The organism is bacterium (assembly GCA_035549195.1).
In the GTDB taxonomy this organism is placed as follows: domain Bacteria; phylum Oederibacteriota; class Muellerivitia; order Muellerivitales; family Muellerivitaceae; genus DASZRK01.
The window spans coordinates 1-85,982 of record DASZRK010000049.1; the positions used below are offsets into that span (position 1 = coordinate 1).

56 protein-coding genes, 3 tRNA genes, 3 rRNA genes and 1 pseudogene are annotated in these 85,982 nt (G+C 58.0%); 13 read left to right on the forward strand and 50 right to left on the reverse strand.

The annotated features are described in order from the left end of the window. The 5 genes from uvrA to VHE12_09215 all read right to left on the reverse strand — a co-directional run. Window positions 1-2,877 (reverse strand): excinuclease ABC subunit UvrA (gene uvrA / locus VHE12_09195; protein ID HVZ80957.1); only part of this gene is annotated, 2,877 nt, incomplete at its 3' end. 85 nt (window positions 2,878-2,962) lie between these two features. After that, window positions 2,963-5,074 carry an LptA/OstA family protein gene (locus VHE12_09200; GenBank protein HVZ80958.1) on the reverse strand — a complete coding sequence of 704 codons (2,112 nt, stop codon included), beginning with the start codon at window positions 5,072-5,074 and terminating at the stop codon, window positions 2,963-2,965. Beyond that, window positions 5,071-6,234 carry an LptF/LptG family permease gene (locus tag VHE12_09205; protein ID HVZ80959.1) on the reverse strand — a complete coding sequence of 388 codons (1,164 nt, stop codon included), beginning with the start codon at window positions 6,232-6,234 and terminating at the stop codon, window positions 5,071-5,073. Before VHE12_09205 ends, VHE12_09200 begins: the two co-directional genes overlap by 4 nt. A gap of 123 nt (window positions 6,235-6,357) precedes the next feature. Continuing rightward, a complete protein-coding gene (locus tag VHE12_09210; protein ID HVZ80960.1) occupies window positions 6,358-8,205 on the reverse strand; it encodes a hypothetical protein in 1,848 nt (615 codons plus the stop codon). 189 nt (window positions 8,206-8,394) lie between these two features. Beyond that, window positions 8,395-9,369, reverse strand: coding sequence for a hypothetical protein (locus tag VHE12_09215; protein HVZ80961.1), 975 nt, complete (start codon window positions 9,367-9,369; stop codon window positions 8,395-8,397). 355 nt (window positions 9,370-9,724) lie between these two features. On the opposite strand from VHE12_09215, the gene VHE12_09220 reads away from it, so the two are divergent. Together VHE12_09220 and VHE12_09225 are read left to right on the forward strand one after the other, a co-directional pair. Further along, the gene (locus tag VHE12_09220; protein HVZ80962.1) at window positions 9,725-12,130 is read left to right on the forward strand and encodes a flippase activity-associated protein Agl23; all 2,406 of its coding nucleotides are present in this window, start codon (window positions 9,725-9,727) and stop codon (window positions 12,128-12,130) included. A gap of 130 nt (window positions 12,131-12,260) precedes the next feature. Continuing rightward, window positions 12,261-14,666 carry a flippase activity-associated protein Agl23 gene (locus VHE12_09225; protein ID HVZ80963.1) on the forward strand — a complete coding sequence of 802 codons (2,406 nt, stop codon included), beginning with the start codon at window positions 12,261-12,263 and terminating at the stop codon, window positions 14,664-14,666. Window positions 14,667-14,732: 66 nt separating this feature from the next. On the opposite strand, the gene VHE12_09230 is transcribed toward VHE12_09225, so the two are convergent. The 5 genes from VHE12_09230 to VHE12_09250 are packed head-to-tail and all read right to left on the reverse strand — an operon-like array spanning window position 14,733 to window position 26,038. Beyond that, window positions 14,733-15,458, reverse strand: a complete 726-nt coding sequence (locus VHE12_09230) for a polyprenol monophosphomannose synthase (GenBank protein HVZ80964.1) — start codon at window positions 15,456-15,458, stop codon at window positions 14,733-14,735. Window positions 15,459-15,480: 22 nt separating this feature from the next. Next, a complete protein-coding gene (locus VHE12_09235) occupies window positions 15,481-16,548 on the reverse strand; it encodes an NHL repeat-containing protein (protein HVZ80965.1) in 1,068 nt (355 codons plus the stop codon). 38 nt (window positions 16,549-16,586) lie between these two features. Next, window positions 16,587-17,651 carry an NHL repeat-containing protein gene (locus tag VHE12_09240; protein HVZ80966.1) on the reverse strand — a complete coding sequence of 355 codons (1,065 nt, stop codon included), beginning with the start codon at window positions 17,649-17,651 and terminating at the stop codon, window positions 16,587-16,589. Between the two features lie 31 nt (window positions 17,652-17,682). After that, the gene (locus VHE12_09245) at window positions 17,683-20,208 is read right to left on the reverse strand and encodes a DUF2298 domain-containing protein (protein ID HVZ80967.1); all 2,526 of its coding nucleotides are present in this window, start codon (window positions 20,206-20,208) and stop codon (window positions 17,683-17,685) included. 58 nt (window positions 20,209-20,266) lie between these two features. Beyond that, window positions 20,267-26,038, reverse strand: a complete 5,772-nt coding sequence (locus VHE12_09250) for a DUF2298 domain-containing protein (GenBank protein HVZ80968.1) — start codon at window positions 26,036-26,038, stop codon at window positions 20,267-20,269. Window positions 26,039-26,095: 57 nt separating this feature from the next. Between VHE12_09250 and VHE12_09255 the strand changes: the two genes are divergently transcribed. Both VHE12_09255 and VHE12_09260 read left to right on the forward strand, forming a co-directional pair. After that, complete coding sequence (locus tag VHE12_09255; protein HVZ80969.1) at window positions 26,096-26,365, forward strand: hypothetical protein; 270 nt, start codon at window positions 26,096-26,098, stop codon at window positions 26,363-26,365. 51 nt (window positions 26,366-26,416) lie between these two features. Then, a complete protein-coding gene (locus VHE12_09260) occupies window positions 26,417-26,542 on the forward strand; it encodes a hypothetical protein (GenBank protein ID HVZ80970.1) in 126 nt (41 codons plus the stop codon). 204 nt (window positions 26,543-26,746) lie between these two features. Here the strand turns inward: VHE12_09260 and VHE12_09265 are convergent, their stop codons facing one another. The 5 genes from VHE12_09265 to VHE12_09285 all read right to left on the reverse strand — a co-directional run bounded on the left by VHE12_09265 (window position 26,747) and on the right by VHE12_09285 (window position 31,199). Next, window positions 26,747-27,064 (reverse strand): hypothetical protein, encoded by a 318-nt coding sequence (locus VHE12_09265; GenBank protein HVZ80971.1) that lies wholly within the window; start codon window positions 27,062-27,064, stop codon window positions 26,747-26,749. Between the two features lie 62 nt (window positions 27,065-27,126). Next, complete coding sequence (locus tag VHE12_09270; GenBank protein HVZ80972.1) at window positions 27,127-27,930, reverse strand: glycosyltransferase family 2 protein; 804 nt, start codon at window positions 27,928-27,930, stop codon at window positions 27,127-27,129. Between the two features lie 99 nt (window positions 27,931-28,029). Continuing rightward, window positions 28,030-29,013: a thiamine pyrophosphate-dependent enzyme gene (locus VHE12_09275; protein ID HVZ80973.1), complete on the reverse strand. Its 984-nt coding sequence runs from the start codon at window positions 29,011-29,013 to the stop codon at window positions 28,030-28,032. Then, window positions 29,003-30,871: a 2-oxoacid:acceptor oxidoreductase subunit alpha gene (locus VHE12_09280; GenBank protein ID HVZ80974.1), complete on the reverse strand. Its 1,869-nt coding sequence runs from the start codon at window positions 30,869-30,871 to the stop codon at window positions 29,003-29,005. Before VHE12_09280 ends, VHE12_09275 begins: the two co-directional genes overlap by 11 nt. A 187-nt stretch (window positions 30,872-31,058) precedes the next feature. Next, a complete protein-coding gene (locus tag VHE12_09285) occupies window positions 31,059-31,199 on the reverse strand; it encodes a hypothetical protein (protein HVZ80975.1) in 141 nt (46 codons plus the stop codon). Between the two features lie 79 nt (window positions 31,200-31,278). Here VHE12_09285 and VHE12_09290 point away from each other — a divergent pair, with 79 nt between their 5' ends. Next, on the forward strand, window positions 31,279-33,312 hold the full coding sequence (locus VHE12_09290; protein ID HVZ80976.1) for a DUF2723 domain-containing protein: 2,034 nt from the start codon (window positions 31,279-31,281) through the stop codon (window positions 33,310-33,312). 5 nt (window positions 33,313-33,317) lie between these two features. Here VHE12_09290 and rrf read toward each other — a convergent pair. The 9 genes from rrf to VHE12_09335 form a co-directional block, all read right to left on the reverse strand. After that, window positions 33,318-33,433 (reverse strand): 5S ribosomal RNA (rrf, locus tag VHE12_09295). A gap of 116 nt (window positions 33,434-33,549) precedes the next feature. Continuing rightward, window positions 33,550-36,563: ribosomal RNA gene (locus VHE12_09300) — 23S ribosomal RNA — on the reverse strand. A 270-nt stretch (window positions 36,564-36,833) separates the two neighbouring features. Beyond that, window positions 36,834-36,909 (reverse strand) — tRNA-Ala (locus VHE12_09305). A gap of 31 nt (window positions 36,910-36,940) precedes the next feature. After that, window positions 36,941-37,017: transfer RNA gene (locus tag VHE12_09310), tRNA-Ile, on the reverse strand. A gap of 171 nt (window positions 37,018-37,188) precedes the next feature. Next, window positions 37,189-38,736, reverse strand: a 16S ribosomal RNA gene (locus VHE12_09315). The 16S, 23S and 5S rRNA genes sit together here with 2 tRNA genes alongside, the layout of an rRNA operon. Window positions 38,737-39,054: 318 nt before the next feature. Then, a complete protein-coding gene (locus tag VHE12_09320) occupies window positions 39,055-40,530 on the reverse strand; it encodes a radical SAM protein (GenBank protein ID HVZ80977.1) in 1,476 nt (491 codons plus the stop codon). Between the two features lie 113 nt (window positions 40,531-40,643). After that, window positions 40,644-41,624 (reverse strand): oligopeptide/dipeptide ABC transporter ATP-binding protein, encoded by a 981-nt coding sequence (locus VHE12_09325; GenBank protein ID HVZ80978.1) that lies wholly within the window; start codon window positions 41,622-41,624, stop codon window positions 40,644-40,646. Next, window positions 41,567-42,544 (reverse strand): ABC transporter ATP-binding protein, encoded by a 978-nt coding sequence (locus tag VHE12_09330; GenBank protein ID HVZ80979.1) that lies wholly within the window; start codon window positions 42,542-42,544, stop codon window positions 41,567-41,569. Before VHE12_09330 ends, VHE12_09325 begins: the two co-directional genes overlap by 58 nt. Window positions 42,545-42,575: 31 nt before the next feature. Continuing rightward, window positions 42,576-43,346, reverse strand: a complete 771-nt coding sequence (locus tag VHE12_09335; GenBank protein HVZ80980.1) for a hypothetical protein — start codon at window positions 43,344-43,346, stop codon at window positions 42,576-42,578. 134 nt (window positions 43,347-43,480) lie between these two features. Here VHE12_09335 and VHE12_09340 point away from each other — a divergent pair, with 134 nt between their 5' ends. Continuing rightward, complete coding sequence (locus tag VHE12_09340; protein ID HVZ80981.1) at window positions 43,481-44,803, forward strand: DUF4921 family protein; 1,323 nt, start codon at window positions 43,481-43,483, stop codon at window positions 44,801-44,803. A gap of 4 nt (window positions 44,804-44,807) precedes the next feature. Here VHE12_09340 and VHE12_09345 read toward each other — a convergent pair whose 3' ends face one another. Then, on the reverse strand, window positions 44,808-46,718 hold the full coding sequence (locus tag VHE12_09345) for a hypothetical protein (GenBank protein ID HVZ80982.1): 1,911 nt from the start codon (window positions 46,716-46,718) through the stop codon (window positions 44,808-44,810). A 206-nt stretch (window positions 46,719-46,924) separates the two neighbouring features. Here VHE12_09345 and VHE12_09350 point away from each other — a divergent pair. Beyond that, window positions 46,925-47,009 (forward strand) — tRNA-Leu (locus VHE12_09350). Window positions 47,010-47,105: 96 nt separating this feature from the next. Here the strand turns inward: VHE12_09350 and VHE12_09355 are convergent. Together VHE12_09355 and VHE12_09360 are read right to left on the reverse strand one after the other, a co-directional pair. Then, complete coding sequence (locus VHE12_09355; GenBank protein ID HVZ80983.1) at window positions 47,106-48,179, reverse strand: hypothetical protein; 1,074 nt, start codon at window positions 48,177-48,179, stop codon at window positions 47,106-47,108. 36 nt (window positions 48,180-48,215) lie between these two features. Further along, complete coding sequence (locus VHE12_09360) at window positions 48,216-49,220, reverse strand: NAD-dependent epimerase/dehydratase family protein (GenBank protein HVZ80984.1); 1,005 nt, start codon at window positions 49,218-49,220, stop codon at window positions 48,216-48,218. 106 nt (window positions 49,221-49,326) lie between these two features. Between VHE12_09360 and VHE12_09365 the strand changes: the two genes are divergently transcribed. The 4 genes from VHE12_09365 to VHE12_09380 all read left to right on the forward strand — a co-directional run bounded on the left by VHE12_09365 (window position 49,327) and on the right by VHE12_09380 (window position 52,928). Then, on the forward strand, window positions 49,327-50,511 hold the full coding sequence (locus VHE12_09365; protein ID HVZ80985.1) for an aminotransferase class I/II-fold pyridoxal phosphate-dependent enzyme: 1,185 nt from the start codon (window positions 49,327-49,329) through the stop codon (window positions 50,509-50,511). 51 nt (window positions 50,512-50,562) lie between these two features. Beyond that, window positions 50,563-51,708, forward strand: coding sequence for an N-acetyltransferase (locus VHE12_09370; protein HVZ80986.1), 1,146 nt, complete (start codon window positions 50,563-50,565; stop codon window positions 51,706-51,708). Window positions 51,709-51,731: 23 nt separating this feature from the next. After that, a complete protein-coding gene (locus VHE12_09375; protein HVZ80987.1) occupies window positions 51,732-52,136 on the forward strand; it encodes an acyl-CoA thioesterase in 405 nt (134 codons plus the stop codon). Between the two features lie 138 nt (window positions 52,137-52,274). Beyond that, window positions 52,275-52,928: a hypothetical protein gene (locus tag VHE12_09380; protein HVZ80988.1), complete on the forward strand. Its 654-nt coding sequence runs from the start codon at window positions 52,275-52,277 to the stop codon at window positions 52,926-52,928. Window positions 52,929-53,002: 74 nt separating this feature from the next. On the opposite strand, the gene VHE12_09385 is transcribed toward VHE12_09380, so the two are convergent. The 7 genes from VHE12_09385 to VHE12_09415 form a co-directional block, all read right to left on the reverse strand. Next, complete coding sequence (locus VHE12_09385) at window positions 53,003-56,113, reverse strand: autotransporter domain-containing protein (GenBank protein HVZ80989.1); 3,111 nt, start codon at window positions 56,111-56,113, stop codon at window positions 53,003-53,005. Window positions 56,114-56,207: 94 nt separating this feature from the next. Further along, window positions 56,208-56,738: an NADPH-dependent FMN reductase gene (locus VHE12_09390; GenBank protein ID HVZ80990.1), complete on the reverse strand. Its 531-nt coding sequence runs from the start codon at window positions 56,736-56,738 to the stop codon at window positions 56,208-56,210. A gap of 165 nt (window positions 56,739-56,903) precedes the next feature. Further along, the gene (locus VHE12_09395) at window positions 56,904-57,473 is read right to left on the reverse strand and encodes a carbohydrate binding domain-containing protein (protein ID HVZ80991.1); all 570 of its coding nucleotides are present in this window, start codon (window positions 57,471-57,473) and stop codon (window positions 56,904-56,906) included. Between the two features lie 191 nt (window positions 57,474-57,664). After that, on the reverse strand, window positions 57,665-58,738 hold the full coding sequence (locus VHE12_09400; protein ID HVZ80992.1) for a carbohydrate binding domain-containing protein: 1,074 nt from the start codon (window positions 58,736-58,738) through the stop codon (window positions 57,665-57,667). A gap of 65 nt (window positions 58,739-58,803) precedes the next feature. Next, window positions 58,804-59,211, reverse strand: a complete 408-nt coding sequence (locus VHE12_09405) for a hypothetical protein (GenBank protein HVZ80993.1) — start codon at window positions 59,209-59,211, stop codon at window positions 58,804-58,806. Further along, on the reverse strand, window positions 59,204-59,581 hold the full coding sequence (locus tag VHE12_09410) for a zf-HC2 domain-containing protein (GenBank protein ID HVZ80994.1): 378 nt from the start codon (window positions 59,579-59,581) through the stop codon (window positions 59,204-59,206). The genes VHE12_09405 and VHE12_09410 overlap by 8 nt, the downstream gene beginning before the upstream one ends. Window position 59,582: 1 nt before the next feature. Then, on the reverse strand, window positions 59,583-60,170 hold the full coding sequence (locus tag VHE12_09415) for an RNA polymerase sigma factor (protein ID HVZ80995.1): 588 nt from the start codon (window positions 60,168-60,170) through the stop codon (window positions 59,583-59,585). A 155-nt stretch (window positions 60,171-60,325) separates the two neighbouring features. On the opposite strand from VHE12_09415, the gene VHE12_09420 reads away from it, so the two are divergent. After that, window positions 60,326-62,260 carry a glycoside hydrolase family 9 protein gene (locus VHE12_09420; protein ID HVZ80996.1) on the forward strand — a complete coding sequence of 645 codons (1,935 nt, stop codon included), beginning with the start codon at window positions 60,326-60,328 and terminating at the stop codon, window positions 62,258-62,260. Between the two features lie 50 nt (window positions 62,261-62,310). Here the strand turns inward: VHE12_09420 and VHE12_09425 are convergent, their stop codons facing one another. The 3 genes and pseudogenes from VHE12_09425 to rsmB all read right to left on the reverse strand — a co-directional run bounded on the left by VHE12_09425 (window position 62,311) and on the right by rsmB (window position 66,015). After that, window positions 62,311-63,108: a nucleotidyltransferase domain-containing protein gene (locus VHE12_09425; protein ID HVZ80997.1), complete on the reverse strand. Its 798-nt coding sequence runs from the start codon at window positions 63,106-63,108 to the stop codon at window positions 62,311-62,313. 47 nt (window positions 63,109-63,155) lie between these two features. Next, the gene (locus VHE12_09430; protein HVZ80998.1) at window positions 63,156-64,721 is read right to left on the reverse strand and encodes an amidohydrolase family protein; all 1,566 of its coding nucleotides are present in this window, start codon (window positions 64,719-64,721) and stop codon (window positions 63,156-63,158) included. Window positions 64,722-64,725: 4 nt separating this feature from the next. Continuing rightward, window positions 64,726-66,015 (reverse strand): annotated as a pseudogene (rsmB, locus tag VHE12_09435) (16S rRNA (cytosine(967)-C(5))-methyltransferase RsmB). A gap of 627 nt (window positions 66,016-66,642) precedes the next feature. Here rsmB and VHE12_09440 point away from each other — a divergent pair. Next, a complete protein-coding gene (locus tag VHE12_09440) occupies window positions 66,643-66,852 on the forward strand; it encodes a hypothetical protein (GenBank protein HVZ80999.1) in 210 nt (69 codons plus the stop codon). Window positions 66,853-67,190: 338 nt separating this feature from the next. Here the strand turns inward: VHE12_09440 and fmt are convergent, their stop codons facing one another. The 13 genes from fmt to VHE12_09505 all read right to left on the reverse strand — a co-directional run. Next, the gene (fmt, locus tag VHE12_09445) at window positions 67,191-68,159 is read right to left on the reverse strand and encodes a methionyl-tRNA formyltransferase (GenBank protein HVZ81000.1); all 969 of its coding nucleotides are present in this window, start codon (window positions 68,157-68,159) and stop codon (window positions 67,191-67,193) included. A 110-nt stretch (window positions 68,160-68,269) separates the two neighbouring features. After that, the gene (gene def / locus VHE12_09450) at window positions 68,270-68,797 is read right to left on the reverse strand and encodes a peptide deformylase (protein HVZ81001.1); all 528 of its coding nucleotides are present in this window, start codon (window positions 68,795-68,797) and stop codon (window positions 68,270-68,272) included. Between the two features lie 71 nt (window positions 68,798-68,868). Then, complete coding sequence (thiE, locus tag VHE12_09455; GenBank protein ID HVZ81002.1) at window positions 68,869-69,504, reverse strand: thiamine phosphate synthase; 636 nt, start codon at window positions 69,502-69,504, stop codon at window positions 68,869-68,871. 6 nt (window positions 69,505-69,510) lie between these two features. Beyond that, window positions 69,511-70,305: a thiazole synthase gene (locus tag VHE12_09460; protein HVZ81003.1), complete on the reverse strand. Its 795-nt coding sequence runs from the start codon at window positions 70,303-70,305 to the stop codon at window positions 69,511-69,513. 178 nt (window positions 70,306-70,483) lie between these two features. Then, entirely contained in the window at window positions 70,484-70,684 is a 201-nt protein-coding gene (thiS, locus tag VHE12_09465; GenBank protein ID HVZ81004.1) for a sulfur carrier protein ThiS, read from the reverse strand. A gap of 80 nt (window positions 70,685-70,764) precedes the next feature. Then, complete coding sequence (locus VHE12_09470; GenBank protein ID HVZ81005.1) at window positions 70,765-71,175, reverse strand: hypothetical protein; 411 nt, start codon at window positions 71,173-71,175, stop codon at window positions 70,765-70,767. Window positions 71,176-71,380: 205 nt separating this feature from the next. Beyond that, window positions 71,381-73,627: a sugar-binding protein gene (locus tag VHE12_09475; GenBank protein ID HVZ81006.1), complete on the reverse strand. Its 2,247-nt coding sequence runs from the start codon at window positions 73,625-73,627 to the stop codon at window positions 71,381-71,383. A gap of 96 nt (window positions 73,628-73,723) precedes the next feature. Further along, window positions 73,724-74,239, reverse strand: coding sequence for a hypothetical protein (locus tag VHE12_09480; GenBank protein HVZ81007.1), 516 nt, complete (start codon window positions 74,237-74,239; stop codon window positions 73,724-73,726). Window positions 74,240-74,403: 164 nt separating this feature from the next. Continuing rightward, a complete protein-coding gene (locus VHE12_09485) occupies window positions 74,404-75,849 on the reverse strand; it encodes a glutamate synthase subunit beta (protein HVZ81008.1) in 1,446 nt (481 codons plus the stop codon). A 116-nt stretch (window positions 75,850-75,965) separates the two neighbouring features. Then, window positions 75,966-80,510 (reverse strand): glutamate synthase large subunit, encoded by a 4,545-nt coding sequence (gene gltB / locus VHE12_09490; protein HVZ81009.1) that lies wholly within the window; start codon window positions 80,508-80,510, stop codon window positions 75,966-75,968. Window positions 80,511-80,840: 330 nt separating this feature from the next. Next, the gene (gene glgB, locus VHE12_09495) at window positions 80,841-83,060 is read right to left on the reverse strand and encodes a 1,4-alpha-glucan branching protein GlgB (GenBank protein HVZ81010.1); all 2,220 of its coding nucleotides are present in this window, start codon (window positions 83,058-83,060) and stop codon (window positions 80,841-80,843) included. A gap of 102 nt (window positions 83,061-83,162) precedes the next feature. Continuing rightward, entirely contained in the window at window positions 83,163-85,628 is a 2,466-nt protein-coding gene (locus VHE12_09500; protein ID HVZ81011.1) for a DUF3536 domain-containing protein, read from the reverse strand. Window positions 85,629-85,745: 117 nt separating this feature from the next. Beyond that, the coding region (locus VHE12_09505; protein ID HVZ81012.1) for a hypothetical protein at window positions 85,746-85,982 on the reverse strand (237 nt) is incomplete at its 5' end.

Consider the following 85,982-nt stretch of genomic DNA (forward strand, 5'->3'; position numbering starts at 1 on the left):
ACGCAGATTTCCCGCAAGAACCGTCTGTTTGCCCTGCTTTTTCAGCCGTTGGAGGTCCTTTTTGACCTTCTCGGCAAGGAACCTTCCGGTATGGGACCGGGTGCTCTCCATCACCTGGGACACGGTCCCGGCCGCGACCAAATCTCCACCCTCCTCGCCGCCCTCGGGTCCCAAATCGATGATATGGTCGGCGGTCTTGATGACGTCCAGATTGTGTTCGATGACCACCACGCTGTTCCCGGCTTCCACGAGGCGTTTCAAGACCACGATCAAATGGTGGACATCGGCGAAATGCAGGCCCGTCGTGGGTTCATCCAGGATATAGAGGGTCCGTCCCGTGCTCCGCTTCCCGAGTTCCGTGGATAGTTTGACCCGTTGGGCCTCCCCACCCGAAAGGGTCGTGGCCGCCTGTCCGATCTTGATATAGCCCAAGCCCACGTCCCGGAGGGTCTCCAGGATGCGGTTGACCTTCGGAATGGCAACGAAGAAGGGCAACGCCTCGCTGACGCTCATCCCCAGTATCTCGGCGATGTTCTTTCCTTTGTATTGGATCTCCAAGGTTTCCCGGTTGTAGCGCTTCCCTTTGCAGACCTCGCAAGGAACATAAACATCGGGCAGGAAGTGCATCTCGATCTTCAATACCCCATCCCCTTCGCAAGCCTCACAGCGGCCACCCTTGACGTTGAAGCTGAAACGCCCTTCCTTGTAACCACGGGCCTTGGACTCGGGCAGTTGGGCGAAAAGGTCCCGGATATGGGTGAAAAGGCCCGTATAAGTGGCCGGATTGGACCGGGGCGTCCGACCAATGGGTGATTGGTCGATCTCGATCACCTTGTCGATATGGCCCACCCCATCGAGACTTTCATAGCCTTCAGGTTTCATCCGCAATCCGTAGAGCTGGTGCAGGAGCGCGGGGTAGAGGGTCTCCATGACCAAGGTGCTTTTTCCGGAGCCGGAAACACCCGTCACGGCCACCAGGCATCCCAGGGGGAAATGGACCGTCAGGTCCTTCAAGTTGTTCAGGCGCGCGCCCTTGAGGACCAACTCCTTTTCGAAGGGAAATTCCTTGCGGGAATTGACGGGGATATGCTTCTTCCCGGAAAGATATTGTCCCGTCAAGGACCGGGGATGGGCCAGGATGTCGGACAAGGAGCCGGATGCCACCACTTCTCCGCCCTCCACACCGGCCCCGAGCCCCATGTCCACGATGAAATCGGCCTCTTCCATGGTGTCCTCGTCATGCTCGACCACAAGGACCGAGTTGCCAATGTCCCGGAGGCGCTTCAAGGTATCCAGCAAACGGGCATTGTCGCGTTGATGAAGGCCGATGGAAGGTTCATCCAGGATATAAAGGACCCCGACCAAAGCGCTCCCGATCTGCGTGGCCAAATGGATACGCTGCGCCTCACCGCCTGAAAGGGTCGCGGTCATTCGGTCCAGGGTCAAGTAATCCAAGCCCACGTTCTTGAGGAACGATAAGCGGCTTTTCACTTCTTTGAGGATCTGCCCGCCCACCGCCATGGACTTCGCGTCGAACTTGAGCCCCTCGAAGAACTCCAGGCACCTTTTCACCGAGAAACGGGTCACATCAATGATGCTCATTCCCTCGATCGTCACAGCAAGGCTTTCCGGTTTCAACCGGGTCCCCTTGCAGGACCGGCAGGGTTTACTGATGAGGAAATCCTCGATCTCCTCGCGGATGGATTCCGAATCGGTCTCGTGGAAGCGCCTTTCCAGGTTCGGGATCACGCCCTCGAAGGGACCCCAAAATTTCTGGCGGTAGGTCCCTTTCTGGACCCGGAACTCGATCTCCTCTTCGGTCCCCAAAAGGATGGCCTTCCGGACCTTCTCGGGAAGTTTCTTGAACGGTACATCCTGGCGGACTCCAAAGTGCTGGCAGACCCCCTCGATCAGGTTTTGGTAATAAAGGGCCCGGGGGTTGGCGTAAGGAAGGACCGCCCCCTCCTGAATGGACTTTTCCGGATCCAGGACCAGGGTCTCCTCGGCCTCCATCTTGTAGCCCATGCCCGTGCAGGCCGGACAAGCACCGTGGGGATTATTGAAAGAAAAACTCCGGGGCGCCGGTTCCTCCAGGCTCAAGCCACAATGCACACAAGCGAAATGTTCCGAAAAGAGGTGTTCCTCTTCTTTCTCCCCGGATCCGACCAGGACCTTGACGACCCCCTCCCCATGCTTGGAAGCGGTCTCCAGGGAATCGGCCAACCTCTTGGCGATCCCATCCTTCAACACCAGCCGGTCCACGACCACTTCGATGTCGTGCTTCTTGTTCTTTTCCAGTGGGATGTCCTCATCCAAGGACAACAGCTTCCCATCCACGCGGACCCGGGCGAACCCGTCCTTGCGGACCTGGTCGAAGATCTTCTTGTATTCGCCTTTCCGGCTCGAAATGAGCGGCGCCAGGATGTGGAGTTTGGAACCCTCCGGGAACCCAAGGACCCGGTCCACGATCTGCTGGATGGTTTGGCGGCTGATCGTGCGTCCACACTGGGGACAATGGGGGGTCCCCATCCGCGCGAAAAGAAGCCGGAAATAATCGTAGATCTCGGTGGTGGTGCCCACCGTTGAGCGGGGATTGCGGCTTCCCGCCTTTTGCTGGATCGCCACCGCAGGGGAGAGACCCTCGATCAGGTCCACGTCGGGTTTTTCCATCAACCCCAGAAATTGTCTCGCGTAAGCCGAGAGGGATTCCACATAACGGCGCTGGCCCTCCGCATAGAGGGTATCGAAGGCGAGCGAGGATTTCCCAGAACCCGAAACCCCCGTGATGACCACCAATTGGTCACGGGGCATCTCCAACGAAACATTCTTCAGGTTATGTTCGCGGGCCCCGCGGACGACGATGCTGTTTTTTTTCATGGCTCCCCGGTTCTTGGACAAAAAACGAAGGAGGCATTATTACGTCACGAAGGGGCATTTTTCCAGGGGTGTGACCCCGGGGAGATCACTGGAACTGACTGGCCGCGCCGGTCAAGCCCTGGTTCCGCAATCCATTCAGGCGCTGCAATTGGTCATCGGAGACCGTGAGAGGCTTGCCGGGCAAGGCCTTGAGGGTCAGGGTGAAGAAGACCTTTTCGCCTAACAGCGGATCGGAAGTGTAATTGATCTGAGCCACCCAATCGTGCAAGTCCCGGAAAAGGCTGATGCTGCGGGATTGGAACCTGGAATTGACCAGGTCGTAATTCTCGATCATTTCCAACCGATAATTGGTGAACAAAGCCATATCCACCTGGGCCCCGAAAGTGAATGTCTTCGGGAGCCCTTGGGTGACCGGTCCCTGGTTGGTGAAGTTCGGGTCCACGAAGTTTCCCGTCAACCCGACCCTCCAAAAGTCATGGGGGCTGCGGACGTTCAGGAGGCCGTTAAGGTCCTTGAGACCGTTGGCCTGGATCGAATAGTTCCCAAAAAGGCTCAGGTCCAGGTAATTGGAGGCGGTCCAATAGAGTTCCTGATGGAGATAGCCGAACCGGGCCCCATCGGTGGGTACTTGGGCGTTGAAATCGAAGGAGGTGCTGGTGGCCTCCCGCAAGGTTTGACCGAAATTTCCCTCCAGCCTGCCCGAAAGGAGGTTGGCGGTAACGCCCGTCGGAAGGTCCAGGGGAGACCGGTTGTTCAGCTTCTGGGCAAAGGTATAACTGAAGTTCGAATTGAAGAATTCGCCCCACCGTGAGGTCCAGGTGGCCTGCAGGTTCACCCCATGGGTTTCCCCGGCGCTCCCGGGCCCGATCGTGACCCCGACGTCCGAGACATCCTGGAAGGATTCATTCATGGCCACACGGCCATAAAAGGTCTGGGTCGGGTCCACGAGCAGGCTTTGGCTCAAGCCCAGTTCTCCGGTAAGGTGCGAGACATAAAAATCGTTGGCCCGGGTGTAGGTATGGTCCCCTTGGCCGGTCAGGTCATACCTGAGGATGTCCCGGCCGAACAAGGGACGGGGGAAGAGGCTGAAATTGAGCTGGGGCAGGGTCTGGAGGTTCTGCTGGAAATGGTATTCGCTCTGGGGCGGGGCCGAAAGATCGGCCGTTTCCTGGCGCCTGGCCGAAAGCCCGAGGGTATAGGACGAATTGCCATAGGTGGCCGAGAGATCGTATTCACGGAAGGAAGAGACCAGGCTCGGGTCACGCTTCGCCACCAGGTAATCACTGCTGAACAACCCATCGCCGGGAACATCCACCTCCAAACGTCCCTGGAGGTTCGAGGACAAGGCCCAAAGGCCCCTGGCGCGGCCTTCCCATCGGAAAAGACCGTCATCCTTCTCGGGGATCCCGTAACCATAAAGGGAAAGGACCGAAAAATCGTCCAAGGCGACTTCGTGCCGAATTCCCAATCCAAAACCCTTCTTGAAGAAATAATCGGTATAGAGGGCGCCATAGCTCTTGGGATTGAAAAGATAATTGGTCGTCACGAGGATATAAGTCCCCAGGTAATCCGTGGAGCCGGTGGACACGGAAAAGGGCGTCTTGAGGTCGTGAATGGTCCTGACGAAGAAGGGAAAATAAAAGACCGGCACCTTGCCGATGTAAAAAACAACGTTCTCAGCCACCAGATAATCCCCCGAATAGATCGTGATCTTATCCGCTTTCATGTGATAGTGCCGGTATCCCTCGGCGTAATCGCAGGTGGTCGTTTCGCAATTCTTGATCACGATCTTCTTGTCGTAGATCTCGATCTCCTCCCCCGTGGAGATGAAGGGCGGGGCTTGGGTCTTGATGTGGGTGGCCTTCCCTTCCCTCGTCCGGAGATTGTAGGTCAGCCGCTGGGCCTCGATCTCTTGGGTCTCGTCCTGCCAAACCACGTTGCCCTGGGCCAGGATGTCCTGCGCCTGGGTGTCGTACCGGACCGATTCGGCATAAAGATGGACCGACCCCTGTTGGATATGGACCTTTCCCTTGGCCACGACCAGGTCCTGATCGCGGAGATATTCCATGTGGTCCGCCTGGATGTGGACCTGGGTCCCCAACGAGAGGGACAGTTCCGCCCAGGACCGCGCCGCGCCCCATAAGCTCACCGAAAGGAAGACCGCCACCCAGGTCCGCCGGATCTTTTTTTTCCTCATGGCTCCGGCACCGCCTTGGGGCGTTTCAAGAACTTGGGCCAAAAACCGACCCGGTGGTAAATCCAATAGACCAGTCCTAGCCCAATGAACATCAAGACCGCGTTCGGGAGCCAGCAAGCCACCCAGGGGGTCACAAGCCCCACCGGCCCGCTTTCCTGGGCGAAAAGCACGAATCCGTCGTAGATGGCCACCAGCACCACCGCCAAGACCGGGCCCAGGATATGCCCCGAACGGATCAGGAGGCCCAAAGGAATACCGATGAAGGCGAAGGCCAATGCGGAAAAGGGCAAAGAGAACTTCTTCTGGAATTCCAGTTCGTCATAACGGCTGACCGATCCGGCCTTTCTTTCCTCCTGTAGCCTTTGGGACAATTCGGAAATCGAGATGTTCCGGGCATCCTGGAAATTGACGGGACCAGGCGGCCCCTTGCGGGCCGTCAGGTCCAAGAGGCAGCCTTTGAATTTCATCTGGAGGAATTGGTCCGCGAAGATCCGGCTTCCCGTCCCGACCTGCTGGAGGACCCCTTCCCCCAGGTCGAGGAACTCATGGAAGGTGCCCGGGTCCTGGCGCAAGGTGCCCTCCTGGGCATGGATCAATCGATAGGGGTGGTGGGTGGCGTCCAGGAAGAGGACCGTGACCCTTTTCAAAAGGTCCCTTTTGTCGTCCTTGTCGCCCACATAGAGCAAAAAGCCGTCGAAGTCGGGGATCAAGACCCTTTCGCGGACCAGGATGGCGGAACGCTCGGCCAGAATCCTTCCATTGAGCTTGATGAAGGAAGTATTCCCCCATGGCAGGACTCGGTCCATGAAAAGGACCAGGAACACGCTCAGGAAGAAGGCCAGCCCCATCATGGGCCAAAGCAGGATGGAAACAGAGAACCCGGCGGATTCCAGGGCCATGGCCTCCCGGTCGGCGCTGAACCGGGTATAGGCCACCAGCAATGCCGTCAGGAAACCGATGGGGATGACCAGGACCAGGAAGCTGGGCTGGATGTAAAGCAACAGGCGCAGGCAATTCCCGAACCCCGCCTGATATTTGAAGAGGTAGTCCAAGAACTCCCGGAGGAAGAAAAGAAGGTTGAGGACAAAAAGCCAGATCCCGGTGGCGACGAGGAAGACCGAAGCCACCGAGGAAAGGCAATAACGGACCAAAAGGGGCATTCCCTTTTCCTTCGGTCAAGATATCCCGGGAAAGGCCCAGGACCTGTTCCCTTGGCAGCCATCGGCCCAGGAAAAAGGAAGTCCTATCTTAGACGAATCCAAGGGAAAAAGAGGACCCCCGACCTAGAGGGTCGGAACATCCTGAAGATAACCCGATGAGGCGGACGTATGGACAGCCGGAAGCCCCAGTTCGCTCGCATGGGAGGTCGAAGGCTGGACCTGGGCCGTGGGCGAGGCCCCGAAACCGGGAGGAAGGCCCATGTCCGGAGGCAGGTTCGAGACGGTCGGATCGAACGATGACCCCATTCCAGGGGGGAGGGAATTGTCCATGGAAGGGGGAAGATTGTTCCCCGCCACCATCGAAGGAGGCATGCCCCCGTCGTCCATCGGCGGGAGTCCGCCGGGGCCGCCCGGAAGATCGGACGGAGCGGGCGGGAGATTATTGTTGGCCACCGGCGGCAACCCGGAATCGAATGTCGGCGATGGCATCATCCCATTGTCCATCGGGGGCAATCCATCCGGAGAAGGCGGGAGGCCCGCCATGGTGGAATCCGGAAGACCGTTGTTGGCGACCGGGGGCAATCCATTGTCCGGCAAGCCCGCAGGCGGAAGGCTGTTATCCATAGGAGGCAACCCACCATCGGTCGGCGGGAGACCAGCGACCGGCGGAAGACCATTGTCCATGCCAGCAGGAGGTAGCCCGTTATCGGCGCCAGGCAAAGAGGCCATTGGGGACGGTGGAAGTCCATTGTCCATCCCGGGAGCGGGCGGGAGACCACTATTGTCCATGGGAGGTAATGCATTTGGATCGCCTGGCAAACCGGCGGAAGCCAAAGGCTCAGGCCCCATCGGAGGCAAACCGCTTTGCGGCAAGCTCGGGGCACCCGGATTGGGTGGCTCTCCCCCGGGAAGCGGCGGAAGGCTCATGTCGCTGGACGGGCCAGGTCCACCGGGTAAAGGAGGCAGCGACGAATCGGAACCCGGGGCCGGCGGCAAAGTTCCAGGAGCGGACATATCGCCCCCGGGCAAAGGAGGCAACCCGCCGTTGTCCATCGGCGGCCCCAAAGGCGGCAAGGCAGAATTGGAATTATCCCCACCCGGGAGTGGCGGTAATCCCCCGTTGTCGGCCGGTGCTCCGCTAGGCATCGGCGCACCATTATCGGCGCCCGGAAGCGGAGGCAGTCCCCCATTGGAACCATCACCGGACAAGGGCGGCAACATGTTCCCGTTATCCTGCCCGGTCGGTAGGGGCGGCAAAGAGGAATTCGAGGAGGGCATGGGCCCAGCCGAACTATCGGTCGGCAAAGGAGGAAGGCTGTTGTTGGAAGAAGGAGCGCCATTGGACTCGCCCGGCAAGGGCGGCAAGGATGGAGAAGCGGAAGGGCTTGTCCCTTCACCCGGCAAAGGCGGTAAGCTGGGTTGCGAAGAAGCGGAGGGGGCCAAAGGCTCGACCGCCCCCACTTTCCCTTTGGCCCGGCGCGGAGCGTTCATCGCCGTAGCACGATGGTAACGCTTCATGTTGGGGTAAGCGAAAAGTTTTCCCGGCAGACGGCTTTGGATCTCGGAGTTGAGTTTTTTTACGATCAGGTTATTGGTCGGATCGACCGTCAACTCCATGAATTCGAACGAGGAAGTGTAACGCTGGGAATCGACCACACGGATGAACCCGACCGGTTCACCGCCCGGAGTGAAGATGGCGAAAACATCGTTCTTTTTGACCCCCGCCAAGTCCCCAATGTCGATGTAGTTCCCGCTGTATTGACGACCGGGTTGGTCACGAAGGGCGATGATGTTCCCGCCGATGAGGGTCCGATTGTCGAAGATCTGCCTTTTCAGCATGTTCCGGGTCTGCACGGAGAACGGAAGATCATCCCCAGTGGACGGGGCCATTTGATAGGAGGAATAACCAAAAAGGGATGTGCCGGCGGAAGCCGTTAACAGGAAGAGCCAAGCCGAAAAGGACCGATGCATAGGCACCTCGAGGGTGGGAATGATGAGGCTTTGGGAACGGCATTCATGATAATCGAAAAACAACGAACATAAAAACACAAAAAGCCGTGGGCTGGGCAGCCGGTGGATATCCGAGGACTGATGGTCCGGAAATAGAAAACCCCCTTCCAACAAAGGCTGGAAGGGGGTTCGAGAGCCCGGTTTAACGGCTTACAATCGGGTGATCAACGAAAGGTAATGGATCCCGCCGATCGAGTTGCTGACGAAGGCATAATCGATCTCGAACAAATAGGCCCAGACACCCACCCCCGCCGAAGGGGTGAAGTTATCATTATCGAATTGAAGCCCCTTGCTCATGACCCCGCCGCGAACCGCCACGAATTGGCGGTACCAATATTCCACTCCCAAATGATAGTTATTCAGGGCTTGTCCGGCATAAAGGGTATCGGCGTCAAAATTGACCGAAAAAGTGCTCACCGGGACCGGGGCCTCCCCTTGGTTGCGGCGTTCGCCCAATTCCTGGGTGTAGGAGATACCAAGGGTGGCGCTGGGCTGCAGGACCTGGGTCGGGTTCGTGGCGGTGTTTTGCCAGGTGATATAGGAACCACCGGTATAGTCCCGGGCGATCAATCCGAACGAGAGTTCTTTGATGGGCTTGAAAATGATACCGATATCGGAACCAAAACCGAAGGCCGAGGCCGTGTAAGCGTCGGTTTTCAGGAGTTTAATGGTCCCCCCGATGGCGAATTGCTTGCTCAGTTTCCAACCGCCGGATAAAAGGGCAGCCTGGTCGGTATAGGTCGTCTGGCCCAGAACGGTGGGACTGTTGCCGGTGATGTCGATCCCGCTGACACCCAAGCGCATATAGCTCAAGGCATAGGAACCGGCCGATTGTGTATTGAAGGCCAGATTGATGAAGTCATAGCTTTGCAGGTCGTTCTGGGTGGCGTGCATCGTGGTGATCTCGATGTCATCGATCAAGGCCAACCCGGCGGGGTTCCAAAAGGCCGCCGTGGCGTCATTTGCGGCTGCGGAGAAGGCCCCGGCCATGGCCAGGGGGCGGGCCCCCGCTCCCTTGGTCAGGACTTCCGCGGCATAATTGGTGTCATCCGCAAGGGCGACCCAGGGCCCGGTCATGATCAATGTCCCCAAAAGGGCCGCCATCTGAAAACGTTTCGAAATCAAGGCTTTTCTCCTCTCCGCAAAGGTTATGAAAATTTGCGGCGTTTCGTTCGAGTAAAAAAAGTCTAACAATGGGGTTTGGAAAAGACAACTTGAAAACCCTTTAAACAGGGCCCTTTGGGCTCGTTAAACCGTCAGTTCGGGTCCCCGATTCCGACCTCTGGGCGGAAAGTGTCCTAGGGCCAGGATGATCGTCCTTGTCGCCGTGAACCATGTCCCTTCTTGTAACCTCGACCGTGATTTTCACTTAATTCCTGTTCGTCGGAAGACAAAGCCCCTTTGATTGACAAGACTTTTGAGGCCTCGATATAGTTTCACCGCCTTTGCGATCGTTCGGAACTTTCAAGGAGAATCCTGAATGCCCGAGACCAAAACTTGCGCCAATTGCGGCGCCAAGAATCCCAGTTCGAATAATTTTTGCGAGCAATGCGGGGCCAAACTCACCGGTCAAACCGAAAAGAACCAGCCCAAATCCCAGTCGTCTTCCAAGCAAGCTAAAAATATCCCCGTCGGGACTGCTCCCCTTCGGGAAAAAGCCCCGTCCCTTCCCCTGAACCGCTCCGGCCTATCCATTTCCTGGATGGCCATGGCTTACACCGTCCTGTTGCTCATCGCCGTCTTCACCCGGTTTGACCACTTAGGTAACAAACCCCATCACCATGACGAAAGCATGCATTCCGCTTATTCAGCCGAGCTCTTCCAGGACGGGAATTACAAATACGATCCCATGCTCCACGGACCTTTCCAATTCCACGGGAACGCACTGATGTATTACCTCTTTGGCGTCTCTCCCGCCACTTCCCGCTTCTTGGCAGCCAGCTTCGGCATCCTCACCGTTGTGCTGGCCATGTTACTGGGCCCCTTTCTCGGCCGTTGGGGGGCTTTTTTAGCCACTCTCCTGATCGTCATCTCCCCCAGTTTCATGTATTTCGACCGATTTACCCGGGAGGACGCCTATGTCCTGGGTGGGACCTTCCTTTGGGTCGTTTTCCTTTTTCGCTATTACCGCTCCCGTCTCCCATCGGACCTCTGGTGGGCGGCTTTGGGCTTCGTCATCGCCTTTTGCACGAAGGAATCCATCTTCATCACCATCGCGGTCCTGGGCACTTACCTCTTTATCCGTCTCTTGCCCTGGCTTGACGTCCTTATCGCGGGCGGCTTGACCGCTTTCGGCATGAGCATGACCCTAGTCCTGGAGAAAGGGAACCCCGCCCGGATGCCGGTCCTGATGCTCTGCCTCGCGGCGGCCTTCGCCTATACGGTCGTCCAGATCGCAGTGCGTTGGATCGAATACACCAAGAAGCCCAAGTCCGCTCCGCCCGTCTGGGATATGTTGCTCGGCTTGGAAGCGGGGGCCATCCTTTGGGAATTGGTCGCCTATGGCCTCTGGTGGGTCCTGGCCATTTTGGTCCTCCGGATCTGCCCGCACTTCGGCATTTCCGTTCCGCTATTCTTCTCGGCCCTTTTGCTTTTCTCTTACTTCGGCCTTTTGATCCGTTTCGGTTGGCTCTGGCTGAAGAACGTTTCCCCCGCCCTGACGGGTTCCCTCTCCATCTGCAGCATCATTTTCACTTTGCTCTTCACGACCTTTTTCACCGTCGGAGCCGACCAGGGTGATCTTTGGAGCCGGTTCCACGAATTGCTGGAAGCCCTTTACCGGGGCGCCTTTGGGGGCCTCGAATATTGGTGGGGCCAGCACGACGTCCACCGGGGGGACGAACCCTGGTTTTACTATCTTCTACAGCTCCCGGCGAACGAAATGGTTTCCTTCCTTTTCTCGTTCATCGGCATCCTTTACTACGGCTTCTTCAAAAGACAGAACATCCCTCTTTTCCTGGCCTATTGGTATGTGGGCTCCTTGGCCCTTTTTTCCTGGGCCGGGGAGAAGATGCCATGGCTGATCCTCCACCCCCTATTGCCTTCCCTCCTCTTAAGCGCCTATTTGGTCGGACAGGCGGTGGAATCGGTTCCCGCCGGTTTCTTTGGCCGTACGGTCCGGACCGCGATCTTCTTGGTGTTCGGGCTTTTGACTTCCTATTCCCTGCACTCGGCGGTGCTCCTGAGCTTCTATCACGAGTCCAACCCGGTCGAATCCTTGGTCTATGTCCAATCCGGGCCGGACTGCCTGGAAGTGGAGAAGATCGTGCGGCGTATTTCCTACGGGGAGACCGGCGGTCCGAACCCCGAGGCTCCTGCGGGCATCTCGGATGGGGAAAAGGCCTTTCATGACGGCCTGGCCCTGACCATCGAGTCCACCTGTTCTTGGCCTTTCGCCTGGAACTTCAGAGATTTCCCCAAACGAAACCACCCCGACCACATCACCATGGCCGACAACCCGATCATCCTGACGGGCGTGGAACTGGATCACGAGTCCTATCCCATCCTGAGCACTGCGGGCTATGTCAACCGCAAGTACAAGTTACGCACTTGGTGGATCCCTTCCTGGTACAAGAAGGGTTACCCCGCCCCGCCGATCACCTTGCCCACCTTCCTTTCCTGGCTCGGTTCGAACTTCCTGCCGTTCGGAACCGCCAAACCCGATATGGTGGACTGGAACGACCTGAAGAATTGGATCCTTTACCGGAAAGTCTGGTCCGACCTGGGGAGCATGAACATGCGCTTATGGGTACGCAAGGACCTGGCGGAAAGATATGGTTTCACCGGGACCGACCGGACCGACATCCCGTCCGACTTCCCCCAGCCGCTCCCCGCCCCCGAATCCCCTATGGAAAAAAAGGGTAAAAAACACCGTTCCGGGGAATGACCTCCTCGGAAGGCCGCGGGAAAGGGCCCATATCCTTCAGTTTGACAAAGGTTTTTAAGGATAGGTATAGTTGAGCGTCTTTCCCACCGTCATTCCCTGCTTGTTCTCAAACCTTCCAAGGAGCCTTTGAATGGCCGACAACAAGATCTGCGAAAAATGCGGCGCCAAGAACCCCGCTTCCAATAATTTTTGTGAGCAATGTGGGGCCAAATTGACGTCCCAAGAGGTTGCCGTCAAGGTCACCGTCCCTAAGCCCACCCCAAGATCCGAACCCGCGAAAACCGAGCCGGCTCCGGACGCGACCATCGGAAGCCCTGATCGATCCTGGGTGCCAGCCAATTCCTTCCACCTGGGCTGGATGTCCATCGCCTATGCGGTCCTGCTCCTCGTGACCGTCTTCACCCGCTTCGACCACTTGGGCGCCAAGCCCCACCACCACGACGAAAGCATGCACGCCTTTTATTCCTACCAACTTTTCAAGGACGGGGACTATGAATACAACCCGATGATGCATGGCCCCTTCCAGTTCCACGGGAATGCATTCATGTATTACCTTTTCGGCGTTTCCAATGCCACTTCACGGTATTTGGCCGCCTCTTTCGGCATCCTCACTGTGATCTTGGCCATGCTCTTGGGCCCTTTCCTGGGCCGTTGGGGGACCTTTTTGGCCACCTCCCTTATCGTTATCTCACCCAGTTTCATGTATTTCGACCGTTTCACCCGGGAAGACGCCTATATCTTGGGCGGCACCTTCTTGATGGTCGTTTACGCCATGCGTTATTACCGATCCAGGGTCCCAAGCGATCTCTGGCTGGCCGCCTTGGGGTTCGGCATCGCTTTCTGCACCAAGGAATCCATCTTCATCACCGTGGCCGTTCTGGGCACCTACCTTTTCATCCGTTTGCTTCCCTGGCTGGATGTCCTCATCTCCGGAGGTTTGGTGGCCTTTGGTCTTCTGCTGATGATGATCCTGGATAAAGGGAATTCGGCCCGTCCGGTCCTTTTTGGCCTCTGTCTCGCTGCCTCTTTTGGTTACACCCTGCTCCAACTGGCCCTGCGTTGGATGGCCCAGCGGGGACAGAACAAGGCCGAAAGCCCCCTCTGGGAGACCCTTTTGGGCCTTCGGCTCGACAAGATCGGCCTGGAACTGGGACTGACCTTGGGCTGGTGGGTAGGCGCCATTCTTCTCGTACGCCTCTTTCCCCATTTCGGGATCAACCTTCCGGGTGGAGTCGACATGCTTTGGGTCCTGGCCTTCTTGGCCCTTTTGGGACGTTTTGGCTGGCTTTGGCTCACGGACAGGGCTCCGGCCATGACCGGTTCCATCACCATCTTCGGCATCCTGTTCACCCTGCTTTTCACCACTTTTTTCACCGTGGGCGGCAATCAAGCCGATTTTTCAACGCGTTTCCATTCCCTCTTGAACAGCCTCTACATGGGCGCTTTCGGGGGTTTGGAATATTGGTGGGGCCAGCAGGGCGTACACCGGGGGGACCAGCCCTGGTATTACTATCTGCTCCAGCTTCCGGCCAACGAAATGGTTTCCTTCTTCTTCTCACTGGTGGCCATGGCCTATTACGGCCTCGTAAAACGCCGGAACCTTCCCCTCTTCCTGGCTTATTGGTATGTGGGCTCTCTGGCCCTTTTCTCTTGGGCCGGGGAGAAGATGCCTTGGCTCATCCTCCATCCCTTGCTGCCAGCTCTCCTCTTGACCGCCTATTTCATCGGGGATCTGATCGAGTCCGTGCCGGCCGGTTCCTGGGGACGCATGGCCCGCACGGGAGCCCTGGGGCTTTTCGGGCTTTTATCGACCTATTCCCTGCATTCCGCCGTTCTTTTGAGCTTTTATCATGAATGCAACCCGGTGGAGCCCCTGGTCTATGTCCAGTCGGGACCGGATTGTCTGGAAGTGGAGAGGATCATCCGGCGTATCTCTTACGATGAAACCGGCGGACCCAATCCTGAAGCGCCTGCCGGGATCTCCGAAGGGGAAAAGGCCATGCACGACGGCCTGCCCCTCACCATCGAGGATAAATGTTCCTGGCCCTTCGCCTGGATCCTGCGGGAATTCAGCCGCCGCAACCACCCCTCCAGCATCACCATGGCGGATAACCCCATCATCTTGACGGGCACCGAGACCGATTCCCAGTCCTATCCCATCCTGAGCGCCGCCGGCTATGTGGACCGGAAATACAAGCTCCGGATCTGGTGGATCCCCTCTTGGTTCAAAAAGGGATTCCCCCAGACCGACCTGACCCCTGGACTCCTGACCTCCTGGTTCTTCTCGAACATCCTCCCTTTTGGGACCCCGAAACCCGACATGGTGGATTGGAACGACCTGAAGGATTGGATCCTCTACCGGAAGGTTTGGTCCGACTTGGGAAGTTATAATATGCGTTTGTGGGTCCGCAAGGACCTGGCGGACAAATATGGTTATACCCATACGGACCGGGCCGATATTCCCGCCGATTATCCCAAGCCCGAACCCATCCAGGAGCCCACCCTGTCCAAGGGAAACAAGCACGGCAAGCATTGACCAGGAAGACGCTGGAACAAAAAAGGGAGTCTGCCTCACGGCGGACTCCCTTTTTTTATGCGTTCCTCAGACCTGGCCCAACAGGCCTAACCCCTTCAGTTTAAGAAGGGTCCATCCGAACCCCGCCAATTCGCCAAAATTCAGTTTGCTTTCCCCCTCATGTCGGTTCACGAAAATGATGGGGATCTCGACCACGGCCGCGCCTTTTCGGACGGCCCGGTATAGGATCTCGACCTGGAACGAATATCCCCTCGAGAAGACCTTGTTCAGGTCGATCTTGCGAAGGATCTCGCTGCGGTAGCACTTGAAGCCCCCCGAACAGTCGGCCTGCCGGAGGCCTAAAAGGACCCGGCAAAAAAGGTTCGCTAATTGACTGATGAGAAAACGCCTGGCATTCCAGTTCACCATGCCCCCGTCCTTGATATAACGGGAACCGATCACCAGGTCGTAGGTCTTGGCGAGTTCCATCATCTTGGGGATATTGGCGGGATCATGGGAGAGGTCCGCGTCCATCGCAATGACGTTCCGATAGCCCTTTTCCAGGGCGTAGCGCATTCCAGCCACATAGGCCGAGCCCAATCCCTGCTTCCCCGCCCGGTGGAGGACCCGGACCCGCTTATCCATGCGAGCGAGCCCGTCCGCGATCTTGCCGGTCCCATCGGGTGAATTGTCGTCCACGATCAAAAGATGGCTGGATTTGGAGGCCTTGAAAATCTTGTCATAGATGTTCCGGATGTTGCCTTTTTCATTGTAGGTGGGAACAACGATGATCGTATCAGGGGACGACCTCATGAAAGGGTCCTCAGGGCTCGGATCACTGGCCCGGGACGGCCGGGAACAAGAACCGGGCGACCTGCCCCTTCCCCTTTTCGACGACCAGGACACGCCCTTCGGCGTTGATGGCCAACCCAGCGGCCCCCGGGAAACTGTCCGCCTCTTTCTTGACGTCCTTTCGAAGACAGATGGCCAGGAGTTTCCCGTTAGGGTCCAGTTTCAGGACCGCCCCTAGGCTAGTCGAAGAAGCCCAAAGAGCATCGGCCCCGAAGGTCAAGTAGGGGACCTCATCATTCTTCCCCTTCCACGTGGAGATCTTAAAGGCACCCATGAATTTCCCATCCGGATCGAATTTTTGGATCCGAAGGTTGTCGGAATCGGCCACATAGATGGCGTTGTGATCGTCCGCCGTGATCCCGACGGGTTCGCGGAACTTGCCGTCGGTGGTCCCGAAACCGCCCCATTCTTTGATGAAATTACCCCCAAGGTCGAAAACCTGGACCTTGTGGTTCCCCGTGTCGGATACATAGAGGCGGTTCAGACCGTTCCCCACGATGGACCGGGGGCCGAAAAAACCGTGGCTGAATGTTTTCAGGAACTTCCCGCTCGGATCGAATTCCTGGATACGGTGGTTGAAGGTATCACAGACCCAAAGGTTGTCCTGGGCATCCACATAAAGGCCGCTGGGTTGCTCGAACTCCCCGTCCCCTTTCCCTTCCTGGCCGATCGTGAACAACGGCGCACCGTTGGGGTCGAACTTTTGGATATCGTGCCCGCCGAAATCGCTGACATAGAAATCCCCCGCACGATCCACGGCCACGTCGACCGGTTCGCGAAAATGTCCGGGGCCTGTCCCCCCTTGCCCCAATTCCATATCGACCATCACGGCGACCTTTTTGGCGTTGTTCGCAAGGTCGGTCAAGGTCCGCACCGCGAGGCCCACCACGATGGTGGCCAATCCCAAAAGGAACAACAGGACCAGGGCCTTGAAGCCCTTGCCCCTCTTTTTTTTAGCCGGTTTTACAGCGCCCTTGCGTCCCTTGGCGGGCGCTTTCGGGACGCCCTTGGTCTGGAGCACCTTCTTGTATTTCGCCGGGGTTTTCGCCATGGAAGCCTGACCTTTCTCGCCGTTTCTCCCCGAAGGGATCAGTAGAGACCCTTTACCTTCACCAACCGTCCCGCCCCCGCGTCCACCACCAGCAGGTTGCCATCCTTATCCACCGCCACACCGACCGGCACATTGAAGAGGGGAGCGCCGTTGCTGTTGTTGTCGAGGGCACCCGCCGGGGTACCATCCAGTTTGAAGGCGAGGACCTTCTTCCCTTTGCCGTCGGAGGCGTAGATCACCCCATGGGCCTTGTCCAAGGCGAGATGGGGTTCGATGTCGATCTGTTCCGGCACCATCTTGTAATGTTTTCCATCGGGGACCTTATTGAAAGGAAGGACCCATTTGGCCGGGAACTGACGGATGAATTGACCCTCGCCGCTGAAGACCTCGATCCGCTGGTTGATGCGATCGGCCACATAGAGGTTGCCTGCTTGGTCCAACGCCAAACCGATGGGCTCGTTGAACATACCCTCCTTGTCGCCTTGAGACCCGAAGGCCTTGATCTTCTTACCGTTCTTGTCGAACTTCACGATCCGATGCTTCCCCGTGTCGGCCACGAAACAATTGCCCATAGGGTCCACCACCAGTTCCCGGGGGGCGAAAAAGCCGTCGTCCGCGGCGAAGGCGAACTTGGCCTTCCCCTTCTTCGTGAAGACCTGGACCCGGTAGTTCCAGGTGTCGGCCACATAGACCGTATCGTCCGGACCGATCGCGATCCCATTGGGTTCATGGAGCTTTCCCAGGGCTTCGGTCGCGAGTTTTTTGGCGTCACCCTTGGTGGAAGCCATCGCATCGAAAAGACCCCCGAAGTCCCCCAGGAACTGCCAGTCGCTGCCGCGGAAGCGTTCGACACGGTTGTTGCGGCTGTCGGCGATGTAAACGTCCCCATCCCCATTGATGGCCGCGCCCCGGGGATAAGCGAACTGCCCCTTGCCCGCCCCCGGTTGCCCGCCTTGCATCAGCACCAGGCCGAATCCCGGCTGACCGATCTTCGGCGCCGGAGCTTTCTTCAGCATGACCCAAACGATGGTCCCCGCCACCAGGGCCAGGATGACCCCCAGGACCATTTCCTTCGCGGACACTTCACGATCTCCGATCCTCATCGAACCCTCCGTCATGGATTTTGACCCTTGTTCAAGGGTTGATCTTGTACAGCACCGCACTCCCCTGCTGCAACACCACCGTTCCCAACGCGGAGAACTTATTGAGGTTCTCGACGTGGTCCTTGTACTTATCCCTCTCGGTATCGCTCACATAAACGTAATCGACCCCATAACGGCGCATCAGGTCCCGGGTCTGGTCCAGGTCCGCCGAGGTATAAATGGCATCGATGTCACTGCGGCGGCGAAACAAGGTGTCGTCCGGGTCCTTGCCGCGCACCACCGCATGATCCCAGGACCCGCGCCATTGGGCCTCGTGAAAATCCCACCCAAGGACCGTCGGAAATCCAGTCATGGTCGCCAGGGTGGCATATTGCTGCTGATAGGAGCCGCCCCAAGCTTCCAGGATGACGGGAACCTTTCCGTCCTTGATATGGACGTTCTGGCGGATCCATTGGGCCACAGCATGATCGGTCGGAAAAGCGCGTTCATAATACACTTCCCCATCCATGGTCGCCAGGTCCGGGGAAGTCCCCGCCATGCGGGCCGTGAAGGCCAGGACCGGATACAAGGCGGCGCCAAAAAAAGCGAAAAGGAAGAGCGCGATCCAAAGGGTCTTTTTCACCCCGGACCAGCGGGGCCAAAGGATCTCCACTATCCATTTCAACAAGGGTCCCGAAGCCAGGCCGAAAACGATCCAGACCTGGTAATGGAACTTAAAGACCGAGTTCATCCGATAAAGATCACCGTCGGAGAAGTGGTCCTTGATGAAGAGGACCTCGCATCCGAAGATCAGCAGGAACCCGATCGCGGACAAAATTGAAACGAAGACCTTTTCGCGGCTTTCGTTCTTGGAAGCCAACCCAAGGACCGCAAAGAACGCCATCAAAAGACCGACCAGGATCGTGGAGGCCCGCATAGGCGGGAAATTCAACCCGAGCAACAGGGCCAGGATGACCAGGAGCGTGATCCAGTTCTGGGCCGTTCCTTTTTCCGAAAGAAAGATCTCCGCCCATCCCTGGAGTAGGGACCGGGTCGGTTCGTGGGGGAGGGGCGTGACCTCCGAGGGTCCGACCGGGGCCAGCTCACCGCCGCAATAACCGCAGAATTTCTTACCCGTTCCTTCCCTTCCACAGACCACACACTCCAAATCATTGTCGTTCTTTTTAGGTTTTCCCTTGGGAGCCGCCGACGGGCTTTGGGGGATCAATCGTCCCACCAAACCCGGGATGAGGATGGTGAAAAAAGCGCCGAAGATCACGATGAGATGGTAGAGGTCCGTCCGGTCCTTTACGATCCCCAGGCCACGGGCCTGTGATTGGAATTTCAAAAAGAAGGGGGCATAAAAAGCAAAGGAAGCTATAACGATAGGAACTCCCAACACTACTACCGCCTTAAAGAATACATCCCATTTCTTCTCATTGGCCCACCACTCCTGGAGGAACAAGCAGACACCCAAGAGGAACATGAAGGTCGGGAAATCCCAGCTATTGAAGAAGGACAAGGAACCGAATATCAAGGCGATCAAGGCCCATTGGCCTACCTGCCAGACCCGTTGTCCTCCGAATATCGCAAAGCCAGCCAATGGCGCCTTGAGAAGATTGTATGCCGCCGCGATGGCCAGCAGCACGAAAGGGATGGCCATCACGTGTGGATGAAGGTCCGACAGGAAGAAACTGAACGAAGGAAATTCGTTGATGAGCTTGTCCGAGGGCGGGACCGGTACGATTCGGGAGGCCTGGAAATAATCCCACCCATGCTGGAGCGGGGACAACAGGAAGCCGAAAGCGCCGGCAAGACCGGTGACGGCTCCTGGATCCGCGGGCTGGTTGTAATAAGGGACCCTCAGATTCCCAATGGTAAAACTCTGCACCGCCCGGTGCCAGTAATCGAGGTTCCCAAAGACGGTCAAGCAAGCGGAGGAGAACAACGAATAACGGTAACGGCGGGTCAGGGCATAGACCAACGAAAAGGAACAAAGGGCAGCCAAGGCCCAGGTCAGCGCGACCGCTAGGTTATAGGCTTCCCCCGAGGTGATCCCGAACCCCGCGGTCATGCGTTGGAGCATGGCCACGATGAAATAGCCGAAATAGTAGTAGGAAATGCTCCCGCCTGAAAGCCAAGGGTCCTGCGGGGGCATGGAAGGAGAGGCCAGGATGCCGTTGATCATGGCGTAGTCCATCGGTTTTTCGGTGCCCACGATGTCGAAGGTCCGCATCTTGTAGGCGCCCGCCACTAGGAAGGCCATCAGGAAGAACCCTTCCATCAGGACAAAAAAGGCCAGGTTTTTTTTGGCAAATTCAACGAAAGGCCGGCCGATCCAGGTCATAAGAAGGAAGGTCGACACTACGGCGACGAGGGTCAGGGACAGGAAAAGGGTGGCCCCGTTGAAAGCCACATAGCCCACGAGCCAATAAAGATAACCGACCAGGAGCAGCCCCAGCACCTTGCTGAAGGCATAACCCTTGTCCGGGAAATGCCGCAAAGCGACGAAAGCGACCGGGTACGTGATCCAGCCGATAAGGGCCACAGCGAAATACCAGATCAACACGGAACCCATATTCACCTCGGACGGAACTGGATCATGGCCTCATAGGGAAGGAAGGCCCGGCACCACATCAATTCTCGGCGGGCGGATTATAGTAAATCTCCACCTGCGGATTCTTGTAAATCAGCGGCAAAAAGCCTTGGAACTTGGCCAATCCCTCCGCGGGATATCCGCCTTTTCGGCCCGGGACGCCATTGCGTTCCACGGTGCCGATCATGACCAATCGCACCCCGTAGGCATCCAGGTATTTCTTGGCCACGGCCGGATCGGGGGTACGGAAGATCTGCTCGGTGGCTTGGAAACGCTGTCCCACATCCTCCGTCAGGTCCTGGCGGCCGGTCACCCACTCCCGGACATGCCCATCCCACCCCATCAGGGCCGGGATACCGGTGAAGATGGAGAACCGGGAACCCCATGAGTTGTAACCTTCCCCCACGAATTCTAGGAGGCAAGGCTGGTCGGGAACATATTGGTTCAGGAACCGGATGGCCGCCGCATCATAAGGATTGGCCTTGGCGATATATTCAAGCCCGTTCAATGTCAGGGGCTCGGCCGATCCCGTCCAGCGCTGCCGGATGGAGGGAAGGAAATCATGGCACTTGCGGAAAGTGGCCAGCACCGGATAGACCAGGATGGCCAGCGTGAACAAGGCCAGGAGCGCGCTCCAATTCCACTGGAACAAGCGCCTCGCCATGTCCCGCTTCCCTTCCCACGCGACCATAGCGATCCCATTGAGGATGATCGCAAGCAAGAGGGGCAGGAGCACCGAATTCCCAAAGGAACCCGCCCATCGTTGGATCGGATAGAGGAAGGAGCCATAGGAAATGCCGGGCAGGACCGTCAACAGACACAGAAGGCCCGCCAAGGAAGCCAATGGAGCCCAAAGCCATTTGACCCAAAAATCCCTGGTCCAACCTTCCATAATGGCCCACCCCAGGATTCCTCCCAAGAAAAGGAGGTTAACGGCCGCGCCCATGCTTCCGTTCAGTGCTTGGAGCCACCCGCTCAACAACAACGAAAGCAAAAGAGAGGATAAAAGTACGCACACCGTAAGGATCCAGGGACGGGATGAGCTCGATTCCTTCTTAACAACCTTGGTCAGGGCCCGGAATATCTCCAAAATGCGGGGCAGGAAAAAGCCGGCGGTCACCGAAGCCAGTTCCCAGGCCACGATATAGAACTTGAAAAGGGTATTGTTCCTTAAGTAGTCCCCGCCCAAATATTCGCGCATCACGAACACCTCGACCGTGGCCAGAACGAAGAAGAACAAGGATACGAGGAGATAAGCCGCGGATAGATTCCGGTCCCTTTGGATCTCCCAAGCCAGTCCCAAATGGAAGAACGCCAAAAGCCAAAGGACCGAAAAGAGCCCCAAGCCAAGGGCGATACCCGAGTCTTGGTAGAGCGGGATGACCCGAATGGCCAAGAGTCCCGACCATACCAACGCCAGGCCCAGGAAAGCGGCCCAAAGGATGCCGTTCCTTCGGAAGAAAAGCGCCAAGGCCAGCAAAATGGCCCCAAAAAGTCCCAACAGTAGGGAAAGAATGGGCTTGGTTTGGGAACCGGCCCAATGGATCCAAGAGGCTCCCCAAATGACCGCGAGGGTCCCCGCACCCAGGAACATCATGGACGGGACCGGTCTTTGGTCCTGAACGAAGTTACCCAAGCCATCCATCGTTCTTTCCAGCAGGAGATCCAGGTCCCATTTTTCCTTTCTCTCCTTCCCCATCCAATTCGCCAAGGTCCCGGATCGTCCCGCCAGAAAACCGAGGCCCAAAACCGTCACAAAAAAACCGAAGATCCCGAAAAAATCCCCCAAATCGCTTCGAAGGTGGGGCGTCACCCAAAGGATCTCGCTTTGTTGGGGCCGGAAAGCCTTGAAGAAATAGGGGGCCCACAAGGCCAGCATGAAAAAGAACAGTACGATCAAGTTCGAGCCGACCCGCAGCAGGAGCCTGGAGAATCCGGCCGTATTCTTCTGGAGGAAGCCGGCGGCGAAAGCCACCAGCGTCGCCAACCCGAGGGTGACGAACAGGAGAATGGTCTTGCCGCCCAAGACTTGTGGGTCCAATCCGTTCCAAAAAGTGATGATCCAACCCAAAAGCGACAAAAGGACCGCCAATGCGGCTAAGAGGGTCCCCAATCCACGTTGCACACCCTTCTCCCCCACTTGCGAAAGCCCCCGGACCATGAGCGCCATGACGAAAAGGACAAGCCAGGCGGGAACTTCCCATGTGTTCAAATAGGAAACCCCGCCCAACAAGAAACCGGCGGCCACAATGAGTGGAACTTTCGAGAAGATCCCTTCTTCCCGGTTGGTTTTTGAAAGATAAAGGGACAAAAGAAGACCCATCAAGAGCATCGCAAAGGGCATTGCCAGGGTATGGGCGTGAAGGTCGCCGTAGAGCACGCTGAAGTAGGGGAACTCGTTGATCGTATTGGGGACGACCCGTGTCGGCCCCCAATAATCGTAATTAATGATCCGGTCCTGCAAGGGACCAAAGTTGAAGTTGGAAAAAACCGGCCGTAAAGCATCCATGATCTGACGGGCGCCTGCCGGATTGCCCGCGGCCGCGCAAAGGAACCCAGCCACCCAGCCGCTGAACCGGCGGCCCGAAAGACCAAAAGCCAGTCCAAAAGCGCTGGAAAAGATCAGGGCGAAAAGGGTGATCAGGCCCAGGTTATAGGCCACTGCGGGGACCACCCCCAAGAATTTGGCCAGGACGCCCATCATCAAATGTCCATAGTAGAAGGAATAGCTGATCGGCGTCCCCGCCATCCACTGGTTCTGCGGTGGAAAACTCTCGCCCCGGACCACCGAAGCCAGGAATCCGAAATCCATGCCCGCTTCCCCGCCACCGTTGTAGCCCTCCCCCACCGGATCATGGATATGGGGGATGAAGACCTTGATCAATGAAAAGGCGGCAAACGCGCCGATAAAGGCCAATTCCTGGTGTACCCAATCCTTACCCCACTTGGCCAGCAGGACCTTGAAGTCGCGAGAATTCTTCCAGTAGCTCCAGAGACTTGCGGCCATCAAAAGAAGGAACCAAACCCAGCAGCCGGCGACCGTGAAGCGGAATGGCCCCGGCCCCTTGAACCACCAGGTGAAAAGGGCGTTCGGGAACCAAACCACCCAAACGAAGATGAAAAAACCCAATACCTTGCTCAGGGAGTAGCAACCGGGTTGGAGCGGCGCGAAAAACCGGGTGGTCAAAGGCAAGGCCATCCAGCCTAGGACCATCAACCCCAACAACCAACTGAACCAAGCCCGCCACTGATAACCTGCTGACTCATAGGGTGTCCTGTCATGACCGGAGACGCTCTCCTCGACCACGGGTTTCTTGGCTAGTTCTTCCAGGGTTTGCAGGGTCTTGGGATCCGTCATGCGAGGAACGGTGGGAGGGGCGGTAACAGGGATGTCGGGAGTCGGGCTCACGGTCGGCGCCTTGGTGGGTTGTGCAAATGGCTTTAAATCCGGTCTCGGCTTCGTCCGGCGCGCCGGGGACTGCGTAACACTCGCCACTGATGGGGTGGGAGTGGCTTCCTCCAATTGGGTCCAAAGCCCCTTGGATTCCAGGTATTGGCGACGGTCCGCGATGAACCGATCGACGTTCTTCGGGTCGATGTTGCGCATTTCGTCCCGATCGATGCCACGGACATAATCATCGCTCCCCAGGATCTTTAGGATCCTCTCCCGGGGCACATCTTCGACCTTCTTGAAGATATAGACCCGGGGATGGTCATAGACCGAGAAAGACTCTTCGGCCATATCGTCCGGATGTTCCCACCCCAGGAAACTCGGGAAATTGTGGAACTCGCCCACCATCTTGTAGCCCAGGAGCCCCGACCAAAGGGCCCGGTAGTAGCGGGAAGTCACGGGATAGGCGTTGAACCCATGGGGTTTGAACTCAGGGGTGCAATTGGTGAGGGTATACCAAAGCTTCTTGGAGGCGATGCTGATGTAATCGCCTTTTTTCAACTCGTCGGCGTAATAGTTCTTCTTCACCGGCGAGTCATCGGTCAGGAACCCGTGCAATTCGTAGACGGTCATCCCTTCTTGGCGGTACATCCCCGGGTTCCCGGGTTTGTCCATCCGCGGGTCCTGGTTGGGATCGACCCCGGTCGGGAGCCCGTCATCCCAAGCCTCGGTCAGGACCATGGAACCGGGCGGGATGTTCTTGTAGATCCACACCGACGCGTCGATCCAGGGGTTCGGGGCGTAATAAACGTGCATGTAAGCGATCGAGTAGAAAAGACTTGGAGCCACCACCAGGGCGACCAGGGCCTTGTGCAGGAGCCCTCCCCAAGGACGGGCCTTGGCCCAGGAAGCGATATCGGTCACCAAGCGTGCACCAAAAATACAGAAGGCCGGGATGAGCGGCACCATATAACGGACGAATTTGGTGTTCCAGGCGCCGATGAACCCGAAATAAGGGATGAACCAACAGAGGATCAAAAGATCCGGCAGGGAGATGGCGAATCCCAGTTTTTTCGAAAAGGGCACCGGGAACAACGTCCCTTTCTCGACCGGCCGGACAATGGCAAAGAGGAACCGGCCCAAGACCCAAGCCGCTCCGGCTACGACCGTCACACCCAGCGGCCACCATAGTTCAACGCTCATTAAGTTCCGGAGTTGGAAAATATAACGAAGCGTGTCCTTGAATTGGAGCACATAACAGGCATCGGCGATGGAAACCACATGCCATTCGTAATTTTGGGAATCCATGAATCCATGAAGATCCAGGAGGGACCAAGGCGAGAAAAGTACGAAGAGCAACACTGAAAGTGCACCGGCCCCCATGAGCTTGATCCATTGGGGCATCTGGGCGCGGAAGATCCGGAATTCCATGAAGCCCCAGAGGGTGAACATACCTCCCAAGGCCAACAGGGCCGTGAGCAACAGGCCCCATAGGATCAGGCCTCGGTTCGGATCCATTGGGAATAGATCGGTCAGAACACCTTTGAACTTGTAGCCCACGCCCGCGAAGACGATGAAGATGAGGCCCAGAAGCCCCGTCGCCAGGACGCTGTAAAGGGGCCTATTCGATCCCAATTTCCGGTCATCCCGTTCCCATTCTTTCCGGTCTTTTTGGGCGAGCGATACGAGGTGGGCGGTTGCCAGCACGAACAAATAGTAGAGAGAACTCGTCTTGGCCGCCATGGAGAGCCCGAAAGCCGTACCGGCGATGAGATAATTCCTCCAACTCGCCTCTTTCAATATCCCGCTCGAGGCTAGGACCACTACCACGAAAAGGAAGGTGATGAAGGATTCGGTGATGCAATAGTGGGTCTGTTCAATGCTGACGACTGCGAAGGCGAAGAACGCGGCGGCGGTAAGGGCCATCACGTTGCTTTTGTAGACGCGACGGACCAAAAGATAGATGGCCGGGATGGTGGCGGTGGAAAAGGCGGCGGCCCAAAGACGGCCGAGGATCATACAGTCCCCATAGCCCGTGAATTGGATCCCCGAATGGTTCAAGGAAGCAAAAAGTGTCCAAAAAGCGAAGAGGGCCGCGATAAAACGTCCCCATACCGAGAAGAAGGTCCAGGTCAGGAAAACCCCTGCCACAAGGATGGTAAAAGCCAAGACCCCGAAGACCTGCGCGAAGACGACCGGTAGGAAAAGGGGGAGGATCCCCAATATAAAGATCACGCCCACCGCCCCGTAAAGAGGCGTTTCAAACCAATCCACTTCCAAAAGCCGGGAAACGACCCAGGAAAGGGCCAAAGCCACGGTCGAAACAAGGAGCAACCCGGCCATTTTGGCGGGCCGATCATCCAAGGCCTTCACCCACAGGGAGAAAATCGGGAAGAACTTGACCACCAAGAACCCGATCAAAAGGGCTCCGGCCACACCTTGTTCAAGGACAAGGCTTTTTTCTTCTTTTAAGAGCCCGTGGAGATAGAACAAAAGGCCGAGCAGCAGGACGGCAAAAACCAAGTTCAGGCCAGAAATACCATTCCCGGAAAAGATCGGGAAAAAATACCAAAGAAACAGGTTCGAAAAAACAAAAGCCGCCAACGTGTAATGCGAGAGAAAAAAACGGGACTTCAAAAAAATGGCGATAAGACCCGCAAAAATAGCGGCCAGAAGGGCCCAATAAAGCCCAAGGGCCCATCGTTCATTCCGGATGATTTGTTGGAAAAAAGATGGGCAAGACAGTAGTTCGCCGGTAGCCCTGTACAGATAAACAGGCAATTGACCATAAGCAAAGAAATGGACCCGATAACCATCCGCTGCCTGGATGCCAGCGGTTTGCCCCAGGATATTCCGTTCGTCCGGATGGAAGGAATGCTGAAAATCCCAATCGGGATTGAAAAAACGGAATCCGCCCCCAAGTAAGACCAGGACGAGAAGGATCCAAAAGGATCTTCGATCAAAAATCGCGGTTTTAGGGGCTACCGCTATTTTTTTCAGCAAGGTTTGTCCCCTGAGCAGAGGTGGGATGACTAGTTGTAAAAAACCCCGAAATATTACCGCAAAATGAAAAACGGGCCTAGAAGAAAGAATTTATCCCCGGATATAAAAGCGGGACTTAACGGCCGTTTAACGGCAAATCAGACGACACTCCCCTAAACAAAGATTATTGGAAAAGGCCTTGAGCGAATAGGCTCCCGCTGCCGGCACCATGACCCGCCAGGCCGTGATCAGATCGTGCGAGGGCAAGTCCCCGTTAAAAACGATCTTCCGAGGCTGACTATCCTGGACTTTCGCGCCCTTTTCATCGCAAAGGGTGATGTCCACTTGGAACTCACCACGACCTTCGAAGGAAAAACGGGTGAATGTCAGGAACTCCACACCCCAAGGATATTGAGGAGGGCTAAAACCCTGGAAGATCCCCCGCAGGTCGTAATTCTTGGACATGACATCTTGTTGGATCTGCGCGCAACAGAGAAAAGCGGTTATCCTCGGCATATTGAGTTCCATCAGCGCTTCCCCGACCGCTTGTTCCTTCCCCAAAGCTGCCGGGAACGTAGAAAAGCGGCCTGATTCAGTTCGATATCGTCCGAGACCGGTCTCGCGGCCCTAAGAACCCATCTTAAAAAAGTGAACAGGCTCATTCCAAGGACGATGAATCCGTCCCAGAAGGTCGTGCCAGGGCGGTAATAGGCGATCTCGACCCGAAAATCATTGTCGATATAAAAACCCGACCTTGCGGTCAATAAGGCTATCTCTTGGGCACAGGAATATTTCACCCCCGTATAGTAACGCAAGACAGGCTCCAGGGTCCTCACCTTGAGCATGCGCAAACCCGATTCCACGTCCTTGTAGTGGGTCCCCGACAGGAATGAATTGGTCCAGGTCAGGAACCGGTTCCCTAACACCTTGTAGCGGGGATAGACCGAGAAATCCCGCCGGGTCAGGACCACATCGGCTTTTCGTTTCGCTAAATAACCGGCGATCTTGGGGATATATTCCGGCTTGTGTTGTCCGTCGGCATCGATGGTCACCACCAAATCCTCAGGCCCTGCTTGGCCCATGCGTTTGAGGTAAAGGGAGAACAGGAATCCCGCCTCCAACGCCCCCGCCATGCCGCGGTTCTCAGGCAGGTCAAGTAGATAGGCTCCCTTGCGTTTCCTGACAAAGGCTTGCAGGAGCTTGAAGCTCCCATCCGTCGAGCCATCGTTCACCAGCACCAGGATGTCCGCCTGGGGGGAAAGCCGGGGCAACAGACCCGGCAGGTGTTTTTCCTCGTTATAGACCGGCAGGACGACGATGATCTTGGGCAAGAGAACCTCATTGATCGGACGAATCTAGAAGAATCGGTCCGCCCTGAAACAAAAAAGCCCGGACCGCAAAGGCCCGGGCTTTTCGAAAAGGATCCCTTATCAGAAGAGGAATTCCTCATAAGACTTGCTCAAGTCGGTCGTCGGCAGGTTACTGGCATCATAGTAAGGCACCTTGGCCGGGGCGTATTTCTTGAGCATCGGAGCCTGTGCCTGCATGCGTTCCACATAGGTCGGTAGCTTGATCTCGTAGAAGACCCCTACCGGGATCCGTTCCCCACGATAATGCGCCAATTCAAAAGCCTTCTTCTGCTTGTCGGTGACTTCGTCGTGGTTGGTAGGATCCTTGACGGCTCCGTCATGCCCCGCCTCGTTGGCGTTGAAGACCCGGGGCAACATCACGTTCTCCCCTTCTCCCTTCACCTTCTTATTGAACCACTCGGCGGTGTGCAGGTCGTTAAAGGTCGGGCAAGGTTGGAGGACATCCAACAGGGCCATACCCTTGTGTTCCACCGCCTTCTTGATCATCTCCTTCAAATGTTTCCCGTCGAAGGCATAGGCCCGCCCGATCCAGGTGTAGCCCGAGCTCAAAGCGAGGGCTAAAGGCTGGATGGCGTCGTTGGTATTGGGCAAAGGCAGGGACTTGGTTTGCTGACCCCGTCCGAGCGTCGGGGCCGCCTGGCCCTTGGTGAGTCCATAGACCTCGTTGGTCATGACGATGTAGGCCATGTCGATGTTGCGTCGTCCGGCGTGCACGAAGTGCCCGGCGCCGATTCCGTAACCGTCCCCGTCGCCACCGACCGCGATGACTTCCAGGTCCGGATTGGCGAGCTTAGCGCCCGCCGCGAAGGGCAACACCCGGCCATGCAGGGTGTGGACCCCATGGCTGGCCATGTAATTGAATACCTTGCCCGAGCAGCCGATCCCGGCGAAGACCATGGTCTCCCAAGGCGGGAGGGCCAGTTCGGCGCAGGATTGTTGGATGGCCTGGAGGATGCCGAAGTCACCACAACCGGGACACCAGTCATTATGAACATCACTCTTGTAGGCCGCGACGGACAGAGGCGTTTGGAGTTTAGAGGCCATAGGTCAACACCACCTTTTCGATAGACTGCCCGGTCAACGGGTCCGTTTCGGAAGAGACTTCCTTCTTCGACAGCTTGGTCACCGCGCCCACGATCTCATCCAACGAGATGGGCCGACCGGTGTACTTGACCACCTGGGCCGGGATGAATATCCCGGTGGACATGCGGAGCAAGTGACTCAACTGGGTCCCCCAGTTGTTCTCAACGACCACAAGTTTCTTCGCTTTCTTGAGGATCTTCTCGGTCACGATCGGGAAAGGGTTCAACATGCGGTAATGTAAGAAATTGGCATTGATCCCCTTGGCCTTCAGGACCGGCAAGGCGTCGGCCAGGACGCCATAGGTGGTGCCCCAGCACACCAGCGTAATGTCCGCATTGGCGTCGCCCACCAGGGTGAACTGGCGGTCTTCGGGGATCTGCTCCAGCATGAGCTTATATTTGTTCATGCGCTTTTCGTGCATCTTCCGGCGGGTCTCAGGGTTCTCCGTGATGTGACCGTAATCGTCATGTTCGTCACCGGTCATCCAATAGGGACTGCCTTCTTGTCCGGGATAAGGCCTGGCGGAAACCCCGGTCTTGGCATCCGGACGGAACCTCGGGAACCCCTTGCCATCGGCAATGGCATTTTCCAATTCTTGGGGCGTGACCAAGCGGCCCCGATCAATGACCAGGTTCTCTTCCTTGAACGGAGGGATGGTCTCCAAGCTGTGGGTCAAGAATTTATCATTGAGGATAATGACCGGGGTTTGGAACTTATCCGCGTAGTTGAAGGACTCGAAAGCCAAGTGGAAATGGTCATCGATGGTGGCCGGAGCCATGACCAAACGGGGATATTCACCATGGCCGCCAAAGGCCGCGAACATCAAGTCACCCTGCTCGTGGCGGGTCGGTAAGCCCGTCGAGGGTCCGCCACGCTGGTAGTCGAAAAGCACAATGGGGACTTCGTTCATCCCAGCCCAGCCCAACCCCTCGGTCATGAGGCAGAAACCCGGACCCGATGTGGCCGTGGAGGCGCGCACACCCGTGGTGGCGGCGCCCAGCGCCATGTCGATGGCCGCGATCTCATCCTCGCATTGGACCACCGCAATACCATATTCGGGATGGCTTTCCAGATAATTGCTCTCGTCGGTGGCGGGACTGATCGGGTAATAGGACTGATAACGACAGCCAGCCTTCAATTTGCCCAGGGAGTTGGCCTGCGCACCATTGATGAGCAGTCGCTTGGGCGTGTTCTTTTGAGGTTCCAGATGATAAGGGAATTGATCGTGCATCTCGTCCGGGAGCGCGTCCACAGCCTCATAGGCCTTCTTGGAGGCGGCGACATTGGGCGCCACCAACTTGGCCTTTCGACCGATGTAGATGCGGGCCAAGGTCTCTTCAACATGTGAGATATCCATGCGAAGCAGTGCCATGGAAGCGGCCACCGCGATAGTGTTCTTCATGAGCGACAGGGTGCCGTATTCCATACCGGTCACTTCCGCCACGTGGCGGATGACGGAGTTGAAATCGATGGGAAGAGTGATGACACCCGACTTGAGGTTTAGGTCGTCGAGCGTGATCTTGGTCGGGTCATAGATGAGCGCCCCGCCCTTCACCACCTCATGGGCGTGGAGACGGGCGGTGGAATCCTCAAAGGTCGCCAGGATATGTACGTCATCCACATGGCTGTGGATCGGTCTTTCCGAAACGCGGACCTGGAAATAGCTGTGCTTACCCTTGATATTCGAGTGATATTCGCGTTTACCGAAGATCCACAGACCGGCGGTGGCGCAAGCCTGGGAAAAAAGATTGGCGGAGGAATCCACCCCGGTGCCCTGGGGGCCACCGATCATCCAATTGACTTCATTGACGACCTTCATGTTGTTTCTCCCGGAACTGAATGAAAAAATGATTGAATCGCAAAATAAAATATACGTTTTTAGCTTTCAAAAGACAATTCGATTCGGGCATTTTGATATGAATTGGTTGCCTTCTCTCGAAAGCGAGGCGATCTAAAAGGCCCTATCCCGCCCATCGGGCGAAGGGCCTTGTCAGGCCCTTTTTCCACTAAAGGTCCGAGCGATCGACCCGCGCCGCCTCCCGGCGTACCGCCTTTTCCAACAGCTCCCGCTTCCGGGAAGTCCGGACGCGGCTTTGCGGCTTGATGGCCCAGACTTTCCGAATCTTGGCTGGCTTTGGCTTTTTCATTTCACGCCACCTCGCATCCGGACATATTAAACTAAGATATGGACCAAAACCCATCCCCTAGCGCCCCTCGGACGGTGGAATGAGCGTTCGAACCCGGAAAGTGATCCCCTCCTTCACCGGCCGATGGTCTTTCCCCTTGGTGACCCTCCCAATCTTCGCGGTCTACCTAGTCACGTTGAACCCTTCCTTATTTCGGAACGATTCGCCCGAAACCATCACCGCCTGTTGGACCCTAGGGGTCTCCCATCCCCCGGGTTACCCACTCTTCACACTTTTGGGGCGCGTTTTCACGCTAGTTCCACTCGGAAACCCCGCCATGAACCTGAATCTTTTCGCGGCTTTGAGCGGGGCCTTGGGCGCCTATTTTTTCTTCGAACTGGCGCGCTCGATCCTTGAAAAAATAGGCTCCGCCAAGAGCGTTGCGGCAAGGACGGCCGCTTTGACCGCCGCTTACGCCTTCGCCTTCTCGAAAAGCTACTGGAGCGCCTCGTTGGCGACTAAGGGTGGGATCTATTCCTTCCAAGTCGCCCTGGAGTTGGCCACACTTTCGTTCTTATTGTGTTTGATGGACAAAAAAAGTTGCAAGTGGAGGACCACCCACCCTTACGAATCAATGGTATTCGTCCTGGGCCTGGGGCTCGTCAATCAATGGCCCACCCAGTTCCTGCTCCTGGCCGCCCTCGCCATCGCTTTTTTTGCATTCTCCTGCACGCAACAAAAACAACAGTACCCGATCACCCTTAAGACCCTCTTGACCATGGGGACATTCTTTCTGTTGGTCCTTAGCCTTTACCTTTACGTCCCGATCCGGGCCCATCTGGTTCCTGCCCTCAACTTCGGGGACCCTTCGGATTGGAGCCGTTTCATGGGAAGCCTGCTGCGAACCCGTTATTTCAAGACCGAGACCATGGCCTCGGCACTCGGGAGTTTCTGGGCGACCTTTTCCCAAAAATCCCTTTATATTTCCGATCGTTTCTCATTGGAGTTCCCCGTTATTTTCTCCTGCTTCGCCCTCTGGGGCATTTGGCCCCTGCAGAAACGGAACTTCCGGCCGTATCTTTTGTTGTCGTTGATGCTGGCCCTCATCACTATCGCGGCAAACCTCGTTTATCTTCAGGTCGGTCCTATCGATTTTTGGCATTTGGACGACCATCTCTTGACCTTGAACTGGATCACCGGCCTTTGGGGAGCCGCTGGCCTCCATTCCCTTTTCTCCTTGATGGGAAATCAGGCCAAAAGGCGTTGGGTGGTCCGGGGCGTAGCTCTGGCCTTGCCCCTATTGGGTTTGCATCAAAGCCTGCCCTATACGGACCAAACCCGGGAATTCCTCTATCGCGGCATCGGCATCCAGGCCCTTCGGTCCATGGAGCGAAGACCTACTTATTTTGCGGAATCGGATTTCGACTATTTTTCCCTTCTTTATCTGCAAGCGGTCGAAGACAAAAGACCCGACTTGAGGATCTACTTGTGCACGTTCTTGAAGAATGAGGACTGGGAATATATCTCCCACTCATGGATACCCAAATTGGGTCCCCATGCCCCCCCGATTTATTGCGCCTTCGCTAATGGGGATCTGGTCCACGGTCTCTCGAAAAGGATGTCCCGCGTCTATTTTTCCCCAACCGGATCGGTGATGAGGATCCAAGCGGCCGGGACACCCGGTCCTAGAACTCCGGATTGCCGGCCTTTGGACGACCTTTGGGACCATTATCTGGACCCTGCCCTCTCGGGACGTGGATCCTACGAGTCAGCGTTGAATCCCATCAATGGGCTCATGACACAACTTTGCGCCCATCCCTATCTCAACATGGCCCACTTTCTTCTCTTGAAGAAGGACTGGATGCATTGGGATTCATACACGGGGATCGCTTCGGCCCTGATCCAGGATCAACATTGGATCGGGGATATTTGGTCCGAAAAAGCCAGGACCGACGAAACCTTGGGAAGGATACCGGAAGCCATCGCTGGCTACGGGCTCGCCATGACCGAATATAAAGAAGCGGGGGACATTTCAAAATACCAAGAAATGAAAAACTCCTGGTCACGGCTCATGGGGCGACCGACCATAAAAACAAAAAACCCGACCCCTCCGAAGAGGAATCGGGTTCGTTAAAAAAATCCCGGCATCGTCCTACTCTCCCACACAAGACATGTGAAGTACCATCAGCGCTGGAGGGCTTAACTTCCGTGTTCGGAATGGGAACGGGTGTTTCCCCTCCGCTATAAACACCGGGAAACAGCGATCTCAGGTGCCGCCTCTTAGTGCGGGCGGCCTCTGGAAATTAGTGTAACAATAGAAATACTACGTCTGAACCTCGAGTGCGATAAAGATGCGATGGAAATGAAACATATGATCAAGCCTCACGGCGGATTAGTACTGGTCAGCTAAAACCCTTGCGGGCCTTACACACCCAGCCTATCAACCACGTAGTCTACGTGGAGCCTTTAGGGGACTTGCGTCCCGGGACATCTCATCTTGGGGTAAGTTTCACGCTTATATGCGTTCAGCGTTTATCTCGTCCGTATATAGCTACCCTGCAACCACCCTTGGCAGGATGACAGGAGTACCAGAGATACGTCCTTCCCGGTCCTCTCGTACTAGGGAAAGCTCCCCTCAAATGTCCTACGCCCGCACCAGATAGAGACCGAACTGTCTCACGACGTTCTGAACCCAGCTCACGTACCACTTTAATAGGCGAACAGCCTAACCCTTGGAACCTACTTCAGCTCCAGGATGTGATGAGCCGACATCGAGGTGCCAAACCTTGCCGTCGATATGAACTCTTGGGCAAGATCAGCCTGTTATCCCCAGAGTAGCTTTTGTCCGTTGAGCGACGGCCCTCCCACGAGGTACCGCCGGATCACTAAGCCCTGCTTTCGCACCTGCTCGACGTGTCTGTCTCGCAGTTAAGCTCCCATATGCCTTTACACTCGTAGGCGCGATTTCCAACCGCGCTGAGGGAACCTTAGGGCGCCTCCGTTACAATTTGGGAGGCGACCGCCCCAGTCAAACTGTCCAGCAGACATTGTCCCTGGGCCGGATTACGGCCCTAGGTTAGAACTTCAAAGCAACAAGAGTGGTATTTCACTAATGACTCCGGAGAGGCTGGCGCCCCCCCATCAAAGTCTCCCACCTATGCTACACATGTTAATCCGAAGTTCAGTGTCAACTTGCAGTAAAGCTTCATGGGGTCTTTTCGTCTAGATGCGGGTATCGAGCATCTTCACTCGAACTACTATTTCGCCGAGCATGTTGCCGAGACAGTGCCCAGATCGTTACTCCATTCGTGCAGGTCGGAACTTACCCGACAAGGAATTTCGCTACCTTAGGACCGTTATAGTTACGGCCGCCGTTTACTGGGGCTTCGGTTCTGAGCTTCGCTTGCGCTAACCCATCCCCTTAACCTTCCAGCACCGGGCAGGAGTCACACCCTATACGTCGCCTTACGGCTTTGCAGAGTGCTGTGTTTTTGTTAAACAGTCGCCTGAGCCATTTCTCTGCGGCCCCTTCGCGCTTGCACGCAGAGGGGCCCCCCTTTTCCCGAAGTTACGGGGGTAATTGGCCGAGTTCCTTGGCAACACATAACTCGAGCGCCTTAGGATTCTCTCCTCGTCTACCTGAGTCGGTTTGCGGTACGGTCACCTGGGACTCCCTAGAGGATTTTCTTGGCAGCGTGGAGTCAAAGACTTCGCCTTGCGGCTCGAGTTGTCCCTTAGTGTTAATGGCCCGCGGATTTGCCTACGGACCCACCTCGAAACCCCTCCCGGCTCGACCAGCGGCCGGGTTCTCCTATCCTTCTGCGTCTCCCCTTCGGTGATAACGCCTTTTGGTGGTTCAGGAATTTTAACCTGACATCCATTATCTACGCCTTTCGGCCTCGACTTAGGAACCGACTTACCCTGAGCGGATTACCCTTGCTCTAGGAAACCTTAGACTTACGGCGTGAATGTTTTTCACATTCATATTCGCTACTTAATCCGGAATGATCACTTCTGTTTCGTCCAGCTGTCCTTACGGTCAGCCTTCCGCCTACGACAGAACGCTCCTCTACCAGACGTACCCTCCGAAGAAGGTACGAATCCACAGCTTCGGTGACATGCTTTAGCCCCGTTAAATTGTCGGCGCAGAATCGCTCGAACAGTGAGCTGTTACGCACTCTTTAAATGATGGCTGCTTCTAAGCCAACATCCTGGTTGTTTATGCGACTCCACATCCTTTACCACTTAGCATGTACTTGGGGACCTTAGCTGATGGGCTGGGTTGATTCCCTTTCGACCGTCAACCTTAGCGCTGACAGACTGACTCCCGGGATTACGTTGCTGGCATTCGGAGTTTGAAAGGATTTGGTAACCTGTTAAGGCCCCTAGCCCAATCAGTGCTCTACCACCAACAACTACTTCCCGAGGCTATCCCTAAAGATATTTCGAGGAGAACCAGCTATCACGGAATTCGATTGGCTTTTCACCCCTATCCACAACTCATCCGAGCATTTTTCAACATACATCGGTTCGGGCCTCCACCTCGTGTTAACAAGGCTTCACCCTGGTCATGGCTAGATCATCCCGCTTCGGGTCTAATGAGTGAAACTGGACGCCCTTTTAAGACTCGCTTTCGCTACGGCTCCACCCCTCTGACGGGGCTTAACCTTGCTTCACTCAATAACTCTCCGGATCATTATGCAAAAGGCACGCGGTTACACTGATGGGCGCCTACGACCCGTAGGCCGCAGACCTCCCAAAATAGTGCTTCCACTGATTGTAAGCGTATGATTTCAGGTACTATTTCACTCCCCTTCCGGGGTTCTTTTCACCTTTCCCTCACGGTACTGTTCCGCTATCGGTCGTCAGCTTGTATTTAGCTTTGGACAGTGGTCTGCCCGGATTCCCACAAGGTTTCACGTGTCTCGTGGTACTCAGGAACTTGCTTGGAGAGAGAGCAGATTTCGCCTACGGGGATTTCACCCTCTGTGTCGGACCGTTCCAGGCCCTTCGGCTATCCGTCTCTTTTGTAACTCCACGGCCGTTCTGTAGCACGGCCACGCAAGCCCTACAACCCCCCATGCGCAACGCCCACAGGCTTACACGCACAAGGTTTGAGCTGTTCCCCTTTCGCTCGCCACTACTGGGGGAATCTGTTCGATTTCTTTTCCTCTGGATACTGAGATGTTTCACTTCTCCAGGTCGGCTCACCCCGCCCTATGAATTCAGGCGGGAGTTATGGGGGTTTGCCCCATACGGTTCCCCGATTCGGACATTTCCGCTTCAAAGCCTATTGCCGGCTCCACGGAACTTTTCGCAGGCTGTCGCGTCCTTCATCGCCATCTGACGCCAAGGCATCCTTCATACGCTCTTAGTAGCTTGATCACATGTTTCTTCGCCACCGCATAAGAATCTCTATGCACTCGGTTCAGCTACGCAATTGCTCTAGATAAAGAATTGCGCGCCCTCACGTGTTAAGTGAGGGCAAATAGTAGTATTTCTATCGTTTTTCAAAGAACCGCGCGTCCCGAAGGACGAACCGACCCATCTGGTCGGCAGAAGCCCAAGTGCCTTTCGACACAAGAAAGCTCCGCAAATCCTTTTGAATCCAAAAGGATTCACGCAGCTTTCGCCTTTGATCGCCGGAACTCGAATTGGTGGAGATGACCGGGATCGAACCGGCGACCCCCTGCTTGCAAAGCAGGTGCTCTCCCAACTGAGCTACATCCCCCCCGGAACTTCCAGTTCGACCACCCCAAAAATGGTGGGCCTAACTGGAGTCGAACCAGTCACCTCACCCTTATCAGGGGTGCGCTCTAACCAACTGAGCTATAGGCCCATTCCAGTTCGGCGGAGGGCTCAACATCGCCCAAAGGCACAACTTCAAAAGTAAAAGAACCCGATCGAATTGGTCCTTTAAAACTAAACAGTGCATATCTCGTTTGGGTATCCACTTGGAGTTACGGTAGAGCGCGCCCTCAAAAGGGTTCCTCTACCATGGTCTCCATAGAAAGGAGGTGATCCAGCCGCACCTTCCGATACGGCTACCTTGTTACGACTTAGTCCCAATCACCAGTCATACCTTCGCAATCTGCCCCCCTTGCGGGTTAGCGCAATCGCTTCTGGTGCAACTGGCTTTCGTGACTTGACGGGCGGTGTGTACAAGGCCCGGGAACGTATTCACCGCGGCGTGCTGATCCGCGATTACTAGCAATTCCGGCTTCATGGAGTCGAGTTGCAGACTCCAATCTGAACTGGGGCGTACTTTTTGGGATTGGCTCCCCCTCGCGGGTTCGCAGCCCTTTGTATACGCCATTGTAGCACGTGTGTAGCCCTGGATATAAAGGCCATGAGGACTTGACGTCATCCCCACCTTCCTCCGGTTTGTCACCGGCAGTCTCTCTAGAGTGCCCGGCTTGACCCGATGGCAACTAGAAATAAGGGTTGCGCTCGTTGCGGGACTTAACCCAACATCTCACGACACGAGCTGACGACAGCCATGCAGCACCTGTCTCTCTGCCCCTTGCGGGGAAACCTACTTTCATAGGCGGTCAGAGGATGTCAAACCCAGGTAAGGTTCTTCGCGTTGCGTCGAATTGAACCACATGCTCCACTGCTTGTGCGGGCCCCCGTCAATTTCTTTGAGTTTCAACCTTGCGGTCGTAGTCCCCAGGTGGAGTACTTAATGCGTTAGCTGCGGCACTAGAGGAGTGGATACCTCTAACACCTAGTACTCATCGTTTACGGCCAGGACTACCGGGGTATCTAATCCCGTTTGCTCCCCTGGCTTTCGCATCTCAGCGTCAGTTTCGGACCAGAAAGCCGCCTTCGCCACCGGTGTTCCTCCCAATATCTACGCATTTCACCGCTACACTGGGAATTCCGCTTTCCTCTTCCGTACTCAAGCCCTGCAGTTTCAAAGGCAATGACCTGGTTGAGCCGGGCCATTTCACCTTTGACTTACAAAACCGCCTACATGCCCTTTACACCCAATAAATCCGGACAACGTTTGCCACCTCTGTATTACCGCGGCTGCTGGCACAGAGTTAGCCGTGGCTTATTCTACCTATACTGTCAAACTGCAGGATTGTTCACCCTGCAGTCTTCATCTAGGTCTAAAGAAGTTTACAATCCGAAGACCTTCATCCTTCACGCGGTGTCGCTCCATCAGGCTTGCGCCCATTGTGGAATATTCCAAACTGCTGCCTCCCGTAGGAGTCTGGGCCGTATCTCAGTCCCAGTGTGGCCGATCACCCTCTCAGGCCGGCTAACCATCGTAGCCTTGGTGGGCCATTACCCCGCCAACTAGCTAATGGTGCTTGAGCCGATCTCCCAGTGATAGCTTTCGCCATCTTTTACCCCTGCTCCCGTAGGAACCGTGGTCACATCCGGTATTAGCACGCCTTTCGGCGCGTTATCCCGATCTAGGAGGTACGTTACCCAAGTATTACTCACCCGTTCGCCGCTTTACTCACCCTTGCGGGCTTTCACGCTCGACTTGCATGTCTAAGACGCACCGCCAACGTTTGTCCTGAGCCAGAATCAAACTCTCCATTAGAAATGAAGCTTTTGAGGCTCCAACAACTCAAACTACTTTTGACAAGCACCCAAACTTGTTTCGTATGCACTATTTAGTTTTCAAAGACCAATAACGACAAGCATCCATTCGATGCTTACCCCAGTGGTGAATCGACACAAAAAAACTCACCGCTGCGATGAGCACCGCAATCGAGAACTGCGCGTCTACGATTGTTTATTGGTTATCACTTCAAAGAACATCTCTTCCAGCGAGGGAAGCAGGCCACAAGCCACAAGCGGCCCGGGGACGGTATTTATATAAAAACCCCCATCCCCTGTCAACAAATATTCTACTTTTTTAGACCCTGGCCTCAGAAACCCTGGAAATAGGGGTTTTTTCAGTAGATTCCTTGGAAATCCAGCTGGAAATGAAGTCTTTGGCCTGGCGGAAATTGACTACCAAGTCCTTCAAACCCCTTATTTTACGCAGTCTTTTGAGGATATAGGATGGCCTCAGGTAGAATTCCCGATAGGCCCTTTTCCGGGCTTCTTGGAGCTGTTCCATCGAAAGCGTAGGTAAGTTCAGTATCGGTTGATTCAACTCGTACTTGGCGTAATCCTCGGTTGAGATCCAACCGTTCTTTTTGCCCATCTCTTCCAATTCGGTCTTGGGAAAAGGAATAGCACAGTAAAACTGAGCGTAATCCGGATCCATTTCCTTCACGTATCGGATCGTCTGGTCAATGGTTTCCATCGTCTCACCCGGCAGCCCAAAAATGATGTGGGTCAGGACCTCGATCCCCGCCTCTTTGGTCAGTTTGACCGCCACTCGGGCTTGTTCCGCATCGGCCCCTTTTTTCATTTTTTCAAGGATGTCGTCCACGCCGGACTCGACCCCGTAGGAAACCCCGATACAACCCGAGGACCGCATCTCTTTTAGGACTTCCCTGTCCACATGATCCACCCGGCTATTGGCCATCCACTTGATCTTCTCGTGCATGCCCCGTTTTTTTATCTCAGCACAGACTTCCATCACGAACTTCTTACTTTGGTTAAAGGTATCGGACCACATCGTGAAGTTGCGGATATGGTGTTTTTCGAGGCATTCCTGCATCTCATCCACCACATTTTCGGCGCTACGAAGGCGCAACTTTTTCCCATAATACTGATGGGCTGTGCAGTAAATGCAGGAATAGGGGCATCCACGGCTGGTGATGATGAGGGTATAAGGCTCATTGATCACCGGGAGGGTATAGCGGGCATTATCCAGCAGATGTCGGGCCGCAAAAGGCAGATCGTCCAAATTCTCATTGAAGGGTCGGTCTTCGTTATGAACGACCGTTCCATCCTTATCCTTGAAGGATATCCCCAGTACCTCTCCCAAACCCCTTCCCTTTTCCAAGGCGTCCACCAGGTCTTGGGCCGTCAACTCCGGCTCCCGGCGAATGACCGAATCCAAGCCTGAGGCCTGTAGGACCTCTTCCGGTAACGAGGTGGCGTGGTTCCCAATGACCGTGAAATGGGCCTGGGTCAAGGGGCGCATCATATTGATGACCTCGACATCGCTTGAGGAAGTGGCTGTCGACATATTGAACAGGACGAAGGCGGGATCGAAATCGCGAATGGCCTTCTTCAGCCCTTCCACATCCACATCGTTGGCGATGCAATCCAACAGGTTCACTTGGTGCTGCTTGGCTTCCAGAGCACCCGCGATCATGGGCAGGGAAATAGGGACCATCACGTATTGGAACGAATTCAATCTTTGCTCACACCGGCCTTCCCGAATGTACTTCATGCCGGTACAAGTGGGCGGGTTCACGATCATGGTTTTCATGTCAACCTCGTTTTTGGGGAAATGAACTGGATGCGAGCTGAAAAGACGGGCAGGTCTGTAGGTTTTCACCTAAATTATACGGCAAAATGACGCTTTTTTATCAAGCCGGGGACTTAATTAATGTGGTCCCATTTCCAGCAAGCGGCCGCCCAGCCTTCCGATAGGGGCCTTAATGGCTGTTTTTCGATCCGACAACGGTCTTCTACGTGCGGACAGCGTGAACTAAAAGGACATCCCGGGGGGACCTGGGTGGGACTTGGCGGCTCGCCTTGGAGGATCTTTCCCTGATTGGAACTGGCGGCCAAAAGGGCCATGGTATAAGGGTGACGCGGCGACCGGAGGACCTCGGCCGTATCCCCTTGCTCCACCACCTGGCCCAGGTACATCACCAGGATCCTATGGCTTAAATAACCTACCACTTGAAGATCGTGTGAGATGAAGAAATACCCGACTCCGGTCTCCTGGTTCATCCTACGTAACAGGTTCAAGATCGACGCCTGGACCGATACGTCCAAGGAGGATACTGGCTCGTCCAGAACGATGGCGTCAGGTCGCGAGATCAAGGCCCGGGCCAGATTGATCCTCTGGCGCTGTCCACCCGAGAATTCGTGGGGGAACTTGTCCAGGTCCGACCGAGAAAGTCCCACCTTCAGGATCCATTCCTGAACAAGGCCCATCCTCAAATTTCGGTCCTTCAGGCCATGGACCATCAAAGGTTCTTCCAGGATCGCCCGGACTTTTTGGCGCGGATTCAAGGAGGAAAATGGGTTTTGGAACACCATTTGATACCTGGATTGGAGACTTCGTTTCTGGTCCTTGGTCAGCCCTGACAGGTCCTGTCCTTCCCAAAGGACCTTTCCCTCGGTCGGTCGATACAGTCCGACCACACAGCGTCCCAATGTGCTTTTTCCGCATCCAGATTCTCCAACCACGCCCAAGACCTCCCCGCGGTCCATGGCGAAAGAAACATCTTGTACGGCAGAAACGTATTGTTCCGTGCCCCCGAACAGTCCCCGATGGACCGGGAATCTTTTGGTCAGCCCTTGGACGGATAGAAGCATAGGGCAGAATGTCCTTTCTCGACCTCGATCCATCCGGGTTCGGTTTTCCGACAACGTTCGTCCGCTCTGGGGCACCGCTCCGCGAAAGCGCAACCTGTCAAGGAATCATACGGGGACGGCAAGGTCCCGGGGATCCATCCCAACTCCTCGCCCGTCTTATCGACCTTCGGAATGGCGTCCAGCAATCCCTGGGTATAGGGATGGGCCGGACGTTCAAAAAGGACCTTCGCCGGACCCATCTCGACCACTTTCCCGCAATAAAGGATGGCCACACGATCACTGAAATCCCTAGCGATCCGGAGGTCATGGGTGATCAGCAGGACGGCCATCCGATGGACCCTCGTCATTTGAGCCAGGAGATCCAGGATCTGAGCTTGGACGGTCACATCCAAGGCGGTCGTGGGCTCGTCGGCGATAAGAAGCTCGGGCTTGCAGGAAACAGCCATGGCGATCATGACCCTTTGGCACATCCCACCGGATAACTGGTGAGGATAATGACCGAAGATCCGGTCAGGGTCCGGAAGACCCACTTCCCTCAAGAGTCCCAAAGCCTTCGTCCGGGCTTCCTCCGGACCCGCTTGATGATGGGCGATCAGACCTTCCACCAATTGATCCCCAACGGTCAGGACCGGATTCAAGGAACTCAGGGGTTCCTGAAAAACGATCCCGATCCTTTTGCCGCGCAGGTCCCTCCATTGGTCTTCATTGAACCCATCCAGTCCTTCGCCCTTAAACAAGATCCTACCCCCGGACTGGACCATGGGAGGACGGGGAATGAGGTTCAGGATCGAAAGGGCGATCATGCTCTTGCCGCATCCCGATTCCCCCACCAGGGCCAATTTTTCCCCTTCCATCATGGAAAGGTCGATCCCGCGCAGGATCCTGCCTCTTGTCCCACCGGGCGGACCCAGGAGGTCAAGGTGAAGACCCTCTATCTTGATCAGCTCATTCATGGGAAAACGACCCGAGCGGGAAATAGGCCGGTCAAAGGGCCGAAAGATTCTTGAATTGGACCTCGAACGAGGGGTAATCGATCATCGCATAGTGGCCTTCCGAAAAGAACCCGGGGTTGACCACCCGGGCGGGCCCCATTTGGATCACCCCTTGCCCGGATTTGGCCCGTCCACAAAGAACGAGCTTGGGTCCTATCTTCTCGATCAACTCATTCAGCAACAGGACACCACAATGTTCACCATCCGAAAGGTCCAGACGGCAAACAGGCGGGGAATGGAACATCATGATCTTTTCGCCGGGGAAATACTCCAACCGACGCAGGGCGAATTCGACCCAAGTCCTCGAGTATTGGAGGACCAGGGCCCGGTTGTCGTCATTGTAGGTAATGTCGCCGCCAAAGCCCGATACCATGAACTGGTCCTCTCGATGCATCATTTCATGGGCCGGCCTCAAATTTGGATAGATGTGGGCATAATTGTAAATGTTCTTGAAATAAACCGATTCGGGAGCGTCGCTGTTCCCCGGGATGGCGTAAACGGTCTTTTGGGTATCCGCCAAGGCCAGAAGGAACTGTTGCAGGAATTCCGTATCCCGCTGGATCTCGTCCTGGATACGCGGATTGTCCGCATCCGGCTTGCTATGGAATTTACGGGCGGTCTCGTATTCCATGAGCCGCTCTTCGCCCCGCATGGAACCCCCGCAATAGAAGATCAAATCGGGGTCCTCCGCCTGGACCATGGCGGGGATCAAAGGAAGCCATTGGCCCGCACCCCGGTAGTCCGACAAACAAAGGAATTTCAAATTTGTCTCCCGGGTTCGCCGAAGGCCTCGAGCATCCATCAATAGCATGCCCAAAACCCATTTGCGGATTTTTTAAGGGTTCCGATACAATTCTACCTGACGGTCCTTCAACTTCAACCTTGAACCAGGCATCCATGGCCCCCACTCTCGGTTCCTATACTTCCCTTCCCGACGGCACCCTGAGGCATGTCCATCCGATCACCGGAACGGAGGTTTGGGCCGTTCCGAGCCGTGCCCTTCGCCCATTCGTGAACCGACAGACCATCCCGCCCAAGGTCCTTCCCCGCCAAGAGCGGGAGGATCATTGTGATTTTTGCGAAACCAATTACCTTCGTACCCCACCTGAACGGGCCCGGCTCGTCCGCACGGCCCAAGGTCGTTTCGAACTCCTGGAAAGGCTGGACCCCGACTCCGTCAAGTTCTCAAAGGCTTCTTTCCGCCGATTGGCCAATCTTTTCGAGATCGTCACTTATGACTACTGGGTACAGAACCATCAAGTCACCCTGTCCCCGACCCAAGCCCGCTGGAAAAAGAACTATCTGGAAAACCCGAAAGGCCTTTCCCATGTCCAAGAGCTGATGCGAACAAAATTGGCCTTGGCCGGGAAACCATCCGGAGAGATCGATGCGCTTCTTCTGGCCCCTCCGGAAGGCTTCTACGACTGGTTCTTCGGTGGTACCCACGAAGTCCTTGCGGCCGGCCGCCATTTCCGTCCTGGCGCGGACCGGGATGACCAGCTTTTCTATTCGGGAGAGATGACCCCGGAGGAGCATGCGGCTTACTTGAACTTCGCTTTAGAAGCCGCCTTGGATATACGTTCGAACAACGGCAAGATCCGTTATGTGGCCATCTTCCAGAACTGGCTGAAGGCCGCCGGGGCCTCTTTCGACCATCTTCATAAGCAAGTGATAGGGATGGACCAATGGGGCCCCGGCGTGGAGGCCCGTTTACAGAAGGCCAAGGGATATCCCAATATCTTCAATGAGGCGCTGGTGGACTTCTCCGCCGAAAAGGACCTGATCGTCGCCGAGAACGATCACGGGGTGGTCCTATCCGAGATCGGACATCCTTACCCGACATTAGCCGTCTATTCCAAATCCCGGGCCGCTCATCCCTGGGACCACTCATCGGAAGAGATAAGGGGCATTTCGGACCTCGTCCATGCCTGCCATGCCGCGGCCGGGCCCCAGGTCCCCTGTAACGAAGCTTGGTTCTACGCTCCTTGGGGATCCCCGACCCGTTTTCCATGGCATATTCTCATCCATTGGAGAACGGTCACCTCGGCCGGTTTTGAAGCAGACACTCAGATCTTCGTGAATCCTGTTCCTCCGGCCGCCTTCAAGGAGCAGATCACGTCCAAGCTCTCGGATCTCCGCTCCCGGGGACGGATCAGTAACCTAAGGCTGGGCAAAGAAATGACCCTCAAACCCAGCCCTCTTTTATATAACCGGGCCTGATCGGTTAAGGGGATCCCGGCAGGATGCCCTCGACTTCTCCAGGGACCGGGATTTCCTTGGGCCAGCCCTTGCCGGTCGAGGGCCTGAAGACATAACAATCGGGATAAACCCCCACCGGTTCCATGAAATCCCGCCAAAAATGGAGATACTCTTTTCCCGACATGCCTTGCAGGTCGAAATCCCTTTCGACATGCGCCATGGCCGCCGCTTCCTCCGGCTGGTAAAGGAAATAATCGACTCCCTCTTCCTTCAAGCGCTTGGCCAGGGATTCCGCTGTCCCGCTTTCCTTGGCCCACTGCAGGAAGATTGGCCTCTTCCATTTGAAATCGACATAAGCGATCCGATCGAAGGGATAGGTCTGGAAAACGGCAAAAGCCAAGATCCTGTCCCGGGGGCCCGAATGGCGCTCGATCCCCCGATAGGCGTCATAAACACCCGTGCTGAAGCTGTAATGCCTCTTCAATCTCAACAATGGGTCCTCTAACCCCAAGGCGCTGGCATAAGGCGCGGTCCCATTGAACTGGGCGCTCATGGTCAGCCATAGGGAGAGGACGACCCCCAAGGCGAAGATCGCCTTTCCAACATTTCCTTTTTGGGAGTGAACCCCTTCCCAGACCAGCCCGATCAAGAGCAGGAGCGCTAACCCCGCTCCCGACGTATGCCTCAAACTTTGGTCCACGCAGGACCAAACAGCCAGGAACGCGGCCGAGAAGACCGCTAAGAAGGCGCCAAGCCGCGACCGGAGCGCCTGCCAAATCCATGGAAATCCGAGCCAAAAAAGCGGCGTCCAAGCGGCATTGATGCCGTTCTTCATCGTGAAAAAACAGTCCCAAAATGTCTTGGGGACCATGGTCCATCCCCAATGTTGGGGCATTCCCGTATCCGACAGGAGCGCACTTTCCATCTCGCTGTTATACCCGCCGCCGGACCCGAACCAATGGGTCGCCAGGGGATAAAAGGGATTTCCGAAAGCCAGGAAATTCTTCAAATACCAAGGAATGACCGGAAGAAGGAAACCTGCGATGAACCAAAGTCCCAATCGGGCGGAAAAACCCTTCCATCCTTTTCCGACGATCCAAGGGGCCAAAAGTCCGGCCACGGCCAAGACCGCTGTCAGCTTGATGGAAAAACAGAAACCCAGCATGAATCCCATGAGGAGGCACAGATCCGGCCGCCAGGCCGACCGAAGGCCCCTCCAGAGAATGAAAAGGGTCAAAAGTTCATAACAGGCCAGAAAACCTTCCACATACCCCCAAGCGAACAAGGCCAAAAGAAAAGGGCAGGACAACAGCAGCCAAAAGGAAGCTCTGAAACCCTTCTTCTCCTGCCTTAGCCAAAGGGAAAAAATGCCCAAGGTCATCAGAAGAGGCAGGATTAGGGCCATCTTGGAAAGGCCTTCCCCACCGATGGCCCAGAACCCGGCCAGGACCATTTCGGCCGCCTTGGGCATATCTCCCGTGTGGTTCGTCCAGTGGAAGAGGACCTGATGTAGCCGGACCGTTTCACGGGCGTAACGAAAATGATCCAGGACCGCGTCCCAGATCAAGGGCGGGGAAAGGAATTCGCTCCCCCAGATGATCCAGAGAGCCCCAAGACCGATCTTTTCAAAGCGGGACCACTTCCCAACCCATGGGCCCCATTTCCTCGCTTCCAGCCACCCCCAGGGAATGGCCGGGACCAAGATGAGCGCCTCGAGAAAACCGTAAAGCACCTCATTCGCCGCCAAAGCCCAAGACCACAAGGAAAAAAAAGCAATCGCCAAGGCGACGTAGAGGTGAAAGGGATTCCAGTTCCGGCGTGGGGGTGACCAGACCCGTCGGAAAAGACCGGCCCAACCCAGTAGACCCAGGGCCGCCAAAGCGAACAATGCAATGGACATCAGCTTGGTCCCAAGGGCGGTTGGCCAAAGGGCCATGCTCCACGGTGTATCCTCGATCAGTCGAAGAGGTGGGATCCAGGCCCCTTTCCCAAGTCCAAGGATGAACAAGAGCAGGAGAAGAATGGATAGCAGGGTTCGGATCAAGGTTTTCCTGGAGATGGGCGTTTATTTGACAATCAAAGGGCCCCAGTTATAATACGCTTCCTTTTCGGCCGTGGGAAATGTCCACGGCACACCGTAAGGCCCGAGTGGTGAAATTGGCAGACACGTACGCTTGAGGTGCGTATGGGGAAACCCTTGAGGGTTCGAGTCCCTCCTCGGGCACCACTTCCTTCAAAAAAAAGCCCTAAAACCGGACCGGTTTTAGGGCTTTTTTGTTTTAGGGGTTGGTACGCGGCCAGTGAACCCGCTCGGGTTGTTTGCCTACTTTAACTTCGCCTGCACCGCCATCGCATCCGGGTTGTCCTTTTGGAAGCCCAGGGCGATCTTCAGGTAGTAGGCTGCATCCTTCTTCTTGCCCATGTCCGCCAGGACCGAAGCCACCGACGCGTAATAGCTGGACCGCATGCCGCTGATGTCCTTGGCGGGCGTTCCCTGCTTTTCGAGTGCCGCGAAGAAGATCTTGGCCTTTTGCCCCAGCACCGCGATCTGGTTCCCCTTGATCAACGCGGGGATCAATTCGTTCTTCAGCTTCAGCATGGCCGCCTGGGGATCCAAAGGATCGTCCCACCAACCATCGGCCGAGGGTTTCGAGGTCTTCGCCGCAGGCTTGGAAACCACTTCCGTCCCTTTGTTTCCGGGGGTCGGGGTCGCCGGGGCCTCGGCGACGAGGATCGAGGTGCCCGTCCATCCGGCGACCCCGCTCTTGGTGGTCAGGAATTTCTCCTTGGTCGGTTCCCAGGCCAGGATCAATTCCGCATCCGTCCGGTCCTTGGCATAGCCCTTGGAAGAACACCAGATCTCAAGCCCTTCGAATTTCGTGAAGATCTGGGGCGCCGCGAGGTCCAGGACCTGCTTCATGGCGCCATTGATATAAGAAAACCCCTTGAGGACCTGCCCCCCCTTGAGGTCATCCCGCTGGAAGATCAAATAGGGAGCCGCCCTCTGCGGGGTCTTGAGGACCCGGATCCATTGGATGGTCCCGCCCTCGTCCTGGAAGTTCTTTTCGTATTTCTTGGTCTCGGGGTTGTAGAAACAGACGTTCAGGGTCTGGTTGTGGGGTTTGTCCAGTTCGTCCGCCGGGGCATTGGGCCGGTAGATCAGGATCAGGTCCTTGATCTCATCCCCTTCCTTGTTCTTGAGCCCACGAACGTTCTCGAAATCGAACAGACCCTTGCTCTGGATCTTTCCTTCGTCATCCAACCAAGGAAGGTTCTCCAGGAGATGGTCCGGAGGAAGGATCGAATCCATCCACTGGCTTTGAGCGTGGGAAAAATTCGTCCCCGCCAGGAACACCAGTCCCAAAAGAATGGCTGCACTTATCCTGGAAAATTTCATTTTTCCCCCCGTCATTCGAACTTTTCTTGTCACCCGTTATGGTTTCAGCCACCCCACGGTGTGGTAAAACTCGATCGTCCTGGCGATCCCCTCTTCCATCCCGGTCCCAGGCTTGAAGCCTAGTTCCACCCGGAGCTTCCGGTTCGAGCAGACCCAACCCGGGGCCTCCCCTTCCTTCAACTTGTCCATGGAAACAATGGGGGGCAGGAAGGACCTTCCGGTCCACCGGGCCCAAAGATCGCCCAACCGAGCCAGCATTTTAACCAGTCCCAGGGGAACATTGAACGTCTTAAAGGATTTTTTGAGCCCCTGGCCCACCAATGCCGAGAATTCGTTCCAACTGCGGCTTTGGCCGTCGCAAACGAAGTAAATTTGACCCTTGGCCCGGGGGTCCCGCCCCGCCAAAAGGGTCGCTTCCACCAGGTCGGCCACATAGATGAAGCTCACACGTTGATTGCCGTCCCCACCATTGACCACCAGACCGCTTCGGACCATTTTGAAGTATTCGAAGATATCCGTTTCCCGGGGGCCATAGACCGCCGCAGGTCTCAGGATGACCACCTCGAACCGGTCCTGGAACCCCAGGGCGATCTCCTCGCCCTTTCGCTTGGTCATTCCGTAGAAGCTGACCGGCTGGCAAGGGGCCGTCTCGTCGATCTCCCCACCCAAGGGGGAGGGGCCGGCCGCCGACAAGGAACTCACATAGACCAAACGCCGGACGGTCCCCGCCTGGGCCGCCGCCTCACAGACGTTCCGCGTCCCCTCGGCATTCACCCGATCATAGGCGGAATAGTCGGCGCCCCTTAGGAGTCCGGCCAAATGGTAAACGACCTCAACCCCCTTCATGGCCGCCCCGACCGAGGCCGCATCGGTCACATCCCCATAGGAAAGTTCCATCTCGGAAGTGGGGGTAAAGGGGATCTTGCTGGTCCTGCGGACCAAAAGCCGAACCTTTTGTTTTTGCCCGGCGAGGGCTTCGGCTAAATGGCTCCCGACAAAACCGCTAGCGCCCGTCACCAGGGCCACGGGGGTTTCATTCATGGGGTTTTCGGGGACCTAATCGATTTGAATAACATGGAGGCGTCATCCTATAATGCCTCTTCTTTTTTGCCAAGGAGCCCTAGTGAACCCAAGTGAACACACCACCATGGCCGACGTCTTCGACAAGGCCAACAACTGGACCGCCGCGGACGATGTCCGCAAGCTCGGGATCTACCCCTATTTTCGCCCCAACACCTCGGCCCTAGGCACGGAGGTGACCATCGGCGGCAAGAAGATGATCATGGTCGGCTCCAACAACTACCTGGGACTGGTCACCCACCCCGAGGTGTTGGAGGCCATGGTCCAGGCCATCCGCAAGTACGGTTCGGCCTGCACCGGTTCCCCTTTCCTCAACGGCACCCTGGACATCCGCATCGAGTTGGAGGAAAAACTGGCCCAATATGTCGGTATGGAATCGGCCCTGGTCTATTCCACCGGCTTCCTGGCCAATTTGGGGGCCCTTTCCACTATCGTCACCCGGGGTGACTACATCATCTCCGACCGTGAGAACCACGCTTCCATCGTGGACGGGCAAAAGCTCTCCTATGCCAAGACGATCAAATACGAACATAGCAACATGGAAGACCTGGAGCGGGTCCTGGCCAACCACAAGGAACAACCCAAGCTCATCGTCACGGACGGGGTTTTCTCCATGGGCGGGGACATCGCCGAGTTGCCCAAGATCGTGGAGCTGAAGAACAAGTACGGTGCCCGACTCATGGTGGACGAGGCCCACTCCCTGGGGGTCCTCGGCCCCAAAGGCGACGGGACCGGCCCCCACTTCGGCGTCCAAAAGGACGTGGACATGGTCATGGGTACCTTCTCCAAGTCCCTGGTCTCCATCGGCGGCTTCATTGCCTCCACCCATAAGGTCATCGACTATCTGCGTCACAACAGCCGGCCCCTTATCTTCACCGCCAGCCTTTCCCCCGCCGATACCGCCGCAGCCCTCAAAAGCCTGGAGATCATCCAGCGGGAGCCCGAGCGCCGGGAACGGCTTTGGGCGATCATCAAGCGCATGCGTGCCGAGTTCAAGGCCATGGGCTGGAACACCCTCAACACCAACTCGGCCATCATCCCCCTGATGGTGGGTGACAACCTGAAGACCTTCACCATGACCAAGGAACTGGGAGAAATGGGCGTTTTCGCAACCCCCGTGGTCTCCCCCGCCGTGCCGCCCGAGCTAACCCTGATCCGCACCAGCTACACGGCCACCCATACGGACCAGCAATTGGACCAGGTCCTGGACGCCTTCCGCAAGGTCGGAAAAAAACACGGCGTCATTCCCTGATCCAAAACGTCCAATCACCAGGCCTTTCATTCCCCTCTTGAAGGAGGCGTCATGGCCATTCAGGTCAAGACCATCGCACTGGATGACAAAAAAGGCATCGAGGAGTTCCTCCACCTGCCTTGGAAGATCTACATCAAGGACGGCCAGCGGGACCCCAACTGGGTGCCCCCTTTCCTCGACGACCAACGTAGCCTCCTGAACCCGGCCAAGAATCCCTATCACCAGCACAGCCGCACCCGACTTTTCGCCGCTTACAACGACCAGAACGGGATCGTCGGACGGATTTCCGCCAGCGTAGACGACAACTTCATCAAGTTCTGGAACGAGAAGATCGGTTTCTTCGGTTGGTTCGAGTGCGTGAACGACCCGGCCGTGGCCCAAGCGCTCTTCCAAGAAGCCGAGAAGTTCATGAAGGAACAGGGCATGACCGGTGTGCGGGGCCCTTCCAGCTTCACTTCCAACGATGACTACTTCGGTTTCCTGCTCGAAGGCTACGACACGCCCCCCCGGATCGCCATGACCTACAACCCGCCCTATTACCTGGAACTGGCCGAGAAGTGCGGCTATGCCAAGGCCAAGGACCTTTATGCCTGGTACCTCCCCGCCCAGGGCCCCCTTCCCGAACGCATGGTCAAGATCGCCGAGCGCACCATGAAGCGCGAGCGGATCACCGTGCGCCCTTTGGACATGAAGCATTTCGAGCGGGATACCAACATCGTCCGGGAGCTTTATAACCTCATTTGGGAGAAGAACTGGGGCTTCGTGCCCATGACCGAGGCCGAGTTCCAATACCAGGCCAAGAAACTGAAGGACATCATCTGGCCCGACTTCATCCACATCGCCGAGGTCGACGGCAAGGCCATCGGGTTCAACCTGGTGGTGAAGGACGTCAACCAGGCCCTCATCAAGATGGACGGGGAGCTTTTCAAATGGTCCGACCCCTTCGCCCTCATCAAATTCCTCCTCACCAAGTTCGATGACACCCGGGAGATGGCCATGGGCGTCCATCCCGATTACCGAAAGAAGGGGCTGGAGGTCATCCTGTATTTGGAAGCGCTCAAGACCGGCATCAAGCGCAAGATCAAGGGTGGCGAGCTTTCCTGGACCCTCGAGGACAACGAAGGCATCAATAACGGGATCACCGCCATGGGCGGCAAGGTCATCAAGAAGTATCGGATCTACGGCAAAACCCTTTAATTCGAAGGTCCCTTAGGCGGCCCATGTCGAACCTTCCTTATACCTACGAGGTCCTCATCCGGGAATCCCACCTGGACACCTTCGGCCACATGAACAACGCCGCCTACCTGGTTCTGTTCGAGGAAGCCCGTTGGGACTACATCACCCGCAACGGCTATGGATTGAGGGAGGTCCAGGAATTCCAGAAGGGTCCGGTGGTGCTCGAATTGACCATGAAATTCCGCAAGGAGATCACCCTGCGGGAAAAGATCACCATCACCATGGAACTGGTGGAGACCAAAGGCAAGATCAGCCGTTTCCGACAGGAAATGCGCAAGGAGGACGGCACCGTGGCCACCGAATTGGAATTGGTCTTCGGCCTTTTCGATCTTCGCGCCCGCCGCCTCATCGATCCAACCCCCGAGTGGAAAAAGGCCATGGGCCAATAAATCAACAGGCTTGTCTCCTTCTTGATACACACCCGCGATCCAAACCAAAATTTAACGGGCCCCGAAAGACCCCGTTGAATATAATTTCCAGGCTGCGTTTTTCACAGCGAACAAAAATCGATCTTCGGAGGTTATATTATGAAGTCGTTAAGGATCTTGTCGTTGTTCTTGGTCTTATTTGGAATAAAAGCATTTGCTTTTGCCGAATCAAATTCGAGCCCGGCTTCCGCACCGGATGCCCCCAAGGCGACCCCCACCCCAAATCCTTGGAAATATTGCAACGGCTGGTTCGAAACCAAGTATGACAAGTTCAAGGACCAGACAACCTTCCAGCCCAAGAGCTTGCGTTCCGCCCACAATTTCAAGGTGAAGGGCGGGGACGAAGTGGCCCCCTGGATTAAGATCACCTTCCCCGGCCAGAAATATGACCCAAAGTCCAAAGCCACCATTTCCCTCGTCCTTTTCCGCCTGGACGTCACCAAAGACAAAGACAATTACAAGGCCCAGCATACCGGCAGCAACAATTACCAGGAATGCTCGAACCTGATCCTCCTGGTCGACGATGTGAAGATGGACCTGGGGACCCTGAAATATGACGTGAAGAGTTCGTTCGACGGATTCACGGGCTTGACCTATTTGGATCAGACCTGGACCACCACGCTGACCATGGGCCAGCTCAAGGCCCTGGCGGGCGCGAAGAAGATTGAAGGCGAATTCTGTGAGACCAACATCGAGTTTCAGAAGGATAATTTCTGTGTCATGAACGCGGCGTTGGACTTCCTGAACCAGTAATCCTGACGCGGCCAATCAAAAAGCCCCTTCCCTCGCCAGGAAGGGGCTTTTTTTGTTCTGGATCGGCGGATGTCCTAAAGGTTCAAACTGATCCCACCCGAGAGATCTTGCGAATCGAAGTTCGTCACGCCCAACACCCCCTGGTATCCCAACTGGACCGCCAAACCCTTCCCCAAGCCCATCCGCAAACCCGCCGAGACCAGGAACCCGTCCCTGCCCAAAGCGGGCCCGTCCACCACGAACCGGTTGGAGGAACCTGCCAAGGACGCCGTGACTTGGTCCAGGTTCCCCTGATAAACGTGTTGCCAAGTGGCCATGAGGGCGGGTTCCAGGAACCAACCGCCACCCATCGGGAAATTCCTTTTGGCTTGCAATCCCAACTCGCTCGCCAGTTCGTCCTGTCCCTGGGCCGGTAGATTCAAGGGTCCGAAGGACCCGGTCTCGGTGAAGCCATCGACCTGCACATGGGTGAAGCTTCCCGCCGCCAGGGGCCCCCACTTCGAACCATCCAGGTCCCAATCCAGGTTCCCGCCCAGTTTCAAGCCGAACTGCATCCCTCGGGCCGTACCCGTCGCCATCCCACCTTCACCGGCACGGACCGTGTCATAATTATTGATGCCGCCATCCAGGAGCCCGGCGATCCTCAGGTCCCCCGAGCGCCAGCCGCCATAGACCCCCACCTGGCCCCCGGAGGCTTTCACCGAATCCAGGGCCTGGGAGGTGCCCGATTGGCTGTAGCCGACCAGCAAACCTCCGACCAGGTCCCGGTCCATCCGGTCGTCCAACCCGACGGCCACGCCGCCGGTCGAGAATTGGTACCCCGGGCCGTTCCCGTCGCCGGTGACGGTCCCGAAGTTCCCCAAACCCTGGGCGAAGACCCCGGTCGCCCTCGGGGCGGTCCCGGTCATGGCCTGTTCCCCGCTCCCGTCCATGGCCGCGGCAAACATCCTGCCGTTCCAGGCCGCCTGGACCCTGGGGCTGGCGTCCAACTTCTCCCAAAGGGAAGCGATCCGGTCGAAGGCCATCCGGCCACGTGCCTGGGCCAGATCGTATCCCATGCGGAAAATGGGCGTAAGACCGGCGGGCGACACCCGGTCATAGGCCGCCGGCACGTTCCCGGCATTCATGGTCCCCAGGTCCGCCATCAGGTCCTGTTGGCCGGACTCGAAGACCGAGGCATCCAGGGCCGCCGCCACCGCCTTTTGGTTCAAGGTCAGGGCGAGGGCCAGGAAGGAGGGCCGGATGGCCACCAGGTCCACCTCATGGGTGCCATAGACCGGCAAGAACCGGAAACCCGCGATGGAACTGATGGAATCGGAAAAGCTCCCCGAAACGAGACCGGCGGTCTCGAAAATGCGGAAGGAATCCCCCAAAACCGGGGTGAAGGCGGCAACGGACAAGATCGAAACGGACCCGCCCATTTGGGCGTCTCCGGTGACATTGAACCTATCCCATTGGCCCGCCGAGGTCCCCGCGAGGCCCAGTTGCAGGGTCCCGCCGGTCTGTTGGTAGGAACCCCCGACGTTCACGGTGATGGGTCCCCCGCTCGTGGCCATGGTTCCTCCGGTGAAGGACACTGAACAGCCTCCCAGAGCGCCCGAGGAAGCCAAGAGCAATTGTCCACCGGTCAATTGGGTACTACCGGTGAAATTGTTCGTCCCAGAAAGGGTCAAGGTTCCCGTGCCCGACTTGACCAGTGAACCCCCGGCCCCGGTGACCACTCCAGCGATGGAGGAAGAAAGATTCCCGCCGAAGACCAGCCTATTCCCGCCCAATTGCACGGCACTTCCTGCCAGGGAGTTCAAATAGGTCACGGTCAAAGCCGAGGATGTCTCGCCCGAAATATCGAGGACCCCGCCGCTATTGAGCGTGAACTGGGCCGTTCCCGCCACGGCGTTCCCGGCAAAATTAAGGGTCGAAGAATTCTCCACCGTGATCCGGCTGTCCCCCGCCGTGGAGAAATCCCCGAACTGGACGATGTTCATGTCATCGATATGGGCGTTCCCGGCGCTGGCCAGGGTCGTGGCCGAGGCACCCTGGAAATAAACGGCGCCCGTATTGCTGATGGCCGCGTTGGCGGCGCTGGCCCCATCATTGAAGTTCAACAACCCGCTGTTGCTCACCCCCGCGTTGGCCGCGGTCGAATCCCCGTTGAAGTTCAGGGTCCCGGAGTTGTAGAGGACCGCCGACACCGCCGAAGCCGAGTTGTTGAAAGCCAGGATACTACTATTGCTGATCACCGCCGTACCCGCCGTGGCATCATCCTGGAAGGAAAGGGTCCCGCTGTTGACCACATAGCTGACCGCCATCGAGTCCAGGGCGTAGGTCAGGGTCGCCTGGTTGCTGACCGGGCCCGAACCCAGGCTCCCGCCGTCCACCACAACGGTCCCCCCAAAAATGGTGGTCCCTCCGCTATAAAGATTGTCCCCGGAAAGGATCATCAGCCCGGGTCCGTTCTTGATCAACGAGCCGGCGCCCGAGATCACCCCGCTATAGGAGGTCGAAAGGTTGTTCCCCCCGGTCGTGAGGTTCTTGGTCCCCAAATTGACATTCCCGCCGCCGGCCAGGGACCCCAAGGTCACCCCCACCGTGCTTTGGCTGATGTCCAGGTCGGCGCCCGTTGCCAGATCGAGTTGGGCCAGTCCCCCATCGGCCCCGCCCGAGAAACTGACCGAGCCGCCGCTTTGGGCCAGGATGGTGACGCTCCCCGCCGTGGAACTCCCGGTGAAGATCAACCGGCCGTAGTCGGCGATCGTCCCGATCCCCGCCGAAGAAGTATCCTGGAAACGCAGGGTGGCGCCTGCCGAATTGAGCAAAAGGACGCTGACCGCTTGGGCGCCGTTCTCAAAGAGGAAAAGCCCGCCGGTGGCGATAAGGGTCTGGGCTTGTCCGGAAGTGTTGTTGGCCCCAAGTCCGGCCAAAACAAAGGTCTGCCCGTTGTTGTAGATCGTGTAGGACGTGGAACCGTTGAACTGGACATCCCCCACGGTGGTAGGCGCACTCATGGTGACACTGGCGTTGAGCGAAGTCCCGAAGGTGGCGGAAGCGCTGGTCCCGCTGGGAACGGTCGACAGGTCCCAGTTGGAGCCCGAATCGAAATCCCCGCTGGGCGGGTTGTTCAACCAGGTCTCGCCCCAGCCTGGGGCCAAAAACCCAGCCCAAAGGGCGGCTATCGCGAGGATCATTCTAAGGGAAGATGGCATCGAAACACCCCTTGGGACATGGTGGAGTGACCGATGCATGATAAACCCGTTCCGAAGAACGGGGCACCTTCTTAATTCAAAAGCGATCCCCGAACGAAAGGGCAAAGACCCGCAAGGCCTCGGTGATCTTCTGCGCCAATTCAGGATCGGCGGCCAGCTCATCCACGGTTGAATTTTTGCCCAATAAATGGACATCCAGGCCCGCCTCCTCGATCAAGCGTGCCGACATGGTCCGAAGGACTTCCCGAAGGGATTCCTGGGCATAGGAAGACCTGGTCGAAGCGGTCAAAAGCGCCACCGGCTTCCCCACGATCTCGCTGCCGCCCACCAGCCAATCCAAGGCGTTCTTGAGACTTCCCGGAATGCCATGGGCATACTCCGGACTGCAGATCAGGAGCCCATCGAACGACCGGATCGCTTCGCGGAACCGGGTCACTTCCATGGGTTCGTTGGACTCGATGTCGGGATTGAAATGCGGCAGTTGACCGAGATCTTCATAAAGGCTGATGGTCATCCCCCGGGGCGCTAACCGGGCGGCGGCTTGTAGCAGGGTCTTGTTGGTGGATTTTTGGCGCAGGCTTCCGCATAAGGCTAGGATCTGGAGCATGGTGTTCCTTTCGGGATGCCCCAAACTAAGAACGATCCTCTTCCCTTTCAACTTGAGCCGGAGCGGCTCATCTAAAAGGACTTATCACTTTTGATCAGATTGCCCGGTACATAAAAGAACGGATGCCCAGCTCCAGAGCCTGGACATCCGTCTTTCCCTGGGGTCCTATTGGGCCACGATGTCCTTGACGTTCACGATCGCGGTCCCGACGGTCTTGGGCGTCAGGCCGAAGGTGCTGACCTTGCTGAAGTCCTTGGCCGCGCCCTTGATGGCCTCGGGGGGCGTGTAATAGGGGTCCAACTTGAAGGAATCCAGCGGGACGGAGACCTTCTCCCAGGCCCCGCCCTTGACCGAAACCTCGGCCACGTATTGGTTCTTGTTCTTATCGGTCAGGGACATGCCCAGTACCACGGGCCCCTTGCTGTTCACCGAGAACTCAACGGTCTTCGAAGCCGTCAGGTCCACGCCCGCCCAGTCCACGCCTCCCGCCCGACACCAGAGCCCGCACCAGCCGCCCTGCACCAGGGTGTATTTCAGGGCGAGGGTGGTCTTGTCGCCCTTCCCGGCTTTCTCCAGGGCGATCTTGGAACCCTTGTCATCCTGGTAGGTCCCGATGTCCTTCGAGGTTTTGGGGTCCACGCTGGAAAAATCCTGGATCACAACCGGTGCGTTCGCCTTGGCCACGCCCACCGCCAGGGACAGGCCCAACACCATGGCATTCATCCACTTTTTCATGCTCTTCCTCGCTCGCTCGAAATGGAACTTCTGAAGCCTGGATTAGACGCGAGGTCCTGAAAAAGTGTCGGCCAATGAATGAATGTGAGCAGGGATGGACCTTGATGAACCCGGACAAAATCTTCGGTCCTTGCGCCGCCCATCCCATTCATCCGGTTCATCCCCGTTCCAGAAAAATTGGATCGGTTGTCTTATTTTTCGACCGTGATCCGGCGCACCTTGAACTCATGTTTTCCTTCGGTCAAGGGGGCGATATTGAGGGTTTCCACATGGACTAGGTCCTGGACCGATCCCTTCTTGGCCTCCGGGGGCTGGTAATAAGGGTTCAGGTGGAATTCACCGAACGGCACCGCCAGTCTCTCCCAGCCCTTACCCCGGGTTTCCCGGGTCTCAGCGACGAAAGCGTTCTGGTTCCCATCATTGAAGCCCATCTGGAAACGGACGGGTTCGGAGCTGAACACCTCCAATGTCATGGACTTGGCGCCGGTCCAGTCCTGGCCACCCCAGGCATCGCCAGCGCGCATCCAGAAGCCGCACCAGCCGCCGCGTTTGAGGTCGCAGTGGAACAGCGCCAGGCGCCCACCTTCCGCGTCCTTTTCAAGGCTCAGGTCGATCGAAGTTCCCGTCTTGCCGTCCACGAAGGGACCATAGGCGGTCTTGTCGAGGAAGAGGAAGTCCTGCACTGTCACGCGATCCTTCTCCTCCCGGCCGCCCGTTTGGGGTCTCTGCTTCCCCACAACGAAAGAAACGGGCCCGACCTGCAGGTCCAGGTCCCCGTGGGTCTGGGGAAGCCACTGCAGGCTCACGATCCTGGTCCAGTCGATGGGTTTGTCCTTGGGCGCCTCCGGCATTTGGAAGGCGGCTTTCTCGAAGAGGGACAAGGGGATCGTGAATACCCGCCACCCCCCGCTGGTGATCCGGAAAACCGCTGTGTACTGGATGTTCCTGGCATCCATCAATCCGACCTCGACCAATTCGGGTTCCGGCGACTTGGCCTGGAACCGCAGGGCCCCTTCCTTGGAAAGGTCGCCGTTGAAGGTGGCCCAGGCCCCCGCCCAACCCACGATATGGGCCTTCACCACCAAGGCCTTCTCGCCCGGGCGAGGCCCTTCGGCGCTCCCCAGGGCGATGGTGGAACCGTCCTTGTCGGCGAAGGTCCCGGCGAACCCGGGCCCCAACTGTTTCCAATCCTGCGTCACGGCCATTGCGCAGGACGCCGCCATCCAGCAGCCCAGCGCCACGGCCCACCCGATCCCCTTTTTCATGGTCTCCGCTCCCTTCCGAAATACCCGCATTGGACGTTCCCCCGTCCTCAAGTGTCGGCTTCTTCTCACCGTCGGCCCGGACCAATGGCCAGGGCCGTCGGATCGGCGTTACTGGTCCAAAGGAACCGGTCCATCCGCCCGTGGATCTTGTCGTGCGCCTTCACGTAAAGGTCCATCTGCGCGGGCGTCAGGATGCCTGCCAGGCGGTCCTCCCCCTGCCGGTCCAGGGTCTCCACCTCGTAGCGCCATTGCTTGCGCAGCGCCTCCATCCGATCCTTCTGGTCGGCGAGGATGTCGGCCGCCTTCTCCCGTTGGTCGGGGGTGAGGTTCAGGTCCCCCGCCAGTTGGAGGATGAACCGATCCGCCGGGCTCCAGGCCCGCAGCGTGTGGTCGAAATAGAAGCGCATGGCCCAGGCCCCGGCCGCCAAACCCAAGACAACGCCTAAGATCGTGAAAAAGACCGGCTTACTCATAAGAGCCCTCCTTCCAGATGACTGTCGCGCTGGGAACATGGTCGAACCGGCTGAAGTATTTGTCCTCTTCCAACCACTTGCGCTCCGGGTGCCAGAAGGCCGCGAGCACCAAAAGAACGGCCGCCAAGCCCGTCGCCAAGGAGGCGAAGCCCCAACCCGGGACTAGGCCCTTCTCCGGCTCCCGGACCGGGATGCGCGCCATGACGCGCCCTGTGAAGCCTTCCCGGGGCTTCGCCTCGGGCCATTTCGCGAGCAGTTCCCGGCAGGCCGGGCAACCCTTGAGGTGGCTTTCCATCCCCTTCTTTTCGGCCGGGGACAACCTCCCCCGCCGCCAGGCATCCGCCTGGGCCAGTATTTGCGAGTGCGTCATGTCACATCCCCCCTTCGTCGTCGGCGGGCCCTTTGAGGAACCGCCGCAGTTTGATCCGCGCCCTTTTCAGGCGCCCCTTCACCCCATCCAGCGACAACCCCAACCGCCGCCCCATCTCCTCGTAACTCATGTCGTACTTCTCCTCGACCAAGCGAAGAACGTCCTTCTCCCCCTCGGTCAAGACCTCCAGCATGGCCGCGGTGACCCGGGGCAATTCCCGTGGCCCTTCTTCCGAGGACCGTTCATCGGACAGGGGCCACCCCTGCTCCAGCAGGGTCTCCAGGGAGAGGAACCTCCGGTTCTTCCGTTTGCGAAGGATATCCTTGCAGTGGTTCAGACCGATCCGCACCACCCAGGTTCGAAAGGAAGAATGACCCTTGAAGTTGGAAAGGCTCCGGTAGGCCTTGATGAGCACCTCTTGGGCGGCCTCCTCGGCCTGGTGCGGATCCCGTAGCAGGGCCAGGCAAAGTTGGTAGAGGTAGGTGCCATGACGGTCCACCAGTTCGGCGTAGAGGTCCCTATTCCCCGAGAGGATGTGACGGATCAGGTCCGATTCTTCGATGACCGCCCTCCCTCCGGAAATGGACATCAGGATCTCCCAGTATATCGCCCCCGTCCGGCCGGAATTTCCCGCCGAATTGGACGTCGGCACCGGGAAAAGTGTCGAAAATAAGCCGTTGGGGCGACACTTTCGGGAAGGCTAGCGTCGAATCGAGCAGATACCTTGGCTCGGGAGGGAAATCCTTGGACCGTTATTCACCTTGGGGTTTCGTCGTTTTCGCGTTGTTAGCTTCCGGAGGATCCTGGGCCGGGACCTCCCCCGTTAAAGGCGACATCAAGACCGACCATTTTGGGTACAGGCCCGGTGACACCAAGATCGCCTGCTTCACGGCCGACCCGGGCAAGCAGGTGGAAGTGCGTGACGCCCGTACCAACACCCTGGTCTTTTCCACCGGTACCATCACGGACAAGGGGACCGATGCCTCCACCCCGCCGATGTCCGGGGACCATGTCTGGTGGGTGGATTTCTCGGGCCTCACCCGACCCGGCACCTACCGCCTTCATTCCCCTTCCTTGGCGGAAAGTTCCTATGACTTCCGTGTTTCGGATTCCGTCTATCAGGGGCCCATGACCGCTTCCCTGAAGTGCCTCTACTACCAACGCTGCGGCACGCCCAAGACCAAGGCCTCGGGGGGCGTCTGGAACGATCCCATTCCCTGCCACCTCACCGACGCGGCCTGTACCGCCTTCTGCAGCGGCGCCCCTCCCTACGGCGATATGCATTACGGCACCCTGGACCTTTCCGGCGGATGGCATGACGCGGGCGACTACGAGAAAAAGATCGGCGCCGGCAAGGCCTGTGGCGTGGAGGAAACGGGCGACAACGGGGATGCCCTTTGGTACCTGCTGACCGCCTACGAACTTAATCCCGGACTTTTCCCGCCCCACCAATTGGACCTCCCCGAATCGGGCGGCAACCTGCCGGATCTCCTGAACCAGGCCAAGTGGGAACTGGATTGGTACCTGAAAATGCAGCGGCCCGACGGCCATGTGCTGGAAGGTGTCCATGTGGCCAACCTGGGGACCCTCGCCTCCCCTCCATCGGCCGATACCACCGCCCGTGGCTACATGCCCCCCTGCTACGAGAGCGAGGCGGTGTTCGTCGCCGCCTGCGCCCACGCCGCGCGGGTCTTCGCTTCCCTGCCCGGGAGCGCCGCCTACGCCGGTACCCTGAAGCGGGCGGCCCTCAGGACATGGAACGCCTGGGTGCTGAAGTCGCCCGATCTGGACCCTCAGGCCTACTCCTGGATGCCCTACAAGTCCTTCAAGCTATGGGCCGCGTCGGAAGTTTTCCGGATGGACCCTTCCCAGGGGGCGGCCCGGGACTACATCGACCATTCCACCGATTGGGATTCGGCTCAAGGCCAGCCGCCGCCCGGCTATGTGGGCTGGGCCTATTTCAACTACCTGCAGTCCCCCGGGGCCACGGTCTCGGTCACCCAGGCCATGGGTCATGCCCTCGGCCGCTTCGCGGATGACCTTTTCGCCCATGACGACCTCTACCGCTCCGGGATGGTGGATTGGATGTACAGTTGGGGCTCCAACCAGCACAAGGCGGACGCGGCCTTCGAGCTCTATCTGGCCGGCCGGCTGGGAACGACCGGGTCCCACACCCCGGCCCAATGTCTCTCCCACGCCGAGGACTTCCTGCACTATTTCCACGGCCTGAACCCGCTCAACATGGTCTACCTGACCAACACGGAATCCATGGGCGCCAAACATTGCCTCTGGCATGTCTTCCTCGTCTGGTTCGGGTCCTATTCCAACCCCGAGTGCCGTTCCAAGTTCATCGGCAAGCCCGCCTCGGTGGCCGATCCCCTCTACCCCTACGTCCCCACCGACAACGAGACATCCATTGACGGTCCACCCCCCGGCTACATGCCCTGCGGCCCCACCTACCAGTATTTCCAGTTGGGAGGAAAGGACGTACCACCGAATGACCCGGGGCCCGTCCAGGCCCCCTATGCCAAGGCCTACCGGGACTACAACCAAGGCAGCCAACCTTGGATCGTGAACGAAGCTGGCATCTCCACTGCGGCCGTTTACATGGCGCTGGCCTCGGTCTTTTCCGGTCCCACTCCCGCCGGGATCGCACCTATCCCGGGGAAAAAGCCTTGAGCCATCCATTTCCGATCTAAGGAAGCCGTCTCAAAACCGGACCCCGCCCTTCAACGCCCCCTCGTCCCGCCCAAGCCGGCCAGGTATTTCACGGCGGCCTTTTCGGCCGCATCCCTCTTTTCGAGTCCTGGGTACTCCAAAGCCTTCCGCCATTTACGATAGAGCGTGACCGTGGCCAAAAGGGCTTTCCGGCAGGAACGGCGGTCGTGCCCCGCCAAAGTGTTCCGGAATTCAGGAAGGGCTTCCGGCACCAACGACTCCAGGCGTCGGACCCCCGTGGCAGCTAGTCCCCTTTGTTCAAAAAGGAGGGGCCCCAAGACCCTTGAACGCAGGAAGGCGAGGGCGTCCAGGGCCTCGAACAACTCCCCCCGTCCGATCTTCGAGGTGATGTAATGGACCCAGACCCAAAAACGGTCCTCGATCCATTGCAGATCGGGGTGGACCGGCGAAGGAGGAATATCGAGGATCGCCCGGCGGAGCTTCCCTTCCCGTTCCCAAAGCACCTCCGGATCCTCGATGCGGGCCGCGAAGCCCTCCAAGGTCACGAACTTGAGATCCACGTGGAGCAGGGGGGCGTCATAGAGGCAGATGATCAGTCGGGGCTCACCCACATGTTCCCCGGTAAAACCCGAAAGGAGCTTCCCGAGCCTGCCCGCGATCTTCAGCCGATCCCTCATCAGGCGGTCATAGGACCGCTCCTTCCCGACCACGACCAAGTCCAGGTCGGAGAATTCATCCATCTTCCCGGTGAGCCAGGAACCCCCGACCGCCACGCCGAGGACGTGCGGATCCTTTTTCAGGACCCGCAGGGCCCGGGCGATGAATGTCTTGTGGGATTCCTGCGGCATTGGGATCCTCCCTGGCGATCATCGCAAAGGGATCAAGTGGCCCTTGCTCAGGGCGTGTTGCTGCGTCTCAAGGCTTTCCCCGGGAAGCGCCCCGAGAAGCCGCCCTTGGCGTCATAGACCAACTGGCCATTGACCAGGACCATCTTGATGCCCGAAGGCGCCTGCCAGGATTCGACCGCGGTCGCGTTGTCATGGATGGTCTTGGGGTCGAATACCACCACATCCCCCCAATTCCCTTCCCGCAAGGATCCCCGGTCCCTCAAGCCCATGATGGAGGCCGGTTCGGAGGTCAGGCGCTTGATGGCTTCCGAGAGCCGGATGACCCGCTTGTCCCGCACGTAGGTGCCCAGGAGCCTGGGAAAAGCCCCCACATCCCGTGGATGGGGGATATCGGTGGAGGAGTCGGACCCAAAGAGGATGAAGGGCGCCTGGATCTTCTTGATGAGCCCCTCTTCCGATAACCCGTGGTAGCAGATCTTCACGTACTCGCCGTTCTCGATGAGCAGGGCCAGGACCGCTTGTTCCTCGGTGATCTTGCGCTGTTTGGCCAGGTCGGCAATGGTCTTGCCCAGGAAGGTCTTGAAGGATCGCGACTTGACCCGTGTGATCTCCACTTTGTCCCCGCCCCCGTATTCCTGGAGACGCTTGTGGATCTGGGCCAGGATGTCGGTGGTCTGCCCGTTGCTCCAGTAATAACCCATATTGGCGGCGGTGGGTTTGAGGTAAAGGAACTGGTAAAGGGGGATCTGCACTTCGTTGCCCCAGAAGTCATAGGGGTAGACCGTGGCATAGACCGAGCGCCCCTCTTCCTGGGCGTCCTCCAGCAGGCGCAGACCGCTCTCGGTCTGGTCCCAGTTGCTGGGGAGCTTGAACAACAAGTGCTGGATGACGACCGGGACCTTGGCCGTTTCCCCCACGTGCAGGGCTTCCTGGATGGCCCCCAGGACATCCCAACGATAATTCCGAATATGGGTGTAATAGGCCGCGTGGGGGAACTGGGTCAGGACCGAAGCCAGGTCCTCCAATTCTGCCGGTTGGCACCATTCACCGGGTTCATATCCCAACCCGCTGGAAAGCCCGAAGGCCCCGGCCTGGAGGGCGCCTTGCAGAAAAAGCCGCATGGTGGCCATTTCCTGGGGTGGAGCGGGTTTACGGCGGTTCTTCCTCACGAACCATTCCCGCAAGCTCCCCTGGCCGATCAGGGTCCCCACATTGACCATGCCGGGATAGCGCTGGAATTTCTTGAGGTTCTTGTCCACGTCCAGGACGGAGAAACCACAGTTCCCCACCAATCCGGAGGTGACCCCCTCCCGGATGGCGTGTTCCTGGGCCAGGCGGGTCCACATCAGGTCGTTATGGCAGAGCAGGTCGATGAACCCCGGCGCGATGACCAGCCCGGTGGCGTCCACCACCTTGTCGGCCTTGAGCCCCGCCAGGTGCCCCATTTTTGCGATCCTGCCGCCCGAAATGGCCAGATCCCCGGTGTAAGGAGGCAACCCGGACCCATCAACGATCAGGCCGTTCTTGAGCAGGAGGTCGTAATGCGATTCTTCGGCTTGGGCCACCAGCATTCCGCTGAAAAGAAGGACCAGGACCGTGAGAACGCGTTTCATGGCTTCAACCTTTTACCAACACCGCTAAGAACCCCCCGTCATGCTCGTTGGTCGGCAGGAAGGTGATGCCGAACTCATCCTTCGAGACCGAGGATGAACTACCGGGAAGCGCCGGGGTCGCCACGCTCCAGCCTGGGTGTTTGGCCAGGAAGTCCTGGACCACCTTCTGGTTCTCTTCCTCTTCCAGGGAACAGGTGCTATAGACCAAATGGCCCTTGGGATAGAGATGGCCCTCGACCTCTTCCAGGATGCCCAATTGTTCCGGGGCGTGGGCCAGGATGTCCCGGGGCGCCAACTTCCAGCGCAGGTCCGCGCGACGGGAAAGGACCCCGGTCCCCGAACAGGGCGCGTCCACCCAGATCAGGTCGAATTTCTGGGCCGGGGGAAGTTTCTGGATATCCCCGTCATGGACCTGCACCTGCTTCAAGCCCGTGCGGCCCAAGTTCTCGCCCAACTTCTTTCGGCGCTCGGCCGAGGAATCGGTCGCCATGACCTGGCCCTTTTCGCCCAGTTTCCAGGCGAGACCCACGGTCTTGCCTCCGGGAGCGGAGCAGACGTCCCAAGCCCGCATTCCCTCGGAAAGGGGCAAAAGCTCCAGCATGGCCTGGGGCACCCAGTCCTGCACGATCCAGTCCCCTTGTTTGAAGCTTTCCCCGCTGAACAACCCGCCTTCATGGCTCTTGAGGCTGAAGGTGCGCGAAGGCCACACCATGGGTTGGACCTGCACCCCTTGGGCTTCCAGGTCCTTCGGGACCTTTTCTTCCAGGCCCGGCTTCACATGGAGATAGACCAAGTGGGGTTTGTTGTCGGCCTCGAGAATGGCCTCGGCCTTCTCCTGTCCATACTGGGCCACCCAGCGTTTGACCATCCAGGTCGGATGGGACGTTTTGATGGCCAAGGCATCCATTTCACTGTCACCCTTGACCTCGAAGGACGCCCTTTTCAACTCGGCATTACGGAGCACCGCGTTCACGAACCCGCTCAAGGCCTCTTGGCCGCCCTGCTTGGCGAGGGTCACGGACTCATCGACCGCCGCGTGGGCCGGCACCCGGTCGAGGAACATCAATTGATAAAGCCCCAAGCGCAGGCAGATCTTCACTTCATGGGGCAATTTGTCGAAAGGCGACTGGCACAAACCGTTCAGGTGGTAGTCGAGCAACCGTTTTTGCCGGGTACAGCCATAGACCAGTTCCCGGAACAGGGCCATATCCTCGGAGATCAGGTTCTTGGGGCCCTCGAGGACATCCGCGATCTTGGCGCCGTTCTCGATGGCATAAAGGGCCTTGGCGGCCGCAAAACGGGATGGAGAGGCCTTTTCCCCACGGGGAGCCTGCTCCGGCCTGTTTCCGGAACGATCGTCCCGATAGGGAGGCCGGTCGCCCGGTTTTCCGGAACGAAAGAATTTCTTCCCTTCCGGCCGGGGACCTTTGTCGAACCGCGGCCGGTCATTCCTTGGGAAACGAGGCCGGTCCCCTCCTTGGAAACGGGGACGGTCGCTTTTCTGGAAGTGCGGCCGATCACCGCCATGAGGGCGGTCACTTGGACCTTCCGAACGGAAAGACGGACGCGGACCGTCTTTTTGGAACCGGGGTCTGTCATGCTTCTGGAACCGAGGACGGTCGCCACCACCGAAACGAGGCCGGTCCCCTCCTTGGAAACGGGGACGGTCGCCTTTCTGGAAGTGAGGCCGGTCACCGCCATGAGGGCGGTCACTTGGACCTTCCGAACGGAAAGGCGGACGCGGACCGTTTTTTTGGAAACGGGGTCTGTCATGTTTCCGGAACCGAGGGCGGTCGCCACCACCGAAACGGGGACGGTCGTTCTTCTGGAAGTGAGGCCGGTCCCCCCCATGAGGGCGGTCACTTTGGCCCTCCGAACGGAAAGGCGGACGTGGACCATCTTTTGGGAACCGGGGTCCGTCATGCTTCTGGAACCGAGGACGGTCGCCACCACCGAAACGGGGACGATCGTTCTTCTGGAAATGAGGTCGGTCGCCGCCATGAGGACGGTCACCGCCTCCGAAGCGGGGACGGTCCCCTGGTTTGCCGGGACGAAAAGGCCGACGGGGCTTGAAGTCCTTTCGGAAAGGCCGCTTATCGCCCGGCCCGCCCATGGAGGAGCCGGAGGTTGAAGCATCAGGAACGCCGGAAGGTTGCCCCTCGGGCCGGGGCGAAAAAGGTTTTTTATCAAAGGACCTAGGACCGTCCTTGGGACGAAAAGGCTTCTTCCCAAAGGGTTTTCCGCCGCCCTTGGGTCGAAAAGGCCTATCACCGAACTGCTTCCCTTCCCCCTTGGGGCGGAAGGGTCTGTCCCCAAAAGATTTGCCCCCGCTCTTGGAACGGAACGGCTTTTTCCCGAAGGAATTTCCCTTTCGGTGCCCGTCAAAGGATTTTTTCTTTTTGGGATCGAACTTGCCGGGCTTGCCACCGGACGGCTTATCACCACCCTGGGGATCTTGAGGTTGGTCGGTCATGAGAGTTTTTCGCCTACTTTAAAATCAGGATGGCCCAGGGTGAAATCAAAAGCGGGCATTCTTTTTTTCCCCGGCGGCTGGATGGACAGCAAACGCACCGACTGGGATCCGGCACCGACCAATACGCCTTCCTTCGAGACTTCCAGCACTTCCCCACCTGGCCCTTTGCGGTCCACCACTTGGGCCTGGTGTACTTTGATCTCCATCCCCTTCCAAGCGGTCTCGGCCACCGGCCAAGGACTCAACCCCCGCACCCGGTTGTGGATGCGGGACGCCGGCCATCCCCAATCCAACTTGCAGAACTCCCGTTGGATGGAGGGCGCGTAGGTGGCTTGGGTTGGGTCCTGGGGCACCCGGGGGGCCTTCCCCGTCTCCAGTAGCTTCAAAGCCTCCAAGAGGCCCTCCGCCCCGATCCGGGCCAGGCGATCGTGCACTTCCCCGGTGTTTTCCTCGGGCCCAATGGGCGTTTTTTTGATGAGCAGGATATCCCCTTCATCCATCTTTTCGTTCATATACATGAGGGTCACGCCCGTTTCGGCCTCCCCATTGAGGATCGCGTAGTGGATCGGGGCCGCCCCCCGGTACTTGGGGAGGATGGATCCATGGATGTTCAAACAAGCGGTCTTGGGCAGTTGGAGGACGGAAGAAGGCAATATCTGTCCATAGGCTGCCACAACCGCCAGGTCCGCTCCGACTTTCCGCAGGGTCTCGACAGCCTCCGGGTTCCGTACCTTCTCCGGTTGGAAGACCGTCAGGCCCAGCTTCAGGGCCGCCTGCTTGACCGGGGAGGGTTTCAGGTCCAGCCCCCGCCCGGCCGGACGGTCGGGCTGGGTCACCACTAGGGCGACCGGATAACCCGCCCCATGGAGGGCCTCCAGGGCCGGCACGGCGAATTCGGACGTGCCCATGAACAGGATCTTGAAAGGAGAAGACACCGGACACCCCAAAAATGAAAATTTCGCCACAGATTAACACAGATAAACACCGATAAAGGCCTTATTCCCTGGGTAAGCCAGGGCAAAAGACGACTTCCCCATCTGTGTTCATCGGAGTTCGTCGGTGGCCGAATGGACTTTTAAAGGCGGGAAGCTTCTTGGTAGTCCTTCTTCAACTGGTCGAGTTGTTTCTTGAGGAACATGCGCTTGACCGCCGGGACCTTCTGGATGAAGAGCTGGCCGTCCATGTGGTCGATCTCGTGGAGCACACAACGGGCCAAGAGGCCCTCGAACTCGCCGATCTGTTCCTTACCCTCGATGTCCTGGAACTTCACCTTCACCTTGAAGGAACGTTCGACCTCTTCCCGGACATCCGGGATGGAAAGGCAGCCTTCCTCGGTGGTCTCCGACCCTTCCTCCCCGAGGACCTCGGGATTGAAGACCGCCAGGGCCTCGCCCTTCTCTTCCTTGTCGTAATCCACATCCATGACCATCATGCGGATGGGTTCCCCGATCTGGATGGCGGCCAAGCCTACCCCATGGGCGTCCCGCATGGTCTCGGTCATGTCCTGGACCAATTGGCGCATTTCGGGGGTACCGAATTTCGTGACCGGCTTGCTCTTGAGCTTCAAGCGGGGATCAGGATAAAGGACGATAGGGCGGAGCAACGAACACCTCGTGGTTGTTTCTTGTTGGAATTATAGGCACTTTTTCGGCCGTTTCTCAAGGCGAGGGCCCCTTAGAGGGCCTCTTTCAGGGCCTTGGCGGCGGAAAAAGGGTCCTTGGCCTCGGTGATGGCCCGCACCACCGCCACCCGGGTGGCCCCGGCCCCCAGGACCTCAGGCAAGTTACCCGGGTCGATCCCGCCAATGGCGAAGAATGGGATCTTGGGTCCCAAGGCCGCCACTTGTCGGACATAACGAAGGCCTACCGCCTGACGGCCCGCCTTGGTGGGGGTCGCATGGACCGGCCCCACCCCGATGTAATCGGCCCCGGATTTGAGGGCCCGCTTCGCTTCGGAAAGGGCATGGGTGGAAAGCCCGATGAGCATGTCCTTCCCCACCAACTTCCTCACTTGATCCACCGGCAGATCATCCTGGCCCACATGAACACCATCGGCTTTCGAGAGAATGGCGATGTCGGGCCTGTTGTTCACGACGAAGAGTTTCTTGCGGCGACGGGTCAAGATCCGGAACCGGTGGGCTGCTTCGAGCAATCGGGAATCGCTCAAGGTGTAATCGCGGAGTTGGAGGATGTCCACCCCACCCTTAAGGGCCGCCTCGGCAATGCGGTAGGACATTGGGGGGTTCTTAGTGCCGACGCCCATGACCAAATAAAGTCTGGCCCGGGTTAAACGAGCACGAAGGGGATCCATTGGATCTTAAAAATCTTTTTGGGGTGTCGAAGCCTGGGCGTAGAGCTTCTTGGGGATACGGCCCGCCAGGTAGGAAAGGCGCCCCGCCTCGGTGGCCTGCCGCATGGCGTGGGCCATCTTGAGGGGGTCCTTGGCGTGGGCGATGGCGGTGTTCAGGAGCACCGCGACCACCCCCAGTTCCATGGCCACCGCCACATCGGAGGCGCTTCCCACGCCCGCGTCGATGAGCACGGGGCACTTCAGCTTCTCGAGGATGATCCGGATGTTGTTGGGGTTCAGCACCCCCTGGCCCGACCCGATGGGCGAACCCGCGGGCATGACGGCATGGGCTCCGGCCTGTTCCAACTTCTGGGCCATGACCGGATCGTCCGAGGTATAGGTCATGACGGTGAATCCTTCCTTCACCAGTTCCTTGGTGGCTTCCAAAGTGGCGATGGGATCCGGCAAGAGGGTCTTTTCATCGTAGAGCACTTCCAGCTTCACGAAATCCGACAAGCCCGTGGCCCGGGCCAAGTGGGCCACCCGGATGGCCTCCTCGGCGCTATAACAACCGGCGGTGTTCGGGAGCAGGGTGTATTTCTTGGGATCGATGAAATCCAGCAGGGTCTTCTCGCCCTTGGCGTTCAGGTTCACCCGGCGCAAAGCCAGGGTGACGATCTCGGTGCCCGAGGCCTCCAGGCATTCGCCCATCAGTTCGTTGGTGGCGTATTTGCCCGTTCCCACCAAAAGACGGGACGTGAAGGTCTTCCCATTGATCTGATAGGTGTCCTGGGACCTGATCTGTTCCAAAGTGGTCGTCATTGGATCTCCATTCTTATGCCTGTCATTGCGGGGGCTAGGCCCCGTATAGGGGGGACCGGTCCTGACTGTGGGAACCTTAGTTCTAATAAAGCTTGAAAACGGCTTATAGGAACTGGGATCGCCACGTCGTAACCGTCCCGCTATTCGCGGGCCACTCCTCGCGACGACAACATGTGATTCATCCCCCACCCACGAATTGAATGAGCTCCACCTGGTCGCCGTCCTGAAGACGGCATTGGGGGCGGTCCTCGTTCTTCACGATCTTGCGGTTGACCTCGGCCACGACCGTCTCCCGCCGCACGCCCAACCGCTGGATGACCGCGTCCAGGGAAAGACCGTCGTCAAAGAGCTTCTCTTCACCGTTCAAGATGATCTTCAAGCGTTCTCCAGGTCCAGGAAAAAGAAAGGTCCGGGTCACCCCGAACCTGGCGTCAATTCTTCATTTCTTGTCGGTTTTTTTCAAGTACGGTTGCGGAACTTGCGCAGGACCCCTTGGAGACGTTCTTCCAGCTCGTTCTCCAGGGGGGTGTTCTCCATGCCCAGCAGGCGGTTCAGGGCGATACGGGTGATGGCGCTTCCCCGCAGTTCCTTGTCTTCCATCAGGATGCGTTCCAGGAGGCCGATCTGGTTGAAGGTCAGCTTGGAGCTGCGCGGCTTGCCCTCGATCTTGACCCGCTTCGACTTGGTCCCGGAGGGCCGCCCGGCCTGTTCCCGCATCCGCATGAGCTTGTCGGCCATTTGGTCGGCTTTGGTGCGGACGGGGGCGTTGGGATCCTGATTGGAGACCTGGACCGCTTCGTCCTTCTTCTGGCGGAGGGCTTCCAGCCGCCGGATCTGCTTTTCAGCCTGCGTCATTTGCTTTTCTTCCATCGGGCCCCCCTGGCTCCATCCCAACCATCTGCTCCGGCCCGCCGGCCCACAAGCCGCAGGCGTGACTTGCTTGTTCCGAGCCTAGGTGCGACGGTAACAGCGGCACCAAAAGGGGATCGGCACAGGCCCCATCATAAACCCAGACAAAGACCCCGGCAAATGAAGTCACGTTTAAATTGATGAAAAATGGCCGGAGAGGGACCCGTCACCAAGGATTCAGAGGGACGGTCCTGGGGGATGCCCCATTCTTGGCCGAGTCCTGATCCAGGACCCAGGCCTTTCCCGGGGAATGGTCCGCATGGACCTCCAAAAGGCTGATGGAGAAGGAGGGGCACTCGAAGTCATAGCGTTGATCCAGCCCCCCCTCGACCATCACCTGGTCGTCCTCGCCGTTGAAGCGGATCTTGGGCCGCCAGTAGCGGTCGCTCTTGTTGATGAGCATCAGGGTGACGTCCTTGCTCTTCGGGTCCTGGGTGGCATAGGCGGAGACGAGGGATTCCCGGGAGACCACGTTCAACATCCTCCCCCGTTTCATTTGGCTCCAAAGCCTCAGGGCCCAATAGGAAGGTCCATCCTCCCAGACCTTTTTGCCGGCCAGGAACATGGACAGGCTTCCCTTCAGGTAGATACCCCGCTGGTCCGCCTCCCAAAGCGCTTGGAACATGGCCGCGCCCGCCTGGGTCGTCGGGCTGTCGCCCGGGGTCTTGAAGGTGATCCCGCCGGTGATGGCGAAAGGAAGATCCAGGTCGGAATTCTCCACCACCCGGTCCTCCAGCCCCACCAAGGTATCGATCTCGTGACGAAGGCTGTCCTGGAGCGCTTGGGCCGTGACGCTGACCCCCTGCGTCCATCCATAACGGTGCAAGGAAACGCCGTTCACCACGTCCCCGTCGTATTTCAATAAGGGCGTCACCCAGTCCGATTCCGTATGGGGCGAATCCCCCCCGGTCTCCGGCCCCCAAAGGAGGATGCCGGGTTCCTGGGTCTTGAGCGCGTTGGCGATGGAGCGGAATCGGTTCAGATAGGCGTAGGAATTGTTCCGGTCGGTCCCCGCATCCGGCTTGAGGTCTTCTTCGCCGCCAATGGCCCAGTAGCGGATACCTGGTTTCCCATGCGTCCATTTGAAGTAAGCCAGGGCCGCGGAATAGCCCTCCAGGGGAAGGCTCACCATAGGCTCCGCTCCCAGGTCCCGGGCAAAAGTTTCGAAGGAATGGATCACCCGGACATGATCCTCCTCGCCCATGGGTTCCTCGGGGGCCGCCAGACGCAGGATGCCCAAGTGGAGTGGTTCGACCATGGGACGCATCTTGGCCAGGTAAGCGTCGAAGAGAGCGGGTGGCAAGGCGGGAAGGACCGCGCCCATGAAGGAGGGACCCATGACACCCTTCTTGGGTTTCAGATCGTCGGGGACCGGGAAAAGCGACAAGGTCACCGCCTTGCCCTTGGCCGGCAACGCCGCCACCGAGGACACGAACCCCTTCTTCCGTGCGGTGACGACCGTGCGGGTATAGATCTTTGAATTCGCGAGGGTGAACCGTCCATCGGCCTCCGTCAGGGTCTCGGCACCCTTGGGCCAAAGGGCGATCTTCGCTCCCGCCAATGGTTTTTGGTCCGGCCCAAGGACGAGCCCGTTCAAGTCCCTCTTGCCCAGGTAGGTGTTCCCTTGGGTCCCATCCTCGACCAGGGCCGCGTTCAGGTCGTAGGATCTCTTGAAAGGCACTTCCAGCGTTACCGTCCCCGTCCATTGGGCCAGCGCCCAGGAGCCCGGATCGTCCAGATCCACCCCATTCCCCCCATAGACCATCCGCAGGATCCGGTTGCCGCTCAGTTCCCCGCCGTCGTCCAACGCCAAGGCCAATCCGAAAGCTTTCCCCGAACCCAACTGAAGACCCTCCAAGAACACGAGGGGCACGCACCCCTCCAAGATGTAACCCGAGGTGGCCGCCCGGGCGATCAAGCGCACCCCCGGGATCTGGGTGTTCTTATTGAGGCAGAAGGCTTTGGGATCCTTACAATCCGTTCCAGGCGAGAAAACCAAGTGATAGTCCTCCCGGGTCAGGAGGGGTTGGTGCTGGGAAGGATCGGTGGCGATAAAAAGCTCCAGACAATCCCCATTGGTCAGGGAAAGATTCCCATTGTCGTTCACGACCTTCTTGTTCGTCTTCTTCACAACGGCGCTCAGATAGAGATATTGGTCGTCGTAGGTCAGGAAGACACGTCCCGAGAAGTCATCCTCACCCTGCCAAAGGCTCTTTCCCTGGATGATCTGGTTTTTCTGGTCGAATCGGAACATGCGGGCGGAGGGCCAATCCTCCAAGTGCCCGTCCACGCGAATGGGGACCGAGGTCTGGTCGATCGTGAGGGCGGAAGGGGTAGGCGTTTGGGCGAATGCGGAGGTGGCAAAACACATATTCATCACCAAGACGCCAAAACAGCAAATCGCGAGATACATTTAGGCGTTTCTCCATTCCCAACAATTTGCGAACTATCAAACTCATTGTTTCACATCATTAAACGCAGAGGTTCACAGACGTTTATTGGTGTCCGATCACGAAAGCACCGGAAATTTCATATGTTCAAACAATTCTTTGAATTTCATTAACTCGGCCGCGCTTTCAGTATAAACGTCTATGCATTCATTATGACTAGGTCGGATAACGACCTTTCCACCGGGAAAAATTAGAACAACGCCCCAAATAAAATACAAAGCTAAATCTAACAAACACTCTATTGCATCAATATCTCTGTTATCAAAAATATGAAAGGGGGCATCTAAAATAGTTCGGTCATCTTTCAAAGTTTTTCGATAAGCATAAAATAAATTTTGATTTTCACTGCTTGGCCATACTTCCCAATCAGTAATCCAAAAGATTCCATCTTTTCCCGACAAGGAATCTTCAAAGAAACTCTTAAGTGATCTCGCAAGGGCCGTTTTTATTCCTGAATCTTTTGGAAGGGTATAAGAAATTTTATTTTTGTATAAATTCAGCAATCCGTCTTCGGTTTGTGGAAGTTGGTGGTCTTGAAGCCATTTTTCGCCTTCTTTTTTGGCCAATATTTTCATTTATATATCTCCCGAGGATGGTCTCGAGCCACTCAAAATCGGCGGTTTTTCACTTCTGTATTCAATTCGCCACCATCATAAACCCCTAAAACAAAAAAGGCGGACCTTTCGGCCCGCCTTCCAAAATTCATAATTCTTAATTCAAAATTCTGAATTCCAAGCCCTCAAAGAGGGCTTGGAAGCGTCGTCTCTCCCATTAGGTAAAGGTCCACACCCCGGGCCGCGGCGCGGCCTTCGGCGATGGCCCAAACGATCAAGGACTGACCCCGGGTCATGTCGCCCGCGGTGAAGACACCCGGAACGTTGGTCATCTTGGTGGCGTTCCCTTTCACGTTCGAGCGCTGGTCCAGCTCGATCCCCAGCTTCTCGAAGAGGGGGTTCTTTTCCGGCCCCAGGAAACCCATGGCCAAAAGGACCAGATCGGCGGGGAGCTCAAATTCGGTCCCCGGGATCTCCTTCATCTTCGGCGGGCCACCCGGTTGGGGCTCCCATTCGATCTTCACGCCCTTGAGCTTCTTCACGACCCCGTTCTCACCGATGAATTCCTTGGTGGAAACGCTGTAGAGGATCTCACCCCCCTCCTCATGGGCGCCCGCCACGCGGAAGATACGGGCCCATTGGGGCCAGGGATTGTCCGCCGCGCGTTCGGCGGGCGGTTTGGGAAGGACTTCGAGGGAGGTCACGCTCTTGGCGCCTTGGCGATGGGCGGTGCCGATACAGTCGGCCCCGGTGTCCCCGCCGCCGATGACGATGACGTGCTTGCCCTTGGCGTGGATCTGGTTCTCGACCTTATCCCCTTCCTGGACCTTATTGGACTGGGGCAGGTATTCCATGGCGAAATGGACGCCCTTGAGCTCCCGGCCCGGGACGGGCAGGTTGCGGGCCTGGGTGGCGCCGCCGCAAAGGACAATGGCGTCATAGTTGCTCTTCAGTTCCTCGATGGGCACGTTATGGCCCACGTTGGCGTTGGTGCGGAACTCGACACCTTCCGCCTCCATCTGCTTCATGCGGCGGTCGATGTGGCGCTTCTCCATCTTGAACTCGGGGATGCCGTAACGGAGCAACCCGCCGATACGGTCGGCGCGCTCGAACACGGTCACCTTGTGGCCCACCCGGGCCAACTGCTGGGCGCAGGCCAGGCCGGCGGGGCCGGAGCCCACCACCGCCACCTTCTTGCCCGTGAGCTTCGCCGGGGGCATGGGCTTGACCCAGCCTTCCTGGAAAGCCCGGTCGATGATGGAGACCTCGATGGCCTTGATGTTGACGGCCGACTTGTAGACGTCCATCCCCAAGGTGCAGGAATTCTCGCAAGGAGCCGGACAAAGGCGTCCGGTGAATTCGGGGAAGTTATTGGTGGCGTGAAGGCGCTCAATGGCCTCGGCCCAACGATCGCGGTAAACCAGGTCGTTCCAGTCGGGGATGATGTTGCCCAGGGGGCAGCCCTGGTGGCAGAAGGGGATGCCGCAATCCATGCAACGGGCGGCCTGGTCCTTCAGATGGGAGGGCTCGAAGGGAAGGACATATTCCTTCCAATCCTTGACCCGCTCCTCGACCGGGCGCTTGTGGAGATACTCCCGGTCCTGCTCCATGAATCCTGTCGGTTTTCCCATTTCTTCCTCAATCTAAGATTTTCACCACGGAGACGCGGAGAGCGCGGAGAAAGGATCTTCGGTTTCCAGCCCAAAAGCCCGACTCCGTGACCTCTGTGCCCTCTGTGGTTCGAATATCAAGCGACCGCGGCGGGTTGCTTCCCTTCTTTTTGAGCCTGCAGGGCCTTCTTGTAATCCACCGGCATGACCTTCACGAACTGCTTGGCCATCTTGTCCCAATCCTTGAGGACCGAGGCGGCCACGGTGCTTCCGGTGAAATCCTGGTGTTTGCGGAGCATGCCCTGGACGATCTTCACGTCGTCCCCGTCCAGTTCCTCCAGCTCCACCATCTCCTTGTTGCAGCGCACGGCGAAATCCCCGGTGCGGTTCCAGACATAAGCCACGCCGCCTGACATCCCGGCGGCGAAATTCCGGCCCGTCTCGCCCAGGACCAACACCCGGCCCCCGGTCATGTATTCGCAACCATGGTCGCCCACGCCCTCGACCACCGCTTCCACACCCGAGTTACGGACGGCGAAACGCTCGCCCGCCTTGCCCCGGATGAAGACCTCCCCGCTGGTGGCCCCGTACAAAAGCACGTTGCCCACGATGATGTTGTCCTCGGGCACGAAGGTGGATTCCTTGGAGGGATAGATCATCACCTTGCCTCCGCAAAGCCCCTTGCCCACATAGTCGTTGGCGTCCCCTTCGAGGCGCATCGTCATGCCCTTGGGCACGAAGGCGGCGAAGCTGTTCCCCGCCGAGCCCTTGAAGGTGATCTGGATGGTGTCGTCCGGCAGGCCCTTGGCTCCGTAACGCCTGGAGATCTCGGCCCCCACGATGGTGCCGACGGTGCGGTTGATGTTGCGGATGGGCACCTCGAAGCGCACCGGTTTCTTGTCGTCCAAAGCCGGTTTGCAGCGTTCGAGCAACACCTCGTTGTCCAAGGCCTTGTCCAGGCCGTGGTCCTGTTTCTGGGTGCAATAGACCGCGCCTTGGTTCGATTCCTCGGGCCGGTGGAAGATGGCGGAGAAATCCAGCCCCTTGGATTTCCAATGGGCGATGGCCCCGTTCATCTCCAGCAGTTCGGAGTGACCCACCATGTCGGTGAGCTTCTTGAACCCGAGCTCGGCCATGAATTCCCGCAGTTCCTCGGCGATGAACATCATGAAGTTGACGACGTACTCGGGTTTGCCCGTGAACTTCTTGCGGAGCTCCGGGTTCTGGGTGGCGATGCCCACCGGACAGGTGTCCAGGTGGCAGACGCGCATCATGATGCAGCCCTCGGCCACCAGGGCCGCGGTGGCGAAACCGAATTCCTCGGCGCCCAGCAGGGCGGCGATAGCCACGTCCCGGCCGGTCTTGAGCTGCCCGTCGGTCTGGACCACGATCCGGTCCCGGAGGCCGTTCTTCACCAGGATCTGGTGGGTCTCGGCCAGCCCCAGTTCCCAGGGTGCCCCGGCGTACTTGATGGAGGTCAGGGGAGAAGCCCCGGTCCCGCCGTCATGGCCTGAAATGAGCACATGGTCGGCATGGGCCTTGGCGACCCCGGCGGCCACCGTCCCCACACCCATCTCGGCGACCAACTTGACCGAGATGCGCGCGTGGTGGTTGGCGTTCTTGAGGTCGTGGATGAGCTGGGCCAGGTCCTCGATGGAATAGATGTCGTGGTGCGGCGGGGGCGAGATGAGCCCCACGAAGGGCGTGGCGTGGCGGGTCTTGGCGATCCAGGGATAGACCTTCTTGCCCGGCAACTGGCCGCCCTCGCCCGGCTTGGCCCCCTGGGCCATCTTGATCTGCAGTTCCTTGGCATTGACCAGGTAGTGGCTGGTCACGCCGAAGCGGCCCGAGGCCACCTGCTTGATGGCCGAGTTGCGGGAATCCCCATTGGGCTCCGGGGTGAAGCGCTCCTCATCCTCGCCGCCCTCGCCGGTGTTCGACTTGCCGCCCAGGCGGTTCATGGCGATGGCGAGCGTCTGGTGGGCCTCCATGCTGATGGAGCCGTAGGACATGGCCCCGGTGGCGAAACGCTTCACGATCTCGGAAGCGGGCTCCACCTGGTCGATGGGGATGGGGTTCCCCTTCTTGAACTGGAACAAACCCCGCAGGGTCGCCAGGGCGCGGGACTGGTCGTTGACGTCCTTGGAGTAATCCTTGAAGAGCTTGTAGTTCTTGGTCTTCACCGAGGTCTGGAGCTTGTGGATGGTGTCGGGGTTGAAAAGATGCTTCTCCCCGTCGCGGCGCCATTGGTAGCGGCCGCCCCAATCCAGGTCCATCTCGCGGCTCGGGCGTTCGGGGAAAGCCCCCCGGTGGCGGCGTTCGGATTCCTTGGCCACTTCCTCGATCCCGATGCCCTGCACCCGGGTGGCGGTCCAGGTGAAATACTCCTGGATGAAATCGGCGTTCAGGCCCACCGCCTCGAAGATCTGGGCGCCCCGGTAGCTCTGGATGGTGGAGATGCCCATCTTGGACATGACCTTCACGATCCCCTTGTTGGCGGCCTTGATGTACTTCTTCACGGCGGTCTTGTGGTCCACGTCGGAGGGCAGGATCCGGCGGCGGATCATGTCATCCAGCGTCTCGAAGGCCAGGTAAGGGTTGATGGCGTTGGCGCCGTAGCCCAACAGCATGGCGAAATGATGGACCTCGCGGGGCTCGCCCGACTCGACGATGAGACCCACCTTGGTGCGCTCGCCGTTCTTGATGAGGTGATGGTGCACGCCGGCGGTGGCCAGGAGGCTGGGGATGGGGGCGTTGTCGTGGTCCAAGCCCCGGTCCGAGAGGATCAGGATCTGGTTGCCGTCCTTGACGGCCTGGCTGGCCTTTTCGCGCAGTTCCTGGATGGCCTTGGCCAAACCCTTCCCGCCCTCGGCGACCTTATAGAGCATGGGCAGGGTGATGGCCTTGTAGTTCTTGAACTTCAAGTGGGTGAACTTGGCCAATTCGTCGTTGTCCAGCACCGGGCTCTTGAGCTCGATCTGGCGGCAGGACTCGGGGGTGGGCTTCAAGAGGTTCCCCTCGGGGCCCACGGTGGTGTTGACGGTGGTGACCAGTTCCTCCCGGATGGCGTCCAAGGGCGGGTTGGTGACCTGGGCGAAGAGCTGGCGGAAATAGTTGAACAAAGGCTGGGATTGGTTCGAAAGCACGGCCAAGGGCGTGTCATCGCCCATGGACCCGATGGCTTCCTGTCCATCGGTGGCCATGGGGGCCATGAGGATGCGCACGTCCTCGTGGGTATAGCCGAAGGCCTTCTGGCGCTTCAGGACGGTGTCATGGTCGGGCTCGGGCACGTGCGGGGCCTCGGGTAGCTTGTCGAGCGGGGAGAGGTTCTCCTTGATCCATTCGCCGTAAGGCTGGGCCTTGGCGATGCGCTCCTTCAGCTCCACGTCGTCGATGATGCGGCCCTCCATCAGGTCGATGAGGAACATCTTGCCGGGCTCCAGGCGGGTCTTCCGGAGGACACGAGCGGGCTCGATCTCCAGCACGCCGACCTCGGAAGCCATGACGACCATGTCGTCCTTGGTGACGTAGATGCGGGATGGGCGGAGGCCGTTGCGGTCCAGGACCGCGCCGATGACCCGGCCGTCGGTGAAGGCGATGGAAGCGGGACCATCCCAGGGTTCCATCAGGCAGGAATGGTAGTGGTAGAAGTCCTTCTTGTACTGCGGCATGGTGGCATGGCCGGTCCAGGCCTCGGGGATCATCATCATCATGGCGTGGGGCAGGCTGCGGCCCGCCATGACCAGGATCTCCAGCGCGTTGTCGAAGGTGGCCGAGTCGGACTGGCCCTCGCGCACGATGGGCAGGAGCTTCTTGATCTCCTCCGGGCTGTAGTTGTCGCAGGCGAAGAGGGCTTCCCGGGCGTGCATCCAGTTGATGTTGCCCCGCAGCGTGTTGATCTCGCCGTTGTGGGCGATGTAGCGGAAAGGATGGGCCAGGTCCCAGGAGGGAAAGGTGTTGGTCGAGAACCGGGAATGGACCAGGGCGAGCGCCGATTCCACCGAGGCGTCCCGCAGGTCCCGGAAATAGGGGGCCACTTGGCCCGGGGTCAACATCCCCTTATAGACCAGCGTCCGGCAGGACATGCTGGCGATGTAGAAAAGGGCCTTCTCGGTCAGGGTGGAGGCCGCCACGGCGTTCTCGACGCGCTTGCGGATCAGGTAGAGCTTCCGTTCGAAGGCGTCCTGGTCCTTGAGGTCCTTGGACTTGCCGATGAAGACCTGTTTCATGACCGGTTCGCTGGCACGGGCGGTGGGTCCGATCTCGGCGTTATCGGTCGGCACCAGGCGCCACCCCAGGAGGGTCTGCCCCTCTTCCTTGATGACCCGGGCGAAGAGCTCCTCGCAATACTGGATATGATCGGGCAATTTGGGGAGGAAGACCGCCCCGACGCCGTACTCCCCTTCGGGGGGCAGGGTCAGGTTGAAGGCCGAGGCGTTCTTGCGGAAGAACTTATCGGGGATCTGGATGAGGATCCCCGCGCCGTCGCCGGTATTGGTCTCGCAACCGCAGGCTCCGCGATGGGACAAGTTGATGAGGATCTCGATGCCCTGCTGGACGATCTCATGGGTCTTGCGGTTCTTCATGTTGGCCACGAAGCCGACCCCGCAGGAGTCCTTTCCCGCGTCGAAGGGAGCGACCAGATTCTCGTTGGGGTCGTATTTCAGGGGCTGCTGGGACATCGATGTTCTCCTCATCTTGATCTTGAGGTTTCGGAGGCCGCCTTTACGGATCCGGCCTTGTCAGGAGTTAAAAAAAGCGGCCTCTGGAGGGGGCCGCCGAACAGACTGCCTTTCGTTGGGAGGGCTAAATTACAAGAATGACCCTGTATTTTCAAGCAAAGTCCATGCCCAAGGCCTTGTTGGACCGGTCCAAAGGCCGTCCAAAACCTTGGGAAATGGTAGGGCCGGCGGAAGCGGATTTCGAGAGGCGGCCGCAAGACCAGGAACCGACGAAATGGTGGGACCATTCCGAAGGACAGCGCCAAAAATGACGGGCAGGTCAGCGAGGGATCAGGGCACCGCGAACCAAAGAACCGCCAAGGGCGGGAGCGACAGCACCAGCGAGTAGGGCTGGCCGTGCCAAGGAACGGCCTCGGCCTGGACACCGCCATCATTGCCGAAGTTGGTCCCCCCGAAGAGATTGGAGTCGCTGTTGAAGATCTCCTTGTAGCGCCCGGGCTTGGGAACACCGACCCGGTAACCGGTCCGAATGACCGGCGAGAAATTCCCCACCACCAATATCTGTTCCCCCTGTTGGGGAGCCTTGCGCAGGAAAGCCACCGCATTGTCGTTGGCGTTATTGGCGTCGATCCATTCGAACCCGGCCGGGTCCACGTCCGCCTCCCAAAAGGCCGGGTGCTGTTTGTAAAGCCGGTTCAGGGCCTTCACCATGTCCTGCAGGCGCCAGTGGTCCGCCCATTGGGTCAGGTGCCAATCCAGGCTCTGGTTGTGGTTCCACTCGGCGAATTGGCCGAATTCACATCCCATGAAAAGCAGCTTTTTCCCGGGATGGGACCACATATAGGACAGAAGGGCGCGCAAGTTGGAGAACTTCTGCCAGCGGTCCCCCGGCATCTTGTCGATGAGGGAATATTTCCCATGCACCACTTCGTCATGGGAAATGGGCAGGACGAAATTCTCGCTCCAGGCATAGAGGAACCCGAAGGTCAGGTTGTTGTGGTCGTGTTTGCGGTAGATGGGATCCCGGCTGAAATAAAAGAGGGTGTCGTGCATCCAACCCATGTTCCACTTGAACCCGAAGCCCAATCCTCCCGTATAGGTCGGCCGGCTGACCCCCGGCCAGGCGGTGGATTCCTCGGCGATGACCAGCACCCCGGGAAATCGCGCGTGCACCACCTCATTGAGCCTTTTCAGGAAAGAGATGGCCTCCAGGTTCTCGCGGCCGCCATGGACATTGGGGACCCACTCCCCTTCCTTGCGGGAATAGTCGAGATAGAGCATGGAAGCCACCGCGTCCAGCCTCAGGCCGTCCACATGGTATTCCTCCAGCCAGAAGATGGCGTTGGACATCAGGAAATTGCGGACCTCGTTGCGCCCGAAATTGAAGACGTAGGTGCCCCAATCCGGGTGCTCCCCTTGGCGCGGGTCCAGGTGCTCGTAGAGGGCGGTCCCGTCGAAACGGCCCAGCGCGAACTCATCCTTGGGGAAATGGGCCGGCACCCAATCCAAAAGGACCCCGATGCCCCTTTGGTGGAGCTGGTCCACCAGGTACTTGAAATCGTCGGGCGTGCCGAAGCGGGCCGTGGGGGCGTAATAGGAGGAGACCTGGTAGCCCCAGGAGCCGCCGAAGGGATGCTCCATGACCGGCAGGAACTCCACATGGGTGAACCCAAGCTCCTTCACGTAATCCCCCAGTTCCTCGGCCATTTCCCGGTAGGTCAGGGGGCGGTTCCCCTCCTCGGGCACCTGGCGCCAGGATTCCAAATGGACCTCATAGATGGACATGGGCCTCTTCAGCAGATCGCCCTGGGAGCGGGCCGCCATCCATTCCTGGTCCCGGAAAACATAGCGGGACCGGTTGACCACCGAGGCGGTGAGGGGCGGTTTTTCGGTGGCGAAGGCATAGGGGTCGGCCTTCAGGAGGCGGCGCCCATCGTGCGTGCGGATCTCGAACTTGTAGTTCATTCCCTCATGCAATTCGGGCAGGAAAAGCTCCCAGATGCCGGAGTTCCCCATGCGGCGCATGGGATGCAGGCGGCCGTCCCAACTGTTGAAATCCCCCACCACGCTGACGCTCTTGGCGCCCGGCGCCCAGACCGAGAAAGAGACGCCCTCCACGCCCTGGTGGACCATGAAATGGGCGCCCATCTTCTCGTGCAGGTTCTCATGGTTCCCCTCCCCCAAAAGGTAAAGGTCCATCTCGCCCAGGGTGGGCCAGAAGGAATAGGGGTCCCAATAGGTGAAGCGCCTTCGCCCCGGATATTCCACCTGGACGCGGACCGGCCCTTGCGGGGCATGGGGCAGGAAGGACTCGAAGATGCCGGACGGATGGGTCTTTTCCAGTTCGAAGGGCTGGGCCAGATCCCCGGCCCAAGAGACCAGGACCTTCTCGGCATCGGGACGGTAAATCCTGACCCGACAGCCGTCCTTTTCCGGATGGATGCCCAGGACCCGGTGGGGATCGCCATGGGAAAGGTCAAGGAGGCTGTTCAATTCCCCGGCCGAAAGGGTGGTCGGCGCCGACACGGCTTTTTTCTTGGTGGTGGGCATCCAGGATCCAATTTTGAATTTTGAATCTTTAATTCTTAATGACGGCCATTGAGAATTAAGAACTAAAAATCGAGAATTCGGGCCGCCTTTGTTCCCGGCCCGTCAAGCCACTTCGATATCGTCGGTGTGCAGGGACTTCTTGAACTTATCGTTCACGTCCAGGAGCAGGTCCGTCTTCAGGTCCAGTATCTCAGAAAGTTCGACCATCTTCTCGAAATGAACGGACTTGCCGGCCGCCTCATAGACGGCCTCTTGGGCCAGGTAGAGGTTGTATTCGAGCCCCAGCCGTTTGGTGAGCTGGACCACCGCCATGGCCGCCCGGATGTTCTCGTCCGACGGACGGTCCACGGCCATCTCCACGATCTCGGTGATGAGGTTCCGGAAGGTATGCTCGGCCACGAAACGGTCGATGCGGTAGCCGTGCTTGGTGACCTCGTCGGCCAGGGCGATGAGGTTGCGGTAGGCGTCCGGGTCCTTGAACCACTCCCGCTTCTGGATCTCCTCTTCGAAGAGTTTCCCGAAGGTGAACTCGGCCGCCGCCCGGATCTCCCGGGGCAGTTCGAACCCGACGGACTGGAGCATCTCCAGGTTGCGGCGATTATCCTCGTAAAGGCGCACGTATTGCTCGGAGAAGCGTTCCACCAGCGTCCCGAACACCTCTTTGAAGATCTTCTGGCGGCTCTCGGGCAGGAGTTGTTCGACCCCGAACTCCTCGGGCCCGAACTCCTCCTGCATGACCCGCAGCAGTTTGGGCAGGGACACCAGGTAGAACTGGTCCCAAAGGTGCTTGGAGCAGCGGGCGAAATTCTCCTTGCGGATATAGGGCCGGATGGCCCCGTAGAAATCGATCCCGCCCAGGTGCAGGCCGGCGAAGGCATAACGGAAATGCTGGCGGGTCATGGCCTCCTGGAGGAGCACGTGGCCGGTCATGAGGGTGAAGCGGCCGTGCTCCTCCTTGCGCAGGTCCAGCATTTCGTAAAGGAACCCGCCCGCCTCGTCCTTTTCCGGCGTGTGATTGACCAGGGAGGAAATGGCCAAGTGGGCCACCACGCCCTGGGGCGTGACGCGGGTCGGCTCGGCGAAACGCCGGTAGATGTCGGCGCCGGTCCCGTATTCGGGGATGTTGCTCTTGGCCTCGGCCAGGACGGCGAGGAAGTCGTTCTCGGGGGATTCGAAACCCAGGGTCGCCATCAGGTCGAAAATGCGGGCGGCGTACTTGAGCACCTGCACGGTCTCGATGCCGGAGATCTCGGTGAAGAACCAGCCGCAGCTGGTGTACATGAGCATGGCGTTGCGCTGGATCTCCAGGTGGGTGAGGGCCTTGACCTGCTCGGCCTCCGTGAGGGCCCGGCCGGCATGCTTCTCCAGGAAGGGCTTCCGCGGCGCCTCGGGGTCGAGGACCATGTGGATGTAGTCGTTCCGGGCCGCCCAGGGATCGGTGAAAAGCTTGCCGCGTTCCTGCTCGAAATGATCCTGGACCCGGTCCCTCAGGAGGTCGAAGGCCTTGCGCAAGGGCCCCCGCCAGGCCTGGTTCCAACCTTCCCGCCCTCCGGTCTGACAGCCGCAATCCCGGTACCAACGGCCCACCCCATGGGCGCAGCTCCAGGAAGTGCCGTTCCCCTCGTCCCCCAGCTTGATCTCCGCTTCCCAGGTCGGGGGATATTTCTCGAGGAAGGCCCCGTAGTTGGTCACCCAATAGCCGCCTTGGCTGGCTTCCACCTTCAAGGCATAGGCCAGGCTCCGGTCCCCGAACTTGGTATGGTGGCCATAGGATTCGCCGTCGGTGGCGGTCTGGACGATACGGCCTTCCCCCTGACCCACCCGGCCGATCCGGTCCAGGAAAGCCTGGCTGGAGATGAGGGATCCCTCGAAGGCGATGCCCCGGGCGATCCCCTTGTCATAGAAGAAGATGTCGATGGAACGGCCCGATCCGTCCCGATGGAAGTAACGATAGGGCATGCCCGGATCGATGCGCCCATCCCCCACATCCACCCAATCCCCTCCCGAGAGGGGCCTGACCCGTTGGGCCTGTTCGGGGGAAAGGATCACGTACTTGATCTTCTCGTCGATCAGGGTGCCCAGGGTGGCGTCATTGCAGGCGGTCTCCGGCAACCAGAGGGACTCGGGTTCCCTTTTGAAGCGTTGCTTGAAGTCCTCGACCCCCCACTTGACCTGGGTCACCCGGTCGGCATCGTTGCAAAGGGGCAGGATGGTGTGGTTATAGCCTTGGGCGATGGCATTGCCGTGTCCGCCGTTCCTCTGGACGCTCTTTCGGTCGGCTTCCAGGACCTTCTGGTAGGTGCCCGGGTGGTATTTTTCCATCCAAGACAGGAGGGTGGCCCCGAAATTGAAGCTCATGGACTCGTAATTATTGAGGATGTTTTCGATGCGGCCGCTCTTCAGGTCGAAGACGCGGGCGAAGGCGTTGGGGCGGTAGCATTCGTAATAGACGCGGTCGTTCCAGTTCGGGAAGGGTTGGGCGCTGGGCTGGTCGTCGATGACGCCGGTCCAGGGGTTCTCCCGGGGGGGCTGATAGAAATGGCCGTGAATGACCAGGGCAGTGGACATGGGACCTCAACAGGCTGGGAATATCGTTAAATTCTAATCGGAATATCCGGCCCGGGGAAACTTTGTTTCAAGCCCGATCCAGGGGCCTCCTCAGCAAACAAGCCGACAACAGCGGTTTCACCGGTCCCTGGAACCGATCCCCATGGCCCGTAGAAAAGCATCATCGCGCTCCCATTCTCCGGTATAGGGAAAGAGCACCGCGATCCGCTTCCGGCACTTCCCGACCTCATCTTCATCCCCTTTCTGCGAGGCGGCGACGAGCCCGACCACCGGATCGGCGAACAGGAGCATGGGGTCCACCATGCTGGCGTCGGGGGCCGGACGCAGGTCGTCCCGGACCTTCAGGATGAACCC

Coding starts and splice junctions, on each gene's coding strand:
- VHE12_09205 (HVZ80959.1), bottom strand. CDS start 6,234: ATGCCCCTTTTGGTCCGTTATTGCCTTTCCTCGGTGGCTTCGGTCTTC.
- VHE12_09345 (HVZ80982.1), bottom strand. CDS start 46,718: ATGGCCCTTTGGCCAACCGCCCTTGGGACCAAGCTGATGTCCATTGCA.
- VHE12_09425 (HVZ80997.1), bottom strand. CDS start 63,108: ATGCCGCAGGAATCCCACAAGACATTCATCGCCCGGGCCCTGCGGGTC.
- VHE12_09275 (HVZ80973.1), bottom strand. CDS start 29,013: ATGGCCTCTAAACTCCAAACGCCTCTGTCCGTCGCGGCCTACAAGAGT.
- VHE12_09410 (HVZ80994.1), bottom strand. CDS start 59,581: ATGACGCACTCGCAAATACTGGCCCAGGCGGATGCCTGGCGGCGGGGG.
- VHE12_09355 (HVZ80983.1), bottom strand. CDS start 48,179: ATGAAATTTTCCAGGATAAGTGCAGCCATTCTTTTGGGACTGGTGTTC.
- VHE12_09390 (HVZ80990.1), bottom strand. CDS start 56,738: ATGCTCCAGATCCTAGCCTTATGCGGAAGCCTGCGCCAAAAATCCACC.
- VHE12_09210 (HVZ80960.1), bottom strand. CDS start 8,205: ATGCATCGGTCCTTTTCGGCTTGGCTCTTCCTGTTAACGGCTTCCGCC.
- VHE12_09440 (HVZ80999.1), top strand. CDS start 66,643: ATGCTTCTGGAACCGAGGACGGTCGCCACCACCGAAACGGGGACGATC.
- VHE12_09400 (HVZ80992.1), bottom strand. CDS start 58,738: ATGAAAAAGGGGATCGGGTGGGCCGTGGCGCTGGGCTGCTGGATGGCG.
- VHE12_09460 (HVZ81003.1), bottom strand. CDS start 70,305: ATGACGACCACTTTGGAACAGATCAGGTCCCAGGACACCTATCAGATC.
- VHE12_09235 (HVZ80965.1), bottom strand. CDS start 16,548: ATGGCGAAAACCCCGGCGAAATACAAGAAGGTGCTCCAGACCAAGGGC.
- VHE12_09280 (HVZ80974.1), bottom strand. CDS start 30,871: ATGAAGGTCGTCAATGAAGTCAATTGGATGATCGGTGGCCCCCAGGGC.
- VHE12_09245 (HVZ80967.1), bottom strand. CDS start 20,208: ATGGGTTCCGTGTTGATCTGGTATTTCGCTGTGGCCCTTATCGGCTGG.
- VHE12_09285 (HVZ80975.1), bottom strand. CDS start 31,199: ATGAAAAAGCCAAAGCCAGCCAAGATTCGGAAAGTCTGGGCCATCAAG.
- VHE12_09290 (HVZ80976.1), top strand. CDS start 31,279: ATGAGCGTTCGAACCCGGAAAGTGATCCCCTCCTTCACCGGCCGATGG.
- VHE12_09230 (HVZ80964.1), bottom strand. CDS start 15,458: ATGAGGTCGTCCCCTGATACGATCATCGTTGTTCCCACCTACAATGAA.
- VHE12_09220 (HVZ80962.1), top strand. CDS start 9,725: ATGCCCGAGACCAAAACTTGCGCCAATTGCGGCGCCAAGAATCCCAGT.
- VHE12_09330 (HVZ80979.1), bottom strand. CDS start 42,544: ATGAATGAGCTGATCAAGATAGAGGGTCTTCACCTTGACCTCCTGGGT.
- VHE12_09325 (HVZ80978.1), bottom strand. CDS start 41,624: ATGGATCGAGGTCGAGAAAGGACATTCTGCCCTATGCTTCTATCCGTC.
- VHE12_09385 (HVZ80989.1), bottom strand. CDS start 56,113: ATGATCCTCGCGATAGCCGCCCTTTGGGCTGGGTTTTTGGCCCCAGGC.
- glgB (HVZ81010.1), bottom strand. CDS start 83,060: ATGCCCACCACCAAGAAAAAAGCCGTGTCGGCGCCGACCACCCTTTCG.
- VHE12_09340 (HVZ80981.1), top strand. CDS start 43,481: ATGGCCCCCACTCTCGGTTCCTATACTTCCCTTCCCGACGGCACCCTG.
- VHE12_09240 (HVZ80966.1), bottom strand. CDS start 17,651: ATGAGGATCGGAGATCGTGAAGTGTCCGCGAAGGAAATGGTCCTGGGG.
- VHE12_09470 (HVZ81005.1), bottom strand. CDS start 71,175: ATGGAAGAAAAGCAAATGACGCAGGCTGAAAAGCAGATCCGGCGGCTG.
- VHE12_09500 (HVZ81011.1), bottom strand. CDS start 85,628: ATGTCCACTGCCCTGGTCATTCACGGCCATTTCTATCAGCCCCCCCGG.
- thiE (HVZ81002.1), bottom strand. CDS start 69,504: ATGGATCCCCTTCGTGCTCGTTTAACCCGGGCCAGACTTTATTTGGTC.
- VHE12_09360 (HVZ80984.1), bottom strand. CDS start 49,220: ATGAATGAAACCCCCGTGGCCCTGGTGACGGGCGCTAGCGGTTTTGTC.
- VHE12_09485 (HVZ81008.1), bottom strand. CDS start 75,849: ATGGGAAAACCGACAGGATTCATGGAGCAGGACCGGGAGTATCTCCAC.
- VHE12_09375 (HVZ80987.1), top strand. CDS start 51,732: ATGTCGAACCTTCCTTATACCTACGAGGTCCTCATCCGGGAATCCCAC.
- VHE12_09225 (HVZ80963.1), top strand. CDS start 12,261: ATGGCCGACAACAAGATCTGCGAAAAATGCGGCGCCAAGAACCCCGCT.
- gltB (HVZ81009.1), bottom strand. CDS start 80,510: ATGTCCCAGCAGCCCCTGAAATACGACCCCAACGAGAATCTGGTCGCT.
- VHE12_09415 (HVZ80995.1), bottom strand. CDS start 60,170: ATGTCCATTTCCGGAGGGAGGGCGGTCATCGAAGAATCGGACCTGATC.
- VHE12_09405 (HVZ80993.1), bottom strand. CDS start 59,211: ATGAGTAAGCCGGTCTTTTTCACGATCTTAGGCGTTGTCTTGGGTTTG.
- VHE12_09260 (HVZ80970.1), top strand. CDS start 26,417: ATGGACCCGATAACCATCCGCTGCCTGGATGCCAGCGGTTTGCCCCAG.
- VHE12_09480 (HVZ81007.1), bottom strand. CDS start 74,239: ATGAAAATATTGGCCAAAAAAGAAGGCGAAAAATGGCTTCAAGACCAC.
- VHE12_09370 (HVZ80986.1), top strand. CDS start 50,563: ATGGCCATTCAGGTCAAGACCATCGCACTGGATGACAAAAAAGGCATC.
- VHE12_09200 (HVZ80958.1), bottom strand. CDS start 5,074: ATGAGGAAAAAAAAGATCCGGCGGACCTGGGTGGCGGTCTTCCTTTCG.
- VHE12_09320 (HVZ80977.1), bottom strand. CDS start 40,530: ATGAAAACCATGATCGTGAACCCGCCCACTTGTACCGGCATGAAGTAC.
- VHE12_09265 (HVZ80971.1), bottom strand. CDS start 27,064: ATGTCCAAGAATTACGACCTGCGGGGGATCTTCCAGGGTTTTAGCCCT.
- VHE12_09395 (HVZ80991.1), bottom strand. CDS start 57,473: ATGAAAAAGTGGATGAATGCCATGGTGTTGGGCCTGTCCCTGGCGGTG.
- VHE12_09475 (HVZ81006.1), bottom strand. CDS start 73,627: ATGTATCTCGCGATTTGCTGTTTTGGCGTCTTGGTGATGAATATGTGT.
- VHE12_09380 (HVZ80988.1), top strand. CDS start 52,275: ATGAAGTCGTTAAGGATCTTGTCGTTGTTCTTGGTCTTATTTGGAATA.
- VHE12_09365 (HVZ80985.1), top strand. CDS start 49,327: ATGGCCGACGTCTTCGACAAGGCCAACAACTGGACCGCCGCGGACGAT.
- VHE12_09430 (HVZ80998.1), bottom strand. CDS start 64,721: ATGAAACGCGTTCTCACGGTCCTGGTCCTTCTTTTCAGCGGAATGCTG.